The organism is Candidatus Frackibacter sp. WG13 (assembly GCF_900114655.1).
Classification (GTDB): domain Bacteria; phylum Bacillota; class Halanaerobiia; order Halobacteroidales; family Acetohalobiaceae; genus Frackibacter.
Genome location: NZ_FOTT01000005.1, coordinates 1 through 104,676, shown reverse-complemented (window position 1 = coordinate 104,676; position 104,676 = coordinate 1). Strand labels below are relative to the sequence as shown.

General features: G+C 30.4%; 89 protein-coding genes, 2 pseudogenes and 3 riboswitches. Of the genes and pseudogenes, 35 read left to right on the top strand and 56 right to left on the bottom strand.

The annotated features are described in order from the left end of the window. Positions 1 to 472: 472 nt before the first annotated feature. From cas10 to BM077_RS04455, 7 genes are read left to right on the top strand one after another with little or no spacing between them, the layout of a single operon-like run. Positions 473 to 2,821 (top strand): type III-A CRISPR-associated protein Cas10/Csm1, encoded by a 2,349-nt coding sequence (cas10, locus tag BM077_RS04485; RefSeq protein ID WP_089748359.1) that lies wholly within the window; start codon positions 473 to 475, stop codon positions 2,819 to 2,821. Between the two features lie 3 nt (positions 2,822 to 2,824). Then, on the top strand, positions 2,825 to 3,421 hold the full coding sequence (csm2, locus tag BM077_RS04480; protein WP_089748360.1) for a type III-A CRISPR-associated protein Csm2: 597 nt from the start codon (positions 2,825 to 2,827) through the stop codon (positions 3,419 to 3,421). Between the two features lie 30 nt (positions 3,422 to 3,451). Next, positions 3,452 to 4,204 carry a type III-A CRISPR-associated RAMP protein Csm3 gene (csm3, locus tag BM077_RS04475; protein ID WP_089748361.1) on the top strand — a complete coding sequence of 251 codons (753 nt, stop codon included), beginning with the start codon at positions 3,452 to 3,454 and terminating at the stop codon, positions 4,202 to 4,204. A gap of 2 nt (positions 4,205 to 4,206) precedes the next feature. Next, the gene (gene csm4, locus BM077_RS04470; protein WP_089748362.1) at positions 4,207 to 5,280 is read left to right on the top strand and encodes a type III-A CRISPR-associated RAMP protein Csm4; all 1,074 of its coding nucleotides are present in this window, start codon (positions 4,207 to 4,209) and stop codon (positions 5,278 to 5,280) included. Further along, complete coding sequence (gene csm5, locus BM077_RS04465; protein WP_089748363.1) at positions 5,280 to 6,584, top strand: type III-A CRISPR-associated RAMP protein Csm5; 1,305 nt, start codon at positions 5,280 to 5,282, stop codon at positions 6,582 to 6,584. The genes csm4 and csm5 overlap by 1 nt, the downstream gene beginning before the upstream one ends. A gap of 35 nt (positions 6,585 to 6,619) precedes the next feature. Beyond that, entirely contained in the window at positions 6,620 to 7,999 is a 1,380-nt protein-coding gene (gene csx2 / locus BM077_RS04460) for a TIGR02221 family CRISPR-associated protein (protein WP_089748364.1), read from the top strand. A gap of 48 nt (positions 8,000 to 8,047) precedes the next feature. Beyond that, positions 8,048 to 9,478 (top strand): TIGR02710 family CRISPR-associated CARF protein, encoded by a 1,431-nt coding sequence (locus tag BM077_RS04455; RefSeq protein ID WP_089748365.1) that lies wholly within the window; start codon positions 8,048 to 8,050, stop codon positions 9,476 to 9,478. A 348-nt stretch (positions 9,479 to 9,826) separates the two neighbouring features. Here BM077_RS04455 and BM077_RS13970 read toward each other — a convergent pair whose 3' ends face one another. Further along, entirely contained in the window at positions 9,827 to 9,955 is a 129-nt protein-coding gene (locus tag BM077_RS13970; protein ID WP_255361548.1) for a hypothetical protein, read from the bottom strand. 109 nt (positions 9,956 to 10,064) lie between these two features. Between BM077_RS13970 and BM077_RS04450 the strand changes: the two genes are divergently transcribed. From BM077_RS04450 to BM077_RS04385, 14 genes are all read left to right on the top strand, one after another. After that, positions 10,065 to 11,408, top strand: a complete 1,344-nt coding sequence (locus BM077_RS04450) for an N-acetylmuramoyl-L-alanine amidase family protein (protein ID WP_089748366.1) — start codon at positions 10,065 to 10,067, stop codon at positions 11,406 to 11,408. Between the two features lie 140 nt (positions 11,409 to 11,548). Further along, complete coding sequence (locus BM077_RS04445; RefSeq protein ID WP_089748367.1) at positions 11,549 to 12,925, top strand: CCA tRNA nucleotidyltransferase; 1,377 nt, start codon at positions 11,549 to 11,551, stop codon at positions 12,923 to 12,925. A gap of 134 nt (positions 12,926 to 13,059) precedes the next feature. After that, on the top strand, positions 13,060 to 13,986 hold the full coding sequence (locus BM077_RS04440; RefSeq protein ID WP_089748368.1) for a L,D-transpeptidase family protein: 927 nt from the start codon (positions 13,060 to 13,062) through the stop codon (positions 13,984 to 13,986). Between the two features lie 18 nt (positions 13,987 to 14,004). Then, on the top strand, positions 14,005 to 15,432 hold the full coding sequence (locus BM077_RS04435; RefSeq protein WP_089748369.1) for an ABC transporter substrate-binding protein: 1,428 nt from the start codon (positions 14,005 to 14,007) through the stop codon (positions 15,430 to 15,432). Between the two features lie 67 nt (positions 15,433 to 15,499). Further along, positions 15,500 to 15,612: riboswitch (SAM riboswitch) on the top strand. Between the two features lie 102 nt (positions 15,613 to 15,714). After that, positions 15,715 to 16,911: an O-acetylhomoserine aminocarboxypropyltransferase/cysteine synthase family protein gene (locus BM077_RS04430; RefSeq protein WP_089748370.1), complete on the top strand. Its 1,197-nt coding sequence runs from the start codon at positions 15,715 to 15,717 to the stop codon at positions 16,909 to 16,911. 30 nt (positions 16,912 to 16,941) lie between these two features. Further along, positions 16,942 to 18,087, top strand: coding sequence for a homoserine O-acetyltransferase MetX (gene metX, locus BM077_RS04425; RefSeq protein ID WP_089748371.1), 1,146 nt, complete (start codon positions 16,942 to 16,944; stop codon positions 18,085 to 18,087). Positions 18,088 to 18,341: 254 nt separating this feature from the next. Beyond that, positions 18,342 to 20,192 carry a monovalent cation:proton antiporter family protein gene (locus tag BM077_RS04420; RefSeq protein ID WP_176941618.1) on the top strand — a complete coding sequence of 617 codons (1,851 nt, stop codon included), beginning with the start codon at positions 18,342 to 18,344 and terminating at the stop codon, positions 20,190 to 20,192. Between the two features lie 45 nt (positions 20,193 to 20,237). Continuing rightward, positions 20,238 to 21,668, top strand: a complete 1,431-nt coding sequence (locus BM077_RS04415) for a vWA domain-containing protein (RefSeq protein ID WP_089748373.1) — start codon at positions 20,238 to 20,240, stop codon at positions 21,666 to 21,668. A gap of 62 nt (positions 21,669 to 21,730) precedes the next feature. Then, positions 21,731 to 21,831: riboswitch (TPP riboswitch) on the top strand. A 57-nt stretch (positions 21,832 to 21,888) separates the two neighbouring features. Beyond that, positions 21,889 to 22,437 carry an energy-coupled thiamine transporter ThiT gene (thiT, locus tag BM077_RS04410; protein ID WP_089748374.1) on the top strand — a complete coding sequence of 183 codons (549 nt, stop codon included), beginning with the start codon at positions 21,889 to 21,891 and terminating at the stop codon, positions 22,435 to 22,437. Positions 22,438 to 22,550: 113 nt separating this feature from the next. Then, entirely contained in the window at positions 22,551 to 23,189 is a 639-nt protein-coding gene (locus BM077_RS04405) for a thiamine diphosphokinase (protein WP_089748375.1), read from the top strand. 451 nt (positions 23,190 to 23,640) lie between these two features. Continuing rightward, entirely contained in the window at positions 23,641 to 23,817 is a 177-nt protein-coding gene (gene tatA / locus BM077_RS04400; protein ID WP_089748376.1) for a twin-arginine translocase TatA/TatE family subunit, read from the top strand. A 403-nt stretch (positions 23,818 to 24,220) separates the two neighbouring features. Next, on the top strand, positions 24,221 to 24,913 hold the full coding sequence (gene tatC, locus BM077_RS04395) for a twin-arginine translocase subunit TatC (RefSeq protein ID WP_089748377.1): 693 nt from the start codon (positions 24,221 to 24,223) through the stop codon (positions 24,911 to 24,913). Between the two features lie 199 nt (positions 24,914 to 25,112). After that, entirely contained in the window at positions 25,113 to 26,144 is a 1,032-nt protein-coding gene (locus tag BM077_RS04390; protein ID WP_089748378.1) for a uroporphyrinogen decarboxylase/cobalamine-independent methonine synthase family protein, read from the top strand. 195 nt (positions 26,145 to 26,339) lie between these two features. Then, positions 26,340 to 26,627 carry a TMEM165/GDT1 family protein gene (locus BM077_RS04385; protein ID WP_089748379.1) on the top strand — a complete coding sequence of 96 codons (288 nt, stop codon included), beginning with the start codon at positions 26,340 to 26,342 and terminating at the stop codon, positions 26,625 to 26,627. A gap of 68 nt (positions 26,628 to 26,695) precedes the next feature. On the opposite strand, the gene BM077_RS13965 is transcribed toward BM077_RS04385, so the two are convergent. Beyond that, a complete protein-coding gene (locus BM077_RS13965; protein WP_255361549.1) occupies positions 26,696 to 26,821 on the bottom strand; it encodes a hypothetical protein in 126 nt (41 codons plus the stop codon). Between the two features lie 81 nt (positions 26,822 to 26,902). Here BM077_RS13965 and BM077_RS04380 point away from each other — a divergent pair, with 81 nt between their 5' ends. The 7 genes from BM077_RS04380 (at position 26,903) to BM077_RS04350 (ending at position 34,478) form a co-directional block, all read left to right on the top strand. After that, entirely contained in the window at positions 26,903 to 27,136 is a 234-nt protein-coding gene (locus BM077_RS04380; protein WP_089748380.1) for a hypothetical protein, read from the top strand. Positions 27,137 to 27,324: 188 nt separating this feature from the next. Continuing rightward, positions 27,325 to 28,143, top strand: a complete 819-nt coding sequence (locus tag BM077_RS04375; protein ID WP_089748381.1) for an ATP-binding cassette domain-containing protein — start codon at positions 27,325 to 27,327, stop codon at positions 28,141 to 28,143. A 123-nt stretch (positions 28,144 to 28,266) separates the two neighbouring features. Further along, positions 28,267 to 29,610: a magnesium transporter gene (gene mgtE, locus BM077_RS04370; protein WP_089748382.1), complete on the top strand. Its 1,344-nt coding sequence runs from the start codon at positions 28,267 to 28,269 to the stop codon at positions 29,608 to 29,610. 94 nt (positions 29,611 to 29,704) lie between these two features. Further along, a complete protein-coding gene (locus BM077_RS04365; protein ID WP_176941619.1) occupies positions 29,705 to 30,445 on the top strand; it encodes a class I SAM-dependent methyltransferase in 741 nt (246 codons plus the stop codon). Positions 30,446 to 30,600: 155 nt separating this feature from the next. Beyond that, positions 30,601 to 30,790, top strand: a riboswitch (Lysine riboswitch). A gap of 50 nt (positions 30,791 to 30,840) precedes the next feature. After that, entirely contained in the window at positions 30,841 to 32,376 is a 1,536-nt protein-coding gene (locus BM077_RS04360) for a Na+/H+ antiporter NhaC family protein (RefSeq protein ID WP_089748384.1), read from the top strand. Positions 32,377 to 32,592: 216 nt separating this feature from the next. Then, a complete protein-coding gene (lnt, locus tag BM077_RS04355; protein WP_089748385.1) occupies positions 32,593 to 34,197 on the top strand; it encodes an apolipoprotein N-acyltransferase in 1,605 nt (534 codons plus the stop codon). Between the two features lie 26 nt (positions 34,198 to 34,223). Further along, positions 34,224 to 34,478, top strand: coding sequence for a 4Fe-4S dicluster domain-containing protein (locus BM077_RS04350; protein ID WP_089748386.1), 255 nt, complete (start codon positions 34,224 to 34,226; stop codon positions 34,476 to 34,478). Between the two features lie 176 nt (positions 34,479 to 34,654). Here BM077_RS04350 and lexA read toward each other — a convergent pair whose 3' ends face one another. Next, entirely contained in the window at positions 34,655 to 35,275 is a 621-nt protein-coding gene (gene lexA / locus BM077_RS04345) for a transcriptional repressor LexA (protein ID WP_089748387.1), read from the bottom strand. Between the two features lie 166 nt (positions 35,276 to 35,441). On the opposite strand from lexA, the gene BM077_RS04340 reads away from it, so the two are divergent. From BM077_RS04340 to spoVB, 3 genes are all read left to right on the top strand, one after another. Then, a complete protein-coding gene (locus BM077_RS04340; protein WP_089748388.1) occupies positions 35,442 to 35,780 on the top strand; it encodes a LysM peptidoglycan-binding domain-containing protein in 339 nt (112 codons plus the stop codon). A gap of 603 nt (positions 35,781 to 36,383) precedes the next feature. Continuing rightward, complete coding sequence (gene xerA / locus BM077_RS04335) at positions 36,384 to 37,319, top strand: site-specific tyrosine recombinase/integron integrase (protein WP_089748389.1); 936 nt, start codon at positions 36,384 to 36,386, stop codon at positions 37,317 to 37,319. A 58-nt stretch (positions 37,320 to 37,377) separates the two neighbouring features. Next, positions 37,378 to 38,964, top strand: coding sequence for a stage V sporulation protein B (gene spoVB, locus BM077_RS04330; protein ID WP_320409899.1), 1,587 nt, complete (start codon positions 37,378 to 37,380; stop codon positions 38,962 to 38,964). 16 nt (positions 38,965 to 38,980) lie between these two features. Here spoVB and BM077_RS04325 read toward each other — a convergent pair whose 3' ends face one another. The 23 genes and pseudogenes from BM077_RS04325 to BM077_RS04215 all read right to left on the bottom strand — a co-directional run bounded on the left by BM077_RS04325 (position 38,981) and on the right by BM077_RS04215 (position 64,104). Beyond that, positions 38,981 to 40,390 carry an FMN-binding glutamate synthase family protein gene (locus tag BM077_RS04325; RefSeq protein ID WP_255361550.1) on the bottom strand — a complete coding sequence of 470 codons (1,410 nt, stop codon included), beginning with the start codon at positions 40,388 to 40,390 and terminating at the stop codon, positions 38,981 to 38,983. A gap of 138 nt (positions 40,391 to 40,528) precedes the next feature. Further along, positions 40,529 to 41,584 carry a DNA polymerase IV gene (locus BM077_RS04320; protein WP_089748391.1) on the bottom strand — a complete coding sequence of 352 codons (1,056 nt, stop codon included), beginning with the start codon at positions 41,582 to 41,584 and terminating at the stop codon, positions 40,529 to 40,531. Positions 41,585 to 41,603: 19 nt separating this feature from the next. Continuing rightward, positions 41,604 to 42,251 carry a tetratricopeptide repeat protein gene (locus BM077_RS04315; protein WP_176941620.1) on the bottom strand — a complete coding sequence of 216 codons (648 nt, stop codon included), beginning with the start codon at positions 42,249 to 42,251 and terminating at the stop codon, positions 41,604 to 41,606. 220 nt (positions 42,252 to 42,471) lie between these two features. Then, positions 42,472 to 42,720, bottom strand: a complete 249-nt coding sequence (gene hfq / locus BM077_RS04310) for an RNA chaperone Hfq (protein ID WP_089748393.1) — start codon at positions 42,718 to 42,720, stop codon at positions 42,472 to 42,474. A 54-nt stretch (positions 42,721 to 42,774) separates the two neighbouring features. After that, complete coding sequence (locus tag BM077_RS04305) at positions 42,775 to 42,990, bottom strand: hypothetical protein (protein ID WP_089748394.1); 216 nt, start codon at positions 42,988 to 42,990, stop codon at positions 42,775 to 42,777. Next, a complete protein-coding gene (locus tag BM077_RS04300) occupies positions 42,980 to 43,567 on the bottom strand; it encodes a hypothetical protein (protein ID WP_089748395.1) in 588 nt (195 codons plus the stop codon). The genes BM077_RS04305 and BM077_RS04300 overlap by 11 nt, the downstream gene beginning before the upstream one ends. Before the next feature lie 352 nt (positions 43,568 to 43,919). Beyond that, positions 43,920 to 45,704, bottom strand: coding sequence for a sensor histidine kinase (locus BM077_RS04295; RefSeq protein ID WP_090003443.1), 1,785 nt, complete (start codon positions 45,702 to 45,704; stop codon positions 43,920 to 43,922). Then, complete coding sequence (locus BM077_RS04290) at positions 45,691 to 46,392, bottom strand: response regulator transcription factor (protein WP_089748397.1); 702 nt, start codon at positions 46,390 to 46,392, stop codon at positions 45,691 to 45,693. The genes BM077_RS04295 and BM077_RS04290 overlap by 14 nt, the downstream gene beginning before the upstream one ends. A 109-nt stretch (positions 46,393 to 46,501) precedes the next feature. Beyond that, complete coding sequence (locus BM077_RS04285; RefSeq protein WP_089748398.1) at positions 46,502 to 47,107, bottom strand: GTPase domain-containing protein; 606 nt, start codon at positions 47,105 to 47,107, stop codon at positions 46,502 to 46,504. Positions 47,108 to 47,138: 31 nt separating this feature from the next. Further along, positions 47,139 to 48,083 carry an AAA family ATPase gene (locus BM077_RS04280; protein WP_089748399.1) on the bottom strand — a complete coding sequence of 315 codons (945 nt, stop codon included), beginning with the start codon at positions 48,081 to 48,083 and terminating at the stop codon, positions 47,139 to 47,141. A gap of 143 nt (positions 48,084 to 48,226) precedes the next feature. Beyond that, on the bottom strand, positions 48,227 to 49,189 hold the full coding sequence (gene miaA, locus BM077_RS04275; RefSeq protein WP_089748400.1) for a tRNA (adenosine(37)-N6)-dimethylallyltransferase MiaA: 963 nt from the start codon (positions 49,187 to 49,189) through the stop codon (positions 48,227 to 48,229). 15 nt (positions 49,190 to 49,204) lie between these two features. Next, positions 49,205 to 51,202: a DNA mismatch repair endonuclease MutL gene (gene mutL, locus BM077_RS04270; RefSeq protein WP_090003444.1), complete on the bottom strand. Its 1,998-nt coding sequence runs from the start codon at positions 51,200 to 51,202 to the stop codon at positions 49,205 to 49,207. A gap of 22 nt (positions 51,203 to 51,224) precedes the next feature. Continuing rightward, positions 51,225 to 53,972 carry a DNA mismatch repair protein MutS gene (gene mutS / locus BM077_RS04265; RefSeq protein ID WP_445082261.1) on the bottom strand — a complete coding sequence of 916 codons (2,748 nt, stop codon included), beginning with the start codon at positions 53,970 to 53,972 and terminating at the stop codon, positions 51,225 to 51,227. Positions 53,973 to 54,155: 183 nt separating this feature from the next. Further along, the gene (locus BM077_RS04260) at positions 54,156 to 54,515 is read right to left on the bottom strand and encodes a YlbF/YmcA family competence regulator (RefSeq protein ID WP_089748403.1); all 360 of its coding nucleotides are present in this window, start codon (positions 54,513 to 54,515) and stop codon (positions 54,156 to 54,158) included. Positions 54,516 to 54,592: 77 nt separating this feature from the next. Then, positions 54,593 to 55,930 (bottom strand): tRNA (N6-isopentenyl adenosine(37)-C2)-methylthiotransferase MiaB, encoded by a 1,338-nt coding sequence (gene miaB / locus BM077_RS04255; protein WP_255361552.1) that lies wholly within the window; start codon positions 55,928 to 55,930, stop codon positions 54,593 to 54,595. A 252-nt stretch (positions 55,931 to 56,182) separates the two neighbouring features. After that, positions 56,183 to 57,511 carry a uroporphyrinogen decarboxylase family protein gene (locus BM077_RS04250; RefSeq protein WP_089748405.1) on the bottom strand — a complete coding sequence of 443 codons (1,329 nt, stop codon included), beginning with the start codon at positions 57,509 to 57,511 and terminating at the stop codon, positions 56,183 to 56,185. A 38-nt stretch (positions 57,512 to 57,549) separates the two neighbouring features. After that, entirely contained in the window at positions 57,550 to 58,212 is a 663-nt protein-coding gene (locus BM077_RS04245; RefSeq protein WP_089748406.1) for a DUF1638 domain-containing protein, read from the bottom strand. Positions 58,213 to 58,265: 53 nt separating this feature from the next. Further along, on the bottom strand, positions 58,266 to 58,901 hold the full coding sequence (locus BM077_RS04240) for a cobalamin B12-binding domain-containing protein (RefSeq protein ID WP_089748407.1): 636 nt from the start codon (positions 58,899 to 58,901) through the stop codon (positions 58,266 to 58,268). 14 nt (positions 58,902 to 58,915) lie between these two features. Then, positions 58,916 to 59,692, bottom strand: a pseudogene (locus tag BM077_RS04235) (GntR family transcriptional regulator). 98 nt (positions 59,693 to 59,790) lie between these two features. Next, positions 59,791 to 61,050 carry an MFS transporter gene (locus BM077_RS04230; protein WP_089748409.1) on the bottom strand — a complete coding sequence of 420 codons (1,260 nt, stop codon included), beginning with the start codon at positions 61,048 to 61,050 and terminating at the stop codon, positions 59,791 to 59,793. Between the two features lie 135 nt (positions 61,051 to 61,185). Continuing rightward, positions 61,186 to 62,532, bottom strand: coding sequence for a uroporphyrinogen decarboxylase family protein (locus tag BM077_RS04225; RefSeq protein ID WP_089748410.1), 1,347 nt, complete (start codon positions 62,530 to 62,532; stop codon positions 61,186 to 61,188). Positions 62,533 to 62,539: 7 nt separating this feature from the next. Next, positions 62,540 to 63,169 carry a cobalamin B12-binding domain-containing protein gene (locus tag BM077_RS04220; RefSeq protein ID WP_089748411.1) on the bottom strand — a complete coding sequence of 210 codons (630 nt, stop codon included), beginning with the start codon at positions 63,167 to 63,169 and terminating at the stop codon, positions 62,540 to 62,542. Between the two features lie 131 nt (positions 63,170 to 63,300). Further along, positions 63,301 to 64,104: a methyltetrahydrofolate cobalamin methyltransferase gene (locus tag BM077_RS04215; protein WP_089748412.1), complete on the bottom strand. Its 804-nt coding sequence runs from the start codon at positions 64,102 to 64,104 to the stop codon at positions 63,301 to 63,303. A 689-nt stretch (positions 64,105 to 64,793) separates the two neighbouring features. On the opposite strand from BM077_RS04215, the gene BM077_RS04210 reads away from it, so the two are divergent. Both BM077_RS04210 and BM077_RS04205 read left to right on the top strand, forming a co-directional pair. Further along, positions 64,794 to 64,961 (top strand): aspartyl-phosphate phosphatase Spo0E family protein, encoded by a 168-nt coding sequence (locus tag BM077_RS04210; RefSeq protein ID WP_176941621.1) that lies wholly within the window; start codon positions 64,794 to 64,796, stop codon positions 64,959 to 64,961. A 156-nt stretch (positions 64,962 to 65,117) separates the two neighbouring features. Next, positions 65,118 to 65,543: a CBS domain-containing protein gene (locus BM077_RS04205; protein WP_089748414.1), complete on the top strand. Its 426-nt coding sequence runs from the start codon at positions 65,118 to 65,120 to the stop codon at positions 65,541 to 65,543. A 400-nt stretch (positions 65,544 to 65,943) separates the two neighbouring features. On the opposite strand, the gene BM077_RS04200 is transcribed toward BM077_RS04205, so the two are convergent. Continuing rightward, positions 65,944 to 66,597, bottom strand: coding sequence for a glycoside hydrolase family 108 protein (locus tag BM077_RS04200; protein ID WP_089748415.1), 654 nt, complete (start codon positions 66,595 to 66,597; stop codon positions 65,944 to 65,946). 234 nt (positions 66,598 to 66,831) lie between these two features. Beyond that, complete coding sequence (locus BM077_RS04195) at positions 66,832 to 67,239, bottom strand: DUF2680 domain-containing protein (RefSeq protein WP_089748416.1); 408 nt, start codon at positions 67,237 to 67,239, stop codon at positions 66,832 to 66,834. A gap of 203 nt (positions 67,240 to 67,442) precedes the next feature. Between BM077_RS04195 and BM077_RS13685 the strand changes: the two genes are divergently transcribed. Beyond that, positions 67,443 to 67,580: a hypothetical protein gene (locus BM077_RS13685; protein WP_176941622.1), complete on the top strand. Its 138-nt coding sequence runs from the start codon at positions 67,443 to 67,445 to the stop codon at positions 67,578 to 67,580. 90 nt (positions 67,581 to 67,670) lie between these two features. Continuing rightward, the gene (locus tag BM077_RS13585; RefSeq protein WP_143018609.1) at positions 67,671 to 67,835 is read left to right on the top strand and encodes a histidine kinase; all 165 of its coding nucleotides are present in this window, start codon (positions 67,671 to 67,673) and stop codon (positions 67,833 to 67,835) included. Positions 67,836 to 67,879: 44 nt separating this feature from the next. On the opposite strand, the gene BM077_RS04190 is transcribed toward BM077_RS13585, so the two are convergent. From BM077_RS04190 to BM077_RS04055, 28 genes and pseudogenes are all read right to left on the bottom strand, one after another. Further along, complete coding sequence (locus tag BM077_RS04190) at positions 67,880 to 68,314, bottom strand: YkvA family protein (protein WP_089748417.1); 435 nt, start codon at positions 68,312 to 68,314, stop codon at positions 67,880 to 67,882. 317 nt (positions 68,315 to 68,631) lie between these two features. Further along, positions 68,632 to 73,026, bottom strand: a complete 4,395-nt coding sequence (locus tag BM077_RS04185) for a coiled-coil domain-containing protein (protein ID WP_089748418.1) — start codon at positions 73,024 to 73,026, stop codon at positions 68,632 to 68,634. Beyond that, positions 73,013 to 73,762 (bottom strand): DUF6063 family protein, encoded by a 750-nt coding sequence (locus tag BM077_RS04180; RefSeq protein WP_089748419.1) that lies wholly within the window; start codon positions 73,760 to 73,762, stop codon positions 73,013 to 73,015. Before BM077_RS04180 ends, BM077_RS04185 begins: the two co-directional genes overlap by 14 nt. Continuing rightward, the gene (locus tag BM077_RS04175) at positions 73,752 to 75,287 is read right to left on the bottom strand and encodes a hypothetical protein (RefSeq protein ID WP_089748420.1); all 1,536 of its coding nucleotides are present in this window, start codon (positions 75,285 to 75,287) and stop codon (positions 73,752 to 73,754) included. The genes BM077_RS04180 and BM077_RS04175 overlap by 11 nt, the downstream gene beginning before the upstream one ends. Positions 75,288 to 75,365: 78 nt before the next feature. After that, the gene (locus BM077_RS04170; RefSeq protein WP_089748421.1) at positions 75,366 to 76,424 is read right to left on the bottom strand and encodes a Wadjet anti-phage system protein JetD domain-containing protein; all 1,059 of its coding nucleotides are present in this window, start codon (positions 76,422 to 76,424) and stop codon (positions 75,366 to 75,368) included. Between the two features lie 54 nt (positions 76,425 to 76,478). Further along, on the bottom strand, positions 76,479 to 77,078 hold the full coding sequence (locus BM077_RS04165; protein WP_089748422.1) for a DUF6036 family nucleotidyltransferase: 600 nt from the start codon (positions 77,076 to 77,078) through the stop codon (positions 76,479 to 76,481). Positions 77,079 to 77,091: 13 nt separating this feature from the next. After that, a complete protein-coding gene (locus BM077_RS04160) occupies positions 77,092 to 77,304 on the bottom strand; it encodes a hypothetical protein (protein ID WP_089748423.1) in 213 nt (70 codons plus the stop codon). A 138-nt stretch (positions 77,305 to 77,442) separates the two neighbouring features. Continuing rightward, the gene (locus BM077_RS04155) at positions 77,443 to 78,288 is read right to left on the bottom strand and encodes a DUF3307 domain-containing protein (protein WP_089748424.1); all 846 of its coding nucleotides are present in this window, start codon (positions 78,286 to 78,288) and stop codon (positions 77,443 to 77,445) included. A gap of 160 nt (positions 78,289 to 78,448) precedes the next feature. Continuing rightward, positions 78,449 to 79,090, bottom strand: a complete 642-nt coding sequence (locus BM077_RS04150; protein WP_089748425.1) for a SatD family protein — start codon at positions 79,088 to 79,090, stop codon at positions 78,449 to 78,451. 197 nt (positions 79,091 to 79,287) lie between these two features. Then, positions 79,288 to 79,665, bottom strand: coding sequence for a PH domain-containing protein (locus BM077_RS04145; protein ID WP_089748426.1), 378 nt, complete (start codon positions 79,663 to 79,665; stop codon positions 79,288 to 79,290). A gap of 22 nt (positions 79,666 to 79,687) precedes the next feature. Continuing rightward, positions 79,688 to 80,464: a nucleotidyltransferase domain-containing protein gene (locus BM077_RS04140; protein ID WP_089748427.1), complete on the bottom strand. Its 777-nt coding sequence runs from the start codon at positions 80,462 to 80,464 to the stop codon at positions 79,688 to 79,690. A 37-nt stretch (positions 80,465 to 80,501) separates the two neighbouring features. Continuing rightward, a complete protein-coding gene (locus tag BM077_RS04135) occupies positions 80,502 to 80,819 on the bottom strand; it encodes a nucleoside triphosphate pyrophosphohydrolase (protein ID WP_089748428.1) in 318 nt (105 codons plus the stop codon). Positions 80,820 to 80,936: 117 nt separating this feature from the next. Continuing rightward, positions 80,937 to 81,152 carry a putative Se/S carrier protein gene (locus tag BM077_RS04130; RefSeq protein WP_089748429.1) on the bottom strand — a complete coding sequence of 72 codons (216 nt, stop codon included), beginning with the start codon at positions 81,150 to 81,152 and terminating at the stop codon, positions 80,937 to 80,939. A gap of 5 nt (positions 81,153 to 81,157) precedes the next feature. Beyond that, positions 81,158 to 82,306, bottom strand: a complete 1,149-nt coding sequence (locus BM077_RS04125) for an aminotransferase class V-fold PLP-dependent enzyme (RefSeq protein ID WP_089748430.1) — start codon at positions 82,304 to 82,306, stop codon at positions 81,158 to 81,160. Between the two features lie 17 nt (positions 82,307 to 82,323). Further along, entirely contained in the window at positions 82,324 to 83,715 is a 1,392-nt protein-coding gene (gene brxL / locus BM077_RS04120) for a BREX system Lon protease-like protein BrxL (RefSeq protein ID WP_089748431.1), read from the bottom strand. A gap of 18 nt (positions 83,716 to 83,733) precedes the next feature. Beyond that, on the bottom strand, positions 83,734 to 86,331 hold the full coding sequence (locus BM077_RS04115) for a PglZ domain-containing protein (RefSeq protein WP_090003446.1): 2,598 nt from the start codon (positions 86,329 to 86,331) through the stop codon (positions 83,734 to 83,736). Positions 86,332 to 86,335: 4 nt separating this feature from the next. Beyond that, the gene (locus tag BM077_RS04110) at positions 86,336 to 90,310 is read right to left on the bottom strand and encodes a hypothetical protein (protein WP_089748433.1); all 3,975 of its coding nucleotides are present in this window, start codon (positions 90,308 to 90,310) and stop codon (positions 86,336 to 86,338) included. Further along, positions 90,310 to 90,921 carry a hypothetical protein gene (locus tag BM077_RS04105; RefSeq protein WP_089748434.1) on the bottom strand — a complete coding sequence of 204 codons (612 nt, stop codon included), beginning with the start codon at positions 90,919 to 90,921 and terminating at the stop codon, positions 90,310 to 90,312. Before BM077_RS04105 ends, BM077_RS04110 begins: the two co-directional genes overlap by 1 nt. Beyond that, the gene (locus tag BM077_RS04100; RefSeq protein WP_089748435.1) at positions 90,911 to 91,729 is read right to left on the bottom strand and encodes a DUF4007 family protein; all 819 of its coding nucleotides are present in this window, start codon (positions 91,727 to 91,729) and stop codon (positions 90,911 to 90,913) included. Before BM077_RS04100 ends, BM077_RS04105 begins: the two co-directional genes overlap by 11 nt. A 13-nt stretch (positions 91,730 to 91,742) precedes the next feature. Then, entirely contained in the window at positions 91,743 to 95,321 is a 3,579-nt protein-coding gene (locus tag BM077_RS04095; protein WP_089748436.1) for a hypothetical protein, read from the bottom strand. A gap of 2 nt (positions 95,322 to 95,323) precedes the next feature. Beyond that, positions 95,324 to 96,229 carry a DUF4007 family protein gene (locus tag BM077_RS04090; RefSeq protein WP_089748437.1) on the bottom strand — a complete coding sequence of 302 codons (906 nt, stop codon included), beginning with the start codon at positions 96,227 to 96,229 and terminating at the stop codon, positions 95,324 to 95,326. A gap of 16 nt (positions 96,230 to 96,245) precedes the next feature. Next, the gene (locus tag BM077_RS04085; RefSeq protein WP_089748438.1) at positions 96,246 to 97,814 is read right to left on the bottom strand and encodes a phosphoadenosine phosphosulfate reductase domain-containing protein; all 1,569 of its coding nucleotides are present in this window, start codon (positions 97,812 to 97,814) and stop codon (positions 96,246 to 96,248) included. Further along, entirely contained in the window at positions 97,798 to 99,315 is a 1,518-nt protein-coding gene (locus BM077_RS04080) for a hypothetical protein (RefSeq protein WP_089748439.1), read from the bottom strand. Before BM077_RS04080 ends, BM077_RS04085 begins: the two co-directional genes overlap by 17 nt. 13 nt (positions 99,316 to 99,328) lie before the next feature. After that, complete coding sequence (locus BM077_RS04075; protein WP_089748440.1) at positions 99,329 to 99,565, bottom strand: hypothetical protein; 237 nt, start codon at positions 99,563 to 99,565, stop codon at positions 99,329 to 99,331. A 26-nt stretch (positions 99,566 to 99,591) separates the two neighbouring features. After that, complete coding sequence (locus tag BM077_RS04070; RefSeq protein ID WP_177188339.1) at positions 99,592 to 102,633, bottom strand: sigma factor-like helix-turn-helix DNA-binding protein; 3,042 nt, start codon at positions 102,631 to 102,633, stop codon at positions 99,592 to 99,594. A gap of 284 nt (positions 102,634 to 102,917) precedes the next feature. After that, positions 102,918 to 103,436, bottom strand: coding sequence for a hypothetical protein (locus BM077_RS04065; protein WP_089748443.1), 519 nt, complete (start codon positions 103,434 to 103,436; stop codon positions 102,918 to 102,920). A gap of 165 nt (positions 103,437 to 103,601) precedes the next feature. Continuing rightward, positions 103,602 to 103,910, bottom strand: a pseudogene (locus BM077_RS14185) (GxxExxY protein); the annotation flags it as partial. Positions 103,911 to 104,003: 93 nt separating this feature from the next. Next, on the bottom strand, positions 104,004 to 104,408 hold the full coding sequence (locus BM077_RS04055; RefSeq protein WP_090003447.1) for a single-stranded DNA-binding protein: 405 nt from the start codon (positions 104,406 to 104,408) through the stop codon (positions 104,004 to 104,006). Between the last annotated feature and the right edge of the window lie 268 nt (positions 104,409 to 104,676).

Here is a 104,676-nt window from a genome sequence, read left to right as displayed (position 1 = left end):
CATAATTAATCTCCTGTTATGATCAACATTCCATTAGAACAAGAATTGAAACGTAGCGGCTATGAAATTAAGAGTTGCTATGTCTTTTTGCTATAGAGATGCTGTAATTAAATAGACTACTGAGACTGACAAACTACCACTGGTTCCTGTAAAATTCCAATAGTCAGCCTAAAGTTCAAGGCTGGCTATGAACCCATGGAAGCTGGGAGCATCTAGTTTGAGAGTTGGGAGTTGGGTTCTAGAACAAGGATTGAAGTGATATATATAATAAAAAACTATTTTTTACTTAATTTAGGTTTAATAACTATTTTTTATTTTTAGTATTAAGTTAAAATTAAATATTAATTTTACAGGAAATACTATATTTTTAGCGAATAGTAAAATATAGGTATGTAAGATAGATTATTATTTTAATTCAGTAAGATATAACTATATTCAATTCAAAGTGGACAAAAGAGAGGCTGGTATAATTATGATGAGAAATGAGGTATATATAAGCGCTTTATTAAGAACAATTGGAGAGTTCTATTCTGACTCCGAAGGCTATTCAGAATATTCATTGGAACTGTTAGCTAGGTTACAAAAAGGAAACTATTCCTTTATTAATGATTCTCAAGAAGATATTAATAATGTTTTATCTAGCTATCAATCTGAAAATAAATCACAAAAGATTATTAGGTCGGCTAATCAGTTAGCATCTATTAATCAAAGAGATATCAAAGACAAAGATCAGGATTATTTTAATGGATCATTAAGTTCAATTTTTGCGAATTTATTTAAAAATAATAACGAAAGCAATGATGAATATATTTATCCATTAAAACCATTGAAGTTAACAAATATCTTTCCTAAAAAGAAAGAAAAAGGTTATGAGAGTAATTATAAAAATCATATTGATAACTTTCATAAAGAAATAGATAAAGTTTCTAACGAGAGTCAGCTATATTATTTGTTACAAAAATACTTATGGAGTGTTCCTGCTACTCATAAACAGGGTGGGATAGATGTTTCATTATTTGATTATACAAAGACTAAGGCTGCCATTACGCTATGTCTTTATGACCAATATCAAAATGGAGATTTAACTGATGATGATTTGGAAAATTTAATTAAAAGCGATAAAGAGCAATTTCTTTTAATTAGTGCTGATATTTCTGGTATTCAAGATTTTATATTTAATATTCCCTCCAAGGGAGCAGCCAAAAGTTTGAAAGGGCGTTCTGTTTATCTGAATCTTATTGCTGATGTTGTTGTGCAGTATATCTTAGATGAACTTAATTTAAAGGAAGCAAATTTACTTTATAATGGTGGAGGTAACTTTTATTTATTGGTTCCTGCTTGCCACAAAGATAAGATTAAAGAAGTTAGAAAAAATATATTAAATAAACTTTTGCAGGCACATGATGGCGAGATATATTTTGCTATTGATAGTATTGCTTTTTCTCCTAGTGGATTCAAAGATTTCACAAAGTTATGGAGTGAAGCTAGGGAAAAAATTGAAAAATTAAAGGAGAAAAAATGGAGTGAGTTAGGTTTAAAAGAAAATTTTAATAAAATATTTGAACCTTTTGATCAAGGGAATAATTATTGTAAAGTATGTGGTGTTTCTGAAGGTAAAAGAAAATTAAAACTATTAGAAGAAGGAGAAGAGAAAGGGATTAAAATATGTACTTTATGTAATAGTTTTATTGATCTAACGAACAATCTAAAAGAAGCAAATTATTACCATATTAAAACTACAGAAAGCACAAATGAATTTGAAGATTATGTTGAAGATTATAATGATATTTTTGGTTTGTTTGGTTATCAAATTAATCTAAATAAAAGACCACCAACCAAAGATTATGATGGACAAGTATATAAGATAAATTCTACTGATTTTATTGATGATGGTTGTACCGGTTACAAATTTGGGGCTTATCAGTTACCAATGGATGGGCACACGCAAATTAATTTCAAGCAATTAGCTAAAAAGAGTGTTAATGAAGGAATAGGAGATAAAAAGTTAGGTCTATTAAAGCTTGATGTTGATAATTTAGGAGCTATTTTCAGTCAAGGTTTAGAAAATAATAGGTCTATTTTACGAGTTACCACTTTGAGTAGAATGTTAGGCCTTTATTTTGAAGGGTATATTAATCAATTAATCGAAGATGAAGGTTGGGATCAAGAGCTTTATGTAGTATTTTCAGGTGGTGATGATACTTTTATAGTAGGTGCTTGGAAGACAGTCTTTGAGTTTGCTCAAAAGTTTCGTGATAAGTTTGAAGAATATACTTGTAGAAATCCGCAAGTTACTTTTTCAGCAGGATTAGGAGTTTATAGGCCTAATTATCCTATTATTAGGGCGGCTGATTTAACTGAGGAAGCTTTAGATGAGGCAAAATATTTTGTTGATAATGACGAAGACAGGCCAAAAAAGAATAAACTCTCTCTCTTTGGTGAAGTTTTTAATTGGATTGAATTTGCCAAGGTAATTGAAATTAAAGATTTCTTAGTTAAATTGATAGTTAAGAAAGATCATAGTCGTTCTTTATTACATAAGGTGATGAAAAGCACCTTAGGATTTAAAAAGATTTTAAAGGCTTCTACTGGCCAAAGCATACATAATCTTAGATTTTGGCGTTTATCTTATTATTTACGTGATGTAAAAGAAAAGAATGAAGAAGATGCAGAAAAATTAATAGATTATTATCGTGAAATTGTTATCCATAATTTATTGGATAAATCGGATGATGAAAAGATCAGTAATATTATGATCATTCCAGCGGCAGTTAAATGGGCAGAATTAGAAACTAAAGTATCTAGTGAAAAGGAGGAATAGAAATTGAAAGGAAGGATTACAGAGTTGAAAAAACAGAAAGGATATGGATTTATTAGAGGAAAAAATGGTGAGGACTTTTTTTTACATTTTAGTAATGTAGTAAAACCTCAAAATGCAGATGAACTCGAAAAAGGAAATAATGTAGAATTCAAAATAAAAAAACAGCCCAATGAGGATAAAGATAAAGCTATTCAGGTTGAGAAAATAGAAGATGAATTAGTTGAATATTTTAAAAGAAATGTTTTGAATTTGAAAAATGATGAAGTAGATTATGATGAATTCTGTGATAATGTAAAAAAATACGCAATGAGATTAAAAGATAAAGAAGCTGGAAAAGTAACTACTTCAATGATTAGAAAAATTTATTCTAGAATTATGAGTACAGAGGAAGAGGATTGCAAAAGTATTAAGATGTTAAGACCACAATTTGCTTATACTGCTGGTAGAAATATAAATAATAGTACTCTAAAAGAGTTTATGGATATCTTAGATTATCTTGCAAAGAACATGGAGTTAGAAAACAAAATGCATTTAGAAAACTTTAAAGATTTTATGGAAGCGGTTGTTGCTTATCGAAAATATGTTGGTGGTGATAAATAAAAGAATAAATGGTAGAAAGGGGTTGTAAAAATGAAATTAAGTGCTAAATTATTTATAGAAGGAAAGATTAAATCTTTAACGGGGTTAGCTATTGGTGGTTCAAATACTGATATGGTAATTGGAGGACTTGATAGTACTGTAATTAAGACTTCGGAAGGAATTCCTTATATACCAGGTTCTTCCTTGAAAGGTAAGTTAAGAAGCTTAATAGAAAAAAAGAAAGGAAGAAGTAAAATTTGTGACTGTGGTAGAAAAGAATGTGAAATATGTACTGTTTTTGGAGTTGGGGCAGGGGCTGGTAACGAAAAGATAGGACCAACTAGATTATATGTTAGAGATGCAAACTTAGATGAGACTATAAAAAAACAGATGAAAAATAAAGTAGGAATTTTTTCTGAATTAGAATTAAATTATACTGAAAGTAAAGTAGAGAATGTTATTAATCGTAAAAATTCTAAATCCGATAACTTACGGAACCTAGAACGAGTACCAGCAGGAGCTAAATTTGATTTGAATTTAGTTTATAACATTTTAATGGATGAAGATATAAAGAGATTTAAAGAGGTAGTAGTAGCTTTAAGAATGTTAGAAGATGACTATATTGGTGGAAATGGTTCGCGAGGTTATGGTCGAATTAAATTTGAAGATTTAAAGATTGGTATTAAGACTATTAAAGAATATGAAGGAGATAATAAAGTTAAGAATCTTTACCAGGGAGAGTTAGATGAAATCAATTTTAATGAGTTAAGACAAGAAATGCAGAGTAAATTAGGAGTTGAATAGAGATGCAGGGAATTAAGTTTTTAATAGAAGACCGAGCAGGATTTCATATTGGTGATGCTAATGGAGACTTAAAGGAAATCTTTTCATCTGATCAATTCTTTTCAGCAATTATTAATAATGCTGCTTTGTTATATTCTGATGATACAGTAGAAGAAATTATTAATTTATTTGAGATTGGAGATTTTTCTATTTCTTCTCTTTTTTATGGTTTAGATTTTATAATCACTTCTGAAGAAGCTGACATTAAGAAAAGTCTGTACTTCTTACCAAAACCTAACATAAAAATTAGATCAAAAGTAGATAGCGATGATGAAATTTGGGTTCATAAAAAGATTAAGAAGATTTCTTATCTATCTCTAGGTGCTTATCAAAAATTATTAGATAATTGGAATCCAAAAGAAGAGATGTTCAATTATAATCTTCTTGATTTAATAGTAATTGGCAATCAATTTGCTTGTACAAAAGAGGAAATAGCGGACTTAGGCTTAATAGGATCTAAGATTAATGATTTTAAGTTTATTCAAAAGTCATCACGACCTAAACTGACAGTTGATAGATTTAATAGTGAAGCAAAGAACTTTTATTATCAAAATGATATGGAATTAATATATACAGAAATTGATGATTATCAAATTAAACCTTTTATGTTTTTCTTATATGAAGGAGATTTGAAGAAAGAATTAAAAGCTATTTTTAGATTATTAGTTGAAGAAGGAATTGGCGGTAAACGGAGTCGAGGAATGGGGCATTTTGAAGAGATAGTTGCAATTGGAGAAAATGAATTAAAGGGGTTATCAAGAGCAGGAAATTATTATGTCAATCTTTCTACCCTTTTTCCACAAAAAGAAGAAGTAGAAAATATGATAAGCTATCAATTAGCTAAAAGAAGTGGTTATTTATACTCTCAAGGAGGCCAACCATATCGCAAAAAGAGTGTTAGAGTAATGACTGAAGGAAGTGTTTTATTACAAAAAATTGAAGGTCAACTTAAAGATGTTACTCCAGACAGTTTTAAACAGCATAATGTATTATTAAATGGTAAGAGCTTTCTAATAGGTTTTGGAGGGGATAGATAATGGAATTAACTTTACAAACAATTACCCCTGTTCATATTGGAAGTGGAGAAAGTTTATCACCCTATAGTGATTATATCTATCAAAGCGGTGAAGTTTATTACATAGATCATCAAAAATTAGAAGAATATCTTTTTAATTTAGAAGATGCTACGGATTTAATAAATCAATTTGTAACAATTATAAAAAAACAAGCAAGCGGTAATTCTAGTGATAGATATAAGCTAGAAGACTTCTTTGTTAATAATTCAATGCGTTTAAGGGATTTTGTTAGTAAAAAGGTAACTGTAAGTGGTGGTCAAATTAAAGGTGAAGAAATTCAAAGAACTATTTCTACTGGAAATCGTCCTTATATTCCGGGTAGTACTTTAAAAGGTGCTATTCGTACTGCTTTATTATATACTCATCTTAAAGATGATGGATATAATTTTAAAAGAATGAATAGAAACAGAAGTTATATCGGTGAAGATCTTTTCGATAAATCTGGTAATGATATTATGAATTTTTTACATTTATCTGATAGTGAACCATTATTAAATGAAGAGGTAGAAGTAGTTAAAACTTATCGATTAGATATTAAAGAAGGAAAAGATAACATTCCTATAACTAAAGAAGTTATTCAATCAGGTTTAGAAACTAATATTCATCTCCAGTCTAAAGCTCAAAAAGGTTATCATCAACTTACTAACAAATTTAAGTATCTATATCAAAATAATGAAAATGAAATTTTAGTAAGAATTAATAAGTTCTATATTGATTTGCTAGAAAAAGAGATTAAAGAGTTAAAAGCATCTAATGGCTCTTTTGGTATGGTAATTAGTTTGTATACTGAATTAATCAATGAAGCACAAGAATTAATGGAAACTAAAGAAGGGGCAATCTTACGTTTAGGTGCTGGAAAGACTTTCTTTGAGAATTCAATTGCTAACTTGTTTTCTGAAAATGAACTAAATAGGGTAAGAAAAGATGCTAATTTAGGTAACCATGATCCTTTTCCTAAGACTAGAACTGTAGTTAGTAATGATGGAAAAGTTAAAGAGGTATTAGGATGGGTTAGGTTAATTAAGAATGAGGTAAAAAATAAATATGACACGAATCAAGGTAGACAAAATGATAATAATCAATCTAAAGGTAAAGTTAAACAGGGTGCAAATGAACTAAAATATGCTAATTTAAGAGAGTTTGTTGAAGATAGACACGGTGCGAAAGCCTTTAAAAGGATGGCTGTAGCTAGAAGTAGAGGTAAAATTAAGTCATATAACCAGTACAAAGAAGAGTTTGAGACTTATAAAAGATTACATGATTAATAGTTATATTGAATTAATAGAATGGGGGATTAATAATGGCTAAAGTGTTAATGTCTCCTTTAGGAGCAGGATATTTTGATGAATCAAATAATAATCCATTAAGGCAATATAGGACTGCTAAATATAAGTTTGATGGTGATGAGAATGAATATGAGACTTCTTTTGTAGCAGCTGCTTTAGCTAAATATCTTGAAGTTGATAAAATAGTTATAGTTGGTACTCAAGGTTCGATGTGGGAGGAAGTTTATCGATACTATTTTAAGGCTAGTCATTCAAAACAAGAAATTGATTTAGATTATTACTGTGAGCTAGTAGAGAAGATAGAAGTATCTAATAGTCAAGTTAGTATGATTGATGAATCTGATTTAAATAAAGTTACTAGTGTCATTGATGAGTATTTAGTTTCTATTAACTCTGATGCACAAGGTGGGTCTAGTTGTCATTTGATTCATTATGGTCTTTCGGAAGAAGAGTTATGGAATAATTTTGATATTTTTATGCAGCTAATTGATGAATTAGAAGATGGTGATGAGATATATTTAGATATTACGCATGCTTTTCGTTCAATTCCATTATTTATGTATTTAATGATGGATTTTATTCAAACGTTAGGAAGAAAGAGAATAAAATTAGCAGGAATATATTATGGAATGTTAGAAGTGAAAAAAGAACTAGGGTATACACAAGTAGTAGATTTAAAACCTTTATTTGATATATCAAAATTAATTAGAGGGGTTTATGACTTTACTAATTATGGCAATGGTTATCTAATTTCTGATTTAATTAATAGTCGACAGATGAGTCGTGATATAAAATATATCTCAGAGTTAGTTAATATAAACTATTTGGTTGATTTAAAGAATAGGATTAAGAGTTTGAAAGAGAGTTTAGAAAACAAAGATTTATCAGAGATAAAGAAGGGGTTAAAGTATATACTACCGCAACTACAAAATTTTATTGATAGATTTAATAATCTAGAATCTGATGCTAAATTTCAATTAGAAATAGCTGGTTGGTATTTTGATAATACAAGATATGCTAATGGCTATATCTGTTTAACAGAAGCTTTTTTAACAAAGTTATGTGAAATATATGGGGTAGACCCTGTAGAGCGAAGTGAAAGAAGAATGATGGCTTTCTTACTAGATAATTATACAAGGTTTAAAAAGGATATAAGTGAGCAAAAATCATGGAATATTTTTGAAAGATTAGCTACTATGTATAAGAATATAAAAGAAATAAGACATAGGATAGCTCATGGTTCTTTAGAAAGTAAAGGAGTATTTAGTAATGATATAAGAGATAGTGCTGAGTATTATGAAGAAGTTAGTAATTTACTTAACTCAGATATTTTAAAAAAAATTAATTCATATATTAAAATAGATAAACTTAAAAAAGTTAATACTTATAGCTAACTAAAGATTATAAAGTAATTTTAATTCAAAGAGGGAGGTATTATCAATTTGAACAGACAAGAAATCAAAGAAACTTTATATAAGAAGATTAACACTTGGAAAAATATGTCTAGAGAAAATAATAGCGATTGGGAAAAAGCGAATGACTACTATGATAATGAGATTATGGAATTAATAATTGAGGAATTTTTGGCTAAAGATGAAAATAAATTTGAAGAAGATTATGATTACCTGATTGTCACAGTTGGTCAATCTTATCAACCGATTGTTCTTTCAATTTTAGCTTTACAACCTAAAAATGTTCTCTTTTTAGTAACTAGAACTACTAAAAAAGAATTAGATAAGATTTTTAATTTTATAGATTTAAAATTTAGTCAGTGTTATACTAAGATGGTAGATAAAGCAAGTCCGATTGATGTCTATCAGAAAATTAAAGAGCTTTATGATGACTTAGTAGAACCGATTAAATTAGCTGTTGATTTTACAGGTGGGACAAAGAGCATGAGTACAGGAGCAGCTATGGCTGGAAGTTTAATTGGTGCAGATGTTTTTTATATAACTAGTAAATATTTACGGCAATTTAGAGCTGCTGAACCGGGGACTGAAAGGTTAGCGAAAATTGAGAATCCTTATGAAGTTTTTGGGGATTTAGATGAAAAGAAGGCTTTTGGATTGTGGAATGAACATAATTATCAGGCTGCTGCTAAAAAATTCAATGAATTACTTAATAAGGTACGAGATGATCGAAAGTACAAAGTTCTTAATTTGTGGGCGGATGCTTATGCTAATTGGGAGAAGTTTAATTTAATTAAGGCCATTAAAAAACTAGAAGAGGGCCTTTATGAAGCAAAAAGGTATTCAATATATACTGAAAAGATTCCTCGGCTATCTAAACAGCTTAGTATTTTAAAAATTCTTCAAGAAGTTACAGATAAAAGAGGTTTAGAAAAGTTAGATAATATTGAACATGTAAAATCTCTAATTTTCTCAATATATAGCAGTGCGGTGAGAAAAGAAGATAATAACCGCTATGATATAGCTTCTTTATTATTATATAGAATATTGGAGATGATAGCTCAACGTAGATTGGCCAGTCATGATATAGATGTTTCTGCTCCTGCTTTATCTAAGTCTAAAAAAATGGAGTTGCTAGACAAGATGAATGAAATTATTGCTCCTGTAAAACCACTTAATAAGATGGAAATTTTTCCGGAGAAAATTAGTTGCATAAAAGGTTATATCTTATTATCTGCACTAGATGATCCAATTAGTGAAGTGATTGATTGGGGTTGGATGATGAGTACTATTAATACTCGTAATCAAAGTATTTTAGCCCATGGTTTTGAATTTATAAGTAAAGAAAATTATCATCGCTTTAAAGAATTAGTACTAAAGTTATTAAATAAATTCTGTAAAATAGAAGAAATACAGATGAAGGAAATGATAGAAAGATTTAAGTTTATTAAACTGAGGTTCTAAAAGAAAGTATTTTTCCAATATCCAGCCTAAAGTTCAAGGCTGGATATGAACCCATGGAAGCTGGGAGCATCTAGTTTGAGAGTTGGGAGTTGGGTTCTAGAACAAGGATTGAAACGTAGCGTCTAAGAAATTTAAGAGCTAATATGTCGTTCTTGCTATAGAGATGCAGTGATTAAATGAACTACTGACACTAACAAGTGTCACTGATTCTTGTTAGTCAACGTACAGTTATAACTTAGTCACTTATGACTACTATTAAATTATCAATTTCAAAATTATTTTTAGTCTATGTTCAATCTATATCTAAATATTTTTACTATCTCACCCAACCTACTATAGACTCTGCTTTTAATCCGAAAACTCTTTTCTGGGCTTCACTGTCTCGCCCAGCTTAAACTTCAAAGCTGGCCGCAAGCCTACGATAGACTCTACTTCTAATTCGAAAGCTCTTTTCTGGGCTTCACTGTCAACTAACATCCCGTTGCCATATTTTGATAAAAGGTACTACCGATAATATCTAGAATTTATAAAAAGAGAGAAAATAAAATTATAGAGGTGAAAATACATATAGAAAAGGTGTTATTAATTGAATAATAAATACCAATACATTATAGTACTGACTATGGCAATGATACTTATTTCTATTCCAGTAGCAGCTGAAAGTGTAGACTTAGTAATTAATGGTCAACAGGTTAATCAAGACTTAATGGTGATTGATGGTAGAACTTTGGTTCCAGCAGAGATTCTATCGACTTACTTTGGAGAAACAGTAATTTGGGATCGTTATAAAGATGAATTAAGGATTAATAGGAATAAATTTAAGGTTAGGTTACCGTTAAATGAACGAGTGGCTATTGTTAATACAGAAGTTATTCCTCTAAGTATAAAAGCTAAGCTGGTTAATGATAAGGCAATGATTCCGTTAAGACTTCTACCTAAGATTTATGGTGGTAAATTGGCCTGGCAAGCAAGTGATAAGACTATTTATTACTCTTCTAATCAGATAGAGGATATAGATATTAATGAATCTAAAAATAAGTTCCAAGTGATTATTAAAACTGATTCACTACCAGACTCTGAATTACAACTTTATCATCAACCACAACGTCTAGTTCTTGATCTTAAGAATATTAACATAGGTGATGCTAAAGATATAATTCCGCTTAATAAGAATATAGTTAAAAAAATCAGAGTCAGTCAATATCAAGTTAATCCGGCATCAGTTAGAATCGTTGCTGATATTAATCAGATGAGTAGTTATTATCTTAAAAAAGAAGATTCAAAGTTAATTTTGGAAGTTAAAAGTAAGAATAGGATAGTAACTTCTTCAATAACTAGTGATTATAATCTCAAAAGACCAGATTCAAATAGCAATTTAAATCAGAAAAGAATTGTAATTGATCCTGGTCATGGTGGACAAGATCCCGGGGCAATCGGAATTTCAGGAGTTGAAGAAAGTAAAGTAGTCTATCAAATAGCAAAAAAAGTAAATAAATTATTAAAGCAAGAAAACTTTAAAACGTTGATGACTAGGGGGCAGAATGAATTTATTTCTCTCTCTGGACGTGCAGAAATGGCTAATAGATGGCCAGCAGATCTATTTATTAGTATTCATGCTAATTCTAATAACTTATCAACAATTGGTGGAACAGCTACTTATGCTCATTGGTCTGCTTCTAAAAAGAATTGGGCTTTAGCATGGTATGTACAGAGTGAAATAATGAAAAGGATTCAGATTGAAGATAATGGTTTAAAAGCAGCTAACTTTGCTGTATTAAGAGAGACAGAAATGCCAGCTCTCTTAATTGAAACTGCTTTCTTATCTAATTTGCACGAAGAGTATTTATTAAACACTCATGATTTTCAGCAGCAAGTTGCTGAGGGAATAGTAGCTGGAATAAAAGAATATTTTAATAATGAAAATAATTAATGTCCTATTAAGCATATTTTATGCAATTGCATAGAATATGCTTTTTTAATGGAAATCATCTTGCATAATTGGATTGATTAAGATATTATAGGTACTAGAGTCTATTGTGAGAAATTAAATGTATAAGGAGAAAATAAGTGATGCAATTTTTAGATGAGTTAAATGATATTTTAAAGAAACATAACCTTAGAGGTTATCTAGTAGGAGGCTTTGTTAGGGACTATCTATTAGATAAAGAAAGTCACGATATAGATATAGCAATTTCTAATGAAGTGGAGGAGATTGCAAAAGAGTTTGCCGATAATATAAACGGTAGTTTCGTAGTTTTAGATGATTATTATGATATTTATCGAGTAGTTTATGATGATATGATCTACGATTTCACACCGATAGCTGGTGGTTCTATACAAGATGATCTCTTTTATCGTGATTTTACTATTAATGCTATGGCAATACCAATAACTGATATAGACTTATGGAGACTACATAAAGATAATAGATCAGCAAGAATTATTGACCCATTAGGTGGCGAGTCAGATATTAAGTATAAGATAATTAGGGCAATGAGTGGAAGTACATTCAAAAAAGATCCGCTTCGTTTATTAAGAGCGATAAGATTTAAGGCTCAATTAGGTTTTAATATTGAACCAGATACTGAATATTTAATAAGAAAGGAAGCAAAACGAATAAAGAGCGTAGCTAGTGAGCGTATTCACGACGAGTTAATGAAGATTGCGCAAGCTGATAATGCTGCGGATAACTTTACTTACTTAGAAGATGAATTTTCACTGTTTTCAATATTAATTCCACAAGTTGAGCGGATGAAGATTATTGGTGAATGTAAGTACCATTTAGAAGATGTTTGGACTCATTCACTCTATACTGTAGAACAAGTAGAAGCATTATTAGAAGATGCTTATTGGTTTACGAAGATAAGAAAAGAGAAATTACCTTTAATTAAATTTGCTGCTCTCTTTCATGATATAGGTAAGTTGTTGACTGAGGAAGTTATTGATGGTGAAGTTCATTTTTATGGTCATGATAAAGAAGGAGCAGATTATATTGAGGCTATCTTAAGTGACCTATCATTTAATAACCGCCAAATACTCTATATCAAACGATTAATTAGGTACCATATGCGACCTTTGGCTCTATATTATGCTGAAAATTTGACGGATAAGGGAAAGTATCGTTTCTTTAAGGCAGCTGAGGGATGGGTCGCTGATATCTGTCTTTTAGCAGCAGCTGATACACTAAGTACTAAATTATTGAATGATAGAACTGAAGATCTCTTCGACAATCTACGTTTTCTTCGAGAATTAATAGAAGAAAATCACCAAGTAGAAGAACGAACATCTCAACTTTTGTTAGATGGTAATGATCTTATAGAAATTTTCTCATTAGACGAAGGTCCCGAAATAGGAAGGCTACTAGCAAAAATAGAAGCAGCCCAAGCTCAAGGTAAGATAAATAATCGTCAAGAAGCAATTGATTATATAAAAAATATTATTAAATAGAAGTTATGACTACCCTCTCGTTAAGAGAGGTTTTTTTATTTGAATATAGTATATTTCTTCATTCTTTAACATATCTATCATTACTAAAGCCCACAATATGTTGAGCTAAGAATTATGTGAAAGGAGGATAAAAATTGAGGTTAGATAGAACTATTTTATTGAGTTTAGTATTTGTATTTATAATAACACCCACGTTAGCACTTGATGTAGGCCCGATATGTGATTGTGAAGAGATAAGAATATTATCGTTAAAGAGTCCGCGGATGACAGGTAGTGATATTTTAGAATTACAGAAGGAATTAAAGAAGTTAGGATTTTATAAGCGAGAGTTAAATTCTACTTATGATTGGAATACATATTTAGCTGTTAAAAAATTTCAAAAGGCCAATAACTTATCAATTACTGGGGTAGTAAGACAAAATACTTGGTTAAATTTAGCTCAAAGTTTAAATAAAGGTCAAGAAGTAGCAAATAAGAAGTTAGAACCGCCAAAAGGTGAAGTACGTCTTTTAATTGATGCTTATAAAAAACAGATGATCGTTTATTCTGATGGAGAACCTTATCATAAGTTTCCGGTAGCCGTTGGAAAGCCTTCGACTAAGTCACCTATTGGTGAATGGGCAATTATTGCTAAAGATGCTCACTGGGGTGGTGGCTTTGGTGTTAGGTGGATGAGATTGAATGTTCCCTGGGGGATTTATGGAATCCATGGTACTAACAAACCAGGCTCGATAGGAACTGCAGCTAGTCATGGTTGTATCAGAATGTTTAATCGCAATGTACGAGTACTTTATAATTGGGTAGATGTAGGCACCCGAGTTAAAATTATTGGCAGGAGAGATCCAATTAAGATTACTCACACTTTTCGACCGGGTCAGACTGGTAAAGATGTATTATTGTTTCAAGAGAAGTTAAGAGCAAATGGTTTTGACCCAGGCTATACAGATGGTAGATTTGGTGATAGTACGAAGAAAGCTATGCGTGAGTTTAAGTATATTTATGGTTTAAAAGATGATTTAAGCGGTGATGAGAATACATTTTATATCTTAAATATTAAGTAGAAAGGAGGGGAAATAAATATGTTAGATAAGTTAAATATTTTTGATGCGGATACTAATTGGCCATTATTAATCGGTATGATGGCTTTAATCATATTAATTACTGCTGGTTTAACTTTCTATCTCAATCTTAAAGGTGAAGAAGGCTTTAAGATCAATCCTCAAGTGCAGTTAGTTGAAGATAAAGAGTATCAAATAACTTATTGGGATTATCCATTATTCATTGGTCAAGAAGGAGATTATGAAGAGTTTTTACAAGAAGCTATTGGTGAATTTAATGATATGTATCCAAATATTAAAGTGAACTATGAGCTGTTATCTTTTATCAATGGTGAGGATAAATTGCAAGAAAAATTAGAGGAAGGTAAACCACCGGATATTTATAATGATATCTTTAGTAAAAAATTAATTAGTAAGGAGTTACAGATTCCAGTCGATATATTCTTTGCTGCGGAAAGCACCAAGGAAAGAGATATATTTCAAGAGTATAATCAATTAGGAATCAAGGCATTAAGCTATGATGAAAAGATATGGGGAATGCCTAATTGGTTAGCGCCTCAAGTATGGGTTGGCAATCGAAGTTTACTTTCTGAAACGAACTTAGACTTAACTAGAATTCAAGAAGAAGGTTGGACCTGGGATACTTTCTATCAAGGGGCTAAGCAGATTAAGGATCTAAATCGTAAGAGTTGTATTATCTTTAATCCTTATAATTCTAAGTTATTTTATCAATTATTGAGAATGAATGGGACGCAGAGTCTTATCTCTAAGGAAGGAGAGTTACTACTAACTTCTCAACAACTAGAGACTACTTTTGATTTTTTAGATGATTTGCGCAGTCATGAACTCTTTTATGATCAACCAGAAGAGATGAATAAGAAATTACTACCTTACTTTTGGCAAAATCGCGCCGGCATAATCGCTCCAGTTAATATATGGTTATTAAATAATCTTTATCAAAGAGATCAAAAAGAGTCTGATGTAGAATTAACTTTAATGCCAATTCCAACTAATGATCCGGAGGAAAAGAGAGTACCTCTAAAAGTATCCAGTTTACTTCTCTTTAGACAGGAAGAATATAAAGGTGATGACCATACAAAAGCGGTATATAAATTCGCTAAATTTATGAATCAACAGAAACAACTCTTTGTGGCCAAAAAATTAAATGTAGTACCGGTTTATTTATCTTTAGCAGAACTTTGGAAAGAAGAAACAGATTTAAGTTCTAAAATTAAAGAAGAAATTTTAACTTATATTAATCGTGGTAGTTATCAAGAGTTGAGTGGGTTTCAAAATATGAAGTATGAAGCTCAAATTAAGCAAGTGATAGACCAACAATATGAGGCATTCTGGTTAGAAGGTGAACCGATTACTAAAGTAACTGATGAAATAATGACTAAAGCACAAGAAATTCTAAATCTTAATCAGAATCCGGAAAAAGAAGATTAAAGTTGTTGACATCTAACTTAAGATGTGTTATTATTAATTAAGCTAAAATTAAATAGTAATTAAATTACTCTTATTACGAGAGGTGGAGGGACTGGCCCATTGAAACCCGGCAACCACCCTGATTTTCAGGGAAAAGGTGCTAAATCCTGCAATGTCATTTGTGACATTGGGAGATAAGAGAGGTAGAATATTATTATATAAAGCAAATTAAACCTCTTCTTATCAAAGAAGAGGTTTTTTTGATTTTTAATTAAATATAATTATAACTGGAGGTAATTAATTATGACAGAAGAGAAGAAGAGAAGTTTAGGATTTGATACACTATCTTTACACGCAGGATATGAACCAGATGAGGCGACAGGATCAAGAGCAGTGCCTATTTACCAAACAACATCATATGTATTTGATGATGCTGACCATGCTGCTCGCTTATTTGCTTTAGAGGAAGCCGGAAATATCTATACTCGTATCGGTAACCCAACACATTCAGTATTTGAGCAGAGAATAGCCGCCTTAGAGGGAGGCGAAGCAGCTTTAGCAACATCTTCAGGGATGTCAGCTATTAATCTAACAATATTAACTTTATTAGAGGCTGGAGATGAAATTGTTTCTTCACGATGTGTTTATGGTGGAACTTATAATCTCTTTGCGGTAACTTTACCGAAGTATGGAATTGAGACTAAATTTGTTGACCCTGATGATTTAGAGGCTTGGGAAGAAGCTATTACTGAGGATACAAAAGTATTTTATTTAGAATCACCGGGAAATCCTCTTTTAAATATTGTTGATATTGAAGCAGTAGCAGAGATTGCTCATAAACATGATATTATGGTAGTCTTTGATAATACATTTAATACTCCTTATCTCTGTCAGCCATTAAGTTTAGGAGCCGATATAGTAGTTCATTCAGCAACTAAGTATATTGGTGGACATGGGAGTTCAATCGGTGGTATTATTGTTGGCTCGGAAGACTTTATCTTTAAAGCTAGAACCGAGGGATATCGTGATACAGGTCCGGCATTGAGTCCTATGAATTCTTGGTTATTTATTCAGGGGTTAGAAACATTGTCTCTACGTATGGAGAAACATTCAGAGAATGCTCAGCAAGTAGCTGAATGGTTAGAAGAACATGATAAGGTAGAATGGGTTAGATATCCTGGTTTAGAGAGTCATCCACAGCATGAATTAGCTAAGAAACAACAGAAGAACTTCGGCGGTATGCTCTGCTTCGAAATTAAAGGCGGTTTTGAAGCAGGTAAGAAATTGATTAATAGTGTAGATTTATGTTCATTACTTGCTAATGTAGGCGATACACGAACTTTAATTATTCACCCTGCTTCGACAACTCATGAACAGTTGACTACTGAGGAACAAGAAACGGCAGGAATTACTGAAGGTTTAATAAGATTGTCAGTAGGTATTGAAAATATAGAAGATATTATTGCTGATTTAGAGCAAGCATTCTCTTGCGTAGATTAATGCTAACTAACTAGGAAAGGAGGGAGAAGAATGAGTATTCCTAGTGAGAAGTTAGATTATATTGAGAAGGATTTAGGGTTAGTTTCTCCCCAAAAATTAACTATTTTTAACGACCAAAAGTTCAAAACTGAGTCTGGAGCTGGTTTAGGTCCAATCGACATTGCATATGAAACTTATGGAAATTTAAATGAAAAGCGAGATAATGTTATCTTAATCGCCCATCATTTAACAGCTGATGCCCACGTAGCAGGGAAGCATACAGTAGATGATGAGTCTAGTGGCTGGTGGGATACATTAATTGGGCCTAATAAGGTTATTGATACTAATCAATATTATGTTATCTGTATTAATGTTTTAGGGAGTTGTTATGGAACTACTGGCCCAGCTTCAATTAATCCTGAAACCGGAAGAGAGTATGGAACCGACTTTCCAGTAATCACTATTGGCGATATGGTTAGATTACAGAAAGCATTTTTGAAAGAATTAGAAATTAATGAACTATATGCAGTCATCGGTGGTTCTATGGGGGGAATGCAGGCACTCAAATGGGCAGTAGAGTATCCTGAGTTTGTGCAGAAAGTCGTTCCAATAGGTACTCCGGGCAGATTGAAAGCCCAGAGTATTGCTTATAATCAAATTGGTATTGAAGCTATTAAGAATGATCCTGCTTGGCAGAATGGTCACTACTATAATACTGGTTCTCAGCCTAAGAAAGGAATGGCTTTAGCTCGTAAGATTGGAATGATTACCTTTAGAAGTCCACAATCTTTTCAAGAGAGGTTTGGGAGAGAAGAAGTGGAGAATCAGGAGTTTTATACTTTAGATAATCAATTTGAAATAAATAATTATTTAGATTATCATGGGGACAAATTTATAGATCGTTTTGATGCGAATTCTTTTATTTATCTTACTAAGGCTATGGACCTATATGATTTAGGTCGAGGTTATGAATCATTTAATGCGGCATTAAATCGTGTTAAGGCAGAAGTCTTAATTATAACTATTAGCTCAGACCAACTCTTTCCACCAGAAGAGACTTTAGAAGTAGTGAAAGGGTTGAATGAAGTTGGCGGCAATGTAGAATATCAAGTGATTAATTCAGATTTTGGTCATGATGCTTTTTTAGTTGAGTTTGATAAATTAAAACCTTTAATTGGTAAATTTTTGTATAATTAATTTAATAAGAAGCTAAAATTTATCTTTATAATATGCTTTTATTGATTTCAAGCCCTCTTAAACTAGAGGGTTTGAAATTTTCTAATCAAATCCACTTAAAACTTAGTCACTTATGACTAAAACTTTTTACAAGACAAATCAATAATTTCAATGTAAAAAAGAGGGGATAAACTACTTATATGGAATAACTTTAAATAAAAAGATATAGATATAAAATAGAGTATCATCTACTAATTATTAAAGGAGAGATGAATTTGCCAGAACATTTTTCGTTTAACTCTTTAGTAATCATAACTTTGTTAGCTTTTATAGTTCCAATTACAATTGAAAAGGTTAAAATTCCTATTCCAGTAGTAGTTGGAGAGATATTAGCAGGAGTTATAATTGGGAAAAGTGGTTTAAATTTAATTGAACCTGGTTCTTGGTTAAAGTTTTTATCAGAGTTTGGATTTGCATTCTTAATGTTTTTATCAGGGTTAGAAGTTGACTTTAATTTAATTAAACGTGCTACTTGGCAGCGTAAGAAGAACAGTAAGTTAATTGATGGACCACTTATAATAAGTGCACTTGTATTCTTATTGACATTAATTATTTCCTTTGTAATAGCAAAGTTATTTGTAGCTGCTAATTTATTAAATAGTCCTTGGTTATTAACCTTAATAATTTCAACTACATCACTAGCTATAGTAATGCCTACTTTAAAAGAAAAAGAGATAATCAATACTAAATATGGGCAACAGGTATTGATGTCAGCATTATTAGCTGATTTCTTAACTATATTAATGATTACAATCTTTGTTATTGTAATTTCTTCAGGACCGCTTCATGAAATTTTATTAATCTTTGTACTATTTTTAGCTTTTATCTTCTTTCATAAAGCAGGAATTCTCTTTAGTGATAGCCATATCTTCGATGAACTAGCACATGCAACTTCTCAAATTAAAGTTAGAGCTACTTTTGCATTAATCTTAATATTTATTGCTTTAGCAGAAAAGCTGGGATTAGAGATTATCTTAGGGGCATTTTTAGCTGGAGCTATTATTTCATTAATATCTGATGATGAAGGTAGCCATCTAAACCATAAATTAGATGCTATCGGCTATGGTTTCTTTATTCCGATTTTTTTCATTATGGTAGGAGTTAAATTTAATATTTCAACTTTATTTAATACTCCAAATATCTGGGTGTTTACTATCTGTCTTATTTTAGCTTCGTACATAGTAAAACTTATTCCTGTTTTACTCTTCAGACGCGATTATTCCTGGCGTGAAACATTGAGTGCAGGTTTTCTATTATCATCACGGCTGAGTTTGATAATTGCAGCTTCAGCTATTGGTTTGGAGTTAGAAATTATTAATGAAAGTATTAATTCTGCTATTATTCTAACCGCAATCTTTACTTGTACTGCTTCGCCGATCTTATTTGACCATCTATATCCTGAAGTAGAAAGAGAGAAAGATAGGATTATAATTGTAGGTAGTGGTGAATTAACTTCATTATTAATTAAAAGATTGAATACTGATGAAAGAATAGTAACAATCATTGAAAAGGATGAAGATAGAATAGAACGAGCTAGAAAATTAGCTGATAGAGTTATTTACGGTGATGCTACTAATTTATCAGTTTTAAAGTCAGCTGGCATTAAATCGGCAGATGCATTTTTAACTGCTGCAGGGAAAGACCAAGTAAATGAAAAAATATGTAAAATAGTCAAAAAGAACTTTTTGATTGAAAATATATTAGCGTTAAACTTTAATATAGGTAATAAACAGAAGTTATTAGATTTAGGAGTTAAAGTAGTAACTCCTTCTCTTGCTGCAGTAGGCCTTTTAGAAAAATTAATTAAGAACCCAAGAACATTCTCTATCTTAAATGAAGAAAAACTGATTACTAAAGAGATTAAACTTAGAAACAGTTCATATATTGGTAATAAAGTTTCAGAACTAAATTTACCTGGAGATTGTTTATTAATGGCTATTGAAAGGAATAATGAACTTATTATCCCTCATGGCTACAATCATTTAGAATATGGTGATATATTAACTATCGTTGGAAGTAAAGAGTGTGTTATGACAGTCATAAAAAGGCTTAAGGAAGCTAGCTAAAATAATGAGCAATAAAAGGAGGTGTTTAATATAGGATTCGAGCCAATGCAATCAGAATTTAAGAATGCAATAGAAGAGCATGAACAGACTGAAGTTCCTGATTATATTGAAAATAATATAATCAAATTTATTCAAATTTTGAGAAGTCTAGGAGTAAGAGTAAGTTTAGTAGAAGCAATCGATGCTATGAATTCTTTATATCTAATAGATATTGCACAAAAAGAAGAGTTTAAAGTAGCACTGCGTTCATTAGTAGTAAAGAATTATGAAGAAAAAAGGATTTATGATAAGACATTTGAGTTATTCTTTCAACCACAAGAAGAGATAGAAAGAATAAATGAAGAGCCTGAAGAAATAGATGAGTCAGAAGATGAGGAAATAATCCACGACCCAATCGATAGAAAAGATCTACCAGAGCAGAATGATAAAGAAAAACCAGATATAGAGTTAGATTTAGATGATGAACAACAAGAGTTATATGATCAGTTAGACTCTGAGGTAAAAGAGAAAGTAAACGAACAAGTACTAGATAAGTTTGGGGAAGTACTATTACATGCTCCTAAAACAAAGTCAATGGTTAAAAACTTCATTAGTGGTAGTCTAAAGTATTGGAAAGCTAAATTAAATGAGAATAGAGATGGGCTTATCGATTTAGAATCGGCTATAGATGTCAAAAAGACAGGGGAAGAGAAATTAGATAAAAAATTACGTAAAATAGTGACTAAGTTAGATGAAGAAGAGGAGTTTATTTTAGCTAAAGACATTCGTGAAATAGCTGATGAAGAAATGGACAAGGTAACAGATACTATTAAGCGCCTTTCACGAAAACTGGCCACTAAACTTTCACGACGTTATAAGAAGAGTAAGAAGAATAAAGTGATAGATTTAAGAAGTACATTAAGAAATAATATCAAGTACGGAGGCACTTTAATCGATCTAAGTTATCGTCATCGCAAGTTGCAGAAGCCTAAGTTTGTATTGATTTGCGATGTCTCTGATTCTATGGTTAAGTATTCTACCTTTGTTTTACAATTTGTTTATGGACTTTCTAATGTCGTTAAAGAAATAGAAAGCTTTATCTTTGCAGAAGATTTAGAACAAATTACTGATTATTTTAATAAGAATAGTTCATTTGCTGATAAGATGTCCAAAATAATTGCTGAGAGTAAAGAATGGGGAGGCTCAACTAATTTAAACCGAGCTTTGAAGACACTTAATACTAAACATCAATCAGTACTTACTAATAGAACAGTAGTATTTATTGTTAGTGATACAAAGACCCTTAGGATTAAAGATACCGCCTTTAAATTAGATCTACTACAACGACAAGTTAAAGATATAATTTGGCTTAATACTTTACCAAAATCAGCGTGGAAAAATCGAACTTCAGTTGAACTCTTCCAAAGACATTCACGTATGTTTAAGTGTAATATGATAAAAGACTTACAAAGAATAATTAAAAAAGAATTTTTATAAAAATCCAAAGTTGTTACTTGTTAGTTAAGAAGAAACATGGTATAATTATTAGCAAAATAAAGAATAAGCACTAGGGGTGCCTTGTTAGGCTGAGAAGCTTTTTTAGCTAACCCTTAAACCTGAACTAGTTAGTACTAGCGTAGGGAAGTGGTCAAATTGAATCTATTATTTCAAAGACTACTCTCTGGGTAGTCTTTATTTTATTAGGAGGGATTTAATAATGGATAATTTAAAGATTAAAAGATTAACTGAACTAGGAGCTACTTTGGCATTGGCTACTATATTAAACTTCGTTAAAGTATACGAACTTCCCCAAGGCGGATCTGTCTCTTTAGAGATGTTGCCTATCTTCTTTATTGCTTTACGGTGGGGGTTGAAAGAAGGTTTAATTTTAGGTAGTCTTTATGGGGTTTTACAACTTATATTAGGAGCTAAAATTTACTACCCATTACAGGCTATTTTAGACTATCCACTTGCTTTTGGTTTATTAGGTATAGCAGGAATAGTACATAATTGGCTTAAAGTTGAAAAGAATAAGAAGAACTTAATATTAATAAGTCTTAGCATATTAGTAGGTAGTTTTTTACGATTAGTGGTTCATACTATTTCAGGAGTATTATTCTTTGCAGAATACGCACCAAAAGAACAAAATATCTGGTTATATTCTGCTGGCTATAATCTTAGTTATATGTTACCAGAAGCTATTATTACGATTGTAGTCATGATTATTTTAATTAGAAGTCTACCTGAATTTATTAAAGATATTTAATACATAAATAGTATAAGGCTCTTGCATAATTAATTGCTGATGCCTAAAATTCTGCATTAATTATGCTTGAAATCTAATTATGAAATTCGCTTTGCATATAAGGATGTGAAATTATGTCGAGAGCTGTTGTCTTTGTCAATGGAGAATTAATAGGAGATAAATCTTTTTATCAGAATTATATTAAACCCGATGATACTATTGTCTGTGCTGATGGAGGAGCAGAACATGCTCTTTCTTTGCAGATTCAACCTGATTTAATCTTAGGCGATTTAGATTCTATTTTTTTTAAGACTCTAAAATATTATGAAAGTAATGGAGTGAAGTTTGAAAAATTTCCTAGTAATAAGGACAAAACCGATACACAACTGCTTTTAGAACGATTAATAGTTAAAGAATATGATGAAATTATAATCTTTGCAGCTCTAGGAGATAGAGTTGATCATTCTTTAGGTAATATATATCTTTTAGAAGGTTTATATACATCTAGGACTAATATCAAACTAGTAAGTCCTAATGAAACTTTACAATTAATTAAGAATAAGACTGTAATAAGTAATCAGCAAGGGAAGACTATTTCTTTATTACCATTAACTAAGCAGATAACAGGAGTATCTTTATCGGGCTTTAAATATGAATTAGATGATGGTATTCTTAAACGAGGAGAAACTTTAGGGTTGAGTAATGTTATTAAGCAAAATTTAGCGGTAATTGATTTAAAGCAAGGCAGCCTATTACTAGTGATTAATAATTGAAGTTATGAATAGAAAAGAAAATATAAATCTATTGGAGAGTTAGATTAAAAAATCTGACTCTAGAACTATTAAATGCTAAGCTTATTGATGGAGAATTTGCTCCAGAATATAGTTTACCTGGTGTAGCAGAGAAGTGTACAGGATGCCATAGTATGAAGAGCGACTTTGACCAAGGTGGATTTACACATGGTAAAATGGACTGCGAGCCATGTCATGAAGATGCACATATGTTAGATTAATAAAAATTATTATTTTGATTAGCAAGCCTTTCAAATAAAAGCTCTTTCAAATTTGAAGGAGCTTTTATTTTATGGAATAAATTTATCGTGCTTCTAATAAATAATTAAAAAGTTTTTGCAGGAATTCAAAATTAAATCGAGAATTTTATATTTAAGTAACTAATAAACATAGTAACTGATTGAGTATAATTTAAGATAAGGGAGGAATAATTATGTTTGGCTTAGGAATTCCTGAATTAATATTGATTTTAGTAATCGCTTTAGTTATTTTTGGGCCTAGCAAGTTGCCAGAAATTGGTCAATCGATTGGTAAAGGAATAAAAGAGTTTAAGAAAGCAACAGAGGAAGATGTAACCGAAAATGTTAAAAAATTAGATGATAACGAATAATATAATCGTATATAAGATTATTAAATTATACCTGTTATTAACAGGTATAATTTTTTGAAAAAGATATTATGATTAGAACACAAAAAGGTTATATTGAGCAAATCATAAATTTTTCGCTCACCATCTTGGTGAGTAGGAGGCAAAAATAAGGCCGAACCACAGGAAGTGGTGAGCTAATCACAGCACAGGACGTGCTATTGATTAGGAAGCCTTATTTTTGCCGGATATGAACCTTAGATGGTTCGAAAAAATTATTCTATCGCGAAAGATGACCTTTTTGTGGTTAAACCATATTATTGGATTCTGAATGATAGTATTAGTTATTGATTGAAACTAAGCAAAATTAATGATAGAATTAAGGTGTTTGAAATATGATATATTCGCTTAGGACGGAGGAATATTTATGCCAGATACAGAAATGTCATTAGTCGAACATTTAACAGAATTAAGAAAGAGGTTATTAATTTCTATTGGTGCTTTAGTTGTCTTTTCAATAGGAAGTTATATATTTGCAGAAGAAATAATAGCGATATTGACTAAACCAGTAGGGAAAGAATTGGTCTATTTAACACCTCCTGAAGCATTCTTTACGCAGATAAAGGTTTCGTTCTTTACTGGCTTTTTAATTGCATTACCAATTATTATTTATCAATTTTGGAAATTTGTTTTGCCAGGACTTAAACATGACGAGAAGAAATATTTATTGATTCTAGTACCTTTATCATATATATTCTTTATCGGTGGAGCATCTTTTGGTTTATTTGCAGTAATTCCCTTTGGAATTAAATTCTTCTTAGGTTTTACTTCTTCTAATTTAGAAGCAATGTTTTCATTAAGTAAATATATTTCTTTTATTATTAGTATTTTGATTCCCTTTGGTTTAGTCTTTGAATTACCATTATTAATTACCTTATTAGTTAAATTAAATTTAATTACTTCTGAATTTTTAACTAGTAATCGTAAGTATGTAATAATTATCATCTTTATTTTTGCTGCTATACTGACACCTCCGGATATTATAACTCAAACTATGATGGCCTTGCCTTTACTCTTGCTTTACGAAGGTAGTGTTATCGTAGCTAAGATTATTGAATAATTAAAGTTAAGACTGAGGTTAAGTTAAAATAATATAAATATAATTAAGGCTAGTTGATGACTTAAGTTATCAACTAGCTTTTTTGAATTTTTATATAAATAAATTCCTATAATGTTATAAATATCATAGTTAATTCAATTCTAAGTTGGTATAATTAATTTAAATAGTAAATTAAAGGAATGAAAAGGAGGAGATTACTATGAGAAAGTTAGGTAATTTAAAGACAACAGCGATGGGAATTTTACCACATCAAGATATAGAGCAAGCAATGAAGTTAGCACTAAGTTTGGATATACCATTTTGGCCACAGTTACCAAAGTTAAACTATTATGAGGATATGTATGTTCAATTTTCAGAGAACTTTCCAGGAATGACAGTGAATGAAGATGATGCAAAGATTACTTTAAATACAGAAGAATTTTATAATCAATTACCTGAATTTTTAGCTAAAAGTGAGGATCTAGATTATTTTAAGTTATCAAAAGATTATTCTGTCGTTTATTCTCAATTTTTAGAAAAAGATTTGTCTAATTACGCAGCAATTAAAGGACAGATCATTGGTCCAATTAGTTTCGGTTTGCAGATTTGTGATGAAAATAGAAAACCAATTATTTATAATGATGAAGTTAGAATCTTATTATTTGATTTTACTAAACAGAAATTATTAGCACAATATGATGATTTAAAGAAGGAGAATCAAGATTTAACTATTCATATCGATGAACCAGGATTAGAGATGATCTTTACTAGTATTTCTGGTTATACCGAAGATATGGCTAAAGAAGATATGAAGAAGTTCTTAACTGAGATAAAGAGTGAAGCTGGTATACCAATTACGATTCATCTCTGTGGTAAACCAGATTGGGACTTTTTACTGAATTCAGAAATTGATATTCTATCATTTGATGCTTATTCCTGTGGAGAAACTGTAGTTAAATACGATAGTTTAGTTGAATTTATGCAGTCAGGTAAGATGATAGCTTGGGGAATAGTTCCGACTAAGTTAGAACAGTTAAAAAAATTAGATGCAGATAAGGTGATTCAACAATTAGAACAACTATGGGATAAATTAGTTGAAAAAGGCTTAGATAAAAGAAGAATAATTGCCCAGTCACAATTAACTCCTGCTACCTGCAATATTACACAAGGAGATTATGTTAAAGGAGTAGAGGAAGGATTCAAATTACTAACGCAAGTTTCTAATCGATTAAAAGAAAGATATTTAAAATAATCTACTTACAAAATTGTTTATTTAAATTTATGGTGTAATCTTGTTTAATTTTAAAAGATTACACTATTTTTTATTTTTTGCAGGAATAAAATTAATATTTCCAGAAAAAGAATATGTATTTTTCGTATTAAATACTAATAATTTAGTAATCTTATTAATAAGATTACTAAAAACTATAATTAAGGAGCGTTGTTTATGGATTGGAAATTATTTGCTATGGCTTATGGAATGTTATTTTTAGCAGAATTAGGTGATAAAACTCAATTAGCAGTTTTTACTTTAGTAACTCAATACAAATCACCAATTCCTATCTTTTTAGGTGCATCAGCTGCCCTAGTAACCGTTACTTTTCTTGCAGCATACTTTGGAGAGTGGATTAATAAATATGTACCCACAGTTTACTTACAACTAGGTGCTGGAGTAATCTTTATTGTAATTGGAATCTTTGTGTTTAAAGAAGCTCTTGGTGAACTAACAGTTTAAAGTTTGATTCTATGTTTAATTATGTAGTTAGGATAGAGCAAGATTACTCTCGCTCTATCCTAATTCATTTATTGGTCAAAGTCTTCCATTAGTTCAATAGAATCTTGTACTGGATAAGGCTTTCTTGCTTCTAATATTTCCTGTAAGTCTTCATTCTTAGTAGCAGTTTTTAAGGTATTTTTCTTTTTCGTCATATTATCACTCCTTTCTTAGTTATATTTTTTACTTAATCGGTTAAAATAATAATGACTAAATTATAGTAAAGGATGATAGAAATGAATAATACAATTACTCTGCAGTTGCCAACAGAAGTTGATAATTTTATTTCTAACTTAGCATTTTCAGGAGATGTTAGTCGCGAAGAGATAATTATTAAAATTTTAACTGAATACTACCACCATTTAGAGCAAAGTAGTGATGAAATTCCAGAAGAACTTTCTATGCTTAAAGACGAGGAAGGTTTATTAACTATTTCTGATACTTTCAAAAAAGAGTTTAATGAAAGTTAAAATAGATATGAGAATAATCTTTTCTCATTAAAAGCAGGGATTTCTTTCTATATATCTAATTAGGTATATAGTGTTACAGCCAGATTGTATCGTGTTATAGAATCAATATGTATAAATAATTATAGATAATCAAGTTTTGTTTTTACACTTACTTACCTAAGTTTGGACTGTTGAAAAGGAGGAAACTAGTGGCTAATATTATTGAAGTAAACAATTTATCTTATAAGTATGAAGACGGTACCACAGCATTAAAAGGAATCAATCTTTCAGTTGAAGAAAGTTCTAAAGTAGCTATTTTAGGACCAAATGGTGCAGGGAAATCAACATTATTATTTCACTTAAATGCTTTATATATGGTTCAACAAGGACAGGTCAAAGTCAATTCACAAGTAGTGACATCGGATAATAAAGAATGGGTTCGAAGTCAAGTAGGACTAGTTTTTCAAGACCCTGATGATCAAGTCTTTTCAACAACTGTCTTTGAAGATGTAGCCTTTGGATTATTAAATTTTGGCTGGAAAGATCAGGATAAAATTAAGAAACGAGTAGAATGGGCTTTAGAAACTGTTGGTATATTAGATTTGAAAGATAAACCACCTCATAACTTGAGTTACGGACAAAAGAAAAGAGTAGCTATTGCAGGAATCTTAGCTATTGAGCCTAAAATAATTATTTTTGATGAACCAATGGCTTATTTAGATCCTAAAGGAAAGAATGATTTTATGAATATTCTTAATGATTTGCATCAAAGAGAGAAGACAATATTGGTAGTAACCCATGATGTTGATTTTGCTGTTGAATGGGCAGATGAACTTATCATTATAAAAGATGGTAAAGTATTAGCTAATGGAGAAATAGATATCTTATCTAATTTAAAGTTAGTTAAGGAGGCTAATTTAGGATTACCTACTATTACTAAATTGTTTAAAAGGTTAGATATTAAAGATTTAGATAAGTTACCACAAACTATTGAGCAAGCAGTTAATCTTTTAAAGAGATATATTTAGAATTGATAGTATATAATTTTTATTTTTGAATCTAAGTTATTAAATTAGTCATAATAAGAATTGGAATGAATTTTATCCTTTTTGTGTAATCTATGAATAAAGTATTATATGGAGGAATGACAGATGGCAAATGAGCTGTTTATTGAACTAAAGAAAGAGTTAGCTGCGGATAATGAAGTTAAGTTTAATAACTATTTAGAAAAAGCTCATCCAATAGATTTAGCTGAATTACTGGCAGATTTAAATGATGAAGAGATAATTAAAGTCTATAATTTAGGAGAAAATAAGAAGTTATCTGATATTATTGAACAAGCAGATGAAGAGCTTCAGATTAGATTTTTGAAGATGTTAGAGTTAAATGATATTATAAATATTTTATCTTATATGTCTGCGGATAATGTAACAGATATTATTGGGAATTTACCTTTCGACAGACGAAAGAAGTTATTACAGATGATGAAAGCTGGAGAAGCAGATAGTATTCGTAAATTATTAAATTATGACCCTGAAAGTGCTGGAGGGTTAATGACTACTGAATATATTGCTTTAAAGGAGACAATTAGTATTGATCGTGCGTTAACAAAAATTAAGGATATCAGTCCTAAAACTGAAGTGATTGAAACAATTTATGTTTTAGATGATAAGAATCACTTAGTAGGTAGTACTAGTTTGCGTTCTATTTTAGTGGCCTCTGAAGATCAACAATTAAAAGAGATAACAGATTATAATGTAATCTCCGTACACCCTGAAGTTGATCAGGAAGAGGTAGCTTTCTTAGTAGCTAAGTATGACTTGATATCAATTCCGGTTATTAATCAACAAGATAGGTTATTAGGGATTATAACTGTTGATGATATCATAGACGTTATTAAAGCTGAAAATACAGAGGATATGTTTAGGTTAGCAGGGGTAAATGAAGAAGAAAAGATAGATAGTTCGCTAATTGACTCTATTCGTAAGAGGCTTCCGTGGTTATTTGTTAATTTAGTAACTGCTTTTTTAGCTGCATTTACAGTTAGTCTATTTGAGGATGTTATTACGCAGGTAGTAGCATTAGCTGCGGCAATGCCTATTGTAGCAGGAATGGGAGGAAATGCTGGAACGCAGACTCTAGCAATTGCAATTAGAGGAATTGCTTTAGGAAAACTTAATATTAAAGAAGATTGGAAGATTGTCTTTAAAGAGATAATGGTTGGATTAATTAATGGAGCAGTAATAGGTATTATTACTGGAGTAGTTTTATACTTTAAGTACGGTAATCCGTATTTAGGATTGATTATCTTTTTAGCTATGATTGGTAACTTAGTTATTGCAGGTTTAAGTGGCTTTTTGATTCCACTCGTATTAGAAGTTTTAGGAATAGATCCAGCTTTGGCTTCAGCTATCTTTTTAACTACATTTACTGATGTCTTTGGCTTCTTTATCTTCTTAGGATTGGCTCAAACTTTTTTAAGCTTTTTAATTTAATATCTTAAAAGAGTCAATATATTTCTTAATGACGATTTACTTTGAAATCATATTGACTTTTCTGGTTATAATATATAATAAGAAGGTGATTATTATGGGATTTTATAATGAAATAAGTAAATATTACGACTATATTTTTCCTTTTAATAAGACTAAATTAGAATTTTTTGAAGAAGTATTAGGAGATTCAAAAGAAATTTCAGTTTTAGATATAGGTACATCCACTGGGACTTATGCTGTTAACTTAGCAAAGAAAGGATATCAATTAACCGGCATTGATTTAAATGAAGATCTCTTAGAACAATGTCGACAGAAAGCTGAAAAAGCAGATGTTGATTTGGAAATTTTGAATTTAGATATGAAAGATTTAAGTGATACATTAACTGAAAAGTTTAATGGCATTATCTGTATTGGTAATACTTTAGTTCATTTATCTAATTTTAATGAAATAGCTGATATAATTAGGCAGATGTATAAACTTTTAGAACCTCAAGGAAAATTAATTGTTCAGATTGTTAATTATGACCGCATTTTGAAGAAAGAGGTTAAAGAATTACCTCTTATTAAGCGAAAAGAAGTAAGTTTAACATTCATTCGTAAATATAAATTAATAGATGAAGGGAAATATAAAGATAGGATTGACTTTAATACTACTTTGAAGGTAGATGGAAAGACATTTAAAAATTCTATTCCTCTTTACCCCTTAACCTCACAAGAGATAATAAATATTTTGGAAGAGGTCGGATTTAACAATTATAGTCTATATGGTGGTTTTGATTTTAGTGCTTATAATCCATTAGAATCGGGATCTTTAGTATTAGTAGCTGAGAAATAACTTAAAAGCTTTATAATTAAATTTCAAGTATATTTTATGAATTATAACTTTATAATTCATAATAACTTATAGTTTTTCAAATATATTTGCATAACTGACATATGTGTGTTATACTATCTCTGGAAATTAAATAATAATTATTTAACCTCATCATTAGATGAGGTAGAGGTGCGATTAATTACAAGTAACTTTGAGAAGTGATTAAGGTTAAGCTATGATCCAAAGTGAAAAGGATTAATTGCCGAAACTCTAAAAATTCCTTAAATTTTAGAGTTGGTTTAATACTCAATAGGTATTAAACTGCTATTAAAGGAAAGACACCTTTAATAGAGTGCTATCTCGTTAATTAAGATGAGGATTTTTTATTTCAATACTTTATTAGGAGGAATAATTAAATGGAATATGGAATTTTAGCATTACTACCACCATTATTAGCAATTATATTGGCTTGGTGGAGCAGAGAAGTATTAATTTCACTATTTGTAGGTGTATTTATAGGAGCTACTATTATAAACGGATTTAACCCTCTAATCGGGTTTATGAGAACTCTTGATACTTATATGGTTAACTCATTGACAGATTCGTGGAACATAGCAACCTTATTATTCTTGTTAACTTTAGCTGGGATGGTAGGAATTATTAGTAGATCAGGGGCTACACAAGCAGTAGCTGATTATTTAGCTAAAAAAGCTAAGACTGCTCGTAAAGCTCAAGTTGCTACTTGGTTCATGGGGTTATTAATTTTCTTTGATGATTATGCAAATACTTTAATTGTCGGTACGACTATGCGATCAATTACTGATAAACTGAAGATTTCACGTGAAAAATTGGCTTATATTGTTGATTGTACTGCTGCGCCAGTGACAAGTATGGCACTGATCTCTACTTGGGTTGGGTATGAGATGGGATTAATTCAAGATGCCTTTAGTAAATTAGGTATTGAACAGAATATCTATACTACTTTTTTGCAGACAATACCGTACCGTTTCTATAGTGTCTTTGCTCTATTATTAGTCCTAATAATAGCTTTACTTGGTAAAGACTACGGGCCAATGTATGATGCAGAGATTAGAGCTAGAAAAGAAGGAAAGTTACTAAGAGAAGGCGCTACGCCAATGGCTTCTAAAGAATTGACTGAAATGAAATCTCCTGATGATAAACGGTTAAATTGGTATGATGCTTTTATTCCAATTATTTCAGTAATAGCTATTACAATAATTGGTCTATGGTATAACGGTGGAGGTTTAGAAGGGGCAACAATAAGAGAAGCTTTTGGAGATGCTGATTCTAGTATTGTCTTATTGTGGTCATCATTTGGTGGAACAATGATTGCTGCATTATTAGCATTGGTAAAAGGAGTTTTATCAGTTGAGGAAATAACAGATGCTTGGCTAGATGGTGCTAAATCTTTAGCGATTGCTTCGGCTATTTTAACTTTGGCTTGGTCTTTAGGAGGGGTTATTGAAGAATTAGGAACTGCTAATTATATTGTTAACCTTACCAAAGGTGTTGTACCTCCGTTCTTAATTCCAACAATGATGTTTGTTTTACCATGTATTGTTGCCTTTGCGACTGGGACTTCTTGGGGGACTAATGCTATTATTATGCCGTTGGCCATCCCAATGGCAGTGAAGTTAGGAGCACCATTGACTCCAACTATTGGAGCGGTATTAACTGGTTGTGTGTTTGGAGATCATTGTTCACCGATTTCAGATACAACAATTATGTCATCAACTTCTTCAGCAGCAGATCATATTGACCATGTTAGAACACAAATTCCGTACGCTATTACTGCTGGATTAGTAGCAATAATTGTTGGATTTATTCCGGCTGGATTAGGAGTCCCAGCGATTATTACTTTGCCTATTGGATTAGTTATTCTTTATCTAACTGTTAATACATTAGGAAAGAATGTTAATATAAATAGTTAAGTTGATTCAAACTAAGATATAGAATAATATATAAACTTAGAGGTTGCTTAAGTAAAAACTTAGGCAACCTTTTTAATTTTATTAACTAAAGAGTGGTCCTACTATCGATTTATTCATAGGATAGATTTGTTTCCAGATTTATGATATAATTGTCTTATACTATTTATTAGTTAAGAGAATTCCATATATAAAATATAAAAGGAGGCATAAAATGCTTTGGTTAGGAATAGGAGTAGCAATACTGGTAGCAATAATTTTAATTTTAAAAAGTTAGATGGAAGAATGATAAAGAATGTAATATTTAAAATAATTATGATAATAGTTAGTGGAATTTTAACTGGTTTACCATTTTATTTCCCTAATTTATATTTCCTCAGTTGGTTCAGCTTAGTACCACTTTTGTTAGTTATTCAAAATCAGAGTCCTAAGTTAGCATTTGGTAGTGGATGGCTTAGTGGTTTATTCTTTTTTGTTATTATTTTTTATTGGGTGGTCTATCCACAACTAATTTTCGATATGCCTTTAAATTTAGCACTAGGTTTTACATTGCTCTTGTGTGGAGTATTAGCTATATTTATAGGAGCTTTTGCTTTGCTAGGTAATTATGTAATTAAAAGAGAGCAAAGTTTAGTAATCTTTTGGATTCCGGTGATTTGGACTGGATTAGAATACTTAAGAAGTGTGTCAACTTTTAATCTTCTATTTGGAGCTATTGGTTATAGTCAAGCTTATTTTCCTTTGTTTATTCAGATAGCTGATTTATTTGGAGTCTATGGAGTAACTTTTTTTATTATATTAATTAATGTCTTTATATATAAACTTATCTTATATTTGCGAGATGCTTTTTTAAATAAAATTTCTTTAGACCGAATAAATATATTGAATAAGAGTGAGATAATATACTTTAGTTTAATTTTGCTATTTGTAGTAGGCTATGGATTAATCAATTTAAAGATGCCTAGCAATGAAAAGGTTAAATCATTAAAAGTCGGGTTGATACAACCTAATATTGCACAAGAGATTAAATGGAGCAGAGATTCACGAGTTAATATAATTGATAGATATTTTAGATTAACCGGTCAAATTAAAAATAAAGATGTAGATATAATTTTTTGGCCAGAAACCGCTATTCCTTTTATATTAAACGAAGAAAATGGGTTTTGGCAAAATTATCTATTCAGAAAAATTAACAGAATTAATACCCCTTTATTTACTGGTGCTTTAAACAAAATAGACGGAAAGGTATATAATCAAGTTTTTTTAGTTAATACTAATGCACAAATTACTGATAGTTATAATAAGATGAGTTTAGTCCCATTCGGAGAGTATATACCACTTAGAAATATAATGCCTACAAATATTAAAGAATTAATGAGTGATAAGAGTGCAGGTGAAAAAATAAATAGTTTTAGCTTAAATGGTTTTAAATGGGGGAGTCCTATTTGTTCAGAGATATTAAATCCGGAGTTAGTAAGCAAAATTGCAAGAGATAATCACTTTTTAGTTAACCCCTCTAATGAAGCTTGGTTTAAAAAAAGTAATGCGTCATTAGAGATATGGCAAACTGCTATTTTTAGAGCAGTAGAAAATCGAATACCGATTATTAAAGTAAGTAATACAGGAATAAGTGGTATAATTAATGCTCACGGTAAAATAAAGATGCAGTTAGAACCATTTAAAGCTACAAGCTCCATTTGGAATTTAAAAATACCGAATAAAAAGAAGGAGACTATCTATAATCGATATAATGACTATTTTATTTATTTAATTGGGTTAATGGCATTATTATTATTCATAAGAAGTAAAAAAAGATTTCAATAAATAAAAATAAACTTGAGGTGATACTTATGAAGAAGAAAGCATTTAATAAAGCTGGCGAAGAATACACCTTAAATTATAGTGAAGATGTAGATTGGAATAAATGTATTGGTTGTGGAAATTGTGTTAGAATTTGTGGGCAAGATGTATATATATTAGTCAATACTCCTCAAGGTCAAAAAGCTGATAACCCTAATAGTAACCGCTGTTTAGGAGATGCTCATTGCTATAGTGCTTGTCCTACGCAAGCAATTGAGTTTAAATCTGCAAATCAAAATGATTAATTATGCTAGTTATATAATTATAAATTCAGTTATCAATAGATATAAGTTAAAAGACCCCAGTTAGTACTTAGGGGTCTTTTTTACTTATATAGGAAATTATGCTTAATTTCAAACTGTAGATACCATTCTAGCCAGAAGGGTATGAAGGGCATATTGTCTTTATTCATGAGACTAAATTATAATTTTCTATAGACTCCAATGACCTTCCCTAATATTTTACAATCAGAAGTAAAGATTGGTTCCATATTTGGATTTTCTGGTTGCAATCTTATATGATCTTCTTCTTTAAAAAATCTTTTGACAGTTGCTTCATCATCTAATAGAGCAACGATAATATCTTTATTACGAGCAGTATTCTGTTTTTTAACGATTACATAATCGCCGTCTAAAATGCCTGCTTCTATCATACTCTCACCTTCGACTGTAAGAATAAATAATTTATCACTAGTATCACTAATGTATTCTAGTGGTAAAGGAAAAGTATCTTCTATATTTTCGACAGCTAAGATTGGTTCTCCAGCAGTTACTCTTCCGACTAAAGGAATGTTAATCATTTCTTTATCATTTTCTTGCTTCTTAATAGGTTCATATAAAACCTCAATAGCCCTTGGTTTAGTAGGATCTTTTCTTATGTACTCTTTTTCTTCTAAGGTTGTTAAATGTGAGTGAACAGTAGAAGGAGAACTCAATCCTACTGCTTTAGCTATTTCTCTAACAGAAGGGGGATAACCCTTTTGATTTATTTCTTGCATAATAAAATTAAGAATTTGTTGTTGTCTATTCGATAAATCTTCCATTACTTTCACCTCCACAATGATTAACTTTATTATATCACATCTATTTTTTTAAATCAAACTCTTGTTCGTTTCCTCTTGACAAAGAACAGGTGTTCGTATATAATGTAATTAGAACGAACGTTCTAGAAACTTATGTTCTATAGAGTATTTTTATAAAGGAGGTAGTATGAAGATGATCAAGCGCCATGTGAATTCTTATCCTTGTTCACGAAGAAAAAGGGACAAAAATAATAACGAAAATAAAGCAATCTTAAATGTAGGCTTAGTATTGATTATTTGCACATTTATGTTCATTTTTATTACACAATCAGTTATTAGCACTGGACCAGTTGAGTTAAAAGAAATTCAAGTTAAACCTGGTGATACTTTATGGTCTATAGTTCAAAGGCATTATTCTGTAGAAGTAGATATCAGAAGGACTATCTATCAAATTAAAAAAGTTAATAATTTAGCTTCTGCTAATTTAAAACCCTATCAAAGACTTAAGTTGCCTATAAAAAAGTAAATAATTTCACATAATATGCAGGAAATTAACAGAAAACATAGAATATACATATAAAGAGTTGTAAAAAAATGATAATAAATCTTCACAAAATCATTGATTATGAATAAGTATATGATATAATAGTTATACAATGTAATTAAATAAACAGAGTATTTATATTCATTTCTTAATCTTAAGTTAAGGGTGGGTTGGATAATAATGAATAGTCCTGAAATTTCTGAGTGTGTCTTAGAACATAAAGTATGCACTGCATGCCGAGAATGTGATTTTTGTGATCTGGATAGCGATAAGATTTGTGATAATTGTATGAAATGCATCAAAGATGATGAAGACTTTAAAGCTATTAAGATTACAGACATAAAGTATGACTAAAATATTAGACTAAGAAGGCAACCGTAATAAAAAACGGTTGCTTTTTTAGTAGTAATTCTTCATAATTTGGAGGAACAGTACTATATGAATAAATATTATTTTGCGATTGAAGCTAATCAACCCCCATAATTTCGCAAAATATCTATTTTGCGAAATTATGGGTAATTTTCAATAATACAAAGGAAATCTACTATTATAGAAGAAATAAATAATTGAAGGAGGTTTTTTCTTATGTCTAAAAAAATACACTATCAAAATGCTGTACAAAGTTTTTTGAAATATTTAATTGCAGAACGAGGTTATTCTGAATTGACTATTGAAGAATATGAGCGAGATCTTGATCTCTTTTTTCGTTATTTACAAAAGGAGTTCAATTATAACCATGATGAAATTTATATTGATACTATATCTAAATATGAACTTACAGAATTTTTAGGTGATATCATTTTAGTTAAAGATAATGCAGCGGCTACTAGGAATCGTAAATTGTATAGTATTCGTTCTTTCTTTAATTATCTGGTTAAACAAGAACTGTTAGAAAGTAACCCTACTAATGCAATTGAATCTACCAAAACAAATCTGCAAGCAGAACCTATTTATCTTCGTTTAGATGATGCTAAAAGATTTATAAATACTATTCGTGAATCTAATTCAGCAATTTGGATTCGAGATCTTGCAATTGTTAAAACATTTATCCATTGTGGTCTTCGTGTTTCAGAATTAGTTAATTTAGATTTAGATGATATTGATTATGAAGATAAGTCTATTAAATTTTATGGTAAAGGAAGCAAGGAACGCTATGTCCCCTTGCATGACAATGTATTGAGTTCAATTAAAGAATATTTAAATTATAGAAATCAAATTAGACCTAGTAATAAAGATGCTGAAAAAGCCCTCTTCTTATCTACTCGCGGCAATCGTATTAATGTTCGCACAGTCCAACTTATGGTAAAAAAATATGCTAAAAAAGCTGGCGTCCGTAATGCCAGTAAGATAACTCCACATAAGTTACGCCATACTTTTGCTTCACTTCTCTATCAAAAAACAAAAGATTTACGAGTTTTACAAGATCTATTAGGTCATAGTAATATTTCTACTACACAGATCTATACTCACACAGATAAAGACCAAAGAAAAAATGCTGTTAATGAAATGCCTGATTTATAATTAGAAAATAAACCACTATAATTAGCAATTAGCCTCTTTTATATGAATATAATTAAGTATTAATTATATTATTTATATAAGGGAGGCGTTTCCTATCTTCTTCAAAAAACAGACATTATTACAAGGTGCTTTTGTTCTAATGCTTGCTGGATTAATTAATCGAATATTAGGCTTTGGTCTCAGGTTAGTTTTGGTTAGAATTCTTGGTGACCAAGGGATTGGACTTTTTCAGATGGTCTTCCCTATTTTTGTTACCTTTGCTATAGTTACAACTTTTGGTCTACCGGTTGCTCTTTCAAAGTTTGTCTCTGAAAGAATGGCAAAAGATAATTTTATAGAAAGTTTGAGGTTGCTAAAGATTTCTTTAGGTTTTACTATATTTACTGGTATCTTCTTTTCGTTTCTATTCTATTTTAGTGCGCCATTCTTAGCTAATAATATGTTGCAAAATTCACAAACAGAATTAATTCTACAAGCAATAGCCCCTGCTCTATTCTTTGTTTCAGTTGCTTCTGTCTTTCGTGGCTTTTTCCAGGGCTTACGAATGATGACTCCAACGGCTATCTCTCAAATTATAGAACAAATTACAAGGATTATTGTAACTTTGATTGTAATTAAGAAGTTATTAGACTATAGTTTGCAGTATCAAGCTACAGGCGCTGCTATTGGTGTTAGTGCTGGTGAAGCCATAGGATTAATTACTTTAGTTACTATCTTTCTTAAAGTCAAGCTTGATAATCAACAGAATTTAAATACAAATAGTAGATTAAAAGGAAAACGAGAACTGTGCAAAGAACTAATTAAATTTGGCTTTCCAATTACTATTGGCAAGATTGTCGCTTCTTTAATGTATAGCGTTGAGGCTATCCTAATACCGACTAGATTACAAGCAGCAGGATACTCTGTTACAGAAGCTACTAGCCTTTATGGTCAATTATCTGGCATGGTACAACAAATCATTTATTTGCCAACTATCGTTACTATCGCTATTACTTCTAGTTTGATTCCCGCAGTTTCTGAATCTCTTTCTAATGCTAATTATCATGAATTAAGAAATCGTTATCAAGAAGCTTTAAGGTTAACATTTTATACAGGTTTACCAGCTATAATAATCTTTTATTTACTACCAACAAAGATTTGTGACCTTTTATTTGGTTATCCTCAAGCCGGTAACATATTGAAATTAATATCTTTAGGCGCCATCTTCCTCTATTTATTGCAGATACTAAGTGGAGTACTACAAGGTTTAGGTAAACCTAATCTAGTAGTAATCAATTCGATCATTGGCCTTGTTTTTGAAATGATAATTATTTTCAATTTAGTTAGTAGACCGAACTTTGGATTAAAAGGTGCTGTCATTGGAATTATTGTTCGATTTTTAATAGTTACTATCTTAAACTTTTTAGCAATTGGTAGAGAAATTGGCTTTAGATTAGATTTTAAACAACTAATACTCAAACCTATTATAGCAGCAATATCATTACCTATCATTATTCCAACTACTTATCAATACTTTTGGAATTTATGGCAAAGTGATTCAGCTAGTCTAATACTATCTATTCTTGTTGGGTTATTAACTTATCTATTACTCTTAATTATTACTAAGGCGATTACAGCTAAAGATTTAAATAGAATTCTAAATTAAGCAATTAAGAAATTTATTAATGTAACCTCTTTTCCTTAGTATCATCTGCTTTTTCAATCATATATGGTTCAATTCGCTCTCTAAAAGCTTGCGATTGTTTATTTACTGGCAATCCTGCATAAGCTATTCGAGTTAATTGAGCGATATCTTTATCAACAGCACATAGGTCACTTCGGTCTAATTCTATAAACTTTCTTTTACCTAAAGCACGTACTACTTGTTTCATCTCTGTTGTACATGAGTTAAAGTAGTTGACTAACTTTTCTACTCCTTCATCAATATTGAAATCATCTTTATGATCGCCGGTATAAAGCATAATATCAGTTGGTGGTTCCCACATAGTAGCCTTCGTCATCTGAGTTTGAACCATAGCTATTACAGCCATAGTACCGATATAAAGAGCATCTGCTCCTAGAGCTAATGCTTTTAAATAATGTCCTGGTGTTGTTAGACCACCAGTAATAATTAAGGTTATCTCATCTTTAACTCCTTTATCTTCTAAATATTTTACCGCTCTTGCTAAAGCATGTAAGGTAGGTAGGCCTACGTCATCTTGTAAAGTAGTAGGACCTCCATGAGTACCACCTTCAGCTCCATCAATAGTTATGAAGTCGATATCTGCCTTTAACATTACCTCTAATTCTTCTTCTAAATAATGAGTAGCAGCAATCTTAATGCCGATTGGCACTTGATACTCAGTCTTCAATTTAGTTACTAACTTAATGAAATCATCAATAGTCTCTACCTCTGGTAAATTAGAATGAATTACAGCTGGTTGCCCTTCGGCTAATCTAAATTTGCTGCGATATTCTTTGCCAATTAATCTATCTGGAGTCTTCATTGATGCAGATGCTTGGGCACCCTGCCCTAATTGAATCTCAATTGCATCTAATTTCTTTAAAGCATCTGGCTCATTCATCCATCCCCCTCTATTATATTGGCCAATAAAGTATTTTGCATTCTTCCACTCTTCCTCTATTAATGGTGCTTCGCCAGAATTAGTAGCAGTGCCAACTTTAGAAGCAGCTTTAGCCAAAGCAATCTTCATCTTCTTACTAAGTGCTCCTCCGTATGACATGCCAGCAATCATAATAGGATTTTCAATTTTGAGTGGTTTTTTAGCTTTAGGACCGATCGTAATCTTAGTTTCGACTTTTTCTTTTTCGTCAGTAGGAAACCGAAATAAATGAACCGGATTAAGTAATATTTTCTCCCATTCTGACAGAACAATAGGACTTCCTAGTGGTCGAGATAATGGTTTACCTGTCTGCGCCCGAAGGGTAGTTTCAATCAAATTTTTAGGATCTACTTTTTGAGCTACTGTTATTGCTTCGTATAAATTATCAGTGTACTTATCTTTCATTATCCTCTCCATAAAAGTATCCATTATAGAATCAGAAATTTTTCGCATAAAATAGCTTAACATTAATGACAACTCCTTCACTAGAGAATTCATTACTTATTTACTATTATTCTTTTTATAATTACTATCGATTATTCATAATATTTATCTACAAATATAAAAAAAGTGTTTGAACAATATCTTTTGCTCAAACACATCTTACTAATTCTTACTTTGAAATAGATTTAATTGTTGGTATATAGTACTCTTTAAATTAGACAAAGTAACTCCAATTAACCGTATCTTCTTAGTTAATTCTTCATCTTGCAATAAACCGTCTGCTATTTGATAAATTTCTGACTCCTCATTTATGTAATCATCAACTGTTTGACTACGAGATAATACTTCAAAATCTTCATATTTTAATTTTAAAGTTACGGTTTTACCATGAACTTCTTTATTCTGTACTCGAACAGCTACTTGTTTACTTAATTTTTTTAAATGTTCGCTTAAAAGGACTTTATCATTAGTATCAATGCGTAGTGTAGTTTCTTTTCCGATAGACTTAGGGAGTCCTGGCGGAGTAACTTTTCTTTTGTCCTTCCCTTGAGCTAATTGATATATCTGATACCCTTTTTTGCCAAATTGCTTAATTAGAAATACTAAGTCAGTATCAACTATATCTTTGACTTTATATAAATTATGATCTTTCAAATTTGCAGCAGTCTTAGGACCTACCCCCCATAATGCTTCGACATCTAATTTCGATAACAATCTATTAACATTTTGAGGAGAAATAATCTTAAAACCATTAGGTTTATCAAAATCAGATGCTAACTTAGCTAGAAATTTATTATAACTAATCCCAATTGAAGCTATTAAATTTAATTCTTTCTTAATTCTTCTCTGAATCTCTCGACCAACTTGGATGCTATTTTGTGAATTAGCTTCTACATCTAAAAAAGCTTCATCTAAAGCTAAAGGTTCAACTAAATCAGTGTACTCATTAAAGATATCATGAATAGCTTTTGATACCTTCTTGTATTTTTGGTGATTAGGTTGAATGATAATCCCATTAGGACATAACTTTTTAGCTTTAGCCATGGGCATAGCAGAATGAATCCCATACTCTCTAGCCTCATAAGAAGCAGTACTTACTACCCCTCGTCGACTAGTACCGCCAATAATAACCGGTTTTCCTCTTAAATTTGGATTATCTCTCATTTCTATGGCAGCATAGAAAGCATCCATATCAATATGAATAATATTTAGTTCCATTGTTGACACCTCAAAAAGATTACCACTCTAATAATTTAGTTGCTACTTTTCCTGATTGTCCGATATGGTATAATGCTTTAAATATACGTCCTTGTTTATAATATACAGCCCCTAATAAGAAATGGGTATATCTATTTTCCTCTAATTCTAAAGATTTTTGCAGGACCTTTTCAGCTTGATCATACTTTTCTAATTTACCATAGATAGTTCCTAAATAATTATAAGACCAAATATTTTTAGGATCATTTTTAATTATTTTCTTAAATAATTTTAATGAAACTTTATAATTATGGCTGGCATAGTTAGCAAAACCTAAATAATTTAAAAACATCGCATTATCAGGATTCTTTTCTAGTCTTGCTTCATAATACTTTATAATGCTTTTTGCTGTCTGACCATCATTTAAATCAGATAATAGATCAAACTCCTTCTTAGCACGGTCTATCTTACCCAAATTAGCATATGCAACTCCTAAGCGAAAATGAGCTTTAATATTCTTATCTTCTTTTTTATCCTCTTTTTCATCGTTCTTCTTTATGATTTTTTGATTATTTTTAATTAATTCTTGCCATTCTGCTTTATATTTACTTTCTGCAACTATTGGGCTGTTGAATAAAGAAATTATTAAAAATAGAGATATAATAGATACAATACTTATACGTTTCATTATTTGCAACACCATCCTATTCTATATCATTTATATCGTTCTTTTATAATATAACTGCTTATTTAATTACTTCTATTTAATAACGGAAGTTCCTCCTTAAAAATCAAGAAAGAAGTAAATAGATTATAAGTGTAGAAAATGTAGAAACGGTTGATAGAATTTTCTATCAACCGTTAAGACCATTTCTCTCCTAAATTAATTCTTTATTAACGACCAAAAATTACTTGTTCTCATCTTCACAATTGGCTTTAAATAAACTTTCAATAGGTTTTTGAGGGGTAATAGTGGAGATAGCGTGTTTATAAATCATCTGTTGCTGACCATTAGAGTCTAAGATTACTGTGAAATTATCAAATCCTGTTACCTTACCGGTTAACTGAAAGCCATTAACTAAATAGATCGTTACTGAAGTACCTTCCCGGCGAATTTGATTCAAAAAGCTGTCTTGGAGATTAATTTGAGACTTCATATTTACTAACGCCTCCTTTGTATATATTCCTTATACATTCCTAATATGTTATTTCTACATCTCTTCCTTATTTACCTGCAAAGATTCACTATTTTTATCTTGCTGACAGAGAACACAAGAACCTTTTCGTAAAGATTCTTCTCTTAATAAGATAGGAGTTATTAATATTCCTTCTTTTATTCCATCTTGCTTGCCGAAATAATAACCAATAGCATAGCCAATCCCTAATATAAAAATTATAGCTACAATTATAAGAAGATTAATCTCCACCTTCTTCACCACCTTCATCTTCTAATAAGAAGATAACTAAAGGAGTTGTTAAAAAGACTAATATAGTTTTCTCAAAATGAAGATAAAGATTTAGAACTAAAATAATTAATATTAACAAAATAGCCTGACGTTCTCCTAAGATATGAGTAAAATTTCGATGAAAAATTTGCTCATCCTTTTTAGCATCTATTAAATCATCTATTAATTGAAGATTAAATATAATTAGGATTGAAGAGATTAATTCATAAATAGGTAATAAAAAACAGCCTATACTAAAGAGTATGATACTTTCTTGATATGCTTTCAAACCAGAAGGTAAAGAATTACTTAAATCATTTCCCATCCCTATAATATAACTACCCCAAAATAATGAAATGGCCCACTGAATATTCAAGATAACACTTAAAGAAAACGAAAGTAAAGCATAAGGGATAGTAGCTCGCCTTAATTTAATAGCTAATGTCTGTTTTCCGATCAATTCATCTAAATTTTGATCTAGGTAATCATCCATCAATTTAATACTTATCCCTGCAAAAAAGACGGCAATGAAATTATTGAATAAAGAATTAATTGTCAACTTTTCACCTTCTAATTAAAGTTATATTCTATATATATTAAGTTAATATAAAAATATGAAAAAAGCTACCTGCTTTAACAGGTAGCTTTAAGGGGTAATTTAACTCTAAAGGGGTAAATATTAGTTTTTAAGGGGTAAAAAAGGGAAAACATATGATTTAAAATTTAATTCTCTTAACTTATTTCTTGTTTAATCTTAGTTGATCCCATTAACTAAGATTAAACAAGAAAATACTTAATGAGGAGAGGACTTATTATTTACTAAGTACCTCTTTAACTTACATCTATAATTATATACTATCTTTTTTACGAAATTATGACGAATTACAAATAATTTAAATTTACTTAATTACTTATGATTCTTGGAGATTTTTAGGCAGAATAAAATTAAACTTAGCTCCTTCTCCCAATTTACTCTCTACACCTATCTGGCCTTGATGCTGCTCGATTATTTCTTTAACAATTGAAAGTCCTAATCCAGTACCGTTTCCAGTTCTTGTTCTTGCTTTATCGACTTTATGGAACCTATTCCAAATATACTTTAATTCATCTTCTGGAATACCTGGTCCACTATCTTCTATGCTAACTTTAACTTCTTCTCCTAAATCTTTAATTTGAACCTTAATTTCACCTGACTCAGGTGTAAAGCTAATTGCATTATTTAATAAATTTAATAAAACTTGACCGATACGGTCACGATCTAAGAAAATATTAAATTCTGCGTCATCTGAACTCTCAATATTAATAGTAAGATTCTTCTTATCGATCTGTGGTTGGAGATTAAGAACAGTCTGTTCAATAATATCTTTCAAATTATATTCAGCAATATTCATCGCAATTTGACCACTTTCAATCTGAGATAAGTCAAGCAGATCATTCACTAATCTAGTCAACCTCTTAACTTCATCTAAAATAATATTTAAGTATTCCTGTTCTAACTCTTCATCGGTAACTACTTTATCTCTAATTGCTTTGACAAAACCTTGAATTGAAGTTAGTGGTGTCTTTAATTCATGGGAAACGTTAGCTACAAATTCTTTCTGTAACTGTTCTAACTCCCATCTATCGCTAATATCTTGCATAACTCCAACTACACCTAAAAGCTCTTCATTAGCAAATATAGGAGCTACATGAACTAAAATTCGAATAGGTTGTTGGAAATTTTCTAAAGTAAATTCATTAATAGCCACCTCTTCTTCTTCTAAAGCTGAATTAAATATATTTAATAAATCTTGATTATCAGTTATTTGACTTAATTTCTCTCCTAACCGATCTTGAGAAAGATTTAATAGGGTTTCAGCTTGCGGATTAGTGAGAATTATTTCTCTATCCTCATTAATTGCCACAACCCCTTCATTCATACTCACTAAAATAGATTCTATTTTGTTCTTTTCTTGATTTAACTCAGCTATTGTTGCTTCTAATTCTCCTGCTAAATAATTAAAGGTTTGTCCTAGTTGGGCTATTTCATCATTAGTTTTAGTCTTTACTCTAGTGTTAAACTCTCCTTTTGCTAACCTTAATGCAGCCTGATTAACCCGATTTAGAGGATTTAATAATGATTTAGAAAAAGTAAAACTTAAGAGTATAGCTAAAACAATAGCCATTAATGTAGCAAAGAATAATAACTCCTGTAGTTTACCCATAATACCAGAAATTCCCGCTAAAGGAGCATAAACAAAAACAGCACCAATTACCTTATTATCCATAGTTACAGGCACAGCTACCGAAAGAACAGGCTGTTCAAAAAGAGGAGACATTCCTTTTCTAGTTACTATCTGTCCATTAAGAACTTTTTTTACTTCTTCTTTTTCTAATTTGACACCACGCCAATTTTGATTACGATTCGAAGCAGCAAGGATTAAACCTTTAGAATCAGTAATCCATACTTTCCCTTCGAGAAACTGGCTAGCTCTTCTTAAATACTGTACTGTTTGTTGATAATTTCCATTACATAATGAAGTTTCTACTAAATTAGCTACTTCTTCTCCTTGTTTAATGAATTCCTCTTCTTTACTTTTGAAATAATAATTTTCAAAGGTATAGGTCAAAAAGATTCCTAAAACAATTAATGTAATTAGAATGACTGTTACAAAACGAGCCATTAATTTACCAAAGATGCCTTTAAAGATCTGCATCTTCAATAACCTCAAACTTATAGCCTACACCCCAAACTGTCTGTAAGTAACTAATCCCCTCAACTTCATGGTCAATCTTGCTTCTTAGTCGTTTAACATGAGTATCTACTGTACGAATGTCACCGATGAAATTATAACCCCAGACCTGATCTAATAACTGTTCTCTTTTAAAGACTTGTCCACGATTAGTAGCTAAATACCAAAGTAAATCGAACTCTTTTGGAGGCAAGTTAAGTTCTTTACCATCAACTATTACTTTATAGACAGTCTTATTAATCTCTAACTTAGGAAACTCTAATACCTGTTGTAAGTCAGTGCTATCGGTTCTTCTTAATCGTGCTCGTACTCTAGCTATTAATTCATCAGGGTCAAAAGGTTTAGTTACATAATCATCTGCTCCTAAGTCAAGACCTTTAATCTTATCATACTTTTCCCCTTTAGCGGTTAACATAATAATTGGTACATCTGATCGTTTACGCAATTTCTCACAAACTTCCCAACCGTTTAGTTTAGGTAGCATGATATCCAAAATTATTAAATTGAAATCTTCCGTTTTAGCCAAATTAAATCCTTCTAATCCATCATGAGCAGTGGTTACTTCATATCCTTCTTTTTTAAGATAGAGTTCAATAAGTTTACGGATATTCTGGTCATCATCAACAACTAAGATTTTGATTTCTTCACTCATATTTTCACCTCAAATACTTTCAATATATTATATAGATTCAAACTAATTTATTCTTCTTACTATACATTATAATCTATTTTTAATTTATCTGTCAAAAAAACCTTTGAATTTAAAGGTTTTTAAGCAAAAATTTCTTAACTTCTTTAAATCCTTGTTGATAAAGTGCAGAAATAGGAATAATAATCTCGTGACCTAATCTTTCTTGTAAGAATTCTAAATTATTACGAGCAATTTTAAGATCAATCTTATTGGCTAAAATAGCATAGCATTTTTTAGTTTTACAGTAATTATATATTTCTAAATCTAATTCAGGTAACTCCTTTAAACGTCTGGTATTTAATTTAGAGAGATCAATTAAATGAAGGATAATATTAGATTCTTGAATCTTTCTTAAAGTTTGTGCCATAGCTAATCTAATTTCTTCTTGAGGATGAATTCCTTCAATTAAACCACAGCTATCAATTAAATTTACTCTTTGATATCCTTTCCCGGCTGGAAGTTTTAATTGAATTTCTTGAATTTCTTTAGTTGTGTGTTCTTCAGGACATACTAATTCTTTTAGAGCTGTCTGTAATTCATAAGTCTGTTTTGATAAGAAACCAGCCGGTTGTCTAATGGTAAACTTTAATTCTTTGATTCCTAAATAATCAGCAAAATTAATTGCAAAACAGGTCTTCCCTACATTTGTCTGCCCTATTACTAAAGATTTTGTCATAATTGCTCCTTCCTTTTATTAAAAACTTCTTTTATTTAAAATCCTCAGGTTGAATAGTCATTAAGTCCTCTTTTAATATCTTTTTATTTTTAACTAATCTAATTGCTTGAGTACGAATTGCTTCTTCAATTAGGTTCCTTACTGTTCTTGCATTACCCTGTTGTGGACCTGACAATTCTCTTTTTTTATCTAACAAACGATAAAGTTTATTCTTAGCTGCCTTACTTAATTTATATTCTCTTTCCCTTAGCATTAATTCAGCAATTTCAATTAATTCTTCTATAGTGTAGTCCTCAAAATCGACTTTAATCGGAAACCTTGAACTTAAGCCAGGATTTGTTTGTAAGAAATATTCCATTTCTTCAGGATAACCTGCTAGTATAACTACTAAATCATCTCGATTATCTTCCATTCCTTTAACTAAAGCATCTATTGATTCTTTACCAAAGTCTCTAATTCCTCCTCTTGCTAATGAATATGCTTCGTCAATAAAAAGAATTCCTCCTAATGCTTCATCAATAACCTCCCTTGTTTTTTTAGCGGTATGCCCAATGTATTCACCTACTAAGTCTGCTCTTTCTACTTCTTTTAAATGTCCTTTTGATAAAAGTCCTAGTTCTTTAAATAGTTCACCAAAGATTCTAGCCACAGTAGTCTTCCCAGTACCAGGATTACCTTTAAAGACCATATGCATTACTAAAGGTTCAGTAGCTAGGTTCAAGTTATTACGTTTTTGTTGAATCTTAACGAAAGCTTCTAATTCTTCAACTAAGTTCTTAATCTTTCTTAAACCGATTAATCCTTCTAATCTATCTTTTATTTTTTTAATTTTTTTCTCCGAGGTATTTGGGGGTTCTTCCTTAGTTTTCAAGGCAAGATTATTATAAGTAGTCTGTTGATTATTCAGAAGACGTAAAACTTTAGTAATCGATAACTTACCATTCTCAAACTCTTTAATAATATCTTTCCTTTTCAATTTACTACTCACTCCTTCCTTAAATTAAAGAGTAGTAGCACTAATTATTATATGTAAATATATTTAATTTGTGAAGAGGAAATTAAGATATAAAAAACCGACATGTTTAAAAAACATATCGGTTATAAAAATATTATATTAATTTAACCTTCTATTAATTTTTTGTCTTCAGGCTGTAAATTAGTTCTAATTAGTTCTTCAGTCTGAGTAATTAAATCTTCAAATTTCATTTTATCTACATCAAACCAATCAATCTCCTTATCTTTTCTAAACCAAGTTAACTGTCGCTTAGCAAAGTGGCGTGTGTCTCGTTTGATTAGTCGAATAGCTTCTTTTAGATCGTATTCACCTTCTAAGTAACCGATAATTTCTTTATAGCCTAGCCCCTGCATAGACTGAAGATCTCGGTCATAACCGGTTTCATATAACTCTTTTACTTCTTCGATTAATCCTTCTTCTATCATGATATCTACACGACGATTAATCCTATCATAAAGTTCTTCCCGCTCTCTCCTTAATCCAATTTTAATTGCTCTGTATCTTGGAGGACGTTCTTTTGCTTCCTTTTTAAAATGAGTACTAGTTTTACCAGTCTGTTTATAGACTTCAATACCTCTAATAACCCGCCGCAGATCATTAGGATGTAATTTCTCTGCTAAAGGAGGATCGATCGCTTTTAATTTATTATGTACATATTCTGTACCATATTCTTCTGCTTCTGCTTCTAATCTCTCTCTTAATTTCCAGTCGGTCTCCATATCAGGAAAGATAAAACCTTGGATTAAGGCTTTAACATATAGACCGGTACCTCCTACTAGCATTGGTAGACGGTTACGGTTAATTATTTTTGGTATCAACTCATCAACCCTTGCTTGGAAAGCAGCTACACTAAATTCTTCTTCTGGAGGGAGGATATCGATCATATGATGAGGTATATTATTTCGTTCTTCTACTGTTGGTTTAGCCGTACCGACATCCATTCCTTTATAGACTTGCATTGAATCACCAGAAATAATCTCTGCATTAAATCTCTTAGCTAAAGTTAATGATAACTTTGTCTTTCCAACAGCAGTAGGACCGATAATTGCTACTAATGGTTCCTGCATACTTAACACCCTTTCTTAGTTTCGCTTAAACTTTTTAGCTAATTCTGATTGGGAGAAGTGAATAATTGTTGGCCTTCCATGAGGACAGGTATATTTATTTTCTGTTCTTTCTAGTTTTTTTAATAGTTCCTCCATTTCACCTGGTACTAATTTATCGCCACTCTTAATTGCACTACGACAAGAGATAAGAATAATTAAATCTTCAATTATCTTAGTTGGTTCTTTTACTGAACCTTTTTCTAACAAATTATCTATAATATCTAAAGTTACTTCCTTAGTATTGAGTTGGTGTAATAAATAAGGGACTGCTCTAACCAAATAAGTCTGTCCGCCAAAATGTTCAATATCAAAACCGAGTTTCTCTAAATTATCTTGATGTTCTTTAAGAATTTCAATCTCTGGTCTCGTTAATTCTAATTGTAAAGGGATTAATAATGGTTGTGACTGTACAGTCGTTGATTCAAAGTTTTCTAAAATTTGATTATAAAGAATTCGTTCATGCGCAGCATGTTGGTCAATAATATAAAAGCCATCTTCGTCTTGGGCGACAATATAAGTCTTATGTACTTGACCTAAAGGGAAAAGAGTAGGTACAGCATCATATTCTTCGCTTTCTTCTCTAATATTAATATTTTTGTTATGATTATTATGTTCTTTATCATTCTTTTCTTGCGTAATTTTATCTCTTACTTGTTCTTTTCTTTCTTCTTCAATATGATCTTTATTATCGTTCTGTTTAGACTCTTTTTTTGCTTCTTTTGGTTGAATCTTAATCTGCTGATTTGATTTTGTTTCTTCTTTCTTTCGACTTAAACTTTTATTAGTCTTATTTCTTCTATTCGTAGCCTTTTCACCCGTAGTTAAATTTAGTCTCTGCTGTTCATCCTTAGGCTGTCTTTTATTAGATAACTTTTCTTTAGAGGATTGTCTCTTCTTACTTTCTTTATTAGTCTTTTTAGTTTTGTTTTTGTTAAATTGCTCAGAACCTTTCCGAGCATTCAATTTGACTTGAGGTGCTAAATCCGTATTCTGTAATGCTTCTTTTACTCCATCTTTGACGACATTATAGACTTCCTTTTCTCTACTGAAGTTAACTTCCATCTTAGTAGGATGTACATTGACATCTATTAGGATTGGATTTAATTTAATTGTTAAAATAACAATTGGATGTCGACCTTTAGCCAATAGAGTATGATAGGCCTCGCCTATTGCTTCACTTAAGACTTTACTCTTAATATAGCGACGATTAATAAAGAAAGATTGATGTTTACGAGAAGCTCGATTAATATTAGGTTTCGAAACGTAACCACTAATCTTCATGTACTTATCTTCATAATTAACCTTGATCATACTTTTAGCTATTTCTCTACCATAAATACTTAGGATACAGTCTAATAAGTTATCATTACCCGGACTTTCTAGTATCTTCTTCTGATTATGAGTTAATTTAAATGAAATTTCTGGATATGCTAACGCTAGACGATTAATAATATCACTAATTCTACTTATCTCTGTTGCCGCAGTCTTTAAGTACTTATATCTAACCGGTGTATTATAAAAGAGGTCTTTAACTATAATATTAGTTCCTACTGAACAACCAATATCCTTAACCTGTTTAATTTGACCACCTTCTACTTTTAATATCGTACCACCTAATTCCTCTTTAGTTCTAGTCTTAATTTCCATCCTAGAAACAGCAGCAATACTAGGCAATGCTTCACCGCGAAAGCCGAGAGTACGAATTGAAAAAAGGTCATTAGCTTCGGTTATCTTACTAGTAGCATGACGTTCTAACGCTAATCTAGCATCATCACGGACCATTCCTTGGCCGTTATCTATAACTTGAATTAGGTCTTTACCTCCATTATCAATATGAACCTCGATTTCAGTACTATTAGCATCAATGGAGTTTTCAACTAATTCTTTAACTACCGAAGCTGGACGCTCAATTACTTCTCCGGCAGCAATCTTATTAATAACCTCATCTGATAAAAGCTGAATCCTTTTAGTCATTGATTTCACTCCCTAGTATCTTTTAGGCTAGTCCTTTATCTTGTAATTCTTCTTTAGCTTCTTGTTGTAATTGGTGTAATTTATTCATAGCCTCTAACGGTGTCATCGACATAATATCTAATTCACTTATCTCTTCTAAGACTTCGCTGGTTTGTGAAGTGAATAAGGGTAGCTGAGCTATATTATTTACTTCTTTTTCTTCATCTTTCCGTTTTTTAATCTTTTGCTTTTGAATCTCTTTGGCTTCGGTTTCTTTAACAACTGATGTTAGATTATCTGTTGTCATATCATTTTCATTCTTGGTATCATCATTTTTAATATCTTTTTTAAAATTAGTATTCAGACGCTGGTAATTATCAGATTCTGCTTCTAATTTTGCTAATACTTGGTTAGCTCTTTCAATTACTGGCCTAGGTACTCCAGCCCGTTTAGCTACTTCAATACCATAGCTATCATTGGCTCTTCCGGGAATGATCTTACGTAAGAAGGCAATCTCTTCTCCTTCTTCTTTAACTGCTACATTATAATTCTTAACTCCAGATAGTCTATCTTCCAATTCAGTTAGTTCATGATAGTGAGTTGCAAAGAGAGATTTAGCTCCAATCTTACTTTCATCACTTATGTATTCAGTAACTGCCCAAGCAATACTTAGTCCATCATAAGTACTAGTCCCACGACCAACTTCATCTAAAATAATTAAGCTATTACGAGTGGCATTATTTAGGATGTTAGCTACCTCATTCATCTCTACCATAAAAGTACTCTGTCCAGTAGTTAAATCATCCGAAGCTCCTACTCGAGTAAAGATGCGGTCAACAATACCGATCTTAGCATTCTCTGCTGGTACAAAACTTCCTATCTGAGCTAATAAAGTAATTAAAGCAATTTGACGCATATAAGTCGATTTTCCTGACATATTAGGCCCAGTAATGATCGAAAATCTATCCTGGTCACAGTCCAAATAACAGTCATTAGGAACGAAAGTCTCTTCTTGTAACATTTCCTCAACTACTGGATGGCGTCCGTCTTTAATCTCAATTACATCGCTAGCATTAACCTTTGGTCGACAATAATTATTATTCAAAGCTACCTCAGCTAAAGAAGATAATACATCTAATTGGGCTAAGATATCCGCGGCTAATTGGATTCTTTCTGTCTCTTCAGCAATCTTTTCTCTAAATCCAGTAAAGATTTCATATTCTAAGTCAACGCTTTCTTCTTCGGCATTTAAGATTTTAGATTCTTTTTCTTTTAATTCTGGTGTGATATATCTTTCACTATTAGAAAGCGTCTGTTTTCTTTCATAATTATCGGGAACTAGGTCTAAATTAGCCTTTGTTACTTCGATATAATAACCATGTACTTTATTAAATCCTACTTTTAACGATTTAATTCCTGTCCTTGCTTTCTCTTCTTGTTCTAAATTAGTAATCCAATCTTTACCTTCATTCATAGCTTGTCTAAATTCATCTAATTCTTGATGATAACCGTCTTTGATTAAGCTTCCCTCGGTTATAGTAACCGGTGGTTCTTCTTTAATAGCATTATCGATTGCTTCGTGAATATCTTCTAAAGTATCTAAATTATCTTGTAAACTTGTTAACTTAGGCGCCGAAAAGTTGCTTAATATTTCTTTAACTTCGGGTAAGATAGATATTGAGTTCTTTAAGGCAATCAAATCGCGTCCATTAGCTGAACCGTAAGTAACTTTACCTATTAAGCGTTCAATATCATATGATTTATCTAAATTATCTTTTAACTCTTCTTTAAGAAAGATATTATCCTGCAACTGGGCTACAGCCTCTAAACGAGCGCTAATCTTGTTTGTATCCAATAAAGGTTGTTCAATCCATTTACGTAACTTACGCCCGCCCATAGCGGTTACTGTGTGGTCTAGGACCCAAAGTAAGCTTCCTTTATAATCATGATCACGCATCGTCTTAGTTAACTCTAAATTTCGTCTAGTGTTAGCACCTAAGATCATATATTCTTGAGTTGAATAGGTACTTATCTGTTGTAGATGTTTTAAAGTTCGTTTCTGTGTTTCTAAAAGAAAATCTAAGATAGCACCTGCTGCTTTAACCGCAATCTTTAACTCTTCACAGCCAAATCCATCTAAAGATGAAACATCAAAATGATCAATTAATAGATCATAGGCCTGGCTATAACTAAAACGTTCTTCTATTTCGTTTAAAATCGGATCGAGTTCTTCTTTAATATAACTCATCACTCTAGAATTTTTATAGAGTTGAGGATCAATTAAACACTCCGTAGGATTAACTCGCGCTAACTCATCAATTAAATTATCTACTGCTTCCTCGCCGGTTAATTCAGTAATTGAAAATTCACCTGTTGATATATCAACAATGGCAAAACCGAAACCTTCTTTACCAACAGCAATCGCAGCTAAATAATTATTACTTTTTTCTTCTAAAAATTCATTATTAATAACTGTCCCAGGAGTAATAACTCTTACAACCTCTCGTTTAACTAAACCACTAGCTTGACTAGGATCTTCTACCTGTTCGCAGATTGCTACTCGATATCCTTTATCAATTAAAGTAGCAATATAAGGTTCAGCTGAGTGATAAGGAATACCAGCCATGGGTGTCTTATCACCTTTACCTTTATTACGAGAAGTTAAAGTCAATTCTAACTCTTTAGCTGCCAACTTAGCATCATCAGAAAACATCTCATAAAAGTCACCTAATCTAAATAGAAGAATCGCATCATCATATTCATTCTTAATTGAAAAGTACTGCTGCATCATAGGAGTTAATTTTTTAGCCACCATTGGCACCTCCGTGTTATTAATTTATGTAAAACCAGTAATATCCTTGTGTTCTCAACATAACATTATATCACAAGTACTATTAAAGATAAAGAAAAAAGACCACAGGATAGATTACCTGTGATCTCTTAGTTAAGTACTAATATTTGAAAACTTGATTAATTAACAACAACCGCCAGCATCAGCTTCCGCATCTTTGCCTTCAATAAAGTTAGTTAGAACTTTATTGATAGATTCCATAACTTGACCAAACTGTTGTTGTGCTTCCATGAAGCTCTTAATACTTTCGTTTTGCTGCATCTTACCTTGAAGAGCTTGTAGTTCTTGCTGTTGCTCTTGAGTAACCTGCTGACCATTCATCTGTGCCATCTGTAACTGCTTCTGCTTAGCTTGGAATTCATCTAATAATGCTTTTGCATCATCATCACTATGCATAACTTCCTCAGCTTTCTTCAACTTAGTATATTCAGCTGAATCTACGATTTCCTCTCCCAATGCTTCTGCTTTTTCAATAATTGACATAATTAATACACCTCCAAATTTTGTTACCATAGACAACTTTTCAAGAAAAAAAATTAATCTCCTTCATTATTTAGAGATTATTTAACCAAATCTCCAAATAATGTCCAACTTGATGCCTTATTTATCTTAACATTTATTAACTCTCCTGTCAAATCAGAGTCGGCATCAAAGATGACTATCTTATTACTCCTGGTTCTTCCCATCTGTCTATCGGGATTATTCTTGCTTTCTCCCTCACCAAAGACCTCTACTTTCTTGCCAACTAGCTTTTCATTCTGTTTCCTGCTGATTTCACTTTGTAAATCCATTAACTGTTGTAATCTTTCCTGTTTAACCTCTTCATCTACCTGTTCTTCCATTTTAGCTGCTGGGGTGCCAGTTCTTTGGGAATATTTAAAAGTGTAAGCCATATCAAATTCAACTTCTTCTATTACTTTTAATGTTTCAGCAAAATCTTCTTTAGTCTCACCTGGAAAACCTACAATAATATCCGTGGTAATTGCAGCCTCAGGGAGCATTTCTTTAATTTTTTTAGTTGCTTTTAAGTATTCTGCTTGGCTATAGCCACGATTCATTTCTTTGAGAATTCTATCGCTACCTGACTGAATAGGTAGATGAAAATGTTCACAGACCTTATCTGTATTAGCAATAGTCTCAATTAATCTATTATTAAAGTCTCTAGGATGCGAAGTCATATAACGAATTCTTGCTATATATTCGACTTTATCTAGTGCCGATAATAGATCAGCAAAGTCAATATCTTCATCTAAATCCTTGCCATAAGAATTGACATTTTGGCCTAAAAGAGTGACTTCTTTAACTCCATCGTCAGCTAACTTATTTACTTCATCAACTATATCTTTTAATGGACGACTCTTTTCCCTTCCGCGAACATGAGGAACAATGCAGTATGTACAGAAATTATTACAACCATATATTATTGTAACCCAAGCTTTATGATCTGATTCACGTTTAGACGGTAAATCTGGAATTAATCCTTCTTTTTCTTCCCAAATATCAATTAAAGGATCAGATGCTTTCTTAGCTTCAGCTAACAAACGAGGAAATTCATGAATATTATGAGTTCCAAAGACCATATCTACATGAGAATACTTCTCCTTAATCTCCTTTACAACTTCCTCTTGTTGCATCATGCAGCCACAAATTCCGATTAAAAGATCTGGATTCTGTCGTTTATATTCTTTTAAAGATCCTACTTTTCCATAAACTTTTAATTCTGCATTTTCTCTAACACAACATGTATTTAAAATAATAACATCGGCGTTTTCAATCTCGTCAGTCGGTTTATAACCTTCTTCTTGGAGAACACCAGCTAGTTTTTCTGAATCATGTTCATTCATTTGACAACCGTAGGTACGTATAAAATACTTTTTTTCTTTTTCTGCTGCTTTCAATTTGCTTTCCCCCCTGCTTATATCATAATTCATAATCGATTCTAAATTATATTATAACACAAAAAGATAATTTCAAAAATATATCCCTGCATTTAGCAGGGGATTTTTCTACATTATTATATAGGAAGATATCAGCAAAAGCAAATATTACATTATTTACCAGGAAATATATTTATTATTTTCTCTTATCTTTCTTATCATCATCTATCAAATTATAATTTTTATTGACCTCATTAATAATTAATGTAGGTTTTAATATACTCCATATTCTTTACCTGCTTCAATCATTGCTTCAATATTTTCAGGTTTAGCTTCATCAGTTACTGCTCCTGTGGTTAAAATAAAGCCTCCATTTTCACCGACATCCTCTATTAACTCTTTACAATAAGACCTTACATCTTTAGGATCTCCGGTAGACATTAATGAACTAGGCACATTACCTGCTATACAAGCCGTATCGCCTAATATTTCATTAGCCTTTCTCATATCAGTCTTATCAAACATCCATAATGTACTAGCCTTTGGGATATCTTCTTTAATAATATCAAGACGTTCATTATAGGCACCTTCGGCAAATAATAATGGAACTAATCCTTCTTCTATTAAACCATTAATTACTTTATTTAAAGTAGGCCAATAGAACTCTTTAAATTGTTCTCTAGACATGAAACTATCGGCTCCTTTATGAAGAGGCATAAATACAAAAGGGTTGTTATTAACTGTAGCAGAATTAATTCCCATCTTTAATGCTAAAGGAGTTAATCTTTCCATTGCTTCTTGCAATTTTTCAGGTCGCCGGAACATATCTAACATTGCTGCTTGAGTTCCTCTTAATGTATCTGCTAATATGTCAAACGGTGCCTTAGAACCTCCACCCATAAATAACGGATATCCAGCAGAAATTATCTGTGTATTAATACTATTTGCTGCTTCAAACCATTCTAACGCTCGTTCTCCTGCCTCCATTAAACTCTTAAGCGCCGATTGCACATCAGGTGTTCCAAAAGGAATAAGAGCCGGAGGAGTGAATGGCATTTCAATAATACTAGTAAGTGCCCCTAAATTTTGAAGAGGGCGAAGCTCATCACATATACGAGGCAAATACCTTCTCAACCAAAAATCTGTAGGATCATCTATTAAAGCATCATAATCTTCAGGTTTCATATATTCATCTTCTACACATTGATAAGAAGTCTCCGCAGGAGTTCCATTTCTAGGCCATTGATATAGATTATATCCTAAAGCTTCAAAAACCTTTCCTGGAACTGCTTCAATAGAACCTTTATATGCATCAGGTTCAAAATCAAAAGTATATTTTTTATAAGATTCTTCAAATTTATCATAATCATACATTATATCTTCTGGAGTCATCTCAGCATAAAAAGCAGGAAAAAAGCCAACATTAGGAATGACTGGAACCTTATCTGGTTGCTTTAAATTAACCACATCAATTAATCTTTGTGCTCTTTTTTTGTATGCTTCTTTTGCTTTCTCATCTACAAATTCTATATCTTTAGGTGATAACCAATCAGCAAATATCTCCGCTCTTTTTTCTTGTGAAGAAAGTTCTTGATTAGTCATTTTATTTACCTCCTATTCATTCTTTTACTAATTTATCCTCATTGTTTTATAATTAAATCCTTATAGACAATTTGATCTCCAGCATCTATTATAGCAAAGTCTTCATCCCATTCTTCGTTAAAAGCTTTATAAATAAGCCTTAGAGAACCTTCTACTACTTTATGACTTAATTCGAATTCATTAGCAATGTTACTAGTTCTCTCAATGATTTCCTTCGGCTCATAAGCTTCTGTATCAATCACTTTTATTTCTTTATAGTTATGTAACATTCTTTTATAAATCTTTTTAGCCTTTTTTAAGCCATACTTGTCTATGCAATAATTATATTCAGACCAAATATTTGATTCATTTTCTAAATAACCTTTAGTAAAATAATAAGAAGGTGCTTTTTTATCTAACGTCTGTTTTCTTTCATTACTGCCTAGAAATAAGGCTATACAATCATCTACTTTTGGAAATATCATTCGGGCGTTAGATGAATGTAAGCCAAGCAAAGAATTCCCACAAACTCCAAATAACAGTATAATATTTTCTACATTTGCTATTCTATTAATTTGTTCCTGAATAGCCTTATTTAATTTTTCTGGAAAATCATGAAGTCCAGAATCAATCCAGATAATTGGAGCATCTACTTTTAAATCTTCTACTACAAGCATAACTTCATCCTTTAAAGTATTACAGGCAACAAAAATATTCTGCAAATCAGACACCACCTATTATATTTATTCTACTCAATATTCTGAAAATTAGAAAGTTATTCCTCATTCGCAACTATATCTTTGATTAAATCAACCGCTTTATTAGGGTCGTTTTCAAAATAATCAACTCCTGTATACTCTTTAACCTTTTGATTTACAGGATATCCACCTATAATTATCTTTACGTCATCTCTTAATCCAGATTTGTCTAGTAGATCTACTACTTTCTTTACTCCATTAATACAGAATGTTAATACTACTGAAATACCTAGAAGTGATGCATTAGTTTCTTTTAAAGCAGCAACAAATTCTTCTGGCTTAACATCTACACCCAAATCATAAACATTAATTCCTACTGATTTCAATAGATAAATAATAATGTTCTTACCTAAATCATGTATATCGCCTTCGATAGTTCCCATAATAATATTAATTTCTTCTTGGTCACCATACTTTTGTGTAAAATACGGTGTTATAATCTCCATTACACCTCTTAGAATTTCCTCTGACATTATTAAATCTGATAAAAAATACTTCTCTTCTCTATATCGCTTACCAACAATCTCTACACCTAATCGACATTGCTCTACAATTTCAAGAGGTGTTTCACCCATTTCAAGTTTTTGTTTAACTAATGTAAGTGCTTCATCTTCTTTTAAATCAGCAATTGCACTTATTAATTCTTCTCTCATGCTAATAGACTCCTTTAATCTTCAGTATTATCCATTGACCAACTGACAGAACTCGTAAATTTGAAACGGTCACCTCGGCAAATTGATTTGCCCCAGCCAACTGGTTTCTTATCAGAATCATACAATGTTTGTTCAACAACAAAGACTGGTGAATTTAATTCTATTCCAAGAATATCTACTTCTTCTTCATTAGCCACTTATGCGTGTAAAACTCTTCTACTCATCGTAGGAAATTTTTCACCATGATGAGTTGCTAAATTCGACAAAGAAGGGTCATTTAATTCCGATTCTAATATTGGTTTTTGCTTAGTATAGACTACATACTTATTTTCATAAATTAATGGTTCTTCTTGTGTAGATAAAAGTAAACGATAATATAAACAATTAGTATTGAGAGGAACTTCTAGCTTTTCAGCAAGTAACTCATCAGCCCTAACTATCTTCACTTTTAAAAGCTTAGTTCGAGGCTGCATTCCTCTACTTTTAATCTCCTCGTGAAAGTTCTTTAATTCAAATACTACATCTTCTAACTTAGGTTTAGCAACAAAGGTTCCCTTACCTTTTTCAGTATAAACCATACCAGCATCCGCAAGTTCAGAAATTGCTTTTCTTACAGTCATACGACTAATGTCATATTTTTTAGCAATTTCATTCTCTGATGCTAAAGATTCTCCTGGTTGCAGCTTCCCTTTCAAAATTTGTCTTTCAAGAATCTTTGCTAGTTGATAGTAGATAGGAATGAACGAATCTTTATCGATTTTTTCTGTTTCTTGATTATAATTTTTTTTCATAAACCTCACCTTGTATAGACAACCATACTTTATTTAATTAGATAGTACCACATAACAACCCTAAAGTCAAGCTTTTCCTTAAGTTAAAAGATATCCCATTAAACACTTTCTGCTTTATCTTCAAATTCATTCTCTTTAGCTCTCGGAAATGTAATTCTTAATGCAAAAATTGCTTGTGCAGAGAAAATAAGCAATGCAACCATAAACCCTTTTGTGTACCCAAAAGATGATATTACTGGCATTACTATAAATGGTAACCCTATAAAACCCCCAATATTCATTAGAGAAGTTAACAAACCAGATGCGCCTCCAACATGTTGTGATTTTATTGGGTCATCCTCTATATGCGGTAAAAAAGCTGGAACTTCCATAAACATAGGAAGTGATCCTCCAGCAATATATCCTGCAAGAGCGGTTCCTACCCACAAGATAATTGGATTTCCACCTAATATCCAGGTAAGAAACATAAGTACTGGAAATCCTATAACCAATACGACTAAAAAACTCTTTCTTTTATCTAATTTATTTGCCCACGCCGGAAAGGTTAAAGAACCAATAATTCCAAAATAAGATATCAAAGAAGCTACTCTTCCCCCAGTAGCCATTGGTAGCCCATACACTTTATTTAATGCCGCTGGAAGAGAACCCTGAACCGAAACCATACCGGCTAATCCTAAAAACACAGCACATGCAGCTGACCAAACACTTCTGCTCTTTATTGCTGTGCTGATTCCTTCTAGCAAAGAAGAAGAAGGCAATTCTTTACCCGGAGGTGAATCCTTCACTATTGCAAAGAAGATTATTCCTAACACTACTATAATTGTACCTAGAATGATATTTCCAACAAACCAGCTTGGAAGAAAAGGAGCTATTACTAAACCCGTTGACATTCCTCCCATCAATGCCGTATTATAAATACCAGTTGCAAGTCCTGTTTCTTCCGGTGGGAACCATACACTTACTAATTTAGGCAGATTAGGCATAACTAATCCTAATCCTATGCCAACAACCATCATTGGTGTCAATAAAGAAATGAATCCTCCGACTTGTGACCTGCCTAAAATTCCAAGCCCAGAAATAATTATTCCTAAAGAAGCAGCTTTTCTAATTCCTAATCGGTCTGCCAACATTCCTCCGCCAATAGCTAAAACACCACCAATCAAAAATGGAACTGTTAGAGCAGTTGAATATTGTGATGAGCTTAACTGATACAATTCTACAAGTTTATGCTCAAGCGTTGGCATGACATACCAAGCCATTGCCATAGAAAAGAAACTAAGCCATGCAATTCCTAATATCACCCAACGGTATGAGGATATCTGTTGGTTAGAATCAGTTGATTCTAAAGTATTACTCATTAAATAATCACTCCTTAAAAATTCACGAAACCCTATTGATCTCTAATTGAAGTTTAACTCTAATTTTAAAAATAAAAATATAAATGTATATTTAAAATGAGTCCAGCTATACAACTAGACTCATTTTAAAACTATTTAATATACTCCGTATTCTCGGCCAGCTTCAATCATTGCCTTTAAGTTTTCTGCTTCAGCATCATCAACAACGACACCAGTACTAAGAATGAAGCCACCACCATCGGCTACATCATCTATAAGATTTTTTACATAATCCTTTACTTCTTCTGAAGTTCCTGTTTTTATTAATGAAGCTGAGACATTTCCGCCAATAGCAGCCTTACCAGATAGATGTTTCTTAGCTTCAACCATATCGGTCTTATCAAACAGCCAGTAAGTTCTTCCTTCTGGTAATTCTGGATCAGCTATTAAATCTAACCGTTCATTATAAGCTCCTTCGACAAATAGAAATGGAACACATCCTTCTTCTACTAGTCCTATAATCACCTTTTTTAGAGTAGGCCAATAGAACTTCAGAAACTGTTCTCTAGACATAAAACTATCGGCGCCTTTATGAAGAGGTATAAATACCATTGGATTATTGTTAGCAGTTGCTCCTCTTACTCCTGTTTCAATCATAATCGGTACAATCTGTTCCATTGCTTCAAGTATCTTTTCAGGACGCCGGAACATATCAATCATAAGCGGTTGAGTACCTCTTAAGGTATCGCTAAGTACATCGAATGGAGCTTTAGTAACTCCTCCCATAAATCCAGGAAGTCCTTGAACCGCGCTTGCTTTACCATCAATCTCACCAACAGCTTGAATCCACTCTAATGCTTGTCTTCCAGCTTCAAGATATTTCTCAAATGATTCTTGAACATCAGGTAGGCCAATCGGGAACATACTAAAGCCTACAAAAGGTAGTTCTACTAAGTCTGTAAAAGGAGGCAGTTGAGACCAAGGTGCTAAACTTCCAAATATACGCGGCAAATAGTCTCTCATCCAAAATCCAGATGGGTCGGCAATAAGTGCATCATATTCGTCTGCCTTCATATATTCATCTTCAACACATTGATAAGAGGTATTTTCGTCTGTTCCATGACCAGGCCATCTATACAATTGGTAATCAAGTGTCTCGAATACAGCCCCAGGACCAATCATAGTCGATGTAGCTAAAAAATCAAAATCAAAATCTTTATTAAACTTCTCCCAAGCCATTGCTAATTTATCATAGTCATACATTGCTTCTTCTGCAGTAATTCCAGCGTATTCTGTTGGATAAAAACCAATATTAGGTGCAATCGGAACTCTATCAGGCTCGTTTAGTTCAATTGCATCTTTTAATCTCTGTACCGCTTGCTTATACTTTTTTTCGGTTTCTTCGTCAACGAAATCAATGTCTTCAGGATTTTTAAAGGATTCAAATCTTGCTTCAAACTTTTCATCAGGATTTAATTCGCTCCAATTATCAGTAAGACTCATGAGTTAATCACTCTCCCATCCATTTTTTTGCTATTGCAACTGCTTCCATTGCGTCATCACCAAAAGCGTCAGCTCCAGTATACTCTCTTATTTGGTCATCAATTGGCCCGCCACCAATCATAATCTTAACATCTTCTCGTAATCCTTCACTCTTAATAGCATCTATAGTATCCTTCATTTTATCAAAAACAGTTGTTAAAAAGCCACTCAAAGCAACAATATCAGGATCAACTTCTTCAATCTTATCTATAAATTCTTGTACTGAAACGTCTACACCGATATCATATACTTCAAAGCCATTAATATCTAACATAAAGGCTACAATATCTTTACCAATGTCATGAATATCTCCTTTAACAGTACCAAGGACAATAGTTCCTAGTTTTTCATCTTCCTCTTCATCCTTCAAATGAGGTTTGATAATCTCCATAACATCATTAATCATCTCCCCAGATAACATAAGCTCTGGAAGAAAGTATTCTCCTGCTTCAAAGCGATCACCAATAATCTGCATCGCTTCTTTACAATCCTCTAATATCTCCCGAGGATTTGTGCCATCCTCAATTTGGCTCTTAATTAAATCTAATGCCTCATCTTCTCTTAAATCTGCCATAAGTTCTACTAAATTTTTAGACATAATTTTAACCTCCTTTAAGTTTAAAAACAAGTTGATAATTTTCTAATCTGTTAATATTCTAACCTTATCTTTTTTATAATACTACCTAATTACCTCCTTTCTTTTAGATTCTAATCTTATTATATCAGTAACTAGATAGTTAATTTATCACTTTTAGCTGCTCTAATATAGTTACCACAATACTTATCATTGCCTAAAAGAGTATCCCCTGCTATAGCTAACGACATAATTTTCTCATCTAATGGATCTAAAATAGCACTATCTAGTCCTCTACTCATAGCTAATACCAAAAATGACTGATTTAATAGTTGACGCTTTGGTAATCCATGGGAAATATTACTTAATCCACAAGTAATATGAATCTCTTCGTACTTATTAGTAATAGTATCAATTGCATTTAAAATTTCAGGTCCCATCTTAACATCGGTTCCTATTGGTTGGATTATCGGGTCTACATAGATATCTTCCATAGCTATACCATCAGCAATTAAGTCTTCAACTAAATTAGTAGCTACATTGATTCTATCATCAGCATTCTTAGGCATTCCATTATCATCCATAGCCAGTGCTACCACAGAAACATCATATTCTTTTAATAACGGTAAGATTTGTTCATATCTTTCGCTTTCAGCAGTAATAGAATTAATTATAGCGTTCTCTTCATGTTCATATGCTTCTAAACCTCGTTTGAGTGCTTCTGGATTAGGACTATCTATACAAAGAGGCACTTCAACAACTGCTTGTACTGTTTTGACTAACCATTCTAATGCTTCTGGTTCTTCTTGAATTAAAGTACCACAGTTAACATCAATAAAGTCTGCGCCGGCATCTTCTTGCTTCTTGGCTAAATTCTGAATGAACTCTTTATCTCTTCCTTTAACTGCTGATTCTAGTCCCTCCCTACTAGTATTAATTAATTCTCCAATAATTATCATTTATTACCACCTCTTATTAATGTATTTTTTGAATATTATGAAAAAAGAAACCTTAAATTTTAATATGTATGGTTGTATAGACATAAATACTTAAAAATTGGCATGTCTGCTACATTATTTAGAAGTTTTATCTATAGTATCTATCTTATATTTAATTCTTGTATAGACATCTATACCTTATTTGATTAAATAATACCATAAAAAAGTAAAATAGTCAACTCTTTTATGGTATTATTAAAAGATTCACAAAATTCTTGAAGGTCAGGACCTATTTAAAGTCCTGACCCAAACAAAAGATTTATATTATGGAGGGCTGCAGCTGCTTTCCTCCTTCAATATAGAGTATGCAAAAGTTAACTTATTGTTACTATATTTTGCCAAATAATTATTTATTAATCTTATAAACACCTCATTCCTCACATTCACTTGACATACACTTAACATAATGTTATAATATAATTGATTTACTCATTTTCTTTTCACATTAATTATCCACTGCAAAGGCAGTCCTTAATAGGCTGCCTTTGTGAATTTAGAACTATTCTTTATTAAAAGTAGAATTATAGTGATTATTTTCTAATTATACTTGCAAATACCAAATATTTTTTATATAATTAGTGATGATTGTAAGAGTAACCATTTTTTGCAATTTTTATTATTATAATAATATCACTAAGGAGTGTATCATAATGTATAGTCTTAAAGAAGCAAAAAACAAAATTAATTTCCTAAAATTAGAATTATTACAATTAGCTAAAGAAACCAAAAATATTAATACTAAAAAGATTTTAGACAAAAGTCAAGAACTCGATGAATTAATTGTTTCATTTATGAAGAATCAAATAAATTATAGATAAAATTTAATTTATAAAGCCTCCTAATTCTAAGTAGTTCATTTAAACGTAAAATTAAGATTTCTTAAAATAATTATTGGTATAAATTAGCTTTAAATTTATGATTATAAATCAATGAAAGTACATATCCTATTTTTGAAAAGGAGGCGAATATTTATAATGCAAATTTCAGATGTAATGACTAATAATGTTTCAACAGTTGACCGAAATTCTACTGTAAAAGATGCTGCGGAAATAATGCATAATTTAAATGTTGGAGCTGTACCAGTTTGTGAAGGTAATAAGCCAGTTGGGATAGTCACTGACCGAGACATTGCTATTAGAAATACTGTTAGTGACGGTAACGCTAGTGACTCTATAGAGAATGTAATGACTGGTGAACTTGTATATGGAACACCGGCTATGACTACTACAGAAGCAGCCGAATTAATGGCAGAAAAACAGATACGAAGATTACCAATAGTCGAAAATGATACTTTAGTTGGAATAGTTTCATTAGGTGACTTAGCAGTACAATCTAAAGTTGATATGGAAGCTGGTAAAGCCTTATCTTCAATCTCAATTCCTAGTAAACCCAAAAATTAAATATTTATTATAACCAATAAAGTATTAAAACCTCCAATTAATTGGAGGTTTTAATATTCGAATTCAATATTTGAACTTAATATTAAGAGAGATACTATATACACTTCTTCTATTATTCTAATAATATCATTAGAATAATTATGACAATTATTGGAATAGATGAAAAGATTAGAACCCCCTTCAATAGTTGCATCTTTAACCCCTTTCTAACCACACTTATTATCGTCTATTCCCTGTGCAAAGCTTTTACTAAAATTATTGTGAAAAAAAGCACTTTCTTTATAGTAATTATACAAAAGTTATTAATTACCTCTTTTGGAATTATTTTTTATTATAGATAGAATTTTATAATTTATTGTTAAAGTTCTTTTATCATATTTAAATCTGTAAAATCAATTAATCATAATATAAATTCTAAAATTTTAATTATGGCTCCACTACCTAAGACAATTAGAATAGCTTTTATAAGTTTTGGATTATTAATTATTTCTTTTCCATCCGGAGTCATATCTTTATCATTAGAAGACTGATCTTTATTGACTTTTAGCCTTACTCTTCTAAGCCAACCTCTAATGAATACTTTCTGTGAATTATTACTCTGGACTATCTCTATATATTTATTTCCCTGCATGATATTCAGTAACTTTAAGAGATAATTGAAATCTTTAGCATCTAAGCTATTAACTGCACTAAGTGTCTTTGACCCTATAATCCCATCAACTACTATTTCATCTTTAATAAGTAAGTTATATGATTTTTGTAGGTTAGTATTTGCATCATCGGGACCTAAATTAACCGCCTGTTCGAAACATTCAAAAGCGACTCTTTCATCTTCTATCTCATTATACCGATATTTAGTCCAAAAATGATTATAATAGATTTCTGCTGCTTCTTCTTTCGTTAAGTCTTTCATATCTCCATCATAGCCTACTTCTCTTGCTAAACTTTCTGTAATTCCGTATTTAGTCTTCCCACCAGAATCATTCTGATGATTACTATATCCACCTTCATATTTTAGAAGTCTTTCAAAAGCATTTCTAAACTTTTGATTCATTTTATCACCTACTTGCTTTTAGAATAACTTTCTTTGTACTTAATTATGTTTGCAATCTAATTATGAACTTTGCTTATTTAATACTTGTTATATAATATTATCAGACTAATTATTTTGTTCATATCATTAATATCTTCTAAACAAAAAATAAATCCTCCGCTACATAGATTAATATCTATGATCGGAGGATTCGCTAAATTTATTATATTTTTTTACAAAGCTAAGTAATATCTATTACCATCTACCTCTTGGTCCAAATCCTCTTCCCATCATGCCAGGGCCATAACTACCCATCATTCCAGGACCGTGCATCATCGGACCGAAGCCATAACCGCCCATCATACCAGGACCATGCATCATTGGACCAAAGCCTGCTCTGCCGCATGGCATTGTGAAACCATTATAACCATATTCACCGTCATATTCTTTATAGTATTCTTTCATCAAGTCTAATCTTTCTAGCATATACTCTGCTTGTTGCTTAGTAATTAACCCTTTTTCTAATTGTTGATTAATGTAGTCTTTCTGAAATTCATAATTCTTTTGGAACCAATTATTGTTAGATTCCTCTGCTGCCATAGCCATTACTCCTAAAGACATCACCAACGCCAACACTGTTACACCAATTACTGCTTTTTTCACTTAAATCACTCTCCTTCTTATTATTGGCCCCTATGGGGCTCCTTTAACTTGTTAACTATATTGTATAATTCGAATATGAAAAAGTAATGAAAAGAATATGAAAAAGTTATGAAATTTATTCAAAAAATCAAAATTAAATAATATTAAAGTTAACTTCCAAATATAGATATAACATACTTGGTTATTTAGGAGGTAAGAATTAAATGAAGGTAAGAAAATTAGAAGAATTTCTTAAGTTTTGGTTTAAAGTACAGGATGATGAAATCGAGTTAACAAAAGTATTTGCAGAATATAGAAAAATTCGTCAAAAATACAATACTACCAAAAAGGAATTAAAATAGATATAAAGAACTATTCTATATAGTAACGAAACAATAGCAATTTTATGAGATTAAACTAGACAAGCCTATTTAGAAAGGGGAGATTTAATTATGCAAGATAAAATAGATAATAAGATAAAAAAATTAAAAACTGAAATAAAAGACTTAGAAGAACGGATGCCGGCACACTCAATTAATATAAACATGATGAATAAATTAGAAGAATTGAAGTTAGAATTAAAAGAAATACAAATGAAGAAGACTAATAATGACTAATTAAGAACTTAATCGATACTAAAAATACTTTATTATCTTCTCCATTAACTATTCTTCTGATCGACCGATAACTCAATTATATCTACATAGTCTTCTTGGTCTCTCTTCCAGGTTTGATAACGTTCTATTTCATCGGCAATCTGTTTCATCACTAACATAAAAGCAGCTGCATCATCAGTAAAACCAGCTACCGGAATCATGTCTGGAATTAGGTCTGTTGGTAAGATAAGATATGCTAAAGAAGCAATTATCATCCCTAAGGCACCATCTTCAATCTGGTATTCTTGACGCGAATGATCTTTTAACATGCTAATAAATAAACGTACCTTATCTAGAAAATCAATCTTTTCACTCTTTTCTTCAAGAAAACTTTCAACTTTTTCGAGTATTTTCGTTATGCTGTCATGTCCAGTTCCCCATTTGTTTGCTAACTTACCTATAAATTTTAGTATTTGCGTTTCAGTGAATTTTTTGTTCATTTTCTATTCCTCCTTGGTCATTGAAATAATCAAAACATTTAATAACTTTTAATTCACTATCATAAGCGTTAACTTAAACTAAATTCTGACAGATTGCAGTCTGAAAATATATCTTTATTAATAAAATACATAATTTCAGGCTGAGGCTAAAGATAAGATTGAGAAAGTTCAAATCATTAAATTACTATGGTTCCCTCAGCCTTAGCCTCAACCTTAAAAATTATATTTAGTTAACGCACATAAATTCACTATATAAATACTTAGTCATAAAATAATAATAGTCCTTTTATATTTGTCAATGAAATAAACAACTATCTCTAACCTTCTACATTTCCTAAATTATAAAATGCTGTCTCTAATCTTTCTGCTTGCATTACTTCTTTACCATAAGCATTTCTAAGTTGGAGACTATAAACAACCGGAAATTCTTTTAAAATATTTTCCTGCCTGTGAGCAGTGAAACAGATTAATTGGATCTTATTCGAACGAGCAACTTCAAAGACCGTTTCTAAAATATGCGGTGATGAAGCCTTACCAAAAGGATTATCAGCTAAAATTGCTTTCCAGACAGCACCTCGACCATCAATCTGTTGTCTAATATGGCTGATCATAATCATAAACATTGTAATATAAACGCTATATTCTTCACCACCAGACCATCTAGCAACTTCATTCCATTCAGAATAGTTTAATTGGCTCTGACGAACGATCGATTCCTTCCGCGGTTTATAAACTCGTACCCTGCAATCGCCAATTGGAGCAATAATATTGATCAAATTCCTAGTTCTTAATAACTCTTCCATCCTGCTATCTATCTCATCATCATCTTTACCTTTCTCTTTCCACTCTTTAAGGTCAGATAAGACTTGTTCTAGATAATTATAGATTGCTTCCTTAGCTTCCTCATCAGCTAAGATACGCCAGTTCATCTTAATTACTTGAATTTGACGATCATAAAGGTCAACTCTTGAGTTTTTAGGTAATTCCATAATACTATCATAAATTGTTCTTGCTCTTCGTAAACATAGATTAGTTAGATGTTCCATATCCTTTTCTCTTTCTTTCAGTTGATGTTCATAATTCTTCTGATACTCTTCTAATCCTTCTAAAATACGTAAAAATTGAGTCTCTACATAATCATAGTCGTATATTCTGCCTTGCTTCATAATCTGTTGTACTTTACGAATGAACTGTTTAACCTTCGGATTCTTAGTAGCCTTCAATTCCTGCAAATAATCTTTAAATTGATTATCTACAACTCGCTTCTGTCTTTCTCTTTTGGCTTTAGCCTTTTCTTGCTCTTCTAGCCAACGACGTAAAAATGCTTTCGGTTCTAAATCATAATTAGCCCACTCTTGCTTTGTTAAAGCTTCTCCGTCCGACCATAAATCGTGTAATTTATCCTTTAATCTATATTGTAAAGTATCTAAAGCTTCCTTGTTATCGCGCTTCCATTCTACAGCCTGGTTGATCTCCACTTTTAATTCTTCTAATCTATTGCTTAACTCTTCTAATTCACGTTTAATATTTTGGTACTCATCCTGATGATTTGCTTCGGAATAATCAAAATAAACCTCTTTTTTAAACTCCTCTTTAATATCTTCTTGATAACTCTCCAAAATACCAGCAGTAGTATCTACCTTATTATTTGCCTGATTTACATCTTTTTTTGCTAATTCAAATCTTTCCATTGCCTGTTCCCTATCTTGCTTGGCCACTTCAAGTTCTTTCTCAGTTACTTGCCGTTGATTATTTAATAACCATTCTTCGGTAATCCCAGTCTTTGCTATTTCTTTATTAGCAGTCTGTAACGCTTCATTGTATTTAGCAATTAACTTTTGTAAAGTAGATCGTTCCCCTTGCTTCTCATTTAACCTACTTTCAATACTCTCAGTTTCACCCTTTAATTCAGCATAAGTCTCCTCTATACTTTCCGCTGGTCTAACATCTTTTAATTCGTATCTTTGGTACTCCGTTTGATGTACTTCTAAAGCTTGATTAGATTCATTTAATCTCTGCCTTGCTTTACTCTTCTCTTCTCGTACTTCTTCTTTACTAGCTTCTAATCTAATTAACTGTTTTTTAATTACTGCTAGCTCTTTATCAAGCTTTTCCTTTTCTTCCTTTTTAGCTTCCCTAAGTCGATACTCCTTAATGAATTCTGTTAAACGATCAATTATTCTTTCTAATTTTCTCTCTTCTGCCAAACAGTCATCTATCTCTGTTTCTATCTTTTCTTTTTTAATTGATAGTTCTTCTTTCTCTTTCTGGGCAGTATCAAGATTACTCTTTAATGCTTCAGTCTTAGTCTCTAACGTTTCCCTTTTATCCTCTAAATTTTGAATTATTTCTAAAGTATAATGACGATAGAATTCTTCTACTCTTGCTTTAAGATTAATTAAGATCTCTTCTCGCTCTCTATAATTTTGAAGCTTCTCTTTTATCCTTTGTATCTTCCCTTCTAAATCAGCCTTAAATTCATTAAAAGATTCTTGAGAAGTAAATACTTTACTAGACTCCGGTTGATAAATTAATAGCTGTTTAGGTTGGAGAGTTAGAAATTGCTCTTGCTTATAATCTGGAGTTAAAGTATCAGAATTCTTTACCAAAAATAGTAAAGGAATATCTTGAGAAAGATTGTCTTTATAACGCAAAGTATTTTTAACCGCATTCAATTGCGTTTCCTCCACCAAGATCGAATAAGGCAATAATGGTTGGTTCCGTAAATACGCTTCCTTTTCATCGGTGGATAAATCCTGACTGGTCAACCACTCACTTCCTAATATGGTAAAGATATTTCTCTCCTCTAATATATCTTTAATTTTTAATAATTCATGGTGCGGTAAATAATAATCTTTATCGGCAAAAAGAGCCCACTTTTCCTCTAAGTTGGCCAGTTCTGCCTGAAGGTTAACTCTGTCTTTTCGAGCTGTAGTTAACAGATCTTTAACTTTTATTAATACATCCTCTTTCTGCACTAATAAGTCATCTGTATACTTCCCTTCCTTCATCAATAACCCTTGAACTTCTTCCTTGGCCTTAGCAAATTGATTAAACTTTTCTTCAATATTATCTAATCTTCCTTTAATAGCACTCCGTTCACTATGTAACTTAACGATCTCCTCTTCTAAGTCTTTCTGTTGCTGCTGAATCTCCTTTAGAGTAGTCTGTTTATCTGCTCTACTCTGTTGATAGTAATTAATTCGTTCATGCTTCTCGTCTAAAGTCTTTTCCGGATCATAAAGCTCCCATTCCGTTAAATATTCTTTTAGACGCTCTCGTCTCTCTTCATATGCATCAAACCAAGCTACTATTTTAGCTCTTTCATCTCGCAAATTATTTTGTTCCATCCGCAATTCTTTCAACTTAGCAGTAAAATTCTTAATTTCACCTTTGATATCCTTAATCTTTTCCTCGTGTTCTGACTTTCTCTTCTTTAAGCGGTCATTCTGCTGTTGCCAAGCTAAAGCTAATCTACGTTTTACCCCCTTTAATTCTTCCTTTAACTCCGGGGCTGCTTTATCTAACATCTCTAGTTCATATTGATATCGTTGCTTATCCTGCCTATTACGTTGGACCTTTTTAAATTGGTATAAAGCTTTAGCTTCTCTTTCCTTCTGTTGCATCTGTTCTAAACTTTCTTTCTGTTCTGCTAATTCATCTTCAGCTTTCTCCTTCTCTTTTAGAGCATCTTGATATTCTAATTTCTTTAAGAAAGCCTTATAGCTCTTTTCCTTCCACTGTAAATTACGTTCTTCATCTTTAAACTTCTCTTTACTTTCATCTAACTCTGTAAGCTTTTTATTGGCTTCTTCAATATGCTTATCAAATGTCTTAGCTAAATTAACTAAATCTAAAGTTCTTGCTTCCAAATCTTTAGTAAAGGTCCCTAAATTTCTAACTTTAACTATAACTTCCTCAGCCTGATTACTGATTACCTTGAAGTCTTTGATATTAGCTTCAATCTTAGGAATATCTAACAACATACTTCGATGTTCAGAAAAGGCATTAACAAGTTGCTCTTTCTGCTTTTTATTTTGAAACAACATATTTTCCACACTAGGAATCAATAGATTATCGACTAACTGTTCCGCTGTCTTACTCTTAGCAAAGAATTGATCTACGCCACCTTCCGAAGCATTAGTATCACGAATATTCTCCCATTCCTCAGGTAAGATTCTATAACGACCTAAAGAACTTTGATAATCCTTAATCCGTTCAAAAAGTTGGATTCGTTTATCTTCATTATTTCTAAGCCAATCTTTGAATGCTTGATAACTAATTGGACGTTCACGTTCAAACATATCTCCTTGTTTAATTAAAGGTAGGTCTTCAATAGTAAAATCAGCACCTTCATTATAATCAAAAAGATAGTTATAATAACGAAGTCGTTGGTCTTTATAACCTTCGGTAAAAGTAAAGCCGGTACATAGATAGTGTTCCTCATCCCCCTCTTGGTCTAATAACCACTCAACAACAACATGTCCAGTATAATTGTTAGACTCTAATAGATCAGCAATTCGCCGTTTACCCATCTTCGCATTAGGTAAGATCGTCTGTAATGCAAGCTGGATTAATAAGGACTTCCCACCGCCATTGGCTAATAAAAAGATACTATTTAAACCATCTAAATTAAGTATAACATCCGGCATCTGTTTCTTATCATGATCATATTTAATATTAGTTACCCGAATTCGATTAATACGCGGCATCTTCATCCTCCTCTATCAATGCATCTTTTTCTATTATCTGTAATAATTGGTCCTTTCTTGTGCTATTAAAGTAATACTTCACTATTAAGTGTTCTAGTTTCGGCAAAAGTCTAATCTCTTGGTCTTCAAAAACTTGAATTAAGCCTTCATCTTCTAGAAAGCTTAATACCCGTAGCATAAAGCTGATTCTATTCTTCTTGCCTCTTCTTAAATTCTTAAGTTCATCATCAAAAGGCGGTAGATCCAACCAAACCTCTGCTACAGCGCTTAAGTTTAACTGCAACTCTTCTTCACGTCGTTCTAAGGCTTCTTCATCAGTATCATCAATCTTTTCAATCTGCTTGGTAACCATCTCTTCTAAGTCCCGCAGTAACAAGAATTGTCTAGTAGCTAGCGATTGATCTTCACTATTATAAAACTCAGCTAATAGATTCAAAATGATAAAATAAGCCAAATATAACTCACTATTAGTCCTTAACTTCATCTTATCTCTAAGTTGGGCATTACTATAACCTAAGAACCAGTTATCAATCCCAGGAGTTAAATAGATTACACCTCCTAAAGAGAAGATCATAACCTCCGCCTCTTCATTAATAACCTCTTCAATAATATGACGCACTTCATTCTTCTGATAAGCATAATGGTATTCCCGTTTATCTTCGGGAATAGAACCATTCTTTAGTAGGTACATGAATATCTTAAAAGCCCAACGTACATCCTCAGCTCTATACTCCATCAGGATTCCTCCTTTTAATGATAAAATCAGATAGTACATAACCAGGCTCAAGCTTAATTACATCCTCCGTAGCTATTAGCTCAAACCCTTCTAAAATAGCAATTGCTTCATTCTTAGCAACAATCTCAGTCACAACCCAGAAAAGATTATCTAAAACAAACCCCTGCATCTCCTCTCTAGTCAATAAGGGAATAACACCTAATTGATGTAGTTGAATAATAAATGGATAAAAATCGACTTCCTTTACTAATTTTAGGTAACGGTCATGATCTTCTTCCTTTAAATTATTAATTATCTGACTTAATCTAACCTCTTCCTTCTCAGCTAAAGGCTTAAGTAACAATAATAGGTACTTTTTAAGTCGTTCCTCTTTAGCCCGCCGCTTCTCTTCTTCTTCGGCTTCCTTTTGCCGCTGCTCATCTTCCTCTAGTTGCCACAACTCCTCTTCAGTCACTTCTTTTTTTCTGTTAAGCACTTGTTTAGTAAAGATTCGTTGGGGATTAAACTCCGAAGTAGTATGAGGTGAAAATAATGGGTCTAGAATCTGCTTTAATTTATTTATTTCTAAATCATTCCTGACTGCTGGCTCTAAAAATTCTGTTTCAAAATTAACTTGAGTATTGAAAGCATTTAAAATCATCGCTTCGATAGAATCATTCATTAGCTTTTCAATCCGTAACTTATCAGTAAATAGTGATTCGTGTAACGAGATCACATCTATTAATTTATGTTTCAATTCCATAACCTTATCTATCGCTTCATTACTTATATGTTCAGAATAATGTTTCTCTATAGTGTCATCAATTAAATCCTTTAACTCATAAAACATCTCTCTTTCTCGTTCTAATTGTTCATTTATTCGTTTCATCTGCTCTTGGTACTCTTCTTCCCGAGTCACTTGCAAAACATCACGAATAATCCGTTCTTTTAACTGCTTTAATTGCTCCTTTTCATTCTTAACCGCTAAAGCTAACTCCTTTACTGAATAGAGAGCTCCATCAAAGACACCTTTTTGGATCTGTTGCCGTAAATATAATTGTGAAATAGAGACTTGCAGCTCATTATACATCTCTTTTGTTTTAAAAAGAAGTTCTAAGCCAATAGGTGATAACTTTAACTTTACCACCTTACTATCTATATCATAATCCTGTAACTTTACTAAATGAAACTTATAATCTTCATTCTCACCATTTTCAAAATCAAAATAACTGAATTGATGTGAACTTCCTTGATTCATCAACGACTCCCGTACTAAATAATGAGTTAAATCCAATGCTTCCGCATACTCTAATTCATCATCATAATACTCAGCAATCACATCTCGTAAAAAATAAGCAATCTTACGATAAGTACAATCCTTCTCTCCTCTTAACATGCTCTCTAAGATATAGAGCATACTTATAATTCCTAATTCCATTAAGGGATAATCGTACTTTCGCTTCTGCTCTAATTCGAATAACGGTTTAAAGACAGCAATATTATGCATTCTTTCAGAAAAACCTTCGATAACTTCGTTTAAGTACATAGTGTATTCACCTCACATTACAATTTCAGCAACGTTACCCATTCAGATATAATCTTTAGCTTATATTTAATATTTTAATTAGTCACTAATATTCTTCAATAAAGAATAATTTAATCCTTCCTGGGGTAAATATATATTAGATTCAACTAATTCTAAAATTTTATCCTGAATTTTTGGTGAAAAGAAGGAGATGAATTTTTGAACTGCTCGTTGATTAATCTTTTGTTTCTTTTTTAGTTTCGGTATCTGTTCTTGATACTCCGCTAATAAAGTATTATAAAAGAAGGTAAATGGTATGAACTCTTCTTCAAATTTCTCTTGTAATCCATACCAGATAGAGATCCCAGCTGGATCTAAATCTCCAAAATAATAAAGATTATTCTCTCCTTTTTGATACTCTTTTAATTCATAAAAGAACGGAAAGCTATGTTGAATCTTTTTTCCTTCTCCATATATAATTAGATCAAATCGAACACCTTTCCAACTAAAATTCCCTTCTTGCAATAATTTCTTAAAAGAAAAGAAGGTATCTTTATTCTCTATAATTAGCAAATTTCTTTTATCTAAACCTCTAGTGTTTTGATAGTAAAAGAAAGGCTCATAGGTAGGATAAGAATTTAAAATCTCAAGAGACAGACCAATCCGACGCATAAATTCTTTCCCTACCTGGGAAGCAAGGAATTTTTCATCTTGAAAGATTTGGAAGGAACGTTCATTAACGGTCATAGGTACTAATTCTAAACTACTATTTTCTTTTAAAAACTCATCTAACTGAGATAGATATTTCTTATCGCGCTTATATTCTTGTGGGTTATTCAAATAGTAAGTGGTATTAAGACTCGGATGATATTGAGTCAGTAATTTCTTCTTTATATCAGGTCCTAATTTTTCTTTTAATGAAAGAATTTGATAACCATTATAGAGCGGTGGTGCCATACCATTCTTCTTCCAGGCTTTTATAGGACGAATCAGTTCTTTGGATACTAAAATTTTAATACTCTTAACAAACTCTTGATAACCACCCTGTTTCCTATATCTGTGTGGTCCCAAACTCTTAATTATGTAATCTTCTATAGCCCTAGTCTTGATTCGTTTTTTATTACGATTTTTTAAGTATTTTAAGATAAGTTCCCGCATTATTATCACCTTTTTATTTCGTGTTTTTCTGTTCTTTATTACAGATTAAAATTTTTAATCTTTCATTTCTTTCATATCTTCCTCAGATTTTTTTCTAAACTCTTGTATTTCTTCTAATGTTCTTTCCTCTTCTGCTCTTTTATAAACATATTCCCAATCAATTTCTTCATGATTTAAAATAATCATACCGATGATCCATTCTTCATCAGAATACTCTCCCCAATGCTTATATCTATTTAGACGATCAATAATTATATCTTCAATCCCAATAAAATAAGCGTTTAACCCTTCATTTATTTCAACCTTAGTTAACCTATCACTATCACCAGCCAATGGTCCAGAAGGCACCTCTATTGCAATATCTATATTTTCATCTGTTAAAACCCAATACTTACCTTCTTTATCGAAACCCAAAGATTTCAAAATAGAATTTACCTCATAAATTGAACATGTACACAACATATCGATATCCATAGTTGCGTAACCACCAGAAGTATAAAATTCTACTGCATGTCCTCCGACAATAACTGGCTTTACTCCAATATCTTTCATAGCTTCAGTAATTATAGCTATAATTTCTATTCTTTTTGCAAAATCACTTCTAGACGATTCAATTGTTTCTCTAATCATTCTTTTAAGTTTATCTGTATTCATAATATATAACCCCTTAATAAATAAGCTTATATTCTCGTTCTCCAGATTTCTTTAAAATTTTTTCTCTTCTTTTCTTTGCTAATTTATATAATAGAATTCTCTTTTCTCTATCTCTTCTTTTTGAATTGTTATTAGATTTCTTCTCCAAACCATCTCTTACTTTTAATAAATCAACCTTTGATGTCTTTCTTTTTTTATTATACTCGTTAAAAGAGATCTTTCTCATTATTATCCCTTCCTTTTACTTTTAAACCTTGAAATTCGAAACTATTCTTGTCACTTTATTATATCATAAACTCTAAAAACTTAAAACAAATCAAATGTTAACCAAGAAAGCTAATTTAATAGCAGATTCTTTATTAAATTATAAAACTTCATATAATATAAAATTACCACTATAATATATAGAAATAATCATAGTTAGAACTAGTCCAATAAACAGACTGACCAACAAACTAGCAAAAGTACCAACTATATAATAATCAGCTAAATCTTGCTTATTAAAGTTGTTAAATCTAGCAATTGACTTGGCAGCAAATACTAAAGAAATTGCACCTAGGCTTTTACATAATATTAAAGTCAGGATCACTATCCTCTCTAGTTGTCCTATTAATTCACCTATATTATTCCTGTTTGACTCTATTTTAGTTGATATAAGACCAATTGTTTTTTCATTGTCATTTCCACTAAAATTAAATTTATCTAATACCCTTTTAACTAGTATAGCTCCAGCTGTCCAAACAAAAATATAAGCAGAAATAATTAAGATTAAAATAGCCCAATCTTCTTTAGTTAATGATAAGCTTTTAAAAACAGGAAAAGACTCAAGAATTAATCGATTAACATAATTCCCTAAAAAATTTACTTGGATGTATTTGACTTTAGGATAAAAACTTATTATAACCATTAAATGAAATATTTGATCTATAATAAAGAAAAGAACAAAATTTGAATATCTCTTTTCTAATTTTATTTTAATCAAATCTATAGTTATATGGAGGATTGTGATTGCAGATATTATTATAAGTAATTGATGTGAGAAAAAATGAAATGTTAACCCTAAGGATGTTATGAAAACCACTATACCATGTTTTATTAAAGAATGATGATTTATCATTTTATTTTTAGCCAATTCATTACTTTGAAGTACGAAGTCAGATATGAAATGAGATAATATAATTAAAGATAAAATAATTTTAGCATTATGCACTTGACCACCTCATTTATAATAAAGGATGTTATTAGCAATTAGTCTATGATTTAAAATATAGACTACAGAATCTATATTTGTTATTATAGACTACAGAATCTATATTTACAGATATAGTTTACACAGTTTATATAGAGACTAAGATACAAAATTCGGATTTCTAATTATCATCTAGGACTTTTAAATATTTCTTTATATTATTTTCTGCTTCTTTTATTTGAGGATATAAAGCTTTCTTTAAATTTGCACTAACTGTTGCTTGAGATATATCTAATTTTTTAGCAACTTTTTCTTGAGTTTCAAGTTCTTTATATAGCTTTACTATCTTTTTTTGGTGAGTTGTTCGAAATGATTGATTAGATTCAATAAAGTAGACTAAAGTATTAATTAAATTACTTGCTTCATCTGCAAATGAGTAACAAATACCAGGCTTTCTATTCTTAGCTCTTTTTAACATCTTCTTTGCCCGATGATAAGCTTCTCCATCTAATTCTGAGGTAATAGGATTAGCAAAAAGGGCAGTAGATAAAGTTCCAATACCAATTCCGAAGACAATTTGGCTTGGTTTCATATATTCTTTAAAATCTTGAACTAAATCATAACTGATAGAAGTACTAGAAAGAAGCCCCTGAACTGAATCTCCTTCTTGGACCAAAAAATCTGCGATAATGACATCTTTATATTTAGAGTTAATCTTCTTTATAACATTCTTAAATTTATCTTTAAGTTTATTCCTATCGTCTGCTTTTTTTGATTCTACTATATCGCCTATAACAGCACAATAATTTATTTCATCTATCATAGACTATCCCTCACTTTAGTTTTATATTTAAATAGTAATTATTTTCTTTTCACTTTATTATATCATAAATGCTAAAAATTTGAAAATAATAGATTAATAAAGGTTTAGTCATAAGTGACTAAGTTATTATAAACTATAATATCAAAAATAAAAAGCTACGAACTTTGACAATAATTAATCCGCAGCTTTAAACAGTATTATAATAAGTATTTAGCTAATGTTTTCTGAACCTCTAAAATATTATCTCCCTTTTTTCCGAACTGTTTTTGTAATGGCATATTTGACCCTGCAATCCAAAGCTTTAACTCCGAATCAGCATCGAAAGTCCCAGCTGTTTCTACACTAAAATGTCTAATGCTTTTATATGGTATTGAATGATATTCTACTTTATTTCCGGTCATCCCTTGTTTGTCGATAAGTAAAAGACGCTTATTAGTGAAGACAAAATAATCTCTTAATACTTTATAACCTTTTTCGATCTCTTCTCCTTCAATTACTATTTCTCTTAACTCTTCTTCTAAATCTGACATATCCATCTCCGTTGCATTGCCCATTAAACCATCTAAAAAGCCCATATAATCTCCTCCTTGGTATTAATTATATCACTCCAAACACTTCATCTAAAGTATTTCTGAATAATTTATTTAATTCTTCATAACTAACAGAGTCTATATCCTCAACGGCTCTTGCATACTCTTCATAATACGCAAATTCTTCTTCAATAAAATTATTAATAATATCAATCTTCGGTTCTATATCAAGCTCTTCGCCAGCTCTCTTTCTCTTTAATAATTCCTTTATCTCCTTATGTAAATGCATATCTAAAACTTGAGAGTCTAATAATTCTTCAAAATTCATCGGCACTGCCGTCTTATTAGCTTCTAACCATTTACAAGCTAAAATAGGTCTTAAAACATAGAAATACTTCTTTATTTTAACTTTGTCTCCTTGTAAATAAGCTTTATAATTCCCTCTAGCCATATTTAAATAATGATATATACTTGACTTTATTGAAAAATACTTATCATTTAATTCTCTTAACCTGTTAATCGCTGAATACCTTTCAATATATACTATCGGTGAAAATAACCACTCTATAAGTGCTGGATTAGATTTTTTGAATAAGTATAAGGCTTTTTTAAGATCCCAGCCGCTTATATCTAATTTATTATTAATGGGGTATTCTAATACGTCTCGCTTCTTATCAATTGATAGGTACCACTCTACTGGACGTAGATATATGAAACGAAGATCATAATCACTGTCTTTAGATGGAAAGCCCCAAGCTCTACTACCGGATTCGACGGCATATAAGATCTTGACTTCTTCCTCTTTTTCCATTTTATTTAGTTCCGATAAGATTTCTGTGCGCATTGGTATCAGCCTTTCATGTTAATTAGGTAACCCTTTATTATTCAATAACCTTCTTTAATATAATCCCTTTTTTAAATCCACCTCTATCTTCTTTCTTCTTTTGCTTAATTTCGAATAACTCGTCCCAGTCAATCCTTAGTATATCTAGTAAACCTTCTATTACTTCTAATATATCAGCTAACTCTTCTATATTCTGTTCCTCTTTAAACTCATTAACTTCTTCCTGCAACTTTGTAACTAAGTATTCTTTATATTCTTCACCACTAACAATTCTATATCCTGCGTCTTTATTATCAGCCTCAATTATTTCAATTATCTTATCGCGAACTAATTTGTTATACCTCTTCTCTCCCATTTATTCTGGCCTCCTATCTCTTTGTAAATATAGAAATAGAATACATAATCTATATTTCTAAGTGTATATTACACAGTTTACTATCTAGAAAAAAATAATTGTCTTTAAAGGAAAACATCATTTTTTTATTTTAACATATCGAATTATCTCTGTTTGTAACATCTCTTCCACTTTATTAATATTATTGCATTTAATCTTAATAGATAAGCTACAACAATCTTCTTCGTCATCAGGTGTAGGAACAATTTCCAATTTATAATTATGCTTTTCTAATAATTCTTCTGCTAAAAAAAGATTATGTGTAGTAGGAAAAATAATCAAGTTATAATTCATTCTCTTTAACCCCTTATTTTTACAATTTCAGTTAATGCTTCTAAAAATTTATCTATTTCATTTGTATTATTAAAATAACTGAGACTAATTCGTACTGTTCCCGTGTCATATGTTCCAATGCTTTTATGAGCCAAAGGCGCACAATGCAAACCAGTTCTAACTGCAATATTATATTTTTTATCAAGTAAATTACCAATAGTCGCAGATTTAATCCCTGACACTTTAAAAGAAACTACACCAGCTCTATTCACACTAATATTTGAATTAATAATTCTTACCTTGGGTATATTATTCAAACCCGAAATTAACTTTACCAATAGTTCCTCTTTATACTGTTTAATTTTAATTAATGATATTTTATTAATAAAATCGATTCCTGCTCCTAAGCCAGCAATTCCAGGAGTATTCACTGTACCACTTTCGTATTTATCCGGTAAAATATTAGGGTTTAATTTAGCTTTAGAATTTCCTCCAGTTCCTCCCTCAACCAAAGGGGTTAACTGAACATCAGAATTAATATAAAGTCCACCAGTGCCTTGAGGACCATACAACCCTTTGTGACCAGTAAAAGCAAGAAAGTCTATATTTAATTTCTGAACATCTATAGGTAAGACTCCAGCAGTTTGAGCAGCATCAACTAAAAAATTAATGTTATTATTAACTGCTATTTTTCCTAATTCCTTTATAGGTAAAATACTACCTGTTACATTAGAAGCGTGAGTTAATACCATTAAACGAGTCTGAGAATTAATAGAATTATTAACTTGCTTCAGAAATTCTTTCCTTCCTTGCTCGGTATCAACTATTGTAAGATTAATTATGCCTTCTTCCCTTAATCGATTCAAAGGACGATAAACAGCATTATGTTCTAAACTACTAATAATTACATGATCACCTGACTCTAATAAGCCTTTAAAAACTAAATTCATAGCTTCAGTAGCATTCTTAGTAAAAATTATCTCTTTACTATTTCTAGCATTAAAAAAATTAGCTAGTTTTCTTCTTGTTTGAAATACTACCTTGCTAGCTGATAAAGCAGCTTTATGACTTCCTCGACTAGGATTACCACTTTTATTTCTTAATGTTTCCATTATTGCCTCATAAACTGCATCTGGCTTTTTAAATGTTGTAGCTGCATTATCAAAATATATCATAAGCTAATCCCCCATTTTTATTTAATTCTAAACCCAATTGTCTTATTGAAGTCTTCTTTTCCATTAATATTATAATTCTGATCTACAACAAACTGTCTATACTCTACAGCATATTGAGTTAATTTACTTAACTGTTTATCAGTAAGTTGTCCATTAGGATACAATAACTTAATAAAGCCAGAAACAATCTTTTTAATATTTTGCTCATCTCTAATGGCAGCATTTTCAAACTTAATCCGATTAAGTATATAATCATAGTTACTTCTGCGTAAGCGATTAAGAATTTCACTAAAGTAATCTGCGGTAAACCCATAATGTTTAGTTAAACTCACATTACTATCTTTAATACTCTTTAACTCCCAGCCAGGGATAACCCCTGCTAAACGGTCTAAAAATGCAGCATGTTTTAAGTCCTCATGTAATAATTCATCTAACATTTCGGCTTTATTTAATTTATTTTTAGGTAGATTCCCTACCATTACGACACCACAATTACTTGTTTTTTCAACTCCCCCTCGATCAAACTTACCAGAAGCAAGGTATTGATATAACTTATTTATAACATCTTCATCGATCCCTTTCTTTTTCACTTTATCAATTTCATCAAATAATACTACATCATACTGCAGCAATAATCCTTCCTGCTTAGTCTTTAAATTAAAGAATAATTGTGGAGCTGTAACCTTACTCCCAGAAATTACTCGCGAATAAGAGGAAAGATTTTCAAAAGCATAAGTCTTACCAGTACCAGGAGCACCAAATTCCATCATAAAAAGATTATTTTCAACCATTGGTAGTAAGCGGGAAATTAAAATCATCTTTTCGCGCTTAGAATAAGCATTATAATTTAATCCTATGGTACTAATTAAAGCATTAACCCATTCTTCGCTATTAAACTCACTTCTCGCTTCTACAAAATCATTTATTTTTATATTTGCTAATTGAAATGGTTTGAACTTTGTTAATTCTATTGTTTTTATTTCTGGATTATACTTTACTTCACCTAACCCCCATAGACCATCAATTAATAATCTTTCATTATCTTTTAAAATACTATTATAAACTTGAGCATCTGTAACTCCCATACTTGGAATTTCTAAATTATTTTCTTGTTCATTCTTTTTAGTTAAATTAATCTTTACTTTAAACTTATCTATCACTTTCATCCTAAAATTTGTCTGTAATTTATGCCTTGCTTTTTCCTTTGCTCTACCTTCAACACGACATTCTTTAACATACTGGTGCATTTCTTTCAAGTTTTCTTCGGTTACTCCATCTTGACAAAAATAACCTAATAAGTATTCTGAAACATAACGAGGTAAATCATCAACTTCATTCTTTAATGCAACTTCTTTATCAACAACTGCAGAACCGAAGTTATCTTTAAATTTTTTTTCCCATTCTTCCATACTCACTTTTCACTCCTTTTAAAATAATTCGCGTGATTCTTTTAATGACTTATTAATTCTAGTTTTACTACTATCTTCTATTGTTAAAGATAAAGATTTATTTAATTGCTTGTGTTTCCCAGCAAAGTTAAAATTTAAATTAATTTCCTCTTCAATTTCCCCACTTTCATTAGGTAGTAAATTAATCTGAAATGTAAGTGAATCATTCCTAGACATGAACCCTATCTCCTCAGTAATTCCAAAGTGAGCAAATTCTAAAACTAAATCTCGTAATGGATAGTTATTATTATTAACCAACAGTAATTCTAATTGCGACTCTTTTTCTGCAACCAATTCAGAGTGTATTAGTTGCAATTCAGGAATATTAAAAGTACTTTCCTTCTTTTCTAAAATTGCAAATGGAATTATTGTTTCACTCATACTCACACCACCGTGAGTATAATCACCTCTACATGCACCTGGATAATAACCATATTTACTTATTAACCAAAAATAATTCTCACCATTTACATCAGTCTTAGGAAGATAAAAGCTTTTCATAGTATCTCGGTCAATAATATGCCAATAATCATCTTCCATTTGTAGTAAATGTTTTTTTACCTCTTGATATTCTTCTTCTATAAATTCCTTACCATATACCTTTAAATAACGACCATGAGACTCAATCATTAAATCTTTACTTTTAAGATAATCTTTGAAATTTTTGTTTAAATTATAGGACTGATGTTGAGCAATTTTAATCGAACCATGATCAGTAGTCACAACAATTTTAGCTTGAGTTAAATAATCAGATTTAGAGATCGTCTCAGCTATATTTTTAACCTGATTTTCAAATAAAACAGTAATCAATTCACTATTAATATCTTTAAAGCCATGGAACATCTCGTCTCCTTCAGTAAAAATAAATGAATAAAGGTCTGCTTTTTCAGTTATTAACTCTTTAAATGCTTTTTTACCACCTTTAGCAAAAGATATTTTATTATGGACAAAATATCTTTGTAAATGTTTTACTTCATTATGAATACCATGAGTAAATTGACCAGATACTTTTTTCTGCTGTAAATCACTATAATTCATCCCTGCGAATAAAGAACGACGAGAGATATCAGTCACCGAAGGAATTAAAGATAAAGTTACTTCGTCTTGCTTATTAGTCATTACAAAACCATATTTCTCAAAAATACTACTGATAATATCCCACATATCCCATCGCATAGCATCAATAACTATCATAATTACGGGTGTACCTCGATTCATAATTCTTTTAATTTCTTCTAACTTAGAACAGATTCCTAAATTTTCTTCACTACTAATCAAAGACTCATAATTATTAATTAGATATTCCTCATACTGCCTATTAATTTTATTTAATTCAGTTTCTACTTTTACTTTAACTGAACTAAGATTTAAATTATATTTACCGGCTAGCTTTTCAATTATATTAAAAATATTCTTTTCTTCCTCTAAATTATTATTTAAATCTAAATATTCTTCTCGATAGAAGGTTGTCCAATCTGTAAAATTATTATCTAAGTCCACAATATTTCTTAGTTTATATAATAAATTTAATAATTTTTTAAACATATTAAAATTCTTTAGTGCTTTCTCGAAATTAAATAGAGGTGCAAATTTTTTTTCTATTTTGGATAATAAGGAAAGATAATATTTATCTACCTCTTTTGTAATTAAATCTTTTAATAAGTTTTTTATTAAATAATCAAGTTCGTAATCTAAATAACCTGAAATATTATCTAGATACTTACTATATTCAAACTTATCAGCAAAAATGTCAACCTTATCTTGTTGGCTCTTAAGATAGTTACTTATTGTTTTGAGGAAACTCTCATTATTAAGATATAACCGCTTATAAAAATCTACTAATTTATTTTCTTGTGCTAATCTATAATATAAATTTAAATTTTTGTAATCATAATCTAAATCACTTAAAAACGTATTAAAATTATACTCCTGATAATGAGAGAAAATATGACCAGCTAATAAAAATTCTAAATAATTATTTAATTCATCATTAATAATTGCTTCTTTAATATCTTGTACTAAATCCTTTTCTTCAATTTTATTAAAAACTTTATTAGTAAATATCTCAAAAAGACTACGATTATTTTTAAAAATTTTAATTTTCTCTGAATAATCACTAATAAACCTAAGCAAACTATATTTATTTGATAATAAACTTATGTTTTTTAATTGTAAACGATATAATAATAAATTAGTCTTAAAATCATAGTCGACATTGTAATAATGATTAAAATCCTCTACTTCCTCTAAAAGATTATTATTAATTAAAAATTGAGCAGAAATAGACACAGGAATTTCATAATTGAATTTTTCTTTAAAAGCTTTGAGTGGATCTATCTTTACTAACTTCGTTAAAGCTCCTAATTCCTTGATATCTTGATATAAATTGAAATAATTTTCATTTTGAATAACTATTTCAATTTTACTAAATCGGTCTTGTTCTTTTATTGTTTCAATCATGACTCGTGATCTAACATAACTCTTATCATCATTAACAATAATTGTATGATTCTCCTCTTGGGGAGAATCATACAATTTAAATTTATCTTGAATTAATCTGAAAATAGGATTAATCATCTTATCACTCTCCAAGTTTTAATCCTTCATAGTCTTTAATGTCATTCAACTCATTACATACTTCGTTAAATATATCCTTTATATCCGCAAAAGATATATTATTTCTACCATAAGCCTTAACCTTACTCTCTAATTGCTGCATAAATTCATTTAGTTTAACTCTGTTAGTTTTTTGCACTTCTTCTTCATCTTCAGTTTCAGAAAGTGCTTCATTAATTTCAGGAGCTAAGTCTTCTAATTTAACTTTTAATTTATCTTTATGAGCTATTGCATCATCATTAATTGCTCCAATAATAAAATTCCAGTCATCTAATTTATCAGGAAGATTTTCTTCTAAATATCTATTAATCTTTCCTTGATTAGCGTTAAAATCATCAATATAATTAGTATATATATTAGCTATTTGTTTTCTTTTAAGGTTAATTTTCTTTTCAATATCTGCTGCTCTATTCTCTACTGACTGTAAACTTTTCAAATTACAACTACATTTTGCTACTTCGTCATTATTTATAGTTAATTGGTCACAAGGCTTAAACTGATGCAATTCATTAATATATGCAGAAACTTTAGTAATTTCAAAATTAATTGCTTCAAATTTCTTTATTAATTCTATATAATCTTGCTGTCCATTTAGAATTTTTTCTTTTCCATCCTCAAACTTTTGATAATAAGCGTCATGTGCTTCTTTATATTTCTGATTATATCCAGCAATTGTCATCTTAAGTTCATCTTCTATTTCTGAAATAAGAGTAAAATTAAACGGCTCCTTTTGATAATTACTCCACATTTCTTTTACATTATTTAGTTTTTCCTTTAAATTAGAATAATCACTTAGTATGTGTATTTTCCCTTTTAAATTATCTAATTGCTTTGAAAGATGGTTAATTCTTTTCTTCTTATTGTTAAATACATCTAAATTATCAATCAAATCTTCTATTTCCTTTAAAGTAGCATTATATTCCTTTTCAGGATAAAGATTATCAACTAACTCAATTAATTTCTCATATAGCTTTTCTGGACTCATACTCTTAGTAACTTTTATTAATTCATCTTTTAAGTTAGCTAATGGTTTAGTATTTAAACCTCTACCTTCCATAACATCTTTATCTCTATCCAAATTATTAATAGCTGCTTTTATTTCTCTTCCCAATATAGCAAAGAATTTATTATCTTCCTTTCTACCATGAGGGTCAAAACTTCTATATTGAGAGTTTGGAATAATTTTAGATAAGATTTGCCACACTTCTTTCACTTTTTCCTTCTTCCCAACGTGTGTATCAGGAACTTCTTCCATCTCATAATTACTATTCTTAATGTTAACAATATGATCTTTATTTGGAGCAGTAACAACTTTGCCTTTCCTATCTTTCAAACGAAACTTACCAAGACCTAAAGCTACAGCTATATAAAGTTCAATTAATGCTTCATTTAGACCATAAGGAGCACTTTCTAAAGTTTCAAATTTCTCTTCAATTGACATATTATCATCAGTAATGATCTGCCAAATTTGATAAGATTTCTGACTTACTTCTTCCCTTGGAATCTTCATCTTAACCTTATAATTATCTGGTTGCTCTTCAATAGTAATCAGGTCTAATGGTTTCATAGTATTAAAAATCTGTTTCTGAAAAACAGAACTAGAACTCTTGCTTATCAAATCTTCACCAGTAGCAATCATACGCTTGATAACTGAATTAGACGCTGACCGACTATCAAAATTTTCTACTTCAATCTCTAAAGGAAACTTATCATAATATTGATATAATAATTCTTTAAATAGTTCTTTATCTTGTCTAATATCATCTCTAACAATTCCTTGACCAAATATAAAAGTAAAGTTATTGACTTTACCAAACTTTCTTAAAAATCTATTTCTAATCTTTCCTTCAAGCTTTCGTTTGCGTTGTCCTAATAACTTAGTTAAATCATCATTCTTAATTATCTCGTCATTAGTTTCTAATATTTTAATCGCTCCATATTCTTTCAGATCTTTCTCTTTAAAATATATCTTCTTTGGTAAAGCCAACGCAACATTAGCAGGCAATTCTTGAAATTTAGGTGCATATTTGTTTTTAAAATCAGCTAAATTATATTTCTCATTAAATTTAGGTACTATAAATGTAAGTTTACCATCCTTATTAGTTCTAAAATAGTCTTCTAAATCTTTAACATCAGTAAAATCTTCAGCAGTAGTTAATTTCCCTTCTAACTCTCTGCTTAATGGATAAAGACCTCTATTATACTTTAAATTATACTGCCTTTTAATATCTAAACTATTCTCTTCTTCTTTTAATAAACGCCTTAATTCTCGATACGGATTAACATTTTGTGCTTCCTTAGATATTTCTTGCTCTAAGTTTATTCCTGTATTACTAATTACTAATTGATATTTATCATCATTAAAGACAATATGACTACGATTATCTTCTACTAAGTGGTCCAGTGCTTTAGTTACTTGATTCTCTTCTACAAAATATATATTTTGTAGATCTTCTTTAGAAAGCCCGGCAGTTCTTTTTGCACTTGCTCCTGTAGATAATAAAGAAACATAACTAATGACTAAAGCTTTATTAATCTTAGTTGCTAATTCACTATCTGCTATCTCTCTCATTTGATTATAAACTTTAATCAAATTACGATCTTGTTCAAAAGCAGGTAAAAATTTATCAAAAATATCATCTAATTGGATAAAGTTCAATTCACCATTAACCTCAACATCTTCATTAAAATACCTCTCTTTAACTACTTCTTTTAGAAAAACAAACAGCGTTCTATCTTTTTGAGCGAATTTTTGTGCTACAGGTTGTAGATATATTAAACTTGCTGGGTGTAAAGGATAATAATCTTCTACTGACACTCCATATTGATTCTCCAATTGAGTAATTAACGCCAAATGTTTTTGTTTAATTTGATTAAATTTACTCTTATCTATCTTTATAGTATCTTTTATTAATTCATTTCCTTGATTGAACGCAATTTGACGTTGTTTAAACCTACCAAATACCTTGTTGATATCTTCTTGGTTTGTAAAAGCTTGATTTAGAATCTCCTTTATGTCTACATGAGTTGAGGTAATAAAAGAAATATTATATTTGGAAGTAGGAGCAGTCAGTTGAGCTAAAGTTTGAATATTACCTAAATCTATCTTACTACGTCTTGCTTCAACCGAAGCATCTAAATAAGCAGAAAATTCATCTAAAATAATAATCAGTTCATCATATCCTTGACTTATTAAAAATTCATTAACATCCTCAATAAATTCTTCTAAATTCTTAAAATCATCACCACTACTTAAACCTGCTTCTTTCATTAAGTCTATGTACCTATCTTTTGCTTCTCTTTGATGCCCCTTTAGTCCTTCTAATAAATCTTGATAGTTATAACTCTTTGGGTTTAAGACTTCTTCTAATAGTTTACTTCTAACATCATGTTCTTTATGTGCAATTAAATTATCTAAAAGGTTTTGATAGTTACTCTTTAGAACTACGTTATCAAATTCTTGATGGAGGCGATTGATTACTGCTTCTTGTATTACATCATCAAAATGTTTTTCATTTTCGTTTTCTCCATTGATTCTAACAACTAAGTACTTCATTTCATCAATTATATGATCTAATTGATAATGTAAGTCTGTAAATTCTTTAACCTTATCTAATAACTCTTCTGCTAATCTATCATTTTTCAACTCTAAAATTATACTTAACATCAAAAGAAAATAAGATTTACCAGTACCGTACTGACCACTTATTATATGAGAACGTTGAACATCTACTGAATCAATATCTCCACCTAATTGATCACATCTTTCTGGTGATCTTTTCATAGTAATTGTTTCTAACACATCTGTAAAAAGTTCTGCTAAGTCTTCGGTTAAAATATAATTCTCTAATAAACTTAATTGTTCATTCTTATCATCGGCCCATTTTAAATTAATTACAGGCTGAAAACTTCTTAAACTTACTAAGTCTTTAATCTTCATTATGAACTACTCCCTCCTCTATAAGCTTTAAAATAATGATTATTCTTAAAGTTATTAACTTTAACCTTAGGTAAGTTATATTTATCTGCTAATTCATTTCTGATACTCTCATCTTCTTGCAGATAAAAGAGATTTCTATCACTAAACTCACTTTTAATTATAATCTCTTTCAAGTTTATACTTGTTAATTCAGAGATTGATAATAATAGATGACCTCTTGGTTTTTGAATGAAGAAATTATTAAAGAAATTAGTTAACATTCTTTCCCCACCATTTTGATAAATAGAAATAATTATTGGCTCTAAAGCATCTATTAAATAGAATGAAGACGAAAAAGAAAATTGTTCACTTATATACTTTAAAAAGTCATTACTGGTTAAATATCTAAAACTAACATAACCTCTATCATGAAATTCTTCTAAATAGTCCTTAGTAAAGTTAATGTAATGAAATCCTTTTTGATTCCCTAAATCTTTTAATAAGGTGCTTTTGCCAACGCCTAATTCTCCTAGAAGTATAAAATTTTTGCGCCGATAGAATTTTTCTTCTTTTTGAATTAATCTAAGCTGATTAAATATATCTTTTTGTTCGGTTGATAGTTCATGCTTCATCAACAATCGCCTCTAATATATCATCTTTTGACTTTTTAGGATTGATCCTAATCTGATTTAACCCAGCAATTGTTTCTATTGAAATATACTCCATCTGTTGCAAATCTTCTAAAATCCCCATTACTGTTTCTTCATCTAGGAAGAATATACGACCAAAATTATAATGACCTCGTATAATATCATCTATCTTCATTGCTACTGAACCTTCTTCCCAGCGATCATAAATAATATAAGCACATATTAAAGGTTCAGGCCAATAAGAATAAATTTCATAATTATCTTCGACTTTTTTTACCATTCCTAGTTTTCCGAATCCTGTATTAGGGTTGCTTAATGTGTTGATTGCTTGTCTTGTATAATTATAATGATCATTTTCATCAATATTCCTAATATTATGATCAAGCATTTCTATTTTTAAGTCCTGCAATGAAATTTGATTATTAAGTTGAAAAGAAATATCATATAATATTTCATTAACAATTTTTGAGAAGTATAAATGTGCCCCATTATTACTTCCTCTTACAAGTTTATAATATAATAACGAATATAAATAATCATAGCTATACTCCATATTTAAAATTTTTCTTCCAAAATTAGTTATACTTCTTTTGTCATCTAGTAAATCTATAATTTTAGCATATTGGATGAAACACGTTATTTTAGGCTCACCTATGCCCATTGTTTGTGCTAAATCTTTATTGGTAAAAACCTCTTGTTCCTTTACTAACTTAACTAAATCTAGAATATATGAGACCTCTAAACTAAAACTTTGTTGTGAATATTCATTTTCATAATCTCTTTTTGCCATATCTTATCCCCCTCTATAACTGTTCTTTTAACAATTCAAATAAAATTGTTAGTTTTTCTTTGTTACTAATCGAATGACCAAAATTATCAAAATCAGTTTTTACTTTAGATAATAACATTTCTCCTAAATCTGATACTTCTTCTTGATTAAAACTTAATTCCTTTTGACTACCTTCTTGTATAAATGATAATTTAACTTCTCCATGTTGTTTTTCATTTTGATTATAGTCATTGATTTCTATAAACATTTCTTTGATATTAGCTAAAAACTCATTTAAATGTTCATCCCTCCATTGAGCAGGAGTAAAACCAGTCAACCTCTCTGCTAATTCATTTATAAATTCCTTATTATCTTTCATATTAGAATCCTTTATTAGATCAAAAATACTATTAACTTGCCAATTAAAATGATGATTTTTAATTTTAGAAGGTAACTGCTGATACCAATTAAAAAATTTACCTTTTATTGTATCACTATTATAAACTTTTAGCTCATTTAAGTCATTTAATTTAATAACTATTTCACTATATAATTCATCTAATGCTTGGTTTAACTTATAAATTATATTCTCAATTTGATCTGCCAATTTATTAAAATCGTTCTCACTTAATTTATTTGGGAAGATTTCAAAGTATAGCTGATGAGTATTCTTAAAGTCTCTATTTAATATTTTCTTAAACATCATCGTTTCTTCAGCTAAACTATTAGTATTACGAGTATAATGAGGTAAGCTTCGATAATACTTCTTCATGCCTTCCCAAAGAGCTTTTAATCTATTTCGTTTCTTTAATTCATCATCTATATATTGATTGAAAATTTTCTCTAGATTTAATATGTAGCTCTCTTTTTCATCATCCCATAAGTCAATTCCTAATTTAAACACTTGAGGATTTTCTTCTATCTCATCAAAGATAGCTGGTCTTATTTCTCTATCTTCATCTTTCTTAGTTATTACAATTCTACCTCTATATTTTCTTAAGTAAGCACTTAGTAAAATAGGAAGATATCCTTTCCGTAACCCATAAGGAGCTGACTGAAGATTGTCATATATATTCTTAAAATTAACCCTTTCATCTTTAGCTTTTGCAATGAATTGTTTTATCTCTTGTACTACACCTTGCCCGTTTCCTATAGTTTCAGGTACTACTATCTTAATCTGATTATCAACTTCTTTTAATATATCATTCTTAACTAAAACACTACGAACTACCGTGTGAGCAGCTGTAAAATTACTAAAACCTAATTCTGATTGTAAATCATTTTCTGATAATAATTTTTTAATAATATCTTTGCGTACTTTTTTCATTATTCCAGTAATTTGATTACGATTAATCATTTCATGATTAATTATCATAGTAGAAGTAAACACTTCTTTACAAATTTCAGAAATTAACTTTGATAATTCCTTCTTATCTTTTAATTTTATTTTCTTCCCTTGATAATAAAAATCAGCTTGGTTATAAGTAGGATGATAAATTTGATTTAGTTTCGCTAGTAATTGTTCTTGCTTTTCTTCTAAATGAAATTCTAATTCTAATTTAATAATCGGATCCTGAGCAAGGAAATCTTTTTGAGTCAAAAGATATTCAATACTATCAATTTCGCTTAATAATGCTTTCCAATTCATATGTTCTTTAGGTAAAAGAAAGATTGCTTGCTTATGATTAATCTCTTGAATTCTTTTTCTAGCTTCTTTTATTTCATTTTGACTGGAAGGTAAAATTATAAATATTTTGCCATCAAGATATTTTTCTTGAATGCTACCCCTTATTTTTTCTTTAGTAATGTCTTGTATGTTTAAGTATTCTGATGTAAAGAATCGTAACATATTATTTTTAAAATTATAACGATGAGCTAAGACAGGTGATAAAAGATAATTCTGATTTAATTTAACTATCGGATCAAAATATTCATTTCTGGACTTACTTACTTCTTTAATCTTAGCCTTAATATTTAAATCACTACCATCAAAGAACTTATAATGATTTAAGCTTTTACGATAAAAAATCACTTTTTTTTCTAAAAGAAGCTTTTCAACCTCTTTGAATTTTTTTCTATTTAAGCCTAAGTTATTCCTAATATTTTCAGGAGTAGGAGCTAACCGACTAAATTTAGAAATAATATTAATAACCGCTAAACTTTTAATAAACCGCTTTGCTACTTCTTCGTCATTATTTAACTTTTGCAAACTACGATGAGCTTTCTTCCACACCCCATAAATTCTACTATTTTCATCTTCCTGTTTAATTAAATCTAAAAAATAATCATAGAGTTGATCTAATCCTACTAAGGGAAAATCAGAATCTGCCTCTTTCAAAAAGTAATTTAGACCATATTTTTCCTGTTGCGATAAAAAGGTAAATAAAGTCCTTTCATTTTGAGCAATTAACTTTGATAAATTAAATAACCCAAAGGCTGTTGCTGGGTGTAAAGGATAACATCCAAATAAGATCCAATCTTTTAATTCCTCCAACGTTAAATCAACAAATAAGTTACTCTCTTGTAAATAAAACATAAGATCTTTAAAATTTTCTTTATTCAATTCCTTAAACTTTTGCCATCCATCTTTAGTTTTAATAATAACTTTAGAAATCAATTCATAAATCTGCTTAGAATGTTTAGTAATATTATGTCTTTTAAATCTTCCTTCTACCTTACGCCATTCTTCAGTCATTTCTTTAGTATTAGTTGTATATTGTGCTAAATTTTTATGAGTAATTAATAGTAAACTAGTGTTTAACTTATTACTTTCATCATTACAATATTCTGCTAAATCTTGAATATCTTTAATATTAAAATTATCTATATTCTCCTCTAAAAATTTACCAAATTCATCAAAAGCAATTAAGACCCCTTTATACCCATAATTTTTTAAAACACTTTCAATACTAGATAACAATTCTACTAATCTAACCCTATTATAAGGTGTAAATTTAGAGCCAGCAGTCAATTTAGGATGTAATTCTAAAAATATATGATAATAATTCTTATCATACTTCTTTATTCCTGAAATAAACTCTTTTAAGGTTAATTCATATTCATTCTGCAATATTTCCTTTAAATTATGATAAGTCGTAGGAAAATCTTCTGCCCAAAATTCAATTTTTTCAATAATAGTATCATAAAAGGTTTTAGGCAAATAACTTTCTAACCCTTGATTCTTCAACGCCTTCTTTAATCCTAAAATAATACTCTGCTCAAAATCAAACAAACCTTCTTCCGGTAAAACAATCAAGTACTTTTCTGATATGATTTGAGAAATATTATTAGCAAAATCTTGTTTATAATTACTAATGCGATAAAAGAGGTCAGTATATGCCATATCATTATCTATTTTATTTATTTTTTTTGATAATAACGATGCTAATACCATCGTTAAATGAGATTTTCCAGTACCGTAAGAGCCTAATAAGATATGGGAACGATTGGCATCTTCAAATATAAAACCATTAACTATATCATTCATAATTTTCATTGCTTTATCAGTTGGTATGTAATTTTCTATCTTAAGTGGATCGTTAAGATCATATTCAAGATTAATTGAATATTTAAATCCTTTTGCAGTATTTATAATCTCCTGTAGTCTAGTCATATTTAAATCCCCTCTAATCCATAATTAGTGTCTATATCTGTATATGCATCTTCTAAAACTTTAAATTTATTTGTTTGGTGTAGTGTTATTAAATTATGGCCAAACCCTCTTTGAATTTCCAAATAACCTTTTTCTTCTAAAAATTCTAAATGTCTCAATAAAGATTTTCTTTTTAATCTAAAGACCTTTCCAATACTATTTTCTGTTTCTAATAACTGAGTAAATGAAATTTGTTCATTCTCATTAACAGAGTATTGGTTTAAAATCACATAATAGAGTATATCACTACTTAATTTATTAAAAGAAGGAATATTTAATTGAAAGCCTTGCTTCCCATTCTTAGTAACTAATTCTAAATCAACTAAGGGAGAAGTCAAAATATCTTCTGGATTATTCTGATAACTATACTTTCGTTCATAAAGGTAAGTATTCTTAAAACAGTGAAAGTCCTTCTTTAAGGAGCTTTCTGCAACCTCTTTTTTTAAGTTGTTTTTTGTATAAGCCTTCAGTTCTGTTATAAAAGAAGTTTGGTCAAAAAAATTTTCTTGATAAAAATTAAAGAACCAATACCAGCTTGTAGCTAAAGATTCTTGTGTCACTAGCTTATAGTGTAATAACCATAAGGTTTTTGTATCTTCAAAGAAAGGGTCATGATTTAAAATAAATTTACCTAAATCAGTTATTTCTTGTTCAATCATCCCCTTTGTTCCTCTACCTTCTATCGTTAAACCAGTAGCCTGCATCCAAAAACGCAAAGCTGCTACCATAGTTTTACCTACTCCCAATTCATCAATAGCCTCTTCTCTATTTGCTGGAGTAAATATATAAGGTTTTTCATTTATTAGTTTTAAAGTTTTGGGCAACCATCCCTCTCTTATATAAAATGTTCTATGTTTAGCAAACCCCATTTTTATCACCTCTAGTCTATTTTAATGCTTCAAATTTTAAACAACCATTATAAAAATTAGCTATACAATCTTTGCAATTAATACATTTTCTGTTATCTATAGTGTATTTTTTGTTCTTTGTATTTATAGCAGAGCTAGAACAAGTATTTTCACAAGCAGAACAATAAATGCAATTTTCATATTTTCTTAATTGACATAAAAATCTTTTATGGAAAGTACTAATATTTTCAACTTTATCAGGAATAACTTTAATTAGTTTAGTATTAAGTATTCCTGTAATTTTAAATTCAGTTTTATCACTTTTCACCTTCCATTCAAACTTTCTCCCGTCAACTTGTGAATTAACTTCTCCAAAAGGTTTTATTAACTCTATAAAGTCTTTTTTTATTTTTCTATTTAATGTATAACTTTTGGCATTGTCATTTATGGTACATTCTTTAGCATCAACTTCTTTTAATTGAGTGTCTATTCCTTTATCACCCCTTCTAGCCTTCCAATAACCCTCATCTACATATACTTGATAGTCTGGCTTTCCAGCTTTTTTAGCAAATTTGATTAATAAACTTCTCCATTCCTCATATTTTTCAGGCATATATAACCTCGTTAAAAACTCAGACCACACAGAATTATTTGGACATAACCAACAACCCACTCTAGTAAAACCTAATTTATAAGCCTTATTAAATAATACATCTTTAGATAAGATATATAACCATACATCTGAATCTTTCCAATTTAAAATTGGAAAACTAGAAATTTGTCTTGATATCTTTGATTTCTTTTGAGTTCTTTCATATTCACTTCGTTCTCTTGATTCCCATTTGCGAATCCCCATAAAAGTTAACGCCTTTTTATTACCAGGGAAAGTGCTAATGCTTTGCCCTATAGGATTTGTTTTAAAAATTGTACAACACCATCTTTCTAACCTGCTAGGAGGACCAAATACTGAACATAAATCCATAAAATTTTCATCGCTTGCTTGCTCAAAGAATGGGGTTAACGTATTTTTTTTCATAAATTTCTTTATATATTTATATGTATAAGGAAACTCAAGAGTTGTATCTCCAAAAACATGAATTATTTTTTGCTTTGATAAAGCATTCCTTACTAAATGAGAAATAACTGTAGAATCTTTTCCCCCACTGAACGAAATAACAGGAATGTAATTTTTTGATTTATATTCATTTGTAACTTTCATAATATACTTTTTAGCTTCAGTCTCTATATAATCAAATCTTTCACTATTGTTTCTAATAAATTTACATTTATAATCATTCATTTTTTTATCAGTTTCTGAAATTCTTTTTTTAAGTTTCTGTCTAATATTATTCAAATCCCACTTTTTATCTTTTATCTTATTATAATTAAGTTTGTATTTTTGCCCATTAACGATATACGTATTGCGTTTAGTAGCCCATACGCTTTTATCAACTATCTCCTCTTCTAAAAGTAAACTTACTAAAACTTTTTCTTCAAAAAAAACTGGTCTGACATCCTTAGCAATTTCTTTTATTTGTTTTTTACAACTAGGGCATTTATGATTATCAATAATAGGAACTGAACAATTATCACACCAAAATATCATAGTTATCTATCTCCCATTTATCTTCTATTGGACAATATTTACCACTATCTTTATATAAAATATTATTAGTCGATTTTAATATTCCGATTTTTCGCATGAAGATCTTTACTCGTACTACAAGACAATAAGGTGCTAAAAACTTAATATAAATAGGCTTTTTAATCATTTCATAGTTATCTTCTTTCATTTCAGCAATATACTTTTTAATTTTTTGATTTCTTAAATTTAATAAGTACTCTTTCTTATCATTTAAGCTATTAAGCTCTGGTGTTAAACAACAACTAGAAACATGTTTTTTGCAATTTATACATACTTCTGTTCCTTTCCTTATTGGCTTTAAACCACAACTAGGTTTTTTACCTATCAAAAGCCATTCCAATTCACTATAATGCTCATTTTTAATCAAATATTGGAATATATCAAACATAGAGTTCTTACCCTGCTTATTAATTGTCTTGATCCAATTTACAAATAATTTAACAGCAGGTAGAGAAAGAAAATGTCTTCTTAAATAAGGAGCTGCATCATTCAAAAACTCTTCATTATGTTGCAATTTTTTAATCGGTTTTGACTTACATAACTCATTAATAGAATAATTCTCCTTTTTAATTGTGATTATATCTTTATAATTCATATACTCATAAATAAGCTCTATTATTGCATCTGATAATTTTTCTCCTTTCTTAGTAGGCGATAAGTTTTGATCTATTAAACTAAGCCTAACTAGGTCATGTTTATACTTATGTCTTGAAGCATTCTCTAGTTTTTTCATTAATTTTTGCTCATCTTGCATTAAAAATAATAAAGCTAATAATTCATTTAACCTTAAATCTACTAATAAAACATTATTATCTTTACTATATTCAACATCTTGTAGAGCATAATAGTTCTTAATGAACTTTTTGTCATCTTTCAAAATCTTCTCACCATTACTATTAGAAGAATAATCAATATTTTTTTCATTTAAATAGGTAACTAACTCAAATTGATCACTACTTTCATCCACATTATATCGATTCATATATTCTTTAACCATATCTGCTGATACATAACCATAATCCATACCAAAATCAACAAAGTCTTCTTCACTTTTAATGGTATAAATATCCTCATTCTTACGAACTTGTAAAGGAGTAGTATATTCTCCTTTTATAAATTCTAAAAACTCTGGACAAAATGCTTCTAATAGAATTTCTACTTTAACCTCTTTTAATACAGAATATAGCTCACTTAAAAACTCTTTTATATCCTTCAGTGAAGTTTTATAAGCAATAAAATTCCAAAATATATTGCTAAAATAGTCATAACAAATAAATTGATTAACAGTTAATGGTAATAGATTGGGGTGCTGTTCTAGATATTCTTTAATCTTAATTCTATCAACCTGAATACCTAGTTTAGCTAAGATCATCTGTTGAAGGTTGGCAATAGATATAATACCATCAGTACCTGTTATTCTTTTATATCGTTTATCAATTAATCCTTTAATCTTTTTATTCATAAACTGTCATCCTCTAATCATAAATTATCTCAATATTCTTATTATCCAGTATCTGTATTGCCTCAAATTGGTCCTTTACTTCTTCTGATTCATAATCAAACTTCATTAAGTCTTTAAAGTTAACATAACCATTCTCCAAACCAAATTCAATTGCTGATTTTAAATCAGTAATACTTTGTTTTGTTTTATCTTTACCACCAAAAATAACATCCATAATCTTACTAACAGATTCATCATTAACATTGCTCATAATTATCACCAATCACTTTATTAATTTTAGTCGTAAACAATTTCAATATTTTTCCTATCAAGCAATTGAATTGCTTCAAAATGATCACTAACTTCTTCTTGGTTATAATTCAACTTTATTAGTTCATTAAAATTAACATGACCATATCTTAGTCCATACTCGATAGCTGATTCTAAATCAACAATTTCAATTCTTTGTCCATCTTTAATATCTGCTTTACTAGCATTTAAAACCTCATTAATCACTATATTAGAATTTACTTGATGAAGATCAGTTTCTAAAATGGGTTTATAATCTTCTTCATATTCACTCTGTTTATGAAACTTAACTATTTGATCACTATAATATTCAACATAAAGATAATCTCCAATTTTTAGATCATTATCTTTTAAAAACTTCTTTATTCCTTTAAAGGCCCTTAGTTCTTGATCAAAATACAAATTATAAATCCTACCTTTAGTATCAATTCCACTAATCTGATTTTTAATTTGCATTCTTTTAATAATCTTTTTAGAAACTTTCAAATGATCCTCATAATAGTACTTTTTACTAATCTTATGTAAACTTACCAACCTCCCTTTACGTCCATTAAAACTCCCTAAAAAATAATCATAAACTCGGTCTTGTTCACTTGCCTTAATTCGCCATGAATTAATATGGTACTTACTAGCAATCTTCTCATCATCTTTCCATTCTTTTAAAGCAAATAATCCAGAGGAATAATTGAATATCCTTTTATTATCAATAAGATAATGATATACCGTTCTTGCTTCTACCTCTTTATGTTCCAGTACCTTTTTAGCTACTTCTTTATAATGCAATGGTTTCTTCTCTTCTTTTAAAATCTGGTAATTAAGATCACGTACATAAATATCTTCTTCGCAATCCCAAGAGGTTAACCCATAAGTGCCTGAATCTACTCTAATAAAGTCTCCATCATAACTATTTAATTTAGAATGAATGTTATGTGCTGTAGTTTCTGTAAAGTATTGATTATATAAGCCAGCCACCTGTTTATAATGAACAGGCTTTCCAATTAAAGAAAGAATTAGTTTTATTTTGTCTGTTTCATAAACTTTTTTTTCTTTGATTAACAGTTTAGCTTCTATTTTTATAATATTACTCTTTCTAAATATAGCTTCTTTTAAAAATTCTTCATTCTTAATCATAAACTTACTAAAAAATTGAACTATATCCTTCAATTCAGCAATATTAGTTTTAGTGGTTAGTTCATTTCTAATTCTTCTCCATAATAATTCATAATACTGAGGTTTCATATGAACTAAATATTTATTATAAAGTAATTGAATTTGTTTTTGTTCCTTATTATGATTACATTCATTATAGAAATTAATTAAAAAATCCAAATCTATATTTGAAAAACATTCTTTAATCACTGGGTGACTCCAAAAGCCATCTAAATTCATAACTCTTGTTTCAACAAAAACTTTTTCTAATAATTTAAAATAACGCATATAACTAGAACGTCTTTGAGGATGCATAATTTGTCTTATAGCTTGATTCTCTAGTTGTCTAACCCTTTCTCTAGAAAGACCAAATTCATTACCAAGCTCACTTAACGTTGGTTTATTAGATATAAAAGTTCTGTTAAAAAGAATATACTTTTTTCTTTCATCTAAATCATTTAATATTTCATCTAATTGTTGTTTAAAATCACCATAAAATTCTTTATATTTACTATGTCGAATAAATTTATTATTTTTATTAATCCAAGTTTTATAATTTACACATTTAAATGAATCATCATTATTTAATATCTCCTCGATCTCATTTAAATCAATTCTTTTATCTAATACTAGTAAAGCTTTCTCAATTTCTTCTATAGTCATTGGTTTGTGAGAATGTTTAAGTAAACCATCAATCAACACTTGTAAATTATAATCAGTTAATTTATTATTAGTATATTTATATACCATGCCAACTTTTTGTAAACTATCAGCTAATTGTGGTTCCTTCTTTTTTACCAAATAACCATTATCATAATATATATTACCATGACTTAATAGTGAGTAGATAAACACATTATCATCAACATCTATTTTAATATCTTCTTTCAATTCATTGATATCCTTTGGCTCCTTTAACTTTTCAAGCACTTTATCAAAGTACAATTTATTCGAAGATTTATTATTCTTTATATTGGAACGATAGTATTTATTAATTAAAAATTTTAATAATCTATTCTCAGCATCTTTTGCTTTTTTCTCTCCTATATTTCTTTGTTGTTTAAAATCAAAAAACAAATCTTTTCTTATCTGTTTTATAGTCTTGATACCTTTTATCTTACAAAACTCTCTGAACATTCTATATTTCCTGCCCCTAAATACTGTAAAAATACTATCTGATTTTATATTCAAAGTATTTATTCTATCAATTAAGAATTTTAATAATTTATTCTTAACATCTTTTACTTTTTTATCCCCTATACCTTTTTGTTGTCTAAATTCTAAAAGCAAATCTTTATTGATTCCTCTGATACTCTTTATACCTTTTGCCTTACAAAAATTTCTAAACATTTTATATGTTCTACTGTTAAATACTTCATAAATACTATCGACGCTATTCTCCATTTCTGCTTGAATCTTATCATTCGTATCTTTATTAAATTTTTTTAATTGATTACTATTTTCATCTTGTTTTACAGTATCTAAATTTTCATTTTCCTCCGTATTTTCTTGGTTATATTTAACTAAAGCCTTTTTCTTTAGACTCTTAAGAATAGTATTCTTGCTTATTTCAAAAACAGGAAAATTAGACTTTATAACATTTATTAATCTATTAGTTACTCCTTGATAATCCTCATTAACTTCTGATTCATTAATAAATTCATCAGAAATAAGATTTAAAACTTCTTCTTTAACTATAAATTGCCTTGAATTAATTTGCAGAAACCTTTTGTCATTATCTAGGAATTTTATTATTTCCTTTTTGCTTAATTCTTCCCCACATCGTGAAAATAATCTCATTGCAAGGTTCTTTACTGAAAATATTAACTTTTCTTGTTTATTATTTAATTTTTCTTCTATTAACTCTTTTAAGTAATCCACCACTTCCCACTCCTTATTTAAGACTATAATTTCCAAGTGAATAACTATTATATATCTAACTCTAAATTTTACATAAATATCATGGAGTGTCCTATAGTATACTACTATATTCATATGTTAATTTCCTGTATAAAATCATAAATAATACTCATTAACCATAATCAAACATTATTTTGACAAATAAATGTATTTACTGATCGCTAATCTAACATTTCCTTAAACTTATGAATATTATAGTGATTCATTTCATAGTATTGCTATAATATTCATATATTACATTTAACTCACTCCAAAGAACCCTTAACCTTAACTTCATCCTGCCATCGTGAATAATAGCGAGTATATTTAGGCGTACATACACTCACGTCCATATCATACTCTTCTAACACCTTAAGCTGATTACCAAATCGATCACCATCAAAACTCATAATCACAATTTTATAATTCTGCTCTAGCTTTCGACATTGCTGATATAATTTATTTCGATTCTCCTCACTAATATCATCATATAATTCTATATGATCTGTTTCCAGATCATCAAAGTACTCTCTAGCTAATTCACATAACCCTTCATCCTGTAATACATAGATCCCTATCATTAATAAAGCATCTTCTAACATGTTTTCTAAAGTAGGAATCCAGACAATCTTCTTATCTTCTTTTTCCTCAGAAAAGATATTCTCTGGAGTTAGTATCCAGGCCGGTCGACTATTCTCCGATAAGAACAAATAATGACTCGGGTTAATACCTCCATGATTGGGGTGGCTTCCGCCTACTAATATCTGCGCTGTTAAAGTCGCCATTCTAATCATCTCCTTTTCATATTAAGAATAACATACACCTTAGGACAAATTTTGTCTGTTTAGTAAAAAGGTTAATAAAATACATGTTTTTCTTATAGTTCTATTAAAAAACTGGTGCCACAATTATATTTGTAATACCAGTTATTAATTCCATACTATTCACTTTCACACCCAAACAGCAAAAATCTCCTTATCTTTCATTTTAATTCTCTCTTTCTTATATTTCTTACCTTTATTAAAATTAAAGCTAACTAAGTAACCTTTATCAACATTTTGCTTATTTAGATAATCAAGTAGTTGCTCTAATCCTTTTTGATGATACTTCTCTCCTCGCCAGACCTTTAATTCTACTATATACTTCTTATCACGATAGGTAACTACTACATCTAATCTCTTTTCTTGAGAAATCTGTACTTCCGTAAAATCAAAGCCTTGACCATTAATTATCGGTTTAATGAACGCCAGAAAGATAAGGACGCTTTTAATTATTTGATAAAATATAATCTACTGACCTTACATTAAATCTGTAAGACCAGTAGATTATTATATCTCAACTATCCTCCATTATTAAAACGGCACATCGATATCCTCTTTACCACCTTGGCTCTGATTATCATTAGCCATCTGTCCTTGATTGTTTCCTCCGCCGTTACCTTGTCCATAATCTAAGAACTGTACATTATTAGCTACAACTTCCGTGACTCTACGGCGCTGTCCTTCGTCAGTTTCATAACTTCTGACCTGTAATCGACCCTCAACCGCAACCTGTCTTCCTTTGGCTAAGTAATTAGCACAATTCTCTGCTTGCTTTCTCCAAACTACGATATCAACCCAATCAACATCTCGCTCTCCTTGTTGATTAGTAAATGGTCGTTGCACAGCAATGCTAAAGTTACAAACTGCCACTCCATTTGGAGTATACCTCAACTCCGGGTCTTGTCCAAGTCTTCCAATTAAAATAACCTTATTCATCTTTACATCTCTCCTTTTATTGATTTAAATTAAGATTTGTTCAAAAAGTAACTTATTACAATAAGAAACTCGCATAATTAATAAAGTTAAGCATTAATTATGTAATTGTCTTATTATGCTACCTTAATTTTATCTAATTCACAAACTTATTTCAATAGTATTATAAATTTATAATACTATAACACCTAGGACAATAACTGTCGCAAGGCAAAAAATTAAATTAATTCGATTAAATCTTTATCTAAATTCATACCCCATAATACTCTTT

Bases quoted from the DNA above. Each gene is read 5' to 3' on its own strand.
- BM077_RS04170 (WP_089748421.1), bottom strand. From the start codon at position 76,424: ATGCGGGAACTTATCTTAAAATACTTAAAAAATCGTAATAAAAAACGA.
- cas10 (WP_089748359.1), top strand. From the start codon at position 473: ATGATGAGAAATGAGGTATATATAAGCGCTTTATTAAGAACAATTGGA.
- BM077_RS04250 (WP_089748405.1), bottom strand. From the start codon at position 57,511: ATGACTAATCAAGAACTTTCTTCACAAGAAAAAAGAGCGGAGATATTT.
- BM077_RS04230 (WP_089748409.1), bottom strand. From the start codon at position 61,050: ATGAGTAATACTTTAGAATCAACTGATTCTAACCAACAGATATCCTCA.
- csm4 (WP_089748362.1), top strand. From the start codon at position 4,207: ATGCAGGGAATTAAGTTTTTAATAGAAGACCGAGCAGGATTTCATATT.
- BM077_RS04435 (WP_089748369.1), top strand. From the start codon at position 14,005: ATGTTAGATAAGTTAAATATTTTTGATGCGGATACTAATTGGCCATTA.
- BM077_RS04285 (WP_089748398.1), bottom strand. From the start codon at position 47,107: ATGACAAAATCTTTAGTAATAGGGCAGACAAATGTAGGGAAGACCTGT.
- brxL (WP_089748431.1), bottom strand. From the start codon at position 83,715: ATGGAAGAATGGGAAAAAAAATTTAAAGATAACTTCGGTTCTGCAGTT.
- BM077_RS13965 (WP_255361549.1), bottom strand. From the start codon at position 26,821: ATGACGAAAAAGAAAAATACCTTAAAAACTGCTACTAAGAATGAAGAC.
- BM077_RS04295 (WP_090003443.1), bottom strand. From the start codon at position 45,704: ATGCAGATCTTTAAAGGCATCTTTGGTAAATTAATGGCTCGTTTTGTA.
- BM077_RS04100 (WP_089748435.1), bottom strand. From the start codon at position 91,729: ATGGCAAAAAGAGATTATGAAAATGAATATTCACAACAAAGTTTTAGT.
- BM077_RS04125 (WP_089748430.1), bottom strand. From the start codon at position 82,306: ATGATATATTTTGATAATGCAGCTACAACATTTAAAAAGCCAGATGCA.
- mgtE (WP_089748382.1), top strand. From the start codon at position 28,267: ATGGCAAATGAGCTGTTTATTGAACTAAAGAAAGAGTTAGCTGCGGAT.
- BM077_RS04095 (WP_089748436.1), bottom strand. From the start codon at position 95,321: ATGACTAGACTACAGGAGATTATAAATACTGCAAAAGGATTTAAATAT.
- BM077_RS04320 (WP_089748391.1), bottom strand. From the start codon at position 41,584: ATGGAACTAAATATTATTCATATTGATATGGATGCTTTCTATGCTGCC.
- BM077_RS04220 (WP_089748411.1), bottom strand. From the start codon at position 63,169: ATGTCTAAAAATTTAGTAGAACTTATGGCAGATTTAAGAGAAGATGAG.
- BM077_RS04365 (WP_176941619.1), top strand. From the start codon at position 29,705: ATGGGATTTTATAATGAAATAAGTAAATATTACGACTATATTTTTCCT.
- BM077_RS13970 (WP_255361548.1), bottom strand. From the start codon at position 9,955: ATGTTAGTTGACAGTGAAGCCCAGAAAAGAGCTTTCGAATTAGAAGTA.
- BM077_RS04210 (WP_176941621.1), top strand. From the start codon at position 64,794: ATGTATAGTCTTAAAGAAGCAAAAAACAAAATTAATTTCCTAAAATTA.
- hfq (WP_089748393.1), bottom strand. From the start codon at position 42,720: ATGAAGTCTCAAATTAATCTCCAAGACAGCTTTTTGAATCAAATTCGC.
- BM077_RS04135 (WP_089748428.1), bottom strand. From the start codon at position 80,819: ATGGGAGAGAAGAGGTATAACAAATTAGTTCGCGATAAGATAATTGAA.
- csx2 (WP_089748364.1), top strand. From the start codon at position 6,620: ATGGCTAAAGTGTTAATGTCTCCTTTAGGAGCAGGATATTTTGATGAA.
- BM077_RS04200 (WP_089748415.1), bottom strand. From the start codon at position 66,597: ATGAATCAAAAGTTTAGAAATGCTTTTGAAAGACTTCTAAAATATGAA.
- BM077_RS13685 (WP_176941622.1), top strand. From the start codon at position 67,443: ATGAAGGTAAGAAAATTAGAAGAATTTCTTAAGTTTTGGTTTAAAGTA.
- BM077_RS04110 (WP_089748433.1), bottom strand. From the start codon at position 90,310: ATGAAGATTAAAGACTTAGTAAGTTTAAGAAGTTTTCAGCCTGTAATT.
- BM077_RS04225 (WP_089748410.1), bottom strand. From the start codon at position 62,532: ATGAGTCTTACTGATAATTGGAGCGAATTAAATCCTGATGAAAAGTTT.
- BM077_RS04215 (WP_089748412.1), bottom strand. From the start codon at position 64,104: ATGATAATTATTGGAGAATTAATTAATACTAGTAGGGAGGGACTAGAA.
- BM077_RS04085 (WP_089748438.1), bottom strand. From the start codon at position 97,814: ATGATATTTTGGTGTGATAATTGTTCAGTTCCTATTATTGATAATCAT.
- BM077_RS04325 (WP_255361550.1), bottom strand. From the start codon at position 40,390: ATGTTAAGCTATTTTATGCGAAAAATTTCTGATTCTATAATGGATACT.
- thiT (WP_089748374.1), top strand. From the start codon at position 21,889: ATGGATAATTTAAAGATTAAAAGATTAACTGAACTAGGAGCTACTTTG.
- BM077_RS04185 (WP_089748418.1), bottom strand. From the start codon at position 73,026: ATGCCGCGTATTAATCGAATTCGGGTAACTAATATTAAATATGATCAT.
- tatA (WP_089748376.1), top strand. From the start codon at position 23,641: ATGTTTGGCTTAGGAATTCCTGAATTAATATTGATTTTAGTAATCGCT.
- BM077_RS04315 (WP_176941620.1), bottom strand. From the start codon at position 42,251: ATGAAACGTATAAGTATTGTATCTATTATATCTCTATTTTTAATAATT.
- BM077_RS04175 (WP_089748420.1), bottom strand. From the start codon at position 75,287: ATGTACTTAAACGAAGTTATCGAAGGTTTTTCTGAAAGAATGCATAAT.
- BM077_RS04360 (WP_089748384.1), top strand. From the start codon at position 30,841: ATGGAATATGGAATTTTAGCATTACTACCACCATTATTAGCAATTATA.
- BM077_RS04350 (WP_089748386.1), top strand. From the start codon at position 34,224: ATGAAGAAGAAAGCATTTAATAAAGCTGGCGAAGAATACACCTTAAAT.
- mutL (WP_090003444.1), bottom strand. From the start codon at position 51,202: ATGACTAAAAGGATTCAGCTTTTATCAGATGAGGTTATTAATAAGATT.
- BM077_RS04090 (WP_089748437.1), bottom strand. From the start codon at position 96,229: ATGGGGTTTGCTAAACATAGAACATTTTATATAAGAGAGGGATGGTTG.
- BM077_RS04055 (WP_090003447.1), bottom strand. From the start codon at position 104,408: ATGAATAAGGTTATTTTAATTGGAAGACTTGGACAAGACCCGGAGTTG.
- BM077_RS04140 (WP_089748427.1), bottom strand. From the start codon at position 80,464: ATGCGCACAGAAATCTTATCGGAACTAAATAAAATGGAAAAAGAGGAA.
- BM077_RS04380 (WP_089748380.1), top strand. From the start codon at position 26,903: ATGAATAATACAATTACTCTGCAGTTGCCAACAGAAGTTGATAATTTT.
- metX (WP_089748371.1), top strand. From the start codon at position 16,942: ATGAGTATTCCTAGTGAGAAGTTAGATTATATTGAGAAGGATTTAGGG.
- BM077_RS04430 (WP_089748370.1), top strand. From the start codon at position 15,715: ATGACAGAAGAGAAGAAGAGAAGTTTAGGATTTGATACACTATCTTTA.
- BM077_RS13585 (WP_143018609.1), top strand. From the start codon at position 67,671: ATGCAAGATAAAATAGATAATAAGATAAAAAAATTAAAAACTGAAATA.
- BM077_RS04150 (WP_089748425.1), bottom strand. From the start codon at position 79,090: ATGATAGATGAAATAAATTATTGTGCTGTTATAGGCGATATAGTAGAA.
- BM077_RS04105 (WP_089748434.1), bottom strand. From the start codon at position 90,921: ATGAAGCATGAACTATCAACCGAACAAAAAGATATATTTAATCAGCTT.
- BM077_RS04340 (WP_089748388.1), top strand. From the start codon at position 35,442: ATGAAGATGATCAAGCGCCATGTGAATTCTTATCCTTGTTCACGAAGA.
- csm5 (WP_089748363.1), top strand. From the start codon at position 5,280: ATGGAATTAACTTTACAAACAATTACCCCTGTTCATATTGGAAGTGGA.
- xerA (WP_089748389.1), top strand. From the start codon at position 36,384: ATGTCTAAAAAAATACACTATCAAAATGCTGTACAAAGTTTTTTGAAA.
- BM077_RS04130 (WP_089748429.1), bottom strand. From the start codon at position 81,152: ATGAATTATAACTTGATTATTTTTCCTACTACACATAATCTTTTTTTA.
- BM077_RS04415 (WP_089748373.1), top strand. From the start codon at position 20,238: ATGCAATCAGAATTTAAGAATGCAATAGAAGAGCATGAACAGACTGAA.
- miaA (WP_089748400.1), bottom strand. From the start codon at position 49,189: ATGCAGGAACCATTAGTAGCAATTATCGGTCCTACTGCTGTTGGAAAG.
- tatC (WP_089748377.1), top strand. From the start codon at position 24,221: ATGCCAGATACAGAAATGTCATTAGTCGAACATTTAACAGAATTAAGA.
- BM077_RS04385 (WP_089748379.1), top strand. From the start codon at position 26,340: ATGGATTGGAAATTATTTGCTATGGCTTATGGAATGTTATTTTTAGCA.
- lexA (WP_089748387.1), bottom strand. From the start codon at position 35,275: ATGGAAGATTTATCGAATAGACAACAACAAATTCTTAATTTTATTATG.
- BM077_RS04080 (WP_089748439.1), bottom strand. From the start codon at position 99,315: ATGAATAAAAAGATTAAAGGATTAATTGATAAACGATATAAAAGAATA.
- BM077_RS04165 (WP_089748422.1), bottom strand. From the start codon at position 77,078: ATGAATACAGATAAACTTAAAAGAATGATTAGAGAAACAATTGAATCG.
- csm3 (WP_089748361.1), top strand. From the start codon at position 3,452: ATGAAATTAAGTGCTAAATTATTTATAGAAGGAAAGATTAAATCTTTA.
- BM077_RS04065 (WP_089748443.1), bottom strand. From the start codon at position 103,436: ATGGCGACTTTAACAGCGCAGATATTAGTAGGCGGAAGCCACCCCAAT.
- BM077_RS04145 (WP_089748426.1), bottom strand. From the start codon at position 79,665: ATGGGCTTTTTAGATGGTTTAATGGGCAATGCAACGGAGATGGATATG.
- BM077_RS04115 (WP_090003446.1), bottom strand. From the start codon at position 86,331: ATGATTAATCCTATTTTCAGATTAATTCAAGATAAATTTAAATTGTAT.
- BM077_RS04260 (WP_089748403.1), bottom strand. From the start codon at position 54,515: ATGTCAATTATTGAAAAAGCAGAAGCATTGGGAGAGGAAATCGTAGAT.
- BM077_RS04205 (WP_089748414.1), top strand. From the start codon at position 65,118: ATGCAAATTTCAGATGTAATGACTAATAATGTTTCAACAGTTGACCGA.
- BM077_RS04390 (WP_089748378.1), top strand. From the start codon at position 25,113: ATGAGAAAGTTAGGTAATTTAAAGACAACAGCGATGGGAATTTTACCA.
- BM077_RS04290 (WP_089748397.1), bottom strand. From the start codon at position 46,392: ATGAGTGAAGAAATCAAAATCTTAGTTGTTGATGATGACCAGAATATC.
- BM077_RS04240 (WP_089748407.1), bottom strand. From the start codon at position 58,901: ATGAGAGAAGAATTAATAAGTGCAATTGCTGATTTAAAAGAAGATGAA.
- mutS (WP_445082261.1), bottom strand. From the start codon at position 53,972: ATGATGCAGCAGTACTTTTCAATTAAGAATGAATATGATGATGCGATT.
- BM077_RS04180 (WP_089748419.1), bottom strand. From the start codon at position 73,762: ATGGAGTATAGAGCTGAGGATGTACGTTGGGCTTTTAAGATATTCATG.
- BM077_RS04405 (WP_089748375.1), top strand. From the start codon at position 22,551: ATGTCGAGAGCTGTTGTCTTTGTCAATGGAGAATTAATAGGAGATAAA.
- BM077_RS04445 (WP_089748367.1), top strand. From the start codon at position 11,549: ATGCAATTTTTAGATGAGTTAAATGATATTTTAAAGAAACATAACCTT.
- BM077_RS04075 (WP_089748440.1), bottom strand. From the start codon at position 99,565: ATGAGCAATGTTAATGATGAATCTGTTAGTAAGATTATGGATGTTATT.
- BM077_RS04160 (WP_089748423.1), bottom strand. From the start codon at position 77,304: ATGAGAAAGATCTCTTTTAACGAGTATAATAAAAAAAGAAAGACATCA.
- BM077_RS04190 (WP_089748417.1), bottom strand. From the start codon at position 68,314: ATGAACAAAAAATTCACTGAAACGCAAATACTAAAATTTATAGGTAAG.